Source organism: Pseudolactococcus plantarum, from assembly GCF_002441715.1.
GTDB classification, from domain to species: Bacteria; Bacillota; Bacilli; order Lactobacillales; family Streptococcaceae; genus Pseudolactococcus; species Pseudolactococcus plantarum.
Window position 1 is genome coordinate 115,343 of record NZ_JXJX01000002.1, and the last position, 96,026, is coordinate 211,368.

Here is a 96,026-nt window from a genome sequence, read left to right on the forward strand (position 1 = left end):
CACCACCTCTTGGGACAATATCTTCATACGTTACTTGACTCTTAGGTATTTTCCCATCAAAATGTGTCAGATAATGCATCACTTCTCTAACGATTGCTGTCGGCGTTGACGCACCTGCTGTCACTGCTATCGTCGCATTATCGCCTAATCCGTCAAACCACTCAGCCTTAATTTCTGATACATCAGCGACACGATGTGCAGGAACACTAGCCTGATTTTCAGAGACTTCTGCTAACCGGTTGGTATTATTCGAGCGTGGGTCACCAACAACGATTGTCAAATCACATCCCACAGCCTGTTCTGCCACTGCTCGCTGTCTTTCATCGGTAGCTTGACATATATCACTATGTTCAACGACCTGAGGGAATTTTTTTCGGACTGCCTGCATGATATCGTCAACATCCCAGATACTCATGGTCGTTTGATTGGTCATAAATAACTTGCCAGACAAATCAAGTCGCTCAAGATCTTTCAACTCCGATAAGAGATGAATTTTGTCAGCATCGATACCAAGCACCCCTTCTGGTTCCGGGTGCCCTTTTTTACCAATATAGATCACTTCATAGCCATCTGCTAATCGTTTTTTCACGATTTCATGTGTAATTAAGACATCCGGACAACTAGCATCGACAACTGTTAAGTCTTTTTCATCACATTTTTTCCTAACCGCATCTGATACACCATGTGCCGTGAAAATTACAGTACCTTGATCGATTTTCTCTAAAATGGCTAAACGATTATCTCCATCAATTGTCTGGACACCTATCTTTTCCAGACTTTCAGTGACGTGATGATTGTGAACAATCATCCCCAATATATAGATCGGTCTCGGTAAACTTGAACTCTTTGAGACATTTTTAGCAATCACCATAGCATCGACAACCCCGTAGCAATAGCCCATGGGGGTTATATGTTTAATCTTCATAAAATATTTTTATACCCGATTTCAATTTTTAATAATACCTACTATTTTTTCAGTAGTATAATAGTATTATAAACTATTTGGTAATTAATTTGGAGGATACTTATATGTCAAAAATTTACGATAACATTACAGAGTTGATTGGTGCGACACCTATTGTTAAATTACGTCACGTTGATGAGGATTCAGCTGATGTTTATGTTAAATTAGAAGCCTTCAATCCTGGCGGCTCTGTAAAAGACCGCATTGCCCTAAATATGATTCGTGCTGCTGAAGCAGACGGCTCCTTAAAACCTGGTGGGACTATTATTGAACCTACATCTGGCAATACAGGGATTGGGTTAGCTTTTGTTGGTGCTGCGCTGGGCTATAAAGTGATTATCGTATTACCAGAGACTTTTTCTATCGAACGCCGTAAACTCATCCAAGCTTATGGTGCAGAGCTTATCCTGACACCTGCTACAGGTGGTATGGGAGCTGCGATTGCCAAAGCTAAAGAGTTAGCTGAGGATAACGGCTACTTCTTACCTTTGCAGTTTGAAAATCCTGCCAACCCGCGTATTCATGAAGAGACAACGGGTCCTGAGATTATCGCTGCCTTTGGCGAAACTGGCTTGGATGCTTTTGTTGCAGGAGCTGGTACTGGGGGCACTATATCTGGTGTTTCACATGTCCTCAAAAAAGCAAATCCAGCTATCAGCATCCATGTTGTAGAAGCAGATGAATCGGCTGTTTTTTCTGGTGAAAAACCAGGACCTCATAAAATCCAAGGTATCTCACCTGGATTTATCCCAGGCACACTCGATACGACGTCTTATGATGAAATCATTCGGGTCAGCTCAGACGACGCTATAACCGCTGGTCGTGCAGTTGGTCAAGAAGAAGGTTTCCTACTAGGTGTTTCGGGTGGTGCTGCCATCTTTGCTGCTAAACAAGTCGCTAAAAAATTAGGAAAAGGCAAAAAAGTCTTAACTGTTGCACCAGATAATGGTGAACGCTATCTCTCTACCTTCCTCTATGATTTTGGAGAGTAATCACCCATTATGCCACTCACTATACCCGACATCAAGAGAATAATAAACAGGAACTCTCTACGCAAAAAGCACAATGACTCTACTCATTGTGCTTTTTTGTGCTGATTTAAGCTAGCCATAACCCCTTTTAGGATGCTTACTCAACTGGACTGACTGTTTTAAACTTTTCATTATATCCTGCATCATCTCTAGTGAATTTTACCACGGTAAATGATGACGACATTATCACAATAGTATCTATGAAATAGTGGCCTTTAACCATCGATGCTTCTCTCAATATCTATACCCCGACCAACATCTCAACCTACTATGTCAACACCACAAACATATTTTTGCGATTAAATAATAAGTTTGTGGTAAATGTGGATGTGCCATACTGCCAATTACCAGAGAATTAATTGTTTCCAGCCTTGTCATTAATTCATTTCATTCTAACTCCTCTGGCATTTGGTCCTCTGCCCTTACTCTAAAGTAAATCGTCAGAAGTAAATGATAGATCGCTAATCCAATTATGGTGTACATCTGAATTTCACCATTTGACGTGATTAGATCGTTAGATACCCAAAAGTCCCCAAAATACCTTGCTCCAAACACAAATACAAAAAAAGAAATAGCTGACCAACTAAGGATCCAAAAAATGTAATGCCCTCGTAATTTATTTCGTACGATAAAAATCACTACTATAGATAAGATAATCGCGATACTAGATACGACTACGTTATAAAAGATAAACACACTTTCCAATAGCACACCTAATATGACTTGGAAACCTGTAATATTGAGATAAGTGGTGAAATTTTGCTTTAACGGCGATTTTTCTTGTCTCTTGAAACTACTTACCCATCTGTGTAATTTAACTAATAACCAGAGACTAACTTGTAATATGATACTATAAACAACACTCAAAATAGGAGTTAGTCCTTCTGCCATCCCACCAAAAGGTCTATCAAAAATAGAGGTATCTAGTTGAATTAACGCAAAGCTCAAACTAGGTGAAATAATAAGATTAAGTGACAACCAATAACTTAACTTAATCTGCCATTTATACATAACATGACCGGTAATACAACTAACTATCAGTAAAATTAAGGCTATATATATATACAAATTACTGTTTAAATAGATACTTGATATATATATCCCAACATACATACACTGTATAACTGAGGTGATAATCACCTGAAAGTATATGCTTTTCCCAGGAACAAGTCTATGATACTCTTCAATAACAAAGTTTATCAAAATTAAACTCCCCAATAGGCTCATACCCAACACATTCATACCCATCATAACCTCCTTAATTTAACGCAACAAAATTATTTTTTGCAATCAAATAATAGGTTTGTGGTATATGTGGATGTGCCATACCGCCTATTACCAGAGAATTAATTGTTTCCAGCCTTGTCATTAATCTTTTTCATTCTAACTCCTCGGGCATTTGGTCCTCTTCCATTAATTTATAGTAAATCGTCAGAAGTAAATGATAGATTGCTAATCCAATTAGGGCAAACATTCCAGAATCCCATCGCCTTTGATTTATCTCATAGGAAAGTGAAAAATCATATGGCACAAAATCATAACTTGCCACCAGTGCAAGAAAGGAAATACCAGACCAACTGAGGATCCAAAAAATGTAATGCCCTCGTAATTTATTTCGTACGATAGAGATCACTACTATAGCTAAGATAATCGCGATACTAGATAAAACTAGATTATAAAAGATAAACACACTTTCCAACAATACACTTAGTAAGACTTGAAAACCTATGATTTTAATATCAGTAGTGATAATTTGCTTTAACGGGAATTTTTCTTGTTTCTTTAAACTACTTACCCATTTGTGTAATTTAATAAATAACCAGATACTAACCTGCAAAATTATACTACAAACAACACTAAAAATAGGGATTAGCCCCTCTCCAGTGCTACCAAAAGGTGTATCAAAAATAGAGGTATCTAGTTGAATTAAGGCAAAGCTCAATACAGGAGAAATGATCAAATTAAGTGACAACCAATAGATTAATTTGATCTGCCATTTGTACATAATGAAACCTGTGATACACATAACAATCAGTAGGATTAGAGCTAAATATATATATAAATTGCTGTCTAAATAAATACTTGATATATATATCCCGACGTACATACACTGTATAACTGATGTAACAATTACTTGGAAAACTATGTTTTTTATAGCAATATGTCTCTTACACTCCAAAATGACAAAGTATATCAAAAAGAAAATGCCAATCAGACTGGTACTTAAATCAAGTCCAAACATCTCAACCTCCTACGTCAACCCAACAAAATTATTTTTCGCGATCAAATAATAGGTTTGGGGTAAATGAGGATGTGCCATACCGCCTATTATCGGTACCTGATTTCCAAACCCACTTGTTATTATAAAAGATTTTTTGGCTGCTTCATACTTCCTTGAGACATCATTACCTAATATAGGATATGCCTCATATTGTTTTTTATAATCACCTTTACTCGCTAAATATGCTAAATCCTGCATCAAGAAAGCCAGAGTTTGGTATATATGACCTGAATTGTTTTTGTAAATATGCCGTTGTAAACGCCATCCTTTATCTAAATTGTTTTTATAACTATCATATTCGTGAGGAATCAGCCAAGAAATAAGTAGTGTTTCCCTATTATAATCTTTACAATATATCGCAGTTCGGTCAGTTGCCACTTTGGAAAATGCGTTTAATGTGCGTTTAGTCCCACCATCATTATTATAGTCACGACCTGTTAACCACTCGAAAGTCCCAGATACATTTTTATTTTTAGATAGTGTTTTTTCATATTTTTCCGCAACACTTATTTTCTTCATCTTCCCATAATTGGTAAATCCCCAGTCCTCGAGCGGCATCTGTGGGACGATATCATCTGTGTTGATGACGTTAAAAATTGTCTTATAATTTTTCTTATCTTGTGTTGTATTTGGTGCAGCAAAAGTATAAGTATATGTTTTATATTCAGAATCGTCCTCATACTTAGCCCCTAAAAGATTTGCGATTGCAGCCCCTCTTGAATGACCTGTTATATAGATAACTTTTTCAGCAGATGTTGAGACGTATTGTTTAACATATGCTTTAATATATGTATTTAAACGATTGGCAGTGACATCGAAACCTTTATGGTGATGTTTATTATCCCAGTCTGGATTATTTTGATCCCAATAATCCTTTGTATCTGCACCTACATCAAAATTTGAGCTCCATTCTTTAACAGTGCCGTTTGTCCCCCGTACTGTCACAAAAATCACCTCTTTTTCTTTTCCTTGATAGATTATCTTGCGATGACCTATACCGAGTTCAGAAATGTCGTCATCACCATATTTATTTTTGGATTGATAGCGTTTAGTATCACTCATGCCATAACAGTCAAGCATCTTTATAATATCACCTTTAAAACTTACGCCTTCTCCAACATCTAATACTCTATCTTTATAAACAACGCTTGATAGTAACGACCCTAAAACACTCAAGTCCTTGTGGTAAGAGGTGTTACTAGCTGTAAAGAATCTTCGAAAATTAACTTTATATTCAACAGGTATTGCATCATTAATACCATACTCTGAACTACCATTAGCATCGACCATTAATCCTGCAAAACGATTACCATTAATTTTTTCCCTATCTTTCTTATCGTTTATTCCATCAAAATCAGTATCTGGTAGTACAGGATTAGAGGTATAATTATAAACTTCTACAACATCTTTTCCTTTATATAGATCGGGAGAAACATTATTTGCTAAACACATTGCAGTGATAAACGGTTTTATAGTTAAAGATTCTTTTTTTCCCAGTTCTTCATAGTCATATAAACCATCTTTATCTGTATCACAGCGTGAACCTACCTCACCATCCAAACGTACAGCCTGAAAATCTTTCAATAAAACCCATGTACCTTCATTGACATTTTCACCAATATTATCCGCAATTTTTAATAACTCCTGACTAAAGTTACCATAAATATTGCCATAAATCCCTCCTGTCTGTTCATATAGTTCTTGATAGGTAGCTTTTAAATTAGATGAGGTAATGACAGAAGTCATCATATTATCTCGTTCTAAAAGCCCTATCATTTCTTCCATATCTGATATACCATGCCGATTTCCAACTTTAAAAGTGGCATCTGTAACAAGAATAATAAATTTCTCAGCATTCGTTCTAAAATCAAGTTTATGAGCGGTTGCCAATGCGTCAATAGCACTTTCTGGTGCATCTCCCCCACCACTAATAACAATACTGCCTAAGCCTTGTTTAAAACTATCTGAATCAGTATACCAATTAGATAATTTATTTTTAACAACTACTGTACTATTTTCTCCATCTACCGAAATATCTTTATAATCTACTAAAGCAAAGTTTGCTTGAACATTATAAGTTGTTAAAAGTTCTTGTGCAAATACACCTAAATTATTTTTGACATTAGCAATTTCATCACTCATTGATCCTGTAGAATCAAGAACAAAAACAATATCAGCCCTTCCTGATGTAATAGTTGATTGTCTACCAATCTGCTTCGCTACTTTTTCAGCATTTATTTTATTCGATTCTGGTGGTGGTACTACTTTACTTTTTTGTCTTGCAGCAGCATAATGTCCATTATTATCCATTGTAGATGTTTTAGGCTCCTCTACAGATAAACCTTGTTTTGCACTTCGAGGTGCTATTTTATTATCAATTATTGATTTTGGATCAACCCCTAAGTTTTTCAAAAAAGTAATATTATCCAGCACGAGATAGATGCCTTGTGATGTAATATCTGCTGAAATGACCTGTCCATCATAGGATGTTGTTAATGGTTTTAAGGTATTCCCCTCATACTTACAAATAATTAAATTTTTATTGTATTGTTCTCCCATAGATAACACAGACTCTGACAATTCAATAGCCAATGTCATATCTGTTGTTTCAAAATCTGTTTTTAACTCTATCGGACTACCTAATAGTGCTCGCTGATTATCAAAATTATCAATATCAGAAATTTCAATTTCTGCGTGTTTATCTAATACTTTTGCCACCTTTGCTTGAAGCTTAGGAATAAATAATGAGTTGGTTTCATAAAACTGTTCATTAATTCTTTCTCGACTTAACTCTTGTCCGATTTTCCGCTCACTATCAAGCGTTTTGCCATCGGTCTTTTGCTTGAGTGGGTCGAGACCTAGCAAAATCTCATCACCATCTGATAGGCCATCACCATCAGTATCTGGATTTAAGGGATCTGTCCCGAGTTCTTTTTCTTTGAGATCATCTAAGCCATCATCATCAGAATCTGCTTTAGCTGGGCTTGTCCCATTTTTAATCTCTTCTAGGTTAGCTATCCCATCTTTATCGAAATCTTCATCCCCATCGGGAATCCCATTACCATCACTATCTACTTTCAAAGGATCTGTCAACGTCTGATGGTACTCGACACCGTCTGTTAGCCCATCACCATCAGTATCTGGATTTAGTGGATCAGTCCCGAGTATTTTCTCCAGATCATTTGGCAAGCCATCGTTATCATAATCTTCTATCGTCCCTACGATATTAGTCATGCGGCGATAGTTTTTAAGTTGGAGTTTTCTAAGCGCCTCATCTCCTTTTGCATCATCTGACACTTTAACACTTGTCTCACCTTGGAAAGTCAAGTTTTTTATGGGTTTTAATATCATGTCTGCTTGATTCGTCACGGGTGTTTTGACATTCCATAATTTGAGTTGGTGGTCTTCAAAGATGAGTTGGTTCGTCTCATTTCTAAGATTAATCGTTCTATGACGCTGAACATGTCTACCTGTCGCTTGATTTTGGCTATCAAAAATAGCACCCGATGCTACTTTAATCTGACAATTCTTTGCTTCATATCCTTTAAAAGGGACCATTAAACTCCCGCCAGTAAAGTCAATTAGACTGAGTTGACCTGCTCCATCTGTCTTACCTGATACAAATAGTGCACCACCTGATTCGATGGTTAACTGACAATCAGAGACTTTTCCTGACCGAAGCGGTCCTCGACCAAACTGGATGACTTTCCCTTTACCAGTTGATGTCAAGGTTAGATTAGCCCCTTTTTTGATGGTTAACCTACTTTTATCTTGATCAAAACGCCAAGCCACGCCTTTATTATTCACCTTGACCTGAGAATTTTCACCGATGACAGCTTGACCATAATGACCATAAAAAGCAGGATAATCACGGCCATGATCAGGATTAGCGAGTTCAATCTGACAGTCTTTTCCGATAGTCAGTGCTTGACTATGGCCTGTACCGTCTTTGGGACTGTCTATGGCAAACCAGACTGTTGCATAATTATAGTGTTCAGTTTTACCTGTCCAACTTGTCCCGTCTTCAACTGTGAGGGACCCAACATACATGTTTTCAGCAGATGTACTCAAATCTATCTTGCCATAAAGGCTAACTGCTGCCCCATATGCCATGACTAAGCGAGCCACGCCTTTGGCATTATCCGTATTGTCATCTTGTGCAGTCGTCACATTACCAAACCGAAAGTACCAGTTCTTAGTCATATTTTCTTCGTACTTTGAAGCTTCTAAGCCCCATGACGCATGTACGTCACTCGCGCCAACAAAAGCAAAAGAAGAATAGTTACCTACTGCTGCTGCTACACCATTTAAATTTTGACGAATACTAATATCATGCATATGAAAAAAAGAACGTGAAAAAGGGTTACCTGATTTTTCTTCCGTAAATCCGGTTGCTTTCTCACTCGTTCTTAAGCCATGATATTTTTTTAAGGTTAATTGATGATTTTGTCCATCAATTTCTAAAGAATTTTGTCGCTTGTAATTTGTAGGACCGTGTGGGCCATTTTTTGATGTATCTGTAATATCTGCAATCAAAATAATTTTTGTGACACTTTCGTCTTGATAAGCTGCAATAAACCGATCCCAGTTATCAACCTTGACACTATTTTTATCCGCATCAAAAGCGCCATATTGTTTATAATAATCAGTTGTTGTTTGCGCACTTGCTTTGAGCATTACTCCTAAACTAACTGTAAGTGCTATCATTAACGTAGCCGCAATTACTAAAATTTTTTTCATTTAAAAACTCCTTAATTTCTACACATCCTCTAGTGATGATGCGTTACCGATGTACTCTCCTTACAAACGTTATTCTAACACAATAAAGATTATAATAACAGTTAAATTATAATTAAGGGGTTATGTGAATTAACTAAGTAGAGTTTTATCACAAAAAAAATCATTGACATGCGACCTCGTATTGCCTTGCCCCAAAAGCGCTCTGTAAGCTAAGAAAAGCAAAAAAAAACACCCTTACGGGTGCCTTGTTATTTATCTATTAATTTTAATTATTTTGCAGCTGCGTAAAGTTCGTTGACTTTATCCCAGTTAACAAGTTCAAAGAATGCTGCGATATAATCAGGACGAACGTTATGATATTTAAGGTAGTATGCATGTTCCCAAACATCAAGACCAAGCACTGGTGTTTCACCATCAGTAATTGGGTTATCTTGATTCGCAGATGACGTTACTTTAAGTTCACCATTTGCATCAACAACTAGCCATGCCCAACCACTACCAAAACGGCCTGTAGCTGCTGTTTTGAATTCTGCTTTAAAGGCTTCGAAATCACCAAATTTTGCAGAGATAGCATCACCAATTTCTCCAGTTGGGTTACCACCTGCATTCGGTGCTAAAATTTCCCAGAAGAAACTATGGTTGACATGTCCACCACCGTTGTTTTGAACTGCTGTACGGATATCTTCAGGCACTGAGCTCAACTCTTTTACCAACTCAAGTGCTGATTTTTCAGCTAATTCAGGATGTTTTTCAATCGCTGCATTCAAGTTAGCAACATAAGTTGCATGGTGTTTATCATGGTGCAATTTCATTGTTGCTTCATCGAAAAATGGTTCAAGCGCATCGTATGCGTAGGGAAGTTCTGGAAGTGTGTGTGCCATAATGGGTTCTCCTTATGATTCTTATTTTCTTCTTACTGACTATATTCTAACTCAAAATATAGAAATTAACTACTATTTTGTCTATAAATTATGATCATGATTTGCTTTTGGCAAAATCAGGATGTACTAAATTTTTCTCAGTTATTCTGCTTTACCTTCTAAAACGATATCTTTTGCAGTAATATCGTTACCAAAGAAACTTTTCAGTGTTGCGTCATAATCTTTAGCAAAGAATCCTGTTTCACCCAACTTTTCTAATTCTTTATTCGTCCAGTTGAGTAAAGACGTATTTCCTTTTTTAATACCAGGATTGATCGTCGCAACATCACCAAGTTCTTTAATCCCTACTTCAAAATCAGGATTTTCTTTAACCCAAGCATACAAATAGCTATTATCATCAGCTATTGCATCCGCACGACCATCTTTCAACGCTTGAAATTGCTGTGTTTTTGATTCATATTTTTCGAGTGTCACATCTGGTTGTTTTTGGGTGAAGTAACTCTCTGCTGTCGTCCCTTTATTCACAATCACTTTTTTACCTTTTAATTGTGAAACTGTTGTGATAGATTTATCTTTTAGACTCGCCACACCCACTGCAACTTTCATGTAGGGATTGGCAAAATCAATCACTTTTGCTCGTTCTGGTGTTTTAGTAAAATTAGCTAATACCAAATCTACTTTATTAGATTTCAATGCATCTACACGCTCTTCGGCGTTAACAATTACGTATTTAACTTTAACACCTAAATCTTTACCGATTTGATTGGCAAGATAGACATCATAGCCTTGGTTTTTTCCTGATGCATCTAAGTACCCATAAGGTGATAGATCTCCAAATACCGCTATTTTAATCTCTCCTCTTTTTTTGATTGCACTGACACTCGAGATATTCTCTTCTTCTTTTGAGCTTGCCTTTTTCTGTGATGTTGCACATGCTGCAAGTGATACTGTAATCCCTGCTACTGCGATAATACCTAAAGTTTTTTTCCAAATTTTCATACTGATTTCTCCTATAAATTTAATATGTTAAACTAGATAAAAATTGTTTAACACGTGGGTGTGCTTCTGTTGTAAAAAATGACGTTGCTGTCGTTTCGACAATGATTTCTCCTGCATCCATAAAAATAATGCGATCTGCTACTTGCTTGGCAAAATTCATTTCATGTGTCACAATCAGCATCGTCATGCCCTGACCAGCTAAATCCTTAATGACAGTTAAAACCTCTCTAACCATTTCTGGATCTAGTGATGCAGTCACCTCATCAAATAATAAGACTTGGGGCACCATCACTAAACTTCGAATAATCGCAACTCTCTGTTTTTGTCCACCTGACAACTGACGCGGGTAACTCTCAGCTTTATCAGCAAGTCCGATTCTTTCTAAAAGTTGTTTGGCGATAGCAGTGACATTTTCCTTATCTCTTTTTTGGACTTTTATAGGCCCTAATAAGATGTTTTCTAGCACTGTTAAATTTGGGAAAAGATCGTAAGATTGGAAGACCATCCCCACTTCCGGCCGTACCTTTTCCCAGGACTTTTCTGTTAGCGTCAAAGCCTCATTGTTTAATAAGATATTGCCATTATCAATCGTTTCAAGCCCATTTAACGTTCTTAGCAAAGTGGATTTTCCACTACCAGAAGGGCCTAACAATACTAATACTTCACCTTTTTCAATTTTTAATGAAACATCTTTTAAAATGGTATGATCGCCAATCGTTTTGCTAATATGTTTCGCTTCTAGCACACTCATCTCACCACCTCACTTTCTAAGTGCTTTGCTAACCTGGAAATCGGCCAACATAATATAAAATATAGTAAAAAAATAAACCCATAAACCCAAAGTGAAGCTGTAGGCACCTTGATGGTGTAATGTTCAATAATTTGCTGTCCAACTTTTATCATCTCCGGTACACCTATAATTAATAAAATAGAGGTCGTCTTGATCACCCGGGTAATCAGGTTAAGTGTAGCTGGTATAACAAGAGGCAAGCTCTGTGGCAGATAAATAAATCGATATTGCTGTAATTTGTTTAACCCTATTGCCCGACCTGCATCAGTCTGCGTTTTAGGTACACTCACGAGGGCAGATCTGACTATATCGCTCATCTCAGAAGAAATCCACAGTACAAATACAATGATCGAAACCGTTATATTACTAATAGTTGTCTGAAACATCTCTGGTAAAATATAGTAAAACAAAAATAACAATACTAATAAAGGCAAAATTCTAAATATTTCCAGATAAAGTTTAAAAATAACTTTGATAATCCGAGACTTTGATGTGCGTAATATACCAAACAGAACGCCTAGAGATAGCCCGATGACTAGTGATATCAAAGATATCTCCGCTACCAACCACATCCCTTTGAGCAGTCGGGTTAGATTCGTACCATCAAATAGAATATCAATACCCGAAAATCCCATATCTTACCCTCCTTTCAATAAAACTGATCAATAATGATAATGGTACCAAGATAATTGCATAAGCAACGACTAGCATGAGTAAATATTCACGTGTTAAATAGTACATGCCAATCAAATCCCTAGTTACATTCGTCAAATCCATGATCGCAATAGCAGAAAAAATAGAGGTTTCTTTTAGTAAAAAAAGTACGTTAGCTCCTATTGCTGGTACACTATTGGCAAGTCCTTGTGGTAAAATAATGAATCTTGCCAACTGCCACCGTGTTAAGCCAATAGCTCGACCACTTTCTATCTGAATCCTAGGAACGGATGCAATACCTCCCCTAAATGCTTCACTCATGTAGCCACCGCCTAGAAATGCTAGGCCAATCAATCCAACTGTCTCCTTTTCCAACCGAATACCAATTCTTGGCAATCCATAATATAAAAAAAATAATTGAATCAATAAAGGTGTATTCCTGGATAAAGCGGTATAGGCATTTGCTATCTGTTTAAGAACTGGCACTTTAAAATAACTCATAAAACTCATAATCAAACCAATGAATAAAGCAAGTAGAATACCACCTAGAGCTAATTTTAATGTCAGCAAAGTTGCACTGATATATTGTGGTAGCGCTTCTTGCATCATCTGAATGTCCATAATTCTCCTTTCTATTTCTCATCTACTAACCTCTTTTATTATTTTAACGCCTAGTTGAGAAATTAGTATTAAAAAAAACAAAACATCGTGATTAGTTAAACTAATCACGATGTTTGATAAGGTTACGACACATAGAGTATCAAAAAAACGTATCGGCATACAACTACCAATACGTTTTTTCAACAAACAAGTTATTCAGTAATTTCTTCCACAACAGCGTCTGTTTCAACAGCTGGTGCTTCAGGTGTTTGTGCTAATGGTTCAAGATTGCGGTAACGTGCCATCCCTGTACCAGCTGGGATAATCTTACCAATGATAACATTTTCTTTAAGACCAAGTAATGGATCTTTCTTACCACGAATAGCAGCATCTGTTAACACACGAGTTGTTTCTTGGAAAGATGCAGCAGATAAGAATGAATTGGTTTCAAGAGATGCTTTAGTAATCCCCATCAGAACTGGACGAGATGTCGCAGGTACACCACCATCAAATAGAATTTGTTGGTTAGCTTCCTCAAAGTCAGCAATATCCATCAAAGTACCAGGTAATAGATCTGTATCACCAGCATCCATCACGCGAACTTTACGGAGCATTTGACGTACCATAACCTCAACGTGTTTATCGCCGATTTCAACCCCTTGGCTTCTATATACTTTTTGTACTTCGCCAAGTAAGTAAGTTTCAACTGAAAGTGTATCACGAACTTGAAGCAAATGCTTAGGTTGGATAGATCCTTCAGTAAGTGGTGTACCACGGTGAATAAAGTCACCAACTTCAACATGCATACGCGCTGTAAATGGTACTTCATACGTACGTGTATCCGTTTCTCCTTTAACCGTAACTTCTTTTTTACGTGTCGCTGCTTCCTCAGTAATTTCGATAACTTCACCAGTTACTTCAGTAATAACAGCTTCCCCTTTAGGATTACGTGCTTCAAAGATTTCTTGGATACGTGGGAGACCTTGTGTGATATCTTCAGATGATGCTACACCACCCGTGTGGAAGGTACGCATCGTCAACTGTGTACCAGGTTCACCGATAGATTGGGCTGCGATAGTACCTACTGCTTCACCAACTTCAACTGCATCACCTGTTGCTAAGTTGACACCATAACAATGTTTACATACACCATGACGTGTTTTACATGTAAATACTGAGCGGATTGTCACTTCTGTGATACCTGCTGAAATGATTTGTGCAGCAATTGCCTCAGTAATGAGCGCATCTTCACCAATAATCACTTCACCTGTTTCAGGATGTTGTACAGATTTACGTGTATAACGACCATTTAAGCGTTCTGATAATGGTTCTACCATTTCTTTACCAGTTGCGATATCGCTAATGACAAGACCACGGTCAGAACCACAATCATCTTCACGAATAATCACATCTTGGGCTACGTCTACTAGACGACGTGTTAAGTAACCAGAATCGGCTGTTTTAAGGGCCGTATCTGTCATCCCTTTACGGGCACCATGGGTAGAGAAGAACATTTCCAAGACTGATAGACCTTCACGGAAGTTAGAAATGATTGGGAGCTCCATGATTTTACCATTCGGCGCTGCCATCAATCCACGCATCCCCGCAAGTTGTGAGAAGTTGGAGATGTTACCACGGGCACCAGAATCCATCATCATAACGATCGGGTTAGACATGTCTTGCGCATCGATTAATCGACGTTCAAGTTCTTCTTTAGCCCCACGCCATACATCTGTAACGGCTGTATAACGTTCATCATCAGTAATCAATCCACGACGGAATTGTTTCGTGATTTGCGATACTTTATCATGTGCTGCATCGATAATCAAGTGTTTATCTTCAACAACAGGAATATCAGCAATACCAACAGTCAAACCAGCTTTAGTAGAATGGTGGTAGCCTAGGTCTTTCAAACGGTCAAGCATTTCAGACGTTAACGTCGTACGGAAACGTTTGAAGACTTCTGCGATGATATTTCCTAGATGTTTTTTCTTGAATGGAGGGACTAAATCAAGATTTTCGATAAATGCTTTAACATCTTCACCTGGTGCCATAAAGAAACGATCATCAGTTTGAGACGTTAAGTTATCTTGTGTTGGCTCGTTCAAGTAAGGGAATTCTTCTGGCATAATCGCATTGAAAAGAATTTTCCCTACGGTTGTGGCCATGATTTTATCTTTTTGATTTTCAGTCCAAGGTTTGTTTAATGATTTTGTTGCAATACCAACACGTGAGTGAAGGTGAACAAACCCATTACGCCAAGCAACTTCTGCCTCATCAGCATCAGCAAAGACCATGCCTTCGCCTTCACGATTGGCTTCTTCCATCGTAATGTAGTAGTTACCCAAGACCATATCTTGTGAAGGCGTAACAACTGGTTTACCATCTTTTGGATTAAGGATGTGTTCAGCAGCTAGCATTAAGATACGTGCTTCAGCTTGTGCTTCTTCAGAAAGTGGCAAGTGAATCGCCATTTGGTCACCATCGAAATCGGCATTGTAGGCTTCACATACAAGTGGGTGAAGACGGATAGCACGACCATCGATAAGCACTGGTTCAAACGCTTGAATACCAAGACGGTGAAGTGTTGGTGCGCGGTTAAGTAGTACTGGGTGTTCTTTAATAACATCTTCCAACACATCCCAAACATCTGGATCTTGACGTTCAACTTTACGTTTTGCAGCACGAATATTTGGTGCCATTTCACGTTTCACCACTTCGCTCATGACGAATGGTTTAAACAATTCAATAGCCATTTCACGTGGTACACCACATTGGTACATTTTTAATGTTGGCCCAACGACGATAACAGAACGACCTGAGTAATCGACACGTTTACCTAGTAAGTTTTGACGGAAACGTCCTTGTTTTCCTTTTAGCATATGGCTGAGGGATTTAAGTGGACGATTACCTGGACCAGTAATTGGACGACCACGACGACCGTTATCGACTAAAGCATCAACTGCTTCTTGTAGCATCCGTTTTTCATTTTGTACGATAATATTTGGTGCATTAAGCTCCATCAAACGTTTCAAACGGTTATTACGGTTGATAACACGACGGTACAAGTCATTTAAATCTGATGTCGCAAAACGACCACCATCTAGTTGTACCATCGGACGTAAATCTGGTGGGATGACTGGTAGTACATTGAGTACCATCCACTCAAGTTTGTTGCTTGATTTATTAAAGGCATCTAGCACGTCCAGACGACGGATTGCTTTAACACGTTTTTGTCCTGTTGCTGTTTGTAATTCTTCTTTAAGTGCTGAAATTTCAGCATCTAAATCAACAGCTTTTAACAAATCCTGGATTGCTTCCGCACCCATCTTAGCAACAAATGAGCCAAATCCATTTTTAAGCATTTGTTCTCTATACTCACGCTCAGTCAGTAATTGTTTCTTCTCAAGTGCTGTTTCTTTAGGATCAATCACCACATAACTTGCGAAATAAATAATTTCTTCAAGAGAGCGCGGACTCATATCTAAAGCTAAGCCCATACGTGATGGGATACCTTTAAAGTACCATATATGAGACGTTGGTGCTGCTAATTCAATATGTCCCATGCGTTCACGACGTACTTTTGCACGTGTGACTTGGACACCACAGAGTTCACAAACCTGATTTTTATAGAAAACGCCTTTAAGTTTACCACAGCTACACTCCCAATCTTTTGATGGGCCAAAAATACGTTCGTCAAAGAGACCTTCACGTTCTGGTTTTTGTGTACGATAGTTGATTGTTTCTGGTTTTTTGACTTCACCAAAAGACCAAAAACGGATTTTTTGAGGAGATGCAATCCCAATTTGCATACTCTCAAACTTATTTACATCGACCATTTTTTCTCCTGTAATTGAGAAGATTTGTATCAGTGAGTTGTGTGCAACTTCTGATTAAAATCTTTTGTTCTGGTTTTCTGTTCTGATAAGGTGCTTACTAAATAGTTCGCAGCTACTACACTGCTCATCTAATATAAGCACTAATCAGAGAGTTTTATATCTTTTTATTTCGCAGTTTCAATAGCGCTCTCTTCAGCTTCTACTGCTTTAGCGACTGCTAATTCTTTTGCCTCTAACATATCAACTGTGACTTCGATTTTTTCAGCATTATGTGGATCAGCATCATCGTCTAACTCACGAAGTTCCAATGCTTTATCTTCTGCATCAAGTACTTTCATGTCTAAACCAAGTGATTGTAACTCTTTTACCAATACTCTAAATGACTCAGGAAGTCCTGGAGCAGGGATTTTTTCACCTTTAACGATGGCTTCATATGCTTTTGTACGACCGACAACATCATCTGATTTGTAAGTTAAGATTTCTTGTAGAATATTAGCAGCACCATATGCTTCTAATGCCCAAACTTCCATCTCACCGAAACGTTGTCCACCAAATTGCGCTTTACCACCAAGTGGTTGTTGCGTAACTAGTGAGTATGGACCTACTGAACGTGCGTGGAGTTTATCATCAACCATGTGGTGAAGTTTGATCATGTACATGACACCAACTGATACACGGTTATCGAAGGCTTCACCAGTTCTACCGTCATAAAGTACAGTCTTAGCATCATCAGCCATACCAGCTTCTTTAACGGTATTCCAGATATCTTCATCACTAGCACCATCAAAGACTGGCGTTGCGATGTGTAAATCTAGGGTACGTGCAGCCATACCTAAATGGAGCTCCATAACCTGTCCGATATTCATCCGTGATGGTACCCCAAGTGGGTTCAACATGATATCAACTGGCGTGCCATCTGGTAAATAAGGCATATCTTCAACTGGTAAAATACGAGATACAACCCCTTTATTACCGTGACGACCGGCCATCTTGTCCCCAACATGGATTTTACGTTTTTGAACAATAAACACACGAACAAGTGTATTCACACCCGTTTGGAGCTCATCCCCGTTTTCACGACGGAAAATCTTCACATCGTGAACAATACCATCGGCACCATGTGGTACACGAAGAGAAGTATCGCGAACTTCACGCGCTTTTTCACCAAAGATGGCACGTAACAGACGTTCTTCTGGTGTAGGATCTGTTTCACCTTTAGGTGTCACTTTACCAACAAGAATATCGCCTTCTTTAACCTCAGCACCAATACGGATAATACCAAATTCATCTAGGTGACGCATTGCTTCTTCACCAACGTTTGGAATTTCTCTTGTAATTTCTTCAGGTCCAAGTTTTGTATCACGTGTTTCAGACTCATACTCTTCGATCGCAATAGACGTATAGACATCATCTTTGACGAGGCGTTCACTCATGATAACCGCATCCTCAAAGTTATACCCTTCCCAAGTCATATAAGCAACGAGTGGATTTTGACCAAGGGCCATTTCTCCACCTTCCATAGATGGACCGTTACCAATGATTTCATCTTTATCAACTTTATCACCTACTTGAACAAGTGGACGTTGGTTGTAAGATGTTCCTGAGTTTGAACGACGGTATTTCGTTACAGTATATTTGTCTAATTCGCCAGTCGTTCTACGAATACGGATTTCTCCACCATCAACAAATTCTACTGTTCCTTCATGTTTCGCCAAGATTGCTGCACCAGAATCACGGGCTGCTTGATGTTCCATCCCTGTCCCAACAAAAGGTGCATGTGGATCGATAAGTGGCACAGCTTGACGTTGCATGTTCGCTCCCATGAGGGCACGGTTGGAGTCATCATTTTCCAAGAAAGGAATACAAGCTGTGGCAACAGCAACTACCTGTTTAGGAGAGACATCCATGAAGTCAGCTTTATCAGCTTCAACTTCAATATTGTTTCCTCGTGTTCTAGCCATAACTGTATCAACAGCAAATTTGTTGTCTTCTGTTAATGGAGAATTAGCTTGAGCAACGATGTAATTATCTTCTTCATCAGCTGTTAGATAGTGAATATCATCAGTCACGACACCATTTACACGGTCAATACGACGGTATGGTGACATGATGAAGCCATATTCATTAATCTTACCAAATGATGATAAGTTATTGATCAATCCGATATTTGGTCCCTCAGGCGTTTCAATCGGACACATACGGCCATAGTGCGTATAGTGTACGTCACGTACTTCATATCCAGCACGGTCACGTGTCAAACCACCAGGTCCAAGCGCTGACAAACGGCGTTTGTGTGATAATTCTGACAGTGGATTATGTTGGTCCATGAACTGTGATAACTGTGAACTACCAAAGAATTCTTTGATTGCAGCTGTAACAGGACGGATGTTAATCAATGACTGTGGTGTCATATTTTCATCATCTGCTGAACTCATACGTTCACGAATGACACGCTCCATACGGCTTAACCCGATACGGACTTGGTTTTGTAACAATTCACCTACTGAGCGAATACGACGGTTACCTAGATGATCGATATCATCAACGCGACCGATACCTTCGTTAAGCGCTAACCAGTAGTTAACGTTTGCAATGATATCAGCTGGTGTTAGATGACGGACTTCTGGTGCAATTTGGCCATTTGAAATGACGTTAATCACTTTTTCAGGATCCTTTGGAGAATAAACTTTAACCACTTGAATCTCAATTGGTTCAGTCAAAACAGCATCATCTGAAGGATAAAGCGTCACAGTGTTTAAGCCGTTGTCTAATTCTGCTTCGATGCTATCTAAGACATCACGTGTCAATTCAGTATCTTGGCTAACTAAAATTTCTCCAGTTTCAGCACTGATCAAGGCTTCAGCTAATGTAAGTCCTAATAAACGGTTCTTAAGGGCTAATTTTTTATTGACTTTATAACGACCAACTGGCGCAAAATCATAGCGACGTGGGTCAAAGAAGCGTGATGTTAATAAGCTTCTAGAACTATCTGCTGTTTTAGGCTCACCAGGGCGAAGTCTATCATAGATGTCTTTTAGTGCTTCTTCCGTACGAGTATCATTTGCAAATTTATGAATATCTTTTTCAATAGTAGCTCGTGTTAACTCGCTATCACCAAGAATTTCAAAAATATCATCATCTGAACCAAAACCAAGCGCACGTAAGATTGTTGTAAATGGCAATTTACGTGTACGGTCAATTCTTACATAACCGATGCCTTTAGCATCTGTATCTAGTTCGAACCAAGCACCACGGTTAGGGATAGTGGTATGTCCATATGATTCTAAACCATTTTTATCTACTTTTGGATGGAAATAAGTACCAGGTGAACGTACTAATTGTGAAACGATGATACGTTCAGCACCATTAATGATAAAGGTACCCATTTCTGTCATGATTGGGAAATCACCAAAGAATACTTCTTGTGTTTTTAACTCTCCAGACTCTTTATCAACAAGTCTGAACGTCACAAATAAAGGCGCAGAGTAGTTTGCATCGTGCGCTCTTGCTTCCTCTATCGTATATTTTGGTTCTTTCATTTCATAACCGACAAACTCCAAGTCTTTTGTACCTGCAAAGTTATCAATTGGTAACATTTCTTTGAACACATCTGCTAAAGACTGTTCTAAGAAACGCTGATAAGAGTCAGTTTGAATTTCGATCAAATTAGGCAAATCAAGTACTTCTTTGATTCGCGAAAAGCTGCGTCTAGTACGGTGTTTTCCGTATACTACGTCATGTCCTGCCAAGATCTTCTCCTCTAATACTTATGTCTATTGATAAAAAATCCGTCAATAGACTTTACAGTGGATTGTGCAATGTGATCAACTAATAGCTTGACCACTCTTTTAAGTTTGTCGATAACCTTTTAAGAAAAAAGAATTTTCAGAAAGATTTTTTTTTGATTACAATTAAGGTTTTTAGCCTCTCAGAACATCAAAAAAAGCAACGAAAATAACTCTTCTCGTTGCTCACAAAGTACTAGGGACAAGATTTCCTAGCATTTTGCCGACAAACTGTTTAAATTATTATATCATATTTACTCGCATAATTCAAGATTTATTCCTTTTGTTAACTCACTTGTAGGAAAGAAAAAACCACAGAAAAGTGGTTTTTTACTACTACCAAATTTTGACACGATCTGCTGGATTACGCCACATCCCATCGCCTTCTTTAATCTCAAATGTATCAAAGAATTCATCTAAATTACTAGCTTGGATATTGGCACGAAGTTTACCTGGTGCATGGACATCCATGGATAACAACATTTGTTGATATTCCTGTGATGCTTTAATTCTCCAGATCTCTCCCCATTGTATGAAAAAGGCTTTCAAATCCGCATCTGACTCTCTTAACGCTGCGGTCATCGCCGCTGTCAAGCCACCGGCATCAGCGATATTTTCAGAGACAACGAGTTGACCATTCACTTTAGCACCAGCCAGCTCAAGGCCATCAAATTCAGCTATCATTAACGCTTGTTTAGCTTCAAATGCTTTAAAATCTTCATCTAGCCACCAGTTATTCATGTTACCAAATTCATCAAACCGTGCACCATTATTGTCAAAAGCATGTGAAATTTCATGTGCAATCACTGCACCGATACCACCATAATTTTGACTTGGTGTTTGATCGTTTTCTGAATAAAATGGTTTTTGTAAAATCGCTGCTGGAAAAACAATTGTATTACTATCTGGACTAAAATAAGCATTGACCATATGTGCTGGCATATGCCATTCAGTTTTATCAACAGGTTCGTTGAATTTTTCATAGTGTCGATGCGTACGCACAATATTAAAGCGAGCAACATGACTGTAAATACTATCATGCGATACTGTAAATTGTTCATAGATTTCAGGTAATTTATCCGGATAGCCGATAAAAACTGTCATCGCATCTAATTTTTTAATTGCTTTATCAATCGTCTTTCGACTCAACCAATCATTTTGTCTTAAACGTTCTTGATAAACGCTGATCATTTCAGTCGTCATACGCTTCACGTCTGCTTTAGCAGATTCTCCAAAATACTTACGACCGTAATAAAGCCCTACAGCTTGAGAAAATTGATCTGTTGCCAAATCATAGGCGTGCTTTTCTTGACTACGTGCTTGCGCAGTACCTGATAATTTACGAGAGAATTCACTGCCTAAAATGCGCAGCTCATCTGATAGATAGTGTGTTGCACTTCTGAGCAATTTGACTAACATCCAAGACTTAATGCGTTCAAAGTTTGCTTCATTGATAATATGATTAAAGTTGTCGTAGATACGTTTTTCATACACGATGACTTTGTCTGGTAATTTACCAATCAATGTCTTGATTACATCTGAAACAGGTAGCGTTGTAATCATCGAAGTAAATGCTTCTATTGATACTGGTTGATATAACTCGGCATATTTTGCCCATTCTTCCGATGTATTCGCATATTGAGCGACTAGCGCATCAAATTCGATAATGTTCTCAACATGTTTAGTTGCTTCTAGCTTACTATAACCAAACTCCTGCATGATAGCAATCGTATTATCCGCATAAAATGCCAACAATTCTGCCTTACGAGGATGTGATGGATCATAATAAGTTGTATCAGGTAAGATTAGGCCTGGACCAGAAAATGTTAAGGCATAGTGTACAGCATCTTTCATATCAGTATCTACTGATAAACTAAATGGTACAGGAAGTTGAGAATTCAAAATAAGATCTGGAATTTGCTTAGCCCAATCAGCAAAATTTTCAATTGCTAAAAGCTTATCTATCTCAGGTTGAACTGGTGTTACCCCAAATTCAAATCGTTCAATAAAGTCACCAGCTTTTTTATAAAATTTCGCAAATTCATTCATAACAGGAATGTCGAACTGTTTAATGGTTGCAAAATCATGCATCAATGTCTGCTCATTACTGATGACAAGTTCATCAAATGCTGCTATTCTAGGACGGTCAGAGGGTATTTCTGTGTTTGCTAACCACTCTGCATTAACCGCTTCAAATAAATCATCTTGAATCTTAACCATTCACAAAACCACCTTCTAAACTTTAAGTTACTGAAAAGAATGGGTATCACTAACCAATCTTTTTATGTTCTAAACTAATTTTTCCCGTATCACATCATATCAAGCTCATACCTTACGATCCAACACGACCATGACTTTATTTTGCTGATTTAGTTGGGGTTGTACTACCTATATTCGCATATAGTTCATGGATAATATAAGTCATGACATCTGGATTCCCAATTAATTCACTGTGTTGCGCGTCAGATCCGTAAAAGTTTTTCTGTGTAAAACTAGCTACTTGTCCCTGAAAAATTTTTTTACTCGAAGAGACACTCTCAAGCGGTACAACACCGTCTCCTGAATTATTTTATATCTCTCCTGCGATTGAGATCATGTCCAAACTTTTTGGAATTTTACGCTTAGCGGCAACTAATTTTTTGAGCATGTCCGTTTCTACTATCGTTTCTACACCACTGCTTGTTTTCTTCTCCAAAGGTAGCTGTGTATCAAAAGGCGTACCCAAGGTAATTAATTTTTGCATTTTTTGGGTATATTGACTAGGTGCTTGCTCTAAATAAATTGTCCAGGCTAAGCCACCATTTGAATGTCCTATCGCATTATACGTATCAAAAGCACACAAAGTATGCGCTTTTTTTAACGCCAATTGGACCCACTTTGCTTGTTTACCTACCGTCTCTTCAGAACTATCTACAAAACTGATAACGATAAACGGATTCACTAATTTATGATTTTGAGTAGCAGTCCACTCTACTGTTCCATCAGGTTGAACCTTTAATTTTATGACATCTTTATCGCCGACTTTAGCAGCCATTTGTGTAATAAAATCATCGAATCTATCCTCTGTGGCACTAGTCCCCGGGATTAGTATCAAAGGCATATCTTTCTTTATCACTATCTTCTTGTCACTTTTACTAAATACTTTAGTAATGAGTAAAAAAGATGATACTGAGACGATGATTAATAATACTAAAGTGACTATTATTGTTAGCTTATGTTTTCTTAATTTCATATATTAACCCTCAACCTATGTCGTTATTACTAATCTTACACCATTTGTTAAAAAAAAACTAATATCAAGTTTTTTAAAATTTTATTGATATTGATTAAGCCTAATTTTATGGCAACATATGCAGTATATACTTGTTATCTTACAAGAAGCATAACACTACGCTAATAAATAAAAAAAGTGCCACAGCACTTAAATCATTTTTTCTTTATGTAATTGTTCCACTGATTGATCCGGATCATTTAGATTTTCCCAAATTTGGACACACCCAGTTTTCAAAGATTTTTGTACATCTATGATCCGTTGATTACTTGAGCCACGAAATTGGAGTAATAGATTTTTCTTAGTTTGCTCAAACCTACCATCTACCAATATATCCAGCTCTGATAGCAAGGCTAACTTATCCTCACCCTCTAATAGCAACTCTTCCCATGTATAGCCAGTCCAAGACCAAATATCTTTATCAGGTAGTTCTGCTTTAATACGTTTGACAAGCGGTAATACCGTGTCGATATTTAAAAACGGTTCCCCACCTAACAGCGTCAACCCTTGAACATAAGGCTGTGCCATATCAAGCATTATCTGATCTTCTAATACTTTTGTATAAGGTGTACCAAACCTAAAATTCCAAGTCGCTTCGTTATAGCACCCTTCACAATGAAATAAACAGCCACTAACATACAAACTATTTCTGACACCTTCACCATCAACAAAGTTAAATGGTTTATAATCCGCAATATAGCCTTGGGAAAGTGCTGCTGACTGCCATTCATTAGGTTTAGGATGATTCATTTCTTACCTGATTTCTTGTTTTCCAAATACTGTTTTTTGATTGCTTCAAGCTTACTTTGCTTATCTGTTTTTTCTACTTTAAGTTTCTCATGAAACTTTTGAACTGATTGTTGACCTTTATAATCTAATTGAAATTTCCCCATCATACACCTCCTAAACTGTGAACTATTATGACATGCTGTTATGTTCATAACCTATCCAAAGACCAGGTTATGTCTTTACTTAAATATGTAAGCGTCGTCTAATGGCAGTTCCCTTGTCACCAAATAATTTTTCTAAATAGCCTAGTTTAGCAGCCATGACTAAATACGCAACAAAGCCAACACCACCGGCTAGTACGATTGTCAAAATCGTTTTATCTGGTAATACCACTTTAACAAAACTCATAATAACTGACATGATTAAAGTCATCACCAAAATACCCAGTACACCACGATAAGTGACTTTGATTGAGAATTGTGTCACTTGTTGAATCTTACGGATAAATAAGTAAATACCAACACCAAAAGCAATCGTGGTTGCAATCATAGGACCATATACTTCAAAAAATAGAATTGCAGGGATTTGAAGGATAAGTTTGATAGCTAATGTAACGCCAAAGTATTTCATCGCTGTTCTACTATGATGCAAGGCTTGCAACATAGGAGAAAGCATGGCATAACTCGCCAATAAAATACTCTGTAAAAAGGCAAAAACAAACAAATTCAGTTGGAGTTGACTAGGTGCTACATAAAATAAGGTATGGATTTGACGCGCTAATAAACTTAAGCCGACGACCACCGGTATCATGAAGACTGAAAATAATTGGATACTAAAACTGATTAATTGCCCTGTCTCTTTTTGATTACCCTTCACATAAGCCGAGGTAACCAATGGGATACTAACGCCACCTAAGGTCGTTGCAACCCCAAGTAAGACCATCGTCAATTTATCTGAATTAGCCGAGAAATAGGCAAAAAATACTTTTAATTGTGTATCTGAATAATTCGAAATCCAACGCATAATATGCGGAAAAGTCGACTGATCAATTAATTTAAAAATTTGGATTGCCGATCCGATGATAATAAACGGAATTGCTTGTCTTAATGTTTCTACTAAGAGATGAAGTCCATCTACTTGTCGATGCGTTTCACCAGGATTGAGAATTTTCTCGAAGTCTCCTTGCTTCATTAAAGATAAAACTAATACGATAAAACTTGCGATCATCCCTATAAACGCTGCAGTCGTAGACTGTGTCACAGCGGCTACCCAATCACCAGAGCCAATTTTCATAATCATAAATGCCGTAACTAGCATCCAGATGACACGAACAACCTGTTCCAACAACTGACTTAGTGCATAGGGTCTCATATCATTAATCCCTTGAAAATACCCTCGCATCACTGACATAGCTGGAAAAACCAAAACTCCTAACGATAAACTTTTCATCACAGGTATCAGTTCTGCACCACCACCTAACAAATCAGCAAAAAATGGTGCAAGTAAATAGAGTATTGCAGCAAACACAACACCCATGATCAACATGAAAAATAGCATCTGCCTCACTAAACGATAAGACATATTTTTATCATCTAGTGTGTTATATTTGGCCACTTCTCTAGAGATCGCTACAGGAATACCTGCCGTTGATATCAATAAAAAGAGTGCATAAACGTTATAGCCCATAGAGAAAACAGCATTCGCCTGATCGCCATGAGTCCCCATCCAAGCATACCATGGAATCAAATAAACGACACCCAGTATTTTCGACAAGAAATCGGCACCTGTTCGCCAAAAAGCACCCACCAACATCGTATTCTGTTGGTTTCGTGAACTAGCGCCTTCTTCTGTTTCAAAATCTGTATTATTCATTTATTATGTTATCCTTAAAAATCGTCTTTACGATAGCCCATTGCATGGATATCAACTTTTTTATCTCGCCAATTAGACTTGATTTTAACCCAAGTCTCCAGATAGACTTTATCGCCAAGCATCAGTTCAATATCACGACGTGCCATTTTACCGACCTTACGTATCATATCTCCGCCCTTACCAAGGATAATACCCTTTTGGCTTTTGCGTTCAACATATATCGTCGCCATAATGTGGACTTTGTTAGTCTCTTCATCACGTTTCATCGAATCAACTGTTACAGCGATAGAATGTGGAATCTCTTCACGTGTTAAAATCAATACTTTTTCACGAATCATCTCACCAACCAAGAAACGCTCTGGATGATCTGTAATCATATCATCTGGGAAATATTTAAACCCTTCTTCTAGATTATCTTTAAGAATCGCAAGCAATCTATCTGTATTGTTGCCTTCTAGAGCAGAAATTGGGATGACTTCTTTGAAATCCATCTGTGTTCTAAAATCATCGATTTGAGCAAGTAAACGATCAGGATGGACTTTATCGATTTTGTTGACCACTAAAATCACAGGGACTTTAGCTTGTTTAAGGCGCTCGATAATCATATTATCGCCTTTACCACGTGGTTCATCCGCAGGTACCATAAACAAAACTGTATCAACTTCACGCAAGGTAGAATAAGCAGATTCTACCATATAATCTCCTAAAGCATTATGAGGTTTATGAATACCTGGGGTATCAATAAAAACAATTTGTTCTGTTTCTGTTGTATAGATACCTTGTATCTTATTTCGTGTTGTTTGTGCTTTATCACTCATGATTGCAATTTTTTGCCCCATAACGTGATTGAGTAATGTTGATTTACCAACATTTGGTCGGCCAATAATAGAGACGAATCCTGATTTAAATGTCATATTTTTCTTTCTTTTGATGAGGTAATCTTGGTAATCATACCAACGACTGTACTTATTCATTTACTGTCCAAAAATGGACATAACTAAATTCATTATAACATAAAAAGCCGTTGCCGACTTTTCAATTCTGTTACTTATCACCCTTGTTACGGATTACGAAACCAGGTTTTTTTTCAGTTGCTTTAGGGTGTACTTTTTGTTTGTCTTTTTTGTAATAATCTTTTTTATTACGATCATCACGATCACGACCGCCACCACGTTTATCACGGTTATAGCCACCGCCACCACGACGGTCATTACGACCACGGCCACCACGGTTACCACCGCGACCACCGCCACGACCACCTTCACCATTAAATGGTAATGGTTTTTCAGGGGCAATATCCACTTTAGGACGTGTATCTGGATCGCTAACTTTAGCTTGAAGTAACAATGAAACTAAAAGTTTAGGATCATACTCAGCTAATAATTGTTCAGCATCTCCATCAAATTTTGCTAACTTAGCAGAAATTTTCTCATCAGTTAGATCACGTTTGATCTCATCAAATGCAACAGCAAGACTTGCTTGGTAAGCTTCTTCGCGTGTTGGTGGTTTCATGCCTTTCATTTCTTTTTTAGTCAAACGTTCAATCGCACGAAGGTAACCCATCTCGTTGTTTGATACAAAAGTAATAGACAAACCAGATTTACCAGCACGACCAGTACGACCAATACGGTGAACGTATGATTCTTGATCTTGTGTGATGTCATAGTTATAGACATGTGTCACACCTGAAATGTCAAGACCACGTGCTGCAACGTCAGTCGCAACAAGCACATCTAAGTTATCGTTTTTAAAATCACGTAGAACTGCTAAACGTTTTTGTTGTGCTAAATCGCCATGAATCCCTTCAGCACGGTAGCCTAGTAATTTCAAACCACGTGTGATTTCATCAACACGACGTTTTGTACGACCAAAAACGATGGCTAATTCAGGTTTTTGAACATCGATCAAGCGAGTTAACACATCAAATTTTTCAAATTCTTTTGTTTTAACAAAATATTGATCAATCAAATCTGACGTCATCTCTTTTGAGACAATCTTAATGTGCTGAGGATCTTTCATGAATTTCACACCAATTTTTTTAATTGCGTCAGGCATAGTTGCTGAGAATAATAATGTTTGGCGTGTTTCTGTTGGTGTTGCTTTGATAATGAACTCAAGGTCATCAATAAAGCCCATGTTAAGCATTTCATCAGCTTCATCAAGGATTAATGTTTCGATATCCCCAAGTTGCAAAGCACGACGTTTAATCAAGTCAACCATACGTCCTGGTGTTCCCACGACAACGTGAGCGCCTGATTTAAGTGCTTTGATTTGTTTGTCAATACTTGCACCACCAAATACTGAGCGTACTTTAATGCCTTTATCGCGACCAAAGCGGAACAACTCTTCTTGAGATTGTACTGCAAGCTCACGTGTTGGTGCAATGACGATAGCTTGTAAGCCACCATTCACATCAATTTTATTGAGTGTCGGTAAACCAAATGCGGCTGTTTTACCAGTACCAGTTTGTGCTTGACCGATGACATCTTTACCTTCAAGTGCTAACATGATTGTTTGCTCTTGAATAGGTGTAGGTGTTTCATAGCCAACTTTTGTGATTGCTGATAAAATGTCTTCTGATAAACCAAGTTCTGTAAATTTCAAATATATCTCCATTCAAATAAAAACGGAGTTTTCGGTTATTTTCTAGTTTTCTGTAAAAAGATGTGTCTCAACACATAGTTCAGATATCAATATCGTGATATAAAAAACTTGTTTGCATTTCAAGCAAACAAGCTTAAAACGCTAAATCCAAATACTCCATTACTTCATCATTGTCCCAATTGAACAACTTATTTAGTATAACATATTTTGGATTGAATTAGTAGGTGGATATTTGGGAATACGTTTTCACGCAAATAAAATGCGTACGCCTTTGCGTTTCACTCAATACGTCAACTAGTTCAGATTGACTGATAACAGGATATTTTTTTGTTCATCATATCGATGCAAAATAAAAAAACTCATAACTTGCGTTATCAGTTCTTCTTTATATCAATTATTGCACTTGCCAATGATAGCCAGCAGGTAAGCTCCCACCAGGGTGAATGATATGACTATGACCTTTTCTAGTTTGCCATGTGTAGCCATTTTCTATCGCCCACTTATCACTTGCAGTCGTATTGATGTTACCTGAATTAGCCACTGATGCTGATGCTGATGCTGATGTTGATGCTTGGGCTACTTGCTCGGCGGCTTTTTTTTCTGCCTCAGCTTTTGCTTGAGCTGCCTGCTCAGCGGCCTTTTTTTCTGCCTCAGCTTTTGCTTGGGCTGCTTGCTCGGCAGCTTTTTTTTCTGCCTCAGCTTTTGCTTGTGCGGCCTGCTCAGCGGCCTTTTTTTCTGCCTCAGCTTTTGCCTGTGCGGCTTTTTGTTGTGCTTCATTGGCCTTGGTATTTTCAATAACTTTACTTGTTTGTGATTGTAAATCATCAATATACGTGAAAGCATCAGCTACATCTTTAGCTTTTTTTACTTTATCTAAAAGACTAACTAAATTTGACTTATCTGTTTGCTGAATGTATGGACTGTTAATTGCTTGTGTCGCCTGATTTTTGACAGTGTCAACAACTTGTGTCCTACCTTTAGATAAAGCAGTCTGACATGATGTATAGTACGTATTATAATTGCTAAACTCGTGAGATTCAGAAATCAGTTTGTCTAAACTCTTTTTATTTGCTTGATCAATTGCCACATTTTTTTCAAGCTGGGTCATTGCAGCTACATCATCAGAAACTGATTTAGATTTTTCTTTAAGCGGTTTTAATACACTTTTTAATTTACTTGTTTCATCCGTTAACTTTGATTTTGAAGTAGATGTTTCAATTTCTTTCGCATGCTTTAATTCTTTTTGCAAAGTTGCCTGGTCATCTTTTGATAAATAATCTATTTCCTTAGATGCTTTGTCAACTTTTTCAATCTGACTTTCTAAATCAGATTGAAGCCCTCTCACATCATTTGAACAGCCAAAAGTTGCAAAACTAAACAAAAGCACACTAGTTGCTAATAAATTCCTAATTTTTTTATTCATTTCATATTTTCCTAATAAAATTGTAACTAATATCATATAGTATGTCAATATACTAGGAGCGCATTGTTATAGGTTTTTTTTATTTATTTTTAAAATAATGACTGAACCTATTAATAAACCTAAGGTAGCAAATAATAAGATGATACTCTCTGAAACTACTGTCGTCAACTGTCCACTTAGAGATAGCCCAATGCCAAAATCAGCTTTAAAGTCTAATAGCTTATCTGGGCTTAATGGTGCAAACGTAATTTTAAGCTGATCAGCTAATAATATATGCCTAAAAAGAGACGCACTGTAAGCACCTGGATAACACTTGATGATGGTTTGGCCGATTTCTGGTAATGCACGCATGGGAATATACACACCAGATAGGAAACCGGATAAAGTCCCGATAATGGTCCCAAGCGATGTTAAACTTGAGCTCTTTTTAACTCCACTCAATAGTATCAAGCTTAACGCAGCACTGACTAGACTGTTTAAGATAATGGCTAGAGTTGTCAGCAATACTTGGTACAGAGAAAACCCAATCCCATCTACTGCACTTAAGATCCCAAAACCAATCATGAATACTGCGATTTGCATCAGTATTCCAATGATAACACTTGAGAAAAAGTAGCCAAGATACACCGATAGTCTACTTGTTTGCGTCAAACGAAATGCACGCATCCGTCCAGTTGTCTTGTCAACAACTAATTGGGTCATGGCTTGAAAAGTCGTTGTCATCCCCGTCACCGACAGTAAGCCCGCAAGTAACCAGATATCTGCAAACTGTGCGCCTTCTTTTAGTGATTTAAGTGACTCAGTATAATTTTGCTTTAAAAATGCGAAATACAAAACAAGAATAATCAGAGAGCTTAATAGCGAGAAAAAAATCGTTGTTTTTTCTTTAAAATATAAATTTAAGTTACGACTGATAATGGTGGTCATGATATCATCTCCTTACCTGTTAATGCGACAAATACATCGTTCATCGTGCCTTGTTGGTAGCTAAATTTTTCAACAAATGGTTGAATATCACACAATAGTTTGATCGCTGTTTGCGCATTAGGACATGGTAAGCTTAACGGCAATTGCTCATCTTTTAGTCCTAATATGTTACAAATACTACTTAACTCTCCCGACTCGATTGTTAATATTTCTTGTGTATAGCGTTGTATCAACTCTTTTGCAGACCCATTAGCAATAATCTCACCGCTATTAATGATATAAACATTGTCGGCAACATTTGTCTCTTCCAAGTAATGCGTGGTCAAGACGATCGTCATGGCTTCTTTTACTTTCATGTTTTGTAAGACTTCCCAGATAGCCAGTCGTGTCTGAATGTCTAACCCAGTTGTTGGCTCATCTAAAAATAGAATTTCTGGTTGGTGCAAAACACTGACCGCAATATCCACTCGTCGCTTTTGTCCCCCAGATAACTGGCTCACTGGTTGTTTTAAAATCCCCGTCAAACTGGTTAAGGTGATGACCTCATCAATGCGATCTTGAGAAATATTTTTGTATAATCCAGCTTGAATAGACAGATTTTGTTTTACACTTAAGGCTTCGTCTAACACACTGTTTTGAAAAACAATACCAATTTTTGGTCTCACTTGTCTCAAATGCTCTTGGATAGCTAACCCATCATAGTAAATGTCGCCGCTCGTTGCTTGTGTTAGCGTTGAAAGCATGGCTATTGTTGTTGACTTCCCTGCCCCATTTGGACCTAAAATCGCCGTAAAACTACCTTTTTCGATGCTTAAATCAACTTGATTAACAACTTGTTTCGTTCCATACGTTTTGGATAACTTTTTAACAACTAAGACTTTTTCATTCATCACCATCACTCCTTTTAACGCTATGTTGATGCTAGTTTATCAAAGTCTAGTGCCAAAAAATAGAGCAGATGACCTAAGGAGTCAAAATTGCTTACTAACATGCAGTAACATGACCTGACTAAGTCCCTTTTACAGCTTTAAGATACAAAAAAAGCCACAATCTGAGTTGCGCCTTTTTTACTGATAGGTATAGATACAATACTGTCACTGTAGATCATCCGATTGTTCTGCTTCTTTTGCAGCTTCTTTCAAAATTTCTAACTGTTGGTTCATTTTTTTTGCAGTCTGGCTATTTAATTCATAATTAGCAACAATTAGCCCTATGGTTAACACTCCTGACATAACTAAATCCAATATGGATAATTCCCAGCCAAATAACTTACTACCTATATATACAATACCTAATACACCAAATACCGTCAGTATATTACCAAAGTCAGCCGTGACATAGTATAAAAACACGTTACAAAAAAGTGTACATGCCGCACAAACAACCATTAATGATAGAATGGCAGCGTTATTATACACAACACCTGATAACATATTGACAAACATCATCACAAATGTCGCCATTGAAAAAGTCGCAAAGTGGACTAAAAGCTTTTGCTTCATAATATTACCTATCCTTTCATTCCTAATATTCTTTTTAATGCTGGCACATAGTTCCGTGAAATCTTGACACGCTCCTGATTTTCAAGTTCTGCCTCAAATCGACCACTTAAGGTTGGATAAATCACATGAATCTGCTTGACATTCAAAATCATTGATTTGGAAATCCTTATAAATTGATGCGTGGATAATTTTTCTTCTAATTGATAAAGTTTTTCTCTGACTTCAAACACATCATCTGTTGTATAGGCAAAGGTTTTTTTATCTACTGATTCAAAATACAAAATATGTTTTGGTAATACTCTATACTTTTTGTCACCTTTATGTAAGATCATCTCAAGCAACTTATCTGTTTTCAATCGATCAATTAACTCCTGGTGCTCAGCGGTTAATTCATGGAGTTGAAAAATAATTTGCTCAGTTCTTGTTTTTGGGATCATCTCTAGTTTAATTTTCAAAAAATCACCTCAGGTCCATAAGTTTATATGCGTAAGTAAGTAAAACGATGATTAAAAAAGATCCTACAATAAAGTAGAAGGATCTTCTTAACTTGTTTATCTCTCAACAAATGGTTTATCAGATAAGACAACATCTGGATATTTATCTGCAAACCATCGCTCTGCAAATTGATTCTCAAATAAGAATAACGGGTTGTCAAATCGATCTCTTGCTAAGATATTTCGTGAACTAGACATCCGTTCATCTAAATCATCTGGCGAAATCCAACGAACAGTTTTTTTACCCATAGGTGTCATAACTACCTCTGCGTTGTATTCTCCAACCATCCGATGTTGGAAAACTTCAAACTGAAGTTGACCAACTGCACCTAACATATACTCACCCGTTTGGTAATTTTTATAGAGCTGAATCGCACCTTCTTGAACCAATTGTTCTATTCCTTTATGGAAAGATTTTTGCTTCATAACATTTTTAGCTGATACTTTCATAAACAACTCTGGTGTAAAGGTTGGTAGTGGTTCAAACTCTATTTTTAGAGACCCGGTTGTTAATGTATCCCCAACTTGGTAAGTACCCGTATCATAGACACCAATGATATCACCTGCGACGGCATTTTCTACATTTTCTCTAGATTCAGCCATAAATTGTGTGACATTACTCAATTTGACTGCTTTACCTGTACGTGCTAATTTGATCGACATACCACGCTCAAACTCACCTGAGATGATCCGTACAAATGCGATACGGTCACGATGTCGTGGGTCCATATTGGCTTGTATTTTAAATACAAATCCTGAAAACTCTGGAATAGTAGGCAACACAACATCGCCCGTTAGTGTTTTGTGTCCTTGTGGTTCTGGCGCATAGCTCAAAAACGAATCTAGAAAAGTCTGCACACCAAAGTTTGTTAAGGCAGAACCAAAGAATACAGGTGTTAGATCCCCAGATAACACAGCTTCTGCGTCAAACGGGTTCCCAGCCTCTGTCATTAACTCGATATCTCCTTTTGCTTGTTGATAAAAAGGATTTTGAGCAAAGACAGCTTCACCTTCTTCAAAATCGACAAAACGTGTGTCTCCTTTATAAAGCTCTAAACGCTTATTATGCATATCATAGAGACCTTCAAAGTTTTTACCCATACCAATCGGCCAATTCATCGGTGTTGATAAAATACCCAAGACATCTTCAAGTTCTGCAAGCAGATCAAGCGGTTCACGCCCATCACGGTCAAGTTTATTGATAAATGTAAAAACTGGAATCCCACGTTGTTTCACAACCTGAAATAGTTTTTTAGTTTGTGCTTCAATCCCTTTAGCACTATCGATTACCATAACTGCAGCATCTACAGCCATCAACGTACGATAAGTATCCTCAGAGAAATCCTCATGTCCAGGGGTATCTAAGATATTAACTCGTTTTCCTGCATAATCAAATTGCATAACGGAAGACGTCACAGAAATCCCACGTTGCTTTTCGATGTCCATCCAGTCAGATTTGGCAAAATGACCTGTTTTCTTACCTTTTACAGTCCCTGCTTCTCGGATTTCTCCACCAAAATAAAGTAATTGTTCAGTTATAGTTGTTTTACCAGCATCCGGGTGACTGATGATGGCAAAAGTACGTCTACGCTTAATTTCTGATTCTAATGTCATGTGTCTTCCTTTTAAAATGTGACTACTGTGTTGCGCAATGCACAACGGTAGCTACATATTTTACTCAATAATTTCTATTATATCATACTTACAAAACGGTGTTTGTAATAATCTGTAATGTTTTGTCATAAAACTTTCATGCTATTTTCATATTCCACAGATAGTTCTCTGATAGAATAGTGTTCATGAAAACATTTAATCTTAAGCAGTCTAACTTGACTGCGAAACTATCTAAAAAATCTGTAGCTATCTTAGCTACTTCACTCCTGGGTGCTGGGCTTTTCGCTACAGCAACAACAGCAAATGCTGACCAAGTCAAATACACTGTTCAATCAGGTGATACATTATCTCGGATTTCAAATAAATTTTATAATGATCAAACACATATCCAAAGTATTGCGCAAGCAAACAACATTGGTAATATCGGTTTGATCTATGTTGGTCAAACTTTGACTATCGATACAGATGCAAAAGCTAACAACACTGTGCAAACTCAAAACACACAAGCTCCTGCTGCGCCAGTAACACAAGCTCCTGCGGCTCCTGCTGCAAGTTCAGCTACCATCTCTACTGGTAATGGGTTCACAGCAAATTCAGCTAAAGAAGCTATCGCTATGACTGAATCAGGTGGGTCTTATACTGCTCAAAACGGCCAATATTATGGTCGCTACCAGTTAACATCTTCTTATCTTGGCGGTGATTTTTCACCAGCAAATCAAGAACGTGTTGCAGATAAATATGTTGCAGAACGCTATGGTTCATGGGAAGCTGCTTGGCAGTTCCATTTGTCACACGGTTGGTATTAATTTATAAATAACCCATTAAAAATATTAAAAAAAAGCTTAGTACATCTTATGTACTGAGCTTTTTTTCTAATTTATAACGTCAAAAGATTTCAAGAATTAATATAAGCTGACTATTTTACTTATAGACCTTTAACAATATCTGAAAGATGCATAGAATTACTTCCTTTTAAGAGAAGCTGATCATTTGGCATCAACTCTTTTGCTAGCGCTGCTTGTAGATCAGAAAATTCATCTGTATGGGCATCTTTTCTAAAATACTTTACAGTACCTTTGGGAAACTTATCTTCAGCAAGCGCTGCTAATGCAAGCATCTCCTCACCATATAGATAAACCAAATCTAATTTTTCAGGATCCAGCGCTGTAATCATATCACGATGAAGCTGAGCGGATTGTTCACCTAACTCTTTCATATCTGCTAACACTACAATTTTTTTGCCAACAACAGGGGCATCAATTGTTTGAAAGGTTTCTAAAATTAAGCGCATCGCAGTCGGATTAGCATTATACACATCTGATAAGATATCAGCACCATTGGAAGCTTTTAACCATTCGACACGATTTTTAGTCAAGACTAGGTTTTTTAAGGCAAACTTGATATTAGCTGGGGTTACTTTTTCAAGCTTACCAACATAGGCCGCAACCATGGCATTGGTTGCATTAAATTTCCCAGGAATTGGAATGGTTAATGCCTCATCTAAAAAATTCACCTTAAATGTTAAGCTATCTTTATGCTCACTAAGCTCAACAATATGGATATCCGAACCTGCACCAAACCGTGTGTTTTTTTGGTCTGCTGGCAAATAAGCATCAATGAGTTTATCTGCTGGTGCGATTAACTCTCCACCTGCAACTAGACCATCGATAATCTGCATTTTGCCTTCAGCAATTTTTTCTCTTGTGCCAAAAAATTCTAGATGACTTTCACCTATCAAAGTAATAACTGCAAGTTTTGGTTTTGCAAGAGTAGATAAGAGATGGATATCCCCCATATGATCTTGCCCCATTTCTAGGACCAATTTTTCGGTGTCATCTGGCATATGCAGTACAGTATAAGGTAAACCAATCTCATTGTTATAATTACCTTGCGTTTTATATGTTTTATATGTCGTCGCAAGAACTTGTGCCGTCATATCTTTGGTAGTCGTTTTACCATTACTACCAGTAATCGCAATAACATCCACACCAGTCTTTTCAAGATAGTAACTCGCTAATGCTTGAAATGCTAATTCAGTATTATCAACTAAAATGTGAGGATGTGCACTATGTTTTTCAGAGAATGTGATCACAGCACCATTATCAAAGGCTACGTCAATAAACTCATGACCATCACGCGCACCTTTAAGTGGCAAAAAAATATCGCCTGATTGAATCAAACGGCTATCAAACTCGATATTAGCTAATGCTTGATCTGGATAAATAGTGACATCGTTTTTTGCTTGCACAACCTTAGCAATTTCGTGTATTGTTAACTTCATTTGTTTACCTGATTCCTTTTCATATCTTATATTTTATCAAAAAAAGTGGGAGATTTCTCACTTTACTTGTGATTTCCTGACTAAGTCAGTCCTCAGTCTTGACCAAGCTAAATATAGCTAGTCTTGTTTTTACAGAAATTTTACAGAAAACTTACATTAATACTAAATAAATCATGTTAGACTATTAAGTGAGATGGCCACTCACATACTAAACTATTAAACTTATAAAAAGGAGATTGCCAAATGGCACTCACACAATCACAAGCTAAATCACCTGCTCGTTTTAAGATTGAGCATATCGTTTTAGGCATTGTTATCTTGTTACTCATCATAGGTGCACTGTTTGATAAGCCTATCTCACAAACAATTATGGATCAAAACTCTTATTTTGGTACTTTATTCCAAAATTATAGCTTAGTTTTCCCAGCGATTATCCTCTTCATGTCAACACAAGTTTTATTTTATCGTATCCAAAAATCAAACGTGGATGCTACTGCTAAATTTGCAGTCATGTTTTTAACACTCGTTGTCGCAATCTATGAAACTTGGCAAACTGTTAAAATTGCGCTTATTTATACAATTTCTTCACTTAATAATATTAAAAACAAAGCACCTATTGGTGCTGCTAATAATGATAATGGTAAACATGCGGCGCTGCCAACTTGGTATATGCCAACATTAGTCATCGTCACAATTATCTTAGTAATCATCGGATTAGCTTTATGCTACAAATGGCTTGCTACAAAAGATGAAGTAGAAATGCAACGCTTAACTTATGTTGCACTAGCTGCTGCTCTTGCTGTATTAGCCGCTGATATCATCGTCAACACGATGAAAGACTTCTGGGGACGTTTCCGTCCATACGAAATGAAAAGCGATTGGTCAAATTTCACTTCTTGGTTACATGTTAATGGCCAAAATGGACATAAATCATTCCCTTCAGGCCACTCACAAGAAGCATGGATTGCACTCCTTCTTCCTTTATTCGTTTCACCTAAACTAGGTCAAAAACGTCGCAATACTTTTATATTTGCAGTTGTATTCGGCTGCTTAGTGGCACTATCTCGCCTACGACTAGGTGCCCACTTCCTAAGCGATGTGACAATGGGATCTTTTATCTCAATCCTAGTTATTTATGTTATGGCTCGTATCCTCAATGAAAAACTCATGGGAGATCCATTAAACAATATCAACTAAAGTAAAAAACCGTTGTCTCAATAGACACGGTTTTTTTATTAACTTAACATACTGGACTAGCGCACATGATTTTGTCTATTCCAAACAAAAGCAAACCGCGTCAACACAAGTAACCCAACTACCCATAACACCATCATCAGCATACTCTTATCGCTCCACTCTAGATGACCTGATGCCTTAAAATAGTTTGTGTTAGCACCAATAAAAGAAAAGCTGATCACATCATCTACGAATTTATTTTGGACAAACTCAGGTAAATTACCTAAGACCATGGCAAGCATCGTCAGCCCAAACCCGAATAATGTCGCCTGTGTCTGATTTTTAGTAAACAGTGCCATAGACAAATTAGCTAATATAAAGATAAAACAAGTCATGATTGCAATCACTAAGTACATCGGCCAATTTGGTAAGCTCACCCTGATGAGAAATGGGAAAATCAAGCACGACCCTAAACATAACATGAACGGAAATAAGATAATTGTCATCAGATACTCTTGTAACTTAACTCCTGATAAAATCAAGGTTCTTAAATTCTTTTTTTCTTTTTCCTCACTTACCATAATGGAGATAAAACAGCCCCCAGTCATACTATAAATCAAATTTAAAATAAATGGTAAAAAGGCAATTTTTCCTTGATACTGAGGAATAAATGAGATAGGTACAAAATAGCCAATCGGTATACCGATACATAGATATAACAATACTTTATTTGACATCAAGTATTGCCATCTTAACCAGAATAAACTCTTTAGTCGTGTTACTTTAGTCATGTTCAAAATTCTCCCCCGTTAGGCTGATAAAAATCGAGAACAAGGATGCTTCCATCGTATGAATACTCAAAATATGCTGCTCAAGATAGTTGACTGTCTCTTCTTTGGGGACGGTAATACTTTTCCCATTTTGAAAACGTATCACGACTTTGTCCTTGTCGCTATATTTATCAATCACATCTTGCGGTGCACCTTGTTCTATAATCTTACCTTTATATAACAAGGCGATCTCATCACAAAGTTCTGTAGCCTCTTGCATGTCATGCGTAGTTAAAAAGATTGTCACACCTTTTTCTTTGAGACTCACTAACAAGCGATGAACTTCCTGAGAAAGTGTTGGATCCATACCTGAGGTCGGCTCATCTAAAAATAAAAGCTTTGGTGTGTGCAAGACAGCTTGAATCAATAACAACCTTTGTTTCATACCAGTTGAGAGGTCGAGTGCTTTTTTATCTTTATCATCAAATAAGTCTAAAGCCTTTAATAAGTGATCCAAATAGTCAGTAGATATGCCATGAAATTTAGCAAAAAACAAGAGATTTTGATAAATCGACAAGCGTTCATAAACTCCTATCGTATCACTCATAATCCCAATATTTAATAAGTCATCTGCTGTTAATTCTCTAGTATCTTTACCTAAAATAGTCGCTTCACCACTGTCTTGTGCTAACTGACCAGTCAAAATATTAATCGTCGTGGTCTTACCAGAACCTGATGGGCCAAGAAAACCAAATATTTGTCCTTTAGGAATTGCAAAACTGATATGATGAATCGCAATCCGGCCTGAAAAGGATTTTGTAACGTTTTTAAATCGCATCATGTTTGAATTATCCTCTCTTTCTTCAATTTTTTTACCTGCAAGTCATTGTCATAGCATAATTTATATTAATCATAACAAAATCTAACATTTTAATCAAATAAACTCTTGTAATAAATTTATTTACTTTTCTTTCAACTTAACTATGATATATAAGATAAGAAAGGAGAATTTTTATGCTAGCAGCAGGAATTTTTGGTGCACATCTGATTATTGCAGGCGGTTTGTATATCTTTGACAGAAGATAAACAGTGTGTAAATCAGTATGTCAGAAAACCGTTGTCTCAATAGACACGGTTTTTTTGCGTATATTTATAGAAATACCAACAAAACGCCTCAGCTTGTTCCCACTTTCTAACTCATGATACTAAAAAATTTTTGAATTGTACACTAATAACCGAACATTTAACAGATATAGTCCTTATTTTTACAGAAAATTTACATTAGTATGAGTAGTCTATGTTAAACTGTTAAACGAAATGGCTACTTAAGTGGCCATTATCACAATAAAAAAAGGAGATGCCACATGGCACACACAAAGTTGCAATCTACTTCGCACTCTCGTTTTAAGCTAGAGTACATTATCTTAGGAATTTTTATCTTATTACTCCTAATTGGAGCTTTTTTTGATAAACCTATCTCACATACGATCATGAATCAGGACTCTATTTTTGGTACAATTTTTCAAAATTATAGCTTATTCTTTCCAAATGTCATTATTTTTATTTCAGCTCAAGTTTTATTTTACAGCACCCAAAAATCAGACCTTGATCCCTTCGCTAAGTCTTCTGTCATGTTGATGGCCATCATTGCCTCAATTTATGAAATGTGGTTAGCAACTAAAATCGCGTTACTTTATACAGTTTCTTCTCTTAACAACATCAAACACAAAGCGCCTCTTGGTGCTGCAAACAATGATACGGGTAAACATGGTGCACTACCAGGGTGGTATCTGCCAACTTTGATCAGTTTAACACTCATCTTTGTCGTGATTGGCTTATTGTTATGCTATAAATGGCTTGCTAAAAAAGAAGATACAGAAATGAAGCGACTAACCTATATCGCCTTAGCAGCAATTGTCGCAGTCTATGCTGGTACGACACTGCTTAACACGATGAAAATGTATTGGGGACGGATGCGTCCTTATGAAATGAATCATCATTGGTCAAATTTCACTGCGTGGTATCATATTAATGGTGAAAACGGACATAAATCTTTTCCATCAGGACACGCACAAGAAGTTTGGATTTCTATTATCCTACCCTTATTTGTGTCACCAAAACAAGCTAAAAAACGCCGCAATCTCTTCATAGCTACTGCAGTCTTTAGCTTCATTGTCGTTTTATCACGACTAAGAATCGGCGCTCACTTCTTAAGTGACGTTACCGTAGGTTCATTTATCTCAATTTTTGTCGTTTACGTCATGTCTAGAATCGTAAACGAAAAATTAATGGGAAACAATCAATTAGACGATTAAATTTAGCGCAATAAAAAAAACGATGTCCTTGACATCGGTTTTTTTGTCTCATGCGTCACATCGTATGTGTACATCACCTAAAAACGGACTTGCATCCATAGATAAGCTTAATGTTGTAACTTACTTTCTCGAATATCGAATGCTTCAATAGCCAGATCCACTAAACTTTCGATCAAATCAGGATAAGACAAGCCCATATTTTCCCATAAAAGTGGGTACATAGAAAATTCGGTGAACCCTGGAATCGCATTAATCTCATTCAAGTAAAGCTGATGATCCTCTGTTAAGAAAAAGTCACAACGCGACATCCCAACACCTGCGACTGCACGATAGGCTCTTGCTGCGATTTCTCGCATTTTTGTCATGATGTCATCAGGAATTTCTGCTGGTATAGCCATGGTAATCTGATTATCGATATATTTTGACTGATAATCATAAAACTCAACTGCTTTGACAACTTCGCCAGCCAGAGTTGTTTTGACATCTGAATTACCTAAAACAGCAACTTCGATTTCTCTCGCATTTACACCTTGTTCTATCAAGATACGATTATCATATTTTTTTGCTTCAGTGATGGCATCTCGTAATTGTGATGCATCTGAGACTTTAGAAATACCCACAGATGAGCCCATATTTGCTGGTTTAACAAATACTGGATAACTGAGTTTATCAGCAACTTCTGATATTTTTTCGTCTATCTGCGTTAAATCAGTCAAGGCAACATAAGGGACTTGTGGGACATCAACAGATTCAAAAACGTGTTTTGCCATAATCTTATCCATCGTCACACTGGCTGATGTGATACTTGGTCCGACATAGGGCATTTTGAGGATTTCTAAGAAACCTTGGATAGACCCATCTTCACCCATAGGCCCATGAAGCACTGGAAAGACAACCGCATCTTTTTCATAGATACTCGCAGGAGAGACGATAGCTGAGGCATCAATCGTCCCATTTGTCATTAATTTTGTTCCAGCTTTTGGTGTTTCATCAAAGGTCTGTGTCTTGATGAAGTCACCTGTTTGTGTGATAAAAAATGTTTTCACGCTAAATTTGTCATAATTTACAGCAAATATGACACTCTCTGCTGATAAGACTGATACTTCACGTTCAGCACTACGACCACCATATAGTAAAACCAATACTTTTTTTGTCATCACATCTCCTTGAAAAATATAGTTATCCATATTATATCACAAAAAATCACTAACTCGCAGCTTATAAAACCAGATAAACGACATCAGATCCCCCCACCAATGCTATAAAATCATGCGATTTATCTGATAAAAAAAAGCACTATTGGCTTTCTTTTTATGATGGATATAAACTTATATTTCTTGACGATTTTCAACCGCTTTACTTAAAGTCACCTCGTCTGCATATTCGATATCACTACCGACAGCTAATCCGCGTGCCAGGCGTGTCACCTTAATTCCTGCTGGTTTTATCATGCGTGCTAAGTACATAGCTGTCGCTTCCCCATCACTCGTGGCATTGGTTGCGATGATAATCTCTGTTACGGTACTATCCATCAAGCGTGTAATTAAAGATTTGACGTTAATATCATCTGGACTGACGCCATTCATCGGACTAATAGTGCCATGTAAGACATGGTATAAGCCAGTATATTCTCTAATTCTCTCCATCGCTAACACATCTTTTGATTCTTCAACTACAAAAATTGTTGTTCTGTCTCTTGACTCATCAGTACAGATATTACAGGGATCGGAATCCGTTAAATTCCCACACACACTACAAAAATGCAAATCCCTTTTAGCGGACAAGAGATTGGCCGCAAACCCATTGACATCATCATCTTGCATCCCTATCGTATAAAAAGCGAGTCTAGTTGCCGTTTTTTGACCGATACCTGGTAGCTTAGCATAGGACTCTATCAATTTAGCAATTGGTTCTGGATAATAAGCCATCGTTTTTCCTTTCTTGATAAATAGCGCGATAGCCAGTTATCACATCATTCATTCAAATACATACTTAGACTGTCAATCCCTGCTAATTAATACATCGTTAATGTAACAAATCTGATAATTTCTTGTTAACAAGCCAATAGCCTTTTTTCTCAACACCACCTGAAAACGTTAAATAGTTTTTACCATTTTTGTATTTAATGATCGATGCTTGTAAGCATATTGATTGATTAACATCTTCATTCATATAGAGTTCATTAATAGATTCGCCATCTACACTATTTGATCGTTTAAACTCAGGTTTTGTATGGACTAGTTTTTTCATTTGATCCAATATATCTTGTTGCTTTGTTACCGATGCTTGGTGTAGCTCAAACTCGTTATGATCATATGTAGCATAAGCAACAAATTTAGGGTTTAAAAAGTCAAATGTTTCTGAGATATGTGTTAATTTTTGATTGCACCATATCTGCTCCCCTACTGATTGCTCACCAGGCGTCATCTCTACAATCATTTTTTGCTTTGGTATTGTAGCAATTTCCCAAAATTGACGTGTCATATTATTTTTTGAATCTTGATTTTGCTTATCTCCTAAATAAGATGATTTCCCAAATATCTTTATATTTTTTCCTTGACCACTGAAATTTACCATAAGATAAGGTGCAGGGTAGTAAGTCTTACCTTGAAAGACAAGTGAATCTATTTTTTTATGTGTATGATGATAAATCACGCCTATTGAGCCCAATAACAATACTATGATACCTATACCACATACCCAATATCTAAAATAAGGATGATCAGTTATTGAATATTTCACTTTATTTTTCATTTCATTTTTTTCATTTCATTTTATCCTTTAAACGTGAGTTGTCTCATTAAGCTAGAAAAGGCTTACACGCATCGTTGTGCCAATCTATGCCCTGCTACACTAGCATAATCATGACAACATATGCATCAATTATATCATATCTTAGCTGATAATTTTAATGCCATGATTTAACGTGTTTTACTGTCACGCATTTTCTTCCTGATTAGCTGTCCGATTAATAACAAGAGGACACCCGTAATTAATCCCATGACAAACAGTAGAGCTAAAGGTAGTAAAACTTTTTTTTTATCGGTCGACGTTTTATCTTGTTCGGGGGTTATATCATTGGTCAAAATAGGACTAGCAAAGAAACTATAGAGGTGTTGTGTATTTACCCCTGGTGTTCTGGTATTAGCAAGCGTTTTAGAAAATGCATCATAAAACCCTTTCACCTGACTTGCCTCTTCATTGCCCATTAAAACAAGATTATCTGTGTTAGCTAATAGATTTTTAGCATCTTTTTGTGTCAGAGTTGCTTGATTGACGAGTTGGTTAAATTGCTCCGAGTTATCTTTAACAGCCTGTGCACTTTTAGAGATTTCTTGCGTTGCTTGAGTCGTTGATGTGACTAATTTTTGGATCTGCTCATACAGGACAGTGCTAGAATCTACATAGAGTTCCGTCTTGGTACGATCATATTCTGCCCATTCTTTCATTTCAAGCGTGGTAGGATCTTGTATTTGCCAACCTTGATAGAGACGCGCAAGCATCTCTGTGATTTGAGTATACCATAAGGTTAATGCTTTCAAATTTTCCTCAAAAAACTGTTCAGGAAGATTATCTTGTAAACGCTGTTTATCAACTCGTAAACTTGACATCGCAGTATTGATCGATTTAATAGCCGCAATCACTTTACTTAAGTTTTCTTGCCCCATCATCTTGAACGCTTGTACGTCTTGATCACTTAACCGCTTACTTAGTTCGTTGACGTCAATATTACCATACATATTAAATACTGAACGTTGACTCTGATTTTTAAACTCTTCTTGTGTCAGTGCTGAAAGTAAACTCATATAATCTTCGCTAGGATCAGCGTAAAGCGTTGTGATCATACTTGAAATACCATCAATTTTAGAAAACCAACTCATGATTTCTTGCAAGTTTTCTTGAGCATCTTGCGTTATGTTTGCAAGACCTGCTTTTGGTAGTAGCACGAAATGATCGGTAGTTTCAAACACTTTTTCGTTTGTTAGTTGATTCAGCCATGTTGTCTCTAAACTAAGACTTTGGTCATCAGCTAAAGTGATGTGAAGCTCAACATCAAAGCTTTTAGGTGCCCCTTTTCCTTTTGCCTCATCTGCTGTAGTCGGTAGTGGATTTGCTAACACAATACGATTATCACGCGACACAGTAATACCTGTTTTGGTTACAGGAGAAATTCTCACGTTAGCTGGAAAAGCAGAAGATTGATAGGTCATTCCTGCGGGAACTGTAATCGTCATCTTACGTGTCATTGTTTGATCACTTGCTTCAAGCGTTTTAGCATCACTAAGCATGACTGTGCCACCACCTAATTCAAAAGCTGTCGCATACTGATCAATCACTTGAAGCTGTGCTTCAATCTTACATTTTGTATCAAAATCAATCATCCCCATATCAAGCAAACTATCTAGTTTATACTCTGCTACATCTAGAGAAACGCTACTAATCTGCTGTGCCACTTTGTCTAAATACGGACTATCTGATAGATTATCCGTTTTACTAAGAGAGGTTTTTATTTTATTAGCCAGTGCCTGCCTGATCTTGTTATCATCTTTTTGGGAGTCTGAAAGATTGTCAAAATTCTCTACTGTCGCTGACACTTCTGCATCAAAAAATTGATAATACAAGTCATTTACTAAATCAAGCAGATCTGTGCGACTATTGGTTAGCGTTGTAATTTGATCTGAAATGTCCCCTCGTACGGCTACAATAAGCTGATTGTAAGTTTTTATCTGCTGAGTTAACTCTGGAAGTTGACCTATTTCTTTATCTGCTAAATCCTTACTAGATAGAGCACCCAACTGGTTTACTAGACTTGTGCTTAAGTTATCAAATTGACTAAAATAGAAATCTTGATCGGTTCGTGCTTGGTTTTTAATCCCCTGATTACCATTATCGACATTAATCTTAGCTATTTTCTTTTGTGTATCAAAATAACTGATAAGTTGAGGTAATTGGCTAGTAAACCTCTCACCGGTCTGAGTCATTAACTTTTTAGTACTATCTGTAAAGCTATTTTGCAAAGCAACATTAGCTTGATTCAGCCCATTTAATCCATTTGTACCTGAAATAAAAGTATCATAATTTGACATACTATTTTTAAAGGGGCTTTGCACTTGATTTGATAATCCCAATACTAAATCAGCTTGTTTACTTACCGTTTGCTTCATTTGATTATCAGCTTCAGCAATATTACCAGCAACACTGGCATAATACATCTTAACCACATTTTTATTAAACAAATACAAACAATTCATGATTTTGTTTTGTAAGATTTTGTCAGATAGCTCATCTTTTTGTTGCTGAATCTTGTAATCAATCTTAGCCTTAGTTGGATTCAGATTTTGTAAGGTCAATAAATCTTTAGAAAATGTTTGAGGTAGGTAAATCACAGCATCAACCGATCCATCTTTGTATGCACGATCTGCAACAGAACGAGACACAACCTGCCAATTATACTGCTGATCATCTGATACCAAATCAACAAAGTTTTTGCCAAACGTGTACTCTTGTTTGTTAAACGTTGACATCATATCTTCATTCACCAAGGCAATCGTCGGTTTTCTCCTCCCATCAGACTTAGTTTTATCGCGAGTAGTCATCAAAGTAAACAGGCTAAACAAGCACAATAAGCTTATCGTAAGCAGACTCACAACCACTAGTGTTTTACGATTTAGATGTAAACGTGTTTTATCATTTCGTTTATTCATATTTTTTAACTATCCTTTTTTATCTTACCTAACACTACTAGTCGCTAATTGAGATGCAGTATGCCCAAGTAACTTAGCCAGTTTCAGACTCGTGTTCGTGATACTGTGTTTGTTTTTATCATTTATCTGATTTAACCTTTCTTACCAAACTGTAAATCCTAGTCAGTTGTATTTCAACCCGATTATCATCAGTTGTTATGTAGATTAATCTTATGATAGGTCAGTTGTTTCTTTAGTATCTACTAATGATTATTAATGACTTATATAAAATCATCACTAGTCATTAGTAGAATTTTTCTACTAATAGCTTAAAGCTAATCTTCTAAGTCACGAATCGAAGCAAAAAGATCTTCCTCTTCACTAATAATTTCTTGATCTATGATTTGTAGATCATTTGTTCTCTCATCAGATATCTCTTTAATTTCTGAATGACGTTGCTCAATAGCTTGATCAATATAGCTTATAAAAAGCGTATCATCGTCATCTGTAAAACCATGAAATATGACTTTTGATATCTGGTCTTCATTGAAATACACTAAAGAGTCTTCAATTAACCCTTGGGGATAAAGAAAAGCACCATAATCATAATAACTTTCCTCTACCAACATCCCACGTGCAATAATAATCAGTTTTTGTGTTGTTTGTTTTAAAATAATAATACTTCCTAAAGGAAGAAATTTACTTTCTTTTACGATCTGTTTTAACCTCTTTTTCTTATTTTGTATTTAAATATAAAACTAAAATTGTCATTTACTTTATCCCATTTCATTTTCCAAATATAGGTTGTGTAAACTTACCCGTTCTTCTTTTTAGTTTTTTGTTTATCCTTAATTGCTTCATTATGCGAATCTATTATTTTTTGAAGTTTTGAGACAAAAATTTTTCTAGGATACTTTAAGCCAAATATCACTGACAAAGTTGGCAATACAAAAAGTATTGTAATACCAAATATTCTTAATAAAAGAATATTATGAATTTTATAATCCCCAAAGCCTGCGCCAAGCCAGCAAGCCAAAATTAATAACAGTATTGTATAAGAAGTGAACAAAATCAATATCCCTCCAAATGGCTTTTCTTCCAGAAAATCTACGGCTGTTTGACTCACTTTATTTTTTTGTAATTTAACCATTCGTACAACTCTTCTAATAACATAGAAATGAAGGTAAATATTACCTATCAAAAAAATTAAACTACCAAATATAAAAATACTTATTGCTATTAATCCTTTGAAATCTATAAAAAAAGTTGTAATAATAGTTGCAGCAACTATTGTCTCTACCAGTATATAGACAGAGCCCACGGATGTATAAGCTATACACATTCCCCAATGATTCTGATAATAGTTTTCAATCAACATAGGTAAAAATATTACAAATACTATCCCCAATAGCAACGAACATAAACCAGCACCAACGACTGGTAAGAGCGCATGATTATTTTGTGTTAAATATGCAACTAAAATTGTCATTTACTTTATCTCATTTCATTTTCCAAATACAGGCTGTGTAAACTGACCCGATAGTTTTGTTAGCCCAACTAATTTCTTAGTCGTTGCTTTATCTGATTCATTACCTCTAAAAACTGCATCATAAATAGGATCAAGAACCATAGCACCTGCCATTTTTTTAGCTGTACTTTCCACTGTTGCCTGACCGTAGACCAGGGTGATTTGTTTCACCGCAAACTTATTTAACTTAGCACCTTCCGCAAAGTGAGGTAGCAGTTGTGATGTTAAGACATTCTTATTATGCCCCATGACACTGACTGCTTTAGACATCGGATTCCCAAAAACAATCTCTGACCCACTGAAAGCGGTTTTAAAGATTGGTCTCACTTCACCAATCGCTCCCTTGGCCACACCAGCGTTAACAAGTTTACTATATGCTGCACCGCTGCCAGCTACTCCTGCTAGTATACTCGTACCAGCCCATAGCCCTTGCGCAGTACCTCTGTTAACACCTAACAATTTCTCGAAAACAGATACACCAAAATTAGTAGTACTACCAGTCCATCCTTGATATGCATCTGAAGCAATGTCTACTCCTGCGGGCAAGGACGAGATAATCAAAGCTGCTGCAAGTGGTGCTCCTGCACCACCAGTCGCAACAGTAATCGCGGCACCTGCTAATAGGAAAAATACATCTCTACCTAAGTTTTCCCAGCCCTTTTTTTTCGCTGCTTCTTTTTGTATTCTATTTTGATCTACTTGATAATATTTGCCTATCTGTTGCCAATCCTTCTGAAAGGCTTTTTGATTAGTTTTATCACTTGCCGATTTCGCGTTTACTTTAAATGCATCTAAAAAATCTGTTGTCAGTAATGCATTAAAACTACCTGAATGATAAGCATAGCCTCTCGGGACTTTCAATGTCTGCTTTAAAAGTGATTTTGTGCGTGCAATTAGCTCCTGAACTTGATCAAATCCTGGATCATGTTGTTCATAACTTTCCCACCTCTCTTTTAATTTTTGAGCAGTCTGTTTCATATGATCCATCTCTTTAGCAACTTGGCCAATACGATATCCTCCTGCACCACCTAGGTAAACAAGATCATTTACTTCATTTGAAATAGCTTTCAATTGTCTCTCCAAACTCGTAAAATCAGATTGCTGTGACGTTAACTGACGAACATGTGCATTCAAATCTTCTCTTATAAGTTTAAAATCATGGTTACCATCCACTTGTAAATAGCCATTAATATATTTCCCTAAAGCCATCTGATAGTTGTTTAGGGCTAATTGCAGGGTTTGGATTAACGTTAGATGTACTTCACCGATATAGGCTTTCATCCCATCTGCTGCTTTACCTTTAATCTTATTCGTACTGACCAACTGATTAAGCGCTTGGCTCAGCTCCCCCAATGGTTCAGTTCTATTTTTTAACCCACTTGATATTCTTATGGCAAGATCAGTTAGAGCATCGTAATAAAGTTCATCATTACTCATTTACTGGCCTCCTTATCTGTTTGTTGTATATTTATACCCACTTGTTTAAATTCCTTTAAATCGTGCTCTACCATCTCACCATAGGCAGAGACTAATCTTGACAGATCATCATAAATCTGAAAAATTGTTTGGATATGCTTGACTTTTAGATGAGCAGTACTTGTATTCAGGCCATTTCTTACTCCTGATACTTTTGAGGTAATACTACCTACTTTCATCGTGACAGTTTCATATCCTTTACTATCTAATTTTTGTTGTCCCATATAAACCCTCCTACAAAAATGTCACCATTGCTAAAGCTTGTACTTTTTTGCCTGGATCTTCAATTGACCAGGCAAGACTATACATTTTACTTCTACACGTTGAGATAGCTTCTTCGATTTCTGGTGCCACCCTTGCCAATTGTTGTGTTGCTTGTTGATAGTGAGTATCGAACTGACTACTTTTTACTCGGCCAGACCATTGATTACTCCCTGCAGATTTAAACTGTACAAAATTCAAATCATAAACTGAATACATCACATTTTTTAGCCTATCTACACACCGATTCAACCGTCTAATTCTATTTAATTTCTCTGAATCACTCATTATTAGTCTCCTATCATTATTTTTTTCATACAAAAGCGCTAAATAATATTTATTTCTGACTTAAGAACTTTTATATTTCTTTTTAAGTTCATAAAATGGATCATATGGATGCTCACTTTCAGTTTCAATACTAACATCATTAGTATCTTTCTTTAAATCAGACTCTTTTATAGCGTCATTTGTATTTTGAGGTGCTTCCACTATGTTTTCAATCTGTTTTTTTGTAAATGCAATATCCAATTCATCTTCATGTCCTTGATGGACTACTTTAATGATCTTTTCCGAGGAAATAATCATTGTTTTATATTTATCGTTTTGTCCATAAGGATGAGGTATACCTGCATATCCTGAAATTATTTCACCGTTCTTTTTTTGAAAGCCACGAGAGATAATAATATAAAGGCTAGTATCATTTTTTATTTTTACTGCTGTCCCTAAAGGGAGAAGCTTTGGTATTTTTTCAGACATCACTTACTCCTTTGAATAATTCAGGTAGTTTGAGTTTACTATAAGATGAGCCACCTCTTATCACAAAATAACTGTCTTGAATAGAGAGCTCAGCTTCACTTGTTGATCCTGTTCCTTTGATTAATGCACTATCATAAATTCTTGATCCAACTAATCCTGAAAATTTGAGTTGCCGAAGTACTTTTGGTACATCATCAAAACTTTTAGAAATATATTCATGGGGACCAAAAATAATAATATCCAATCCGGCTTTATACGTATTTTTTAGCAAGACCAAAAAATCATTCGCTGAAATAGCTGTTTTTTGAATAAAATCTTGGATATTGGAGATGACTAGGATGATACTTTCACCTACCTCATGTTTTTTTACTAATTTTCCATACCCAATCATCCCTTTTATGATAGCTCTAGTTTCCTTTTTATCTGTAATTAATGTCATATTTGCTGATAAACCAGATTGATCTATTGCATCTTCAAAACTATCATTAAAATCAACCAGTAATACTTCTCTTTGTACTTTGGATATTTGTCTCAACAAGAGCTGTTGATAAAGTATATTTTGCTCATCATCCATCGGCGCAAATATGAAATAAGGTTGCTGACCTGAAACGAACCCAAGCACTTCAGTTGTTTCATAGGACATACCAAATGGCATTTTTTCAACTTTTTGCCACTGAATAACATCTGGTAATGCCTCAAAAGTTTCCCCTGTAAATTCATCGGGCACCATAGGAATTTGAGGAGGTCTCACTCCCGTCCAATTTTTATCAAGTGTGATAACGTCATACTCAAGATTAGCTAGTAGCGCTGTACTAGTGTCGCCAGCTACTGGTAGATAGAACTGGATAGATGTTGGTACATCTCGCATGATTTGACCTCGACCAACTTTGGTTTCTTGCTGAACATAATCACGTCCCATGATAGTCGTTACTTCGCTTTCATCATTCAGATAAAGGACCATCTTAGTTGAGATCGCACTCATCATGTTCATCCGAACAGCACCAACTCGACTAGCAGTTAATATCAGATACACACCTAGACTTGGACCCTCACGTAAAACTTGTAATAAGATATTGTCTATTTGATCTTTTCGATTATCGTTGCTACTCAGACCATCGTAGTTATCTAAAAGATTCAATATAATCGGTAGACTTGTTTTTGTCTTAGCTTCATACTGCTCTAGGCTAGCAACACCTGCTGTTTTAAATGCACGTTTACGTTCTGCTAAAGTCTCTGACATACTTGCTAACATTTTGCCGAGTTTTTCTGCTTCCTCTAAGGTCACAATATCAGCCACATGTGGTAAGTCTTTAAGTGGTAATAAACCATTATTACCAAAGTCCAATAAGTTAACATGGAGTTGTTCTGGCGTATTCACTTTTGCTAAATTTAAAGTCAGCGTTTGAAGTACTGTCGATTTACCATAACCACTACTTGCAAATATTACCGTGTTACCCGCTTTAGCAAGATCAAAATCGTAGTTCTCTTGTACTTGATCACTTGGTACATCTAGCAATCCTAATGGCACTTTCAAAGTACGTTGACCGGTAGCTTTAACTACAGGTGTAGGAATATTATCTTCAAGATTAGGCAACCAAGGTTTATCTGGTTGACTATAGTTTGAGTGCTTAAAGGTTTTGACGATTTCTTTGATTGTGGATTGAAGTTGTGTTGGCACATCTGCTTTGACGATATCTTGATCAACGATGTCTTCTCGTGGATCATAAATCAATTCCCACTGTCCTGATGTGTGGATATGATAAATACGTTCATCTTGGATGGCTTCTCTTGTAGCATGAGGGGTATAGTCAACACCACCATACCCTGATTGGAAGAGTTCATAGACCTCACTTTCCCCAACACGCAGATAGCCACGACCCGCTTGTGTGATATGTGCGGCATCTCCTGTTTTAATCAAGGCTTTCGAATTTGCTTCATCTGACATTTTAAGTGCCACTTTAGATTTCGCATTGGCATCGATCTGGTCATTCACGACTCCATCTGGTTTTTGTGTCGCAAGAATCAAGTGAACCCCTAACGAGCGACCAATCCGTGCAACTGAGGTCAATTCATCTAAGAATTCTGGCACATTTTCTTTCAACTCCGCAAACTCATCAGAAACTAACATGAGATGTGGGAGAGGTTTACTTGGATAATTGATCCCCTCACGTGGCGATGATTTACGTTCACGATACAGTTTCGTATATCCTGCGATACTTGTCACACCGTATGTTCTAAACTCCCGTTGCCTTTTTTTGAGCTCGGCATTAATAGATGCTAGTGCCCTCGCTGTACCAGCCCCATCCAAGTTAGTGATAGACCCCATAAAGTGAGGCAGATCTGCTAAAGTATCAGCGATCCCACCTCCTTTCCAATCGATGATTAACATACCGATATCCTCTGGTGAGAAGTTAATGGCAAGTCCCATCAAAAAGGTCGTTAAAAATTCAGATTTCCCAGAACCTGATGTGCCGCCGACAATCGCATGCGGGCCATGTACTTGTTCATGTAAATCCCAAAAAGCGGGTTCTTTCTTCCCTTTCCACCCAATCATAGACGCAATAGACTGACTCGGATCAGCTGTAGCCCAACGTTCATCAATAGTCAGCGCTTCGACCGTTTCAACCATATATTGTTCGAGTAAACTCAATCGGTCAGGAATGGCATTTTTTTCTACCTCCATATGCACTAATCCTGAAAGTTTTCGAAGGGTTACCTCAAAACTTTCCTTACTGTCAAGAGCGGGATATGGTTGATAGAGCTTATCTAAGTGCTGGCCATTATCTTGAATAACGATGCCAGTTTGATGGTTTTTCACTTCTACAAGTGCTGTAATCGTTTCAGGTAAGAGTTTTTGATTCTCTTTACACCAAATCACTGTCACACCTAAATCATGCATATCCTCAGCTAGAAATTCATTAAGACCATGACCTGCAAGATAGCTATCGTCAAAAATAGTAAAGACAAAATGAGGCAAGAAAGTAGGGTTTTCTCGACCTGCTGCAGCTAATACTTGTTTCCTTGAATTCACAATTTGATAAAAACTTGATAGGACCATATCTCGTGATTTAGCGTTATAGACAAGCCCTCGTGTATTGATTGATTTAAGTTTAAAATGTGGTAAGAAGCGCCAGTTGTCCCAACTTTTTGTATAAGTAGCTTCAGGCACTAAAGTAATCAAGTTAACATCTCTATACGAATGGAAAAACGCCAGTTGTAAATACAAGTTTTCAACCGTCTGTCTTAACGCCTCATCATTTCCGATTAAGCCTAAGGTTTGATTGCTTAACGATAAAACAACCGGAACATCTGGCTGTTGACTAAATGTTCCAACTATCTGTTTAACGTGTGTAGCCCAGTCATCTTCATCTCTTGACGTATAATCGCTTGTCACCTTCAAAGTTGAGGCTTGCTCACCTGTTCCTAATGACACTTGTAAAAAATCTTTATGATTCACCATACGTTCATACAAACGGGCATCATATTTATCAATCATCTCAAGCAATAACTCAGGTGAAACATGTTGATAGTGAAGGATTTGTCTTTCTTTTCGGTGTGCAAGACCGAGTTGACCTGTTAATTTGACTAGATAGTGTTGGTAGTCTACTTCACGATGACTTTCTCTCGCCAATCGGTCTTGTTTATCTGTACGATACTGAGTGATCGTAAAGGTCACCGTCATGAGACTAGCAAGTGCTGTAGCCATCATCATCATGGGATTACGCCCGCTCATGAGTGTCACCGCACTACCTGCTACCAACATCCCGACTGGTGGTAGAATAGCTTTCAGTAAACCATCTTTAGGGGCTTGTTCTTTATCTTCGATCTTTTCATACTTAAATGTTGCATCAGGTAGCTGTAAATTTAATCTTGGAGAACGCCGATACTCAGGGAAATCTTGCGGATTTTCAAGTTTGCGATGTTGCGGTAAGAAAAACTCAGGATTGAAAATAATGTCTTTTGAAAAAGTCGTCACTTTCCATTGGTCTGGTCGTCTTTCTAACATTAAATCAGGGGTTAAAATCGTGTCGCCAACTTTAAATTCACAAGACATACTCTGCGTGATTTTATCATCATTATAGTAAACAAACTCTCCCAAAGGGTTAATCAGAACGTTGGGCTGTTTCGCATTTGTGTTATCAATCATTAATAGAGTATCATCTAAGGTTCGAATGGCACAGTGCTCATTTTGATTATGAATGATCACTTCCTGGGTATCTAAAACTAAAAAATGGGTCTGTAACACTTGCTTTGGTAATACCAAAAAACTCAGACCGCCTATGTCGTTTTTACCAGTTGTCGCTTTATCACCATTTAGCATCACTTTGTCATCTACAATGCCACATGGCTTGCCCTCATAAGCAACACTCATTTTTGAGTCAGTAAGTGTGATACGAGCTAACTGGTCTTTCAAAATAAAAATAATATAGAGAATTTCTTCAGGATGGCGGACATCATATAAGAAATTTTGGTTGTCTTGTGTCCCATGTGCTGTATCAAATAATGTTGTCATCTTATTTTCCTAAACTTTTACTGAGCTCTTGAATTTGCTTATGATACGTTTCAAGTTTCTTTTGTTTGGTTTCGCCATTCATCGTCGTATTTAATTTCGTGGCTTGGTAGAGATCTGTATATGCAAGTAGTGTCAACTGATCATCGCCTATATTTTTAGCCATATCTAGTGCTTTTTCAAATTCACCGCGTCCCTGATAAATCCAATAATTTAGGGTATTATCATCTGTCACAGCAGAGATGTTATTTAACACTGCCTGTTTTTGCGACACCGTTAAGTCTGCCAACTGAATCGCAGATGATGCCAGGATAAAGCGAGCATTTTTTGGCAGTTCTTTTGGTTGATAGGTTTTCAAATCGTTCAAAGACTTATCATAATGCTTGGTGATAAAATCAGCTTGTGCTGAGATAATTGCTTCTTTTTTCGGTATGGTAAATCTGCGATCGATAGTCATAAAACTCCCCATCACGATGGCCAAAAGCAACCCAATTATGCCAGTATATTTGAAGATATAGTAGCGGACTTTGGCAACTTTAATATGATTTTTTGCGTCTTTTTGTTTTAATTTGGCTAATTTCTCGGATACAGTACGGTGGAGGGTTTCAAAATCCTCACTTGCCGAAATTGCTTGACTATTTGCGTCTTTTAAGCTGATGTCTCCACCTACAACTTGATCATAGCTCAGTTTTAGACTTAACAAACACAGTACTAACGCTTTGTATTGCGAAAGCAATAACTCAGGATCAGACATCATAGGAGATAAGTTATCTTTTAGGCCGCTATGTATAAAAGTAAAGCAATCGTCAATCAAAAAAATATTTTCAGGGTGCACAAAAGGTACAGTGTAACCCAACTCTTGTGTGAGTAATCCCTTTAATTTGACCGCTAGTGTCAAACGTTCAATCTCAGACTTTGTTTCAAGCAGTAGGGTCGACAAACTTTTACTATGATTAGGGATGTCATAAGTAACTTCAAAACTATAGATATCGCTTGCAGATGCCTTAAGCGGCAATTTACTTTGAATAAACGCTAATCCTTGTGGGTGGACTTGTGTCCCTATCAAAAAAACGGTTAGGTTTGTGTCTCTTTTTTCAAGTGCTAAGGTGTTTTGTCCATCAAAACAGTTCATCATTCTTCTCCTACAATCAGTTGCAAAATATCACCATTCCCCAATCCTAATTCAGCTAAAGTCAAGTGACTAGCAAATACTAGTGTTTTGCCTTTCACCGTAAAGTGCCAGTGAGGAGGTAAACTTTGTTTATTTTTTTCAAAAGCTTGGCTTAATAACTCAATCAAGCGAGTAGCCGTGACAGTTGATGGGACAGCTAAGTCTACTTGCTTCCCTTGCCATGCCAAACTAATTTCAAGATGGTCTTTCATCTTCTCCTCTTTCTACGCGTCCACATCCTAGACACAACAGCTGTTAAGATCAACAATGGCAGTGCGAACACTAACAAAAAAAACATCGGCTTTGTATCAGAAGGCTGCGTCGATTTCGCAACAGGTAGGTGTGTCTGTTTATAAGTTTTAAACAAATTTGTTTTAAGCGGTTGATAATCTTTTTGGTATAAATCATTTTGGCTCGTCCGATTAAAATCAAGCTTCTGAATCAGTTGACGACAACTGACAGTTTGATCAGCTCTCTCCTGAATTTTTTTTGTTAATGTTTCTGAAAAGAGTTGGCCACGAATATCAAACTCAGAACCACTTGATCCATCACCAGATTGATTAGTGATCACAGTCGTATTTAATTGCAGACTGCCATCACTATCAGCTAGCGTAACAGATGGTAGCAACATGATACAAACACAGCCTATGAAACTGGTTAGTAAGCTTCTATTTTTCATCCTATCTCCTAAAATAAAAAAGCACCACACGGGCGCTCTCAATTAGAATCCAAAACTTTGAGCATCTTGTGCATCTCGTTCTTCCACAGTATCCGCATATTTGTTCAACTGTTGGTTGATATTTTCTAACAAGTCTTCAAATTTTTGGACATTTTGATACAGTTGGTTATACTGCTCTAAGTACGCTTGGAAGGCTTGACCTTTCCATTCTTCGGCAATCGTGCTATTCATACTGTTCACACGTTGGATGGCTTGTTCAATCTGTTCTTTAGACTGAATGTACACTTGAGCTTGTTGTTTGAGCTCAGCAGGGGTTACACTAATTGTTGACATCATTCCCCTCTTTCTTAAATAAATCGAAATTTTCATCTTATAATGATACTGTTAATTTTAGCAAACTATCCCTTAGTTTGTCAAGGAATAACCTTAATTTAATGTAATACTTAATGTTATTTTTAAATTTTCTTATTTACATTCGAAATACTTTATTTAATTAAAAAAACTAAGAGCAGACATCTTGTCTACTCTTAGTTTTTTGTTATTTTTCAACAGTTTATCACTTGTAATAACTGACATCTTTTAGCATGTCAGCGGATGAGGTTTATTTAAACCCATACATACTATTATAAAGGTTGACAATATCTCGTGTGATATCTTGGTTGGCATGGGTTGTCACACCACCAGCTTTTATGAGTGTATCTGGTATCATCACACCAATGGCAATCTGTGGATTGTCAGAAGGTGCATAGGCGACCACATTATTAACTGAGGTATAAATTTGATTGCCACTTGCATCTAATGTATATGTTTCTGATGTACCTGTCTTAGCATTAATGCTTACATTAGCACCATTCATCACATCTTTACCAGTCGCCATACTACCACCGTGTGTCACTTGAAACATCCCTTGTTGTAATAAATTAATATTTTCTTGAGAAGTGTCGATCGTGTTCAGTGTTTTAGATGGGATTGTTTCTTTTAGTTTCCCTAAAGTACCATCTCCAGTATTACTGTAAATACCTGCTACGAGTCTAGGCGCAACACGTTTCCCATTGTTCGCAATTGTTGCGGCATATTGGGCTAATTGTAGCGGTGTATAAGTATCATACTGTCCAAAGCTTTCATCTAAATAGTTCCCAGCATCGGCATTTTGACCTAGATATCCAGGCGTTGCACCTGGGATATCTAGACCTGTTGCGACACCTAAGCCGTACTCACCATATGCTGCTCTAAGTTTTTTAAAAGAGTCGTCTAGTTTATCTGTGTAAATCGTCATCTGCGGGTGATAAGGTTGACCCATGATATCTAAAGCAGTTTGAATCATATACGTATTGGATGAGTATTCTAGGGCTTGAACTGCTGAGATAGGTAATGCACCACCATTTGTAAACCAAGACTGTTTAACTGGTGAACCAGCGATAGCAATAGGCTGGTCAGTTAAAACCTGATTACCAGATAACACATTATTTTGCCAACCTGCTGTGATCGTCGCCATTTTAACAACGGACCCCGGGGTAAATGCATTTTGTATTGCGCCTAGTGCATCATCTGTGATACTACCAGTTGTTTTATCATGAGCGATCCCACCTAAGGCATATATGGCACCACTACTTGGATTCATAACGACGGCATAGGCACCCTTAGATAGGGCACCATAACCTTCTCCTTGTAAGGCAGCAAAATTTTTCTTTAAGATATCTTGCACACCTTGTTGGAATTTAGAGTCGATGGTTAACTTAAGGTTATCTCCAGGTACTTCTTTGACCAGTGTATTTGTCTTTTTCACATCACCAGACTTGCCAACGATGATTTGCTTCACACCACTCGTACCATGTAATGCTTCTTCATAGCCTTTTTCTAAGTAAGATGTCCCCACACGATCGTTTCGTGAATACCCTTTTTTAAGATAGGCACTCAAATCTTCAGCCGGGATACCTATCTGCTCGCTCGTGACAGTCCCTACAACACTTGCAAAGGTTGGATCATGATACTCTCTCTCCCAAGTCGTACCGACTGAGATCCCTTTATATGCACGCTCATTTTCAGCGATTTCTGCCTGTTGTGTTGCTGTAAAATTACCTGAGGCGATAATTGTCGTCGCAAAATTAGACGTCGCATTCATTTTTTTATAAAGGGTAGCTGCGATCAAGGTATTTTGATCAAAATCAATATCTGATGCAGTGACTTTACTGATATATTTAGCATAAAGTTTGCCTTCATCTAATTTTTCACCAGTTTTGCGATCAATTTTGTCTTTATTTGATAGCTGACCTTGTATTTTTGCCAGATTATCTGGATCAGCTAAAAAGAAATCTTTTTTATCTCGTTCGGTCAATTCTTTTGGATTAACCGCATCTGGGATCAGGCTGACTAGTTTAGTGGCAACTTGACGCATCGCATCCGCTGTCATTTTATTAGTACGTGTAAACGTAATCGTCTGTACAGCTTTATTGCCCACAAAAACATTCCCATTTGCATCATAGATTTGGCCCCTTGGCGCTCCTTCTGTGACAGTTGCCATAGAACCAGTAGAGATTAGTTTCTTATCATAAAATGCTTTATTAGCAATTTGCATATGATATAATCTACCGATGAGCACTAAAAACAAAGCAAAGATAACAAAAAATAGGATATTAATCCTGTTTAATATCGCTTTTGATGGGTTAACTAAAACTTTTGGAGATTGATTTTTTTTTAAACTCTTTTTCGATTTCATTAGTCTTATTATACGATAATTTGATCAAAAAAACCATCAATCATCCAATGAGATTTTTGATGGATTTTGTGCGTTTGCTCTGATATATGTCACACCGACGACAAACAAAAATAACCCGATGGTATCGGATTATCTATATGATTATTTGTCTTCCAAGTAGTATTGTGCAACTTTATTTAAGTTGTCATCAAATTCAAATACTAATGGTGGGAAGTTAGGAATTTCAAATTTCAAAATTTCATCAGCTGACATTTTGTTGATATGTTTTACCAAAGCACGGATTGAGTTACCATGTGCACCAACAAAAACATCTTTACCTTCTTTAAGCGCTGGTGCGATTTGGTCTTCCCAGAAAGGAAGTGCACGTTCAAGAGTTAATTCAAGGTTTTCTGCATCAGGAACGATTGAATCTTCTAATTGTGCATAACGACGATCGCCATGTGATGAAAATTCAGCATCATGTGCCATAGGATCTGGGCTAACATTGTATGAACGACGCCAGATAAGCACTTGCTCATCACCATATTGAACAGCAGCGTCAGCTTTGTTAAGGCCTGTTAAAGCACCATAGTGACGTTCATTTAAGCGCCAAGATTTAACAACTGGTACCCAAAGTTGGTCAGAATATTCAAGGACATAGTTAGTTGTTTTGATCGCACGTTTAAGTACTGATGTAAATGCAATATCAAATTCAATGCCTGCTTCTTTAATCAGTTCACCAGCTTTTTTAGCTTCTGCAATACCTTGTTCAGCAAGATCTACATCTGCCCAACCAGTAAAGAGATTTTTTTCATTCCATTCAGATAAGCCGTGACGCGCGAATACTAATTTTACCATGTTTTCAATTTCTCCTGTAAGATATCAAGTCTTTACTCACAATTAGCCAAAGCCAAACCAGTCAGTAAATCTTAACTTATTTTAAAACAATAACACTACTATTTTACACTATTTTCATTCTTTTTTCAATCATCATATCAAAAACTATTTTGGGCAAAATAATTCTCTAAACTGCGTTTATAAGACTTAGCTTCGTCAGATAAAGGCATATTCTTTTTCTTAATAAAGATCAGTGTATTGGTGTTCCCATCTTCTAATGGGATCACTGATATTTCATGCACACTAGCTTGGTCTATACAGCCCGATCCTGTTGCGTAAGCATCCGTTCTTTCCAAAATACCATTCAATGATGCGCGATCTGTGACATTAAAAATTTTCGTATTTTCAAATGTCTCTACAAGATCTTCTGAATAATATAAAAATTGTTCATTTTCTTGCGTAAATCTAACACGACTGAGGTTTCTAAGGTCATCATTCGTGACAAAAGGTTTACTCGCTAAGGGGTGATTTTGTCTCAAATAGATATGCGTTTTAAAGGTCATCAATTCTTCAAACTCTAAATCTAACTTATCTAGCATTCTTGTGATGCCCATTCTGTTTTGGTTATTGAGATAAGCAATCCCAACATCTGACACACCATCTGACACTTCTGTTAATATATTATAAGTCGTTGATTCAAAAAGCCTAATATTTTTGATATCTGGATTCTTCTCTGAAAACTCTACAGAAACAGGTGCTAGAAAATCATAGTGCTGGCTGGCAATCGAAAAACTATGTTGTAAAGTGGTAGGTGACATATACTTGGCTTCAAACGTATCAAAGTCACGCAAGACGCTTTGGGCTTGTTCGTAAAAACGTTCACCAGCTACAGTCAGATTAACACCTGTATTTAGTCTATCAAAAATTTTAAAGCCTAGTTCTGCTTCAAGATCCTTTACCGCAATTGACATAGATGGTTGGCTAACATAGAGTTGTTCACTAGCTTCTCTAAATGTCCCTGTATTGGCAATTGCGACAATGTATCTAAGTTGCTTAATATTCATTTTTACTCCAATAAAAAATGTATAAATTCATTATACACTTTGACTTTTTAACCAATTTAAGATGAGTGACCTCTGTTAATCCCGTCAGCAATTTCTTGTTGTCTTTTTTTGGTTAAAGACTTTAAAATCAAGTAATAGGAAGTATCAATCATCTTTTTTATCAGCTCATCTGATACTTGATCAGATGACAAATCGATTGAATTCCAGTGCGTTTTATTCATATAATAACCAGGTGTGATCGCTTCATACTGTTCGCGTAATAACTCACCATCCTCAGGCAACAACTTGAGTGTTAAAATACGAGTTCCTACTTTATTCGTCCCGAGTAGGCCAAACATCTTATCATCTAACAAGAGACGGTTAGCACCCCATTCGGCCTTATAATCAGTTTTGGCATTAGGTAAGGTAGTCGCATACGCACAAATCTCAGTATTTTCCATATCACCCCTCCAACGCAATCTTCAGCTACTCGGCGTTTTTTACTTTTCTGTTTTCCCAAAGTTCACAGCTATATTTTTCACACCATAACTCAAAATTTTCTTCATCAGACTGATTACGCTTGATAAAAATGTCATCAACTTCTACATTTAATGCTTTGGCAATTTTAAAAGCTAAGTCTAAAGATGGATCATATTTATTATTTTCAACAGCATTAATCGACTGACGTGTAGAATGTGTCAATCTCGCCAGATCTTCTTGTGAAAATTTCATGGCTTTACGTAATTTTTTAATATTATTTTCCATAAGCCCTCCTACTTTTTCTTTGTCTTCATTTGTCCTGAAACCTTTGTCATCTCTTGATTCATCTACAAATAGTCAAGAGACTTTCACATTCTAATTGTAATATAATTTTACATATTTGACAAGAAGATGGTATTAAAAATCTGCCCTCTCGGACAGACTTTCTAATCTTAAAACGATCACTAAAATGATAAGTGTTTAGCGCCCTTTTGATGCAGCTTTAACAAATAGATTTCCCACAACTTGGCTGATAAAAACAATCACTAACACAAACACGAGAGATAAGAATGTCACATCTGCACGACCACGTTGATACCCCTGTTGTAGTGCCATAGCCCCGAGGCCACCACCACCAACGGCACCTGCCATCGCAGTTAAGCCAATTAAGTTAATCACTGTAAAACTAGAAGCTCGGATGATAGAAACCAAGCCCTCACGTAAGTAAACTCTATAAATAATACCAAAATCTCCAACACCCATTGCACGGGCTGCTTCCACAACACCTGGATCAACTTCCAGTAAAGCATTTTGAATTTGTCTAGCAAAAAATGGAATTGTCCCTAAAACGAGTGGCACTGTAACCGCCGCCGTACCAACAGAAGTCCCAACAATCAAGCGAGTAAACGGTACGAGTACAGCAAGTAAAATAATAAAAGGAATAGACCGGCCAATATCAACGATTTTATCTAAAATAATATAGATCAATTTATTTGGCTTCAGTCCTTTCTCACCAGTGATAAGTAGCAAAATACCGATAATCAACCCGATAATACCAGCAATAATACCAGTGATGACTGTCATTTGTAGTGTTTCAAGCGACGCTTGCCAGAAATCTGGCCAAAGTTGTGACGCATTTGGAAACCACTGATTGATTAAGTTTGTCATGCGATCACCTCTTTTTCAGTTGTTCTCTCGATTTCAGAAATCCTCACTTGACGTTGTGCTAGATAATCTGAAATTGCATCAAGATCTAAGACACCGCCATTATCACTTTCCAGCGTGACAATTAGCGTACCAATTGGCACCTCTTGTAGGAATTCGATATTACCATATAAAATATCCGCAGTCACAGCAAATTTTTTGAATAAATCAATAATGACAGCACCTGTTGCATTTGGAAATTTTAGGACGTAGAGTGGTTTATCAGTATGCGCTAATAATTTCTTCTCAGCTTGCTCCACATGTGTCGCAGTTCGGATGAAATCTTGTGTTAACGGCGCTTTTGGTTGATCAAAGATACTGATCACATCGCCATGTTCAATCACACGCCCATTTTCCATCACCGCAACCTTATTACAAATTTCCTTAACGACTTGCATTTCATGGGTAATGATTACAATAGTAATGCCTAATTTTTGATTCACTTCTTGGAGCAACTCTAAAATAGACAACGTTGTTTTTGGATCAAGTGCTGAAGTTGCTTCATCACATAACAATATCTTAGGATCATTAGCAAGCGCTCGTGCGATCGCAACCCGTTGTTTTTGTCCACCAGATAACTGCCCAGGATAAGCTGCTTTTTTATCTAAAATACCAACCAATGCTAGTAATTTTTCCACCTTAGCAGTAATGTCGGCTTTAGATAAGCCTGATCCTTTTAGCGGAAAAGCAACATTATCAGCAATTGTTCTAGACGTCATGAGATTAAAGTGTTGAAAAATCATCCCTATTTTTTTACGTTCTTCACGTAAAGCACGAGCTGATAAAGTCACCATATCTTTGCCTTCAACGATGACTTGACCTTGTGTTGGTTTTTGTAATAAATTAATCACGCGTACAAGTGTTGATTTCCCAGCACCTGAGTAACCAACAATCCCATAGATATCTCCTTTATCTATTTGGAGCGATACATGATCAACAGCAGTTACGTCACTTTTTTTCTGTGTGAATGTCACACTAATATCCTTTAAATTTATCATATTATTATTCTACCATTTTCTAAGATAATCTGTTAATCGTTTAGCACCATATCTAGCTGACAAAAGCTTGAGTTGACAACTCAAGCTTTTGGTACGAATAGTAACCGGAACTATCGTGACTACTATTTACTTGTATCCCATGCTGGAAAGTCATTCGTTTTTTTGATGATTTCTGCGATTTCTGGTGTTTGGTAAGCTTTAACAATTTTTTTGAAGTCTGCTTTATCTTTGTCTTCTTTACGGACAACAATCACATTTTTATAGATTTCGTTCACTTTATCCATGTGATCAGTATCAATGTAGAGTGCTGATTTTTTAGGTGTCGTATGTAGTTGGTCAGTTACAAAGTTTGTGTTGATAAAAGCAGCAGTTAAATCTGGTAATGCTGCCACAAGTTGGTCAGCTTGAATTGGTTTGATCTTGATTTTCGTGTTATAAGACACAATATCTTTGACTGATGGCGAATCAGGCGCATTATCTTTCAGTTTGATCACATGAAGTGCATCAAGTGCTTGTAAAGAACGACCGCCATTTGCTGGATCATCAGGAATACCAACAACATCTCCATCTTTCAAGTCTTTTGGATTTTTGATCTTATCAGAGTAAAGACCAAATGGTGAGATGATGGTGTATCCGATAGGCGTCAAATCTTTTTTATTATCACGATTATAATTGTTTAACCACGCATTGTGTTGGAAACTATTTAAATCAAGTGAGCCATCCGCAAGTGCTGGATTTTCTTCAGTATACCCACTAAATAATTTCACATCAATTTTAATATTATCTTTTTTTAAGTCCTTACCTAATTGTGTCCAAATCTCTTTTTGTTGATCACTTGCCACACCGACGACATAAGTTCTCACACCATCTTTATCGGCACCAGACTTTTTAGCCCCACATGCTGCAAGTGTGACTACTGAGAGTAGTGCAACGATTCCTGTTGTTACCTTAGTCCATTTTTTCATTCATACTTCCTCCATAAATACCTAATATTTTTTTGACTAGCAATAGTATATCATCCAGTAATATGGTCGGGTATTATTAAAATTTTATAACAGCATTGCTGTTTTTTTATATCAATTTTTTTCGATAGTTTCGTTTGATTTTATGGTTCTATTTTTTAGCAATTAGTGTCATTAATAGGTAAGTATTCGGATGGCACGTTTGTCATTCCTTGAATTAAAGCTATTTTTGGCAAAAGATTAAATAACGTTTTTGAACAAGATTATCAATCAAAACAGTCAGTATTGTTTGTGGCGTAACACAGACAGGGATCCCCTAGACGTTCGCTTTTTTATCTAAAAACGCTGTACTAACCTCGTATACAAGAAAACCTAGCGAACAGCTCGCTAGGTTTATCTTTAGTCTAAGCTTCAGTTGACTGTGCTATCTTTTACTACAAATCGTCATCGCAACAATCATGCTTATTATTTGCTTGTATCCCATGCTGGGTAGTCATTCGTTGATTTAATGATTTCAGCAATTTCTGGTGTTTGGTAAGCTTTAACGATTTTTTTGAAGTCAGCTTTATTTTTGTCTTCTTTACGAACAGCAATGATATTTTTGTATAGATCACTTACTTTATCTAGATGATCAGTATCGATATAAATCGCAGATTTTTTAGGTGTTGTATGTAATTGGTCTGTTACGTAGTTTGTGTTGATAAAAGCAGCCGTAACATCTGGTAATGCTGCTACTAATTGGTCAGCTTGAATTTCTTTTATCTTAATTTTAGTACTGTATGACGCGATGTCTTTTACTTCTGGAGAATCTGGTGCATCAGATTTAAGTTTGAGCACACCAAGAGCTTGAAGCGCTTGTAGCGCACGACCACCATTTGTAGGATCGTTAGGAATGGCAACAACATCACCATCTTTCAACTCTTTTGGATTTTTAATTTTATCAGAGTAAAGACCGAATGGTGAGATGATTGTGTAGCCAACATACGTTAAATCTTTTTTATTTTCTTTGTTGTAGTTGTTTAAGTACGCAACGTGTTGGAAACTGTTTAAATCAAGTGAGCCATCAGCAAGCGCAGGATTTTCTTCAGTATAACCACTAAATAATTTCACATCAATTTTAATATTATCTTTTGCTAAGCTTTTGCCAACTTTTGTCCAAATTTCTTTTTGTTGGTCACTTGCGACACCGACGACATAAGTTTTTACACCATCTTTTTTTGTATCGTCTTTTTTAGCACCACATGCCGCAAGTGTCACTACTGAAAGTAGCGCAACTAAACCTGTTGCTACCTTAGTCCATTTTTTCATCAATACTTCCTCCATAAATTCCTAATAATTTTTTGACTAGCAATAGTATATCATTAAGTGAGCAGTTCGCGTATTATCGAAATTTTATAACAGACTTTCATTTTTTCTATATCAAATCTGCTGATAATTTTGCTTGATTGTATCGATACTTTGTTGCAAACGTTCTGCTTCTTGACTTGTAAGCGTTGGTATCACACGCTTCACTACGCCTTTAGGCAACGAGAGTTCTGTCAACGTACTATAATAACACCCTTGTACTTGATCATAAGTCGAAACAGGTAGTATTGTTTGTTCTCCTTTAACCAAGACAGTGATGATTTTGGCGACACTTGACGCAATCCCAAAAGCAGTATGATGTTTGACTGCATATATTTCCCAGCCTGTTTTGGCTGCGAGTTTACCGATAGTTTCAGAGACATGAAGCGCAACTTGACTCTCACCATGTTCGCCAATTACTAATACATCTGTTTTTCCAGCTCTATTTTTTAAGCGATTTGTATCAATCAACGTCCCACTACCAATTACCTTTTGCTTATCAAATCCAGTTAAATTAGCCAAATATAAAGCGATAACATCACACGGATTTGTCACTGATAGGATTAATCCTGAAAACCCTGAACGTTTTAATCTGGGCGCAACATCTCGAACGATCTCAGCTGTCACGCGCAATTCAGCAAGTCTGTCAGTCGCTGTTTCTAACACAGTAATATCACCCGCACAAAATACAACGATTTCAGCTGTTTCAAGTTCGCTATAATCATTTTTTATCAACTTAATCTCGTGCGCAAGATTACACAAAACATCAGATAATTCTAGAACCTCTGCGTCTACTTTTGCTTCATTTTTGTCAATCAAGACTAATTCTGTAGCCAGCGCTTGTAAACACAGTGTATACGCCAAAGTCGAGCCAACATGTCCTAAGCCAATAATCCCAATTCTCATCATCTACACACTTTCTAGTCTACGCGCTTGCATTTATATATCTATCATGATAAACTAATGATGTAAAAAATACAAACACAAGGGGTACCGCACTGCGGTTGAGATTTACCCTCAGAACCTGATGCGGTTAATACCGCCGTAGGGATGTGTCGATTTGGTATTAACGACCATGTCGCTTCTGATGAACCCCTCCTTGTGAAAATATAAGGAGATTTTTTTATGTCACAACACACTGTCTTTAACATTCGGGTCCTAACCGAAATGGCTATCATTGCCGCCCTAGCTATGGCTATGTCGCTGATTCCACTCACAGTCGGCTGGTTTGAAATTAGTCTTGGTACGCTTTTAATTGTCTTAATTTCACTTCGACATGACACTGGTATCGGGATCATCACTGGCTTAATATGGGGATTACTGCATTTTGTGCTTGGGAAAGTTTATTTCTTAAGTGTCCCACAAGTCATCATCGAATATGTACTTGCTTTTTCATTTGCTGGATTTGCCGGACTTGTTGCAAATAAATTTAAGCAAACAGGACAATCGAGATATATTGTTTTTGCCGTCATTATCGGTGCTGTCGCTAAATATTTTTGGCATTTTGTAGCAGGCGTCATTTTTTGGAGCGATTATGCCTGGAAAGGTTGGGGGGCAGTTAGCTACTCACTCGTGATCAACGGGGTCAGTTGTGTGTTAACCGCCATCACAGCGATCATCGTTTTACTTGTTATCAACAAAGTTGCACCCAAACTATTCAAATTTTAAGTAGATAAAAAACAGCGTGCAACAGCACGCTTTTTGTTATCTCCGATTTATTTGGTATAATAGCATAATATGTACAATTTTAAAAAAGGTGGTTCAAAATAGATGTCATGGCTAATTAGATTAATCAAAGGTGTTATTATTGCACTAGGTTTCATCCTCCCCGGTGTATCAGGTGGTGTACTGGCTGCTATATTAGGTATATATAGCAGAATGCTCTCATTTCTTGCACATATTCGTGAAAATTTCAAAGAAAATTTCTTCTATTTCCTGCCAGTTGGGATTGGCGGTATACTAGGGATTGGTATATTATCAAGACCTTTAGAATTTCTACTTGTGCATTACCAAGTCATCGTCCTTTGGGGATTTTCCGGGGCTATTGTGGGAACACTACCTGCGCTATGGCAAGAATCTGAGAAAGAAACTAAACGTGACAAGGGTGATTGGTCTTGGTTGATTGGGACATTTTTAATCAGTTTACTCGTTTTATATACATTACCTTACTTGTTTGGGACACTACCTGCTAACTTTGTGACCTTTATACTTGCTGGTGCTTTGATCGCACTTGGTGTATTGGTACCTGGTTTGTCACCCTCAAATTTATTACTGATTTTGGGACTATATTCCCCAATGCTAACAGGCTTTAAAAATTTCAAATTACTCAGCGTCTTTTTACCAATCGCTATCGGTGGTGCTTTAGCAATGTTTTTCTTTGCCAAGGGTATGGAATATCTACTCAAACAGTATCATTCTCGTGTTTTCCATTTTATTATCGGTATCGTCTGTGCGTCTACTATTTTGATCTTAGTGCCAAATGCAAAGAGTACTGAGAGTATTAACTATTCAGGTAGTAACTTGATAACTTTACTATTCACAGTCATCTTTACAATACTTGGCTTGATGTTAGGATTATGGATGAGTAAACTAGAGGAAAAATATAAATGAAACAAAAGAAACTAAAAAAAACATTAGTTGATCAAATTTTAGATAAAGCTGGTATTGCGCATGAGTCTCTAGCACTAAACGCACTAAAAAATGACCTCCCAGAGGATATCCAAAAAGAAGATATCTATAAGACATTAGCGCTAACCAGCGGCACGCAATGTATCATTGGTATTGTCCCACTGACTAGCCACTTATCTGAAAAAAAATTAGCTAAAGCTGCTGGATATAAGAAAGTCAGCATGATCCCCCAAAAAGACTTACAAAAAACAACAGGTTATGTACACGGTGCAAATAACCCTGTCGGTATTCATCAAAAACATCAGTTCCCGATTTTTATTGACAAAGTCGCATTGGAAGCCCCTTTGATGATTGTCTCTGCTGGTGAGGTTGGGCGAAGCATTCACATTAATCCTCAAGAGCTTGCAACTTTTGTACACGCTACTTTCGCAGATATTTGCGAGGATTAGCTGCTTGATTAAACGATTTTAGTGATCGTTTTTTGTATTCTTGCATAATACCGCTTTTTATTGTACACTTATAAAGTATTTTTAGTTTACATTCAGAAAGGATTATGTCTTTAAACTAGTGATTACAAAGGATTATCATACGAGTTAAGTATCCTAATCTTATCGTATGAGCTAATGATAAGGCATCACATACATATGACCACCAATAAAGTTCAACGTATAGCAATAATCGCTATAGCTGCTGCATTTATGGCTATTTCTAGTCAGCTCACTATTCCACTGCCGCTCGTGCCTCTGACCTTACAAACACTTTCAGTAGGCATTATTGCCACTGTCCTAAAACCAGTAGACAGCTTATTTTCTATATTAGTCTACCTAGTGCTTGGTGCTATTGGGCTACCTGTTTTTGCTGGGGGTGCAGCTGGATTTGGTGTGATCCTTGGGCCAACTGGTGGATTTTTGATCGGCTTTTTAATTCAAGCACAACAGGTTGCACAACTTTGTAAACTTGCGCCAGTAATCAAAAGCACAAGTGGAAAAATTACCTTATTTATCCTAGCAAATATTATCGGTACGATTTGGTGTCTGGCGATGGGAACTGTATGGCTATCTATTGCTGGTGGTCTCTCGCTTCAAGCTGGATTTAAAGCTGGTTGTTTACCATTCATTATTCCTGGGCTAGTTAAGGCAATATTAGCTGCCATCATCGGTTTCTATATCCGCCGCGCCTTAAAACAGAATAGTTATTTTAAAGTAGAGTCGTACAAATAATGTTTTGGTTTTACTATGGTGATCAGCATTAGGGGATAAAGTTGTAATTTTTTATCAAAAAGGCTAAAATAGTCTTATGTTAACTCTTATCTGCCTTGTCTTATATCCGATTATCTTATTGATACTCATGCCATTATTATTTAAGTTCTTTAGAATTAGAACTTTTTCGAGCATTAACATCCCTGATGTCATGACATTTTTTCTAATATTTGGCTTACATTATTTTTCTCGAAAACTAGCACATATCAGTATCATCCCCTACTTCTCATTGTTAGTTTCTGTCTTAGCCTTCATCTTATTATTATTAGATTTATTTTATTATCGTTATTTTTCGGCTAAACAATTTGTACATTTATTTTGGCGATTAACGTTTTTTATTACGCTAATCCTTTATATATGTATGGTAGTCATCGTCTTTACATTATAAAAAAGAGAGCAGCTATTAAGCTAATCTCTTTTTTTAATGTACTACAGTTATTTTTTTAATGTACTACAGTTATTTTTTTAACTCTTCAACTAGTTTTTGAAACTCTTCATTAGTTAGCGTGACCCCTTTTCCCATTTTACTATAATCGGGTGACCACTGGCGGATATCAAATTTTGCTGGTGCACCGTTCCAAGATACACGTGTTAGTTCTTTTTTCCAGCCCTTCTCATTCTCAGAAAGGACTATCAAATGCTCTTCAATTTCAAACTTAAATTCACTCATATCGCTCTCACTCCATTCATACTGCTTTGTCTTATCACTATTCTTACGCATTAAACTGCATTTTATCATAATATATGTTATAATTTTTTTATGAAAAAAATCTTAACTTTTATACGTCATTTTTTTTCGAAAGCACATACACATACAAAGCAACCCCTAAATACAGATATTCTCGCTAATCTAGAGCTTGCACTTGCCTTTAATCATGCGATCAATATCACCTTTAAACATAAAACTGGTGGTATCGCAAGTTTTATTGCTACGATCATTAGTATCACAGAACGTCAAGTTGTTGTCAAAGATGTGACATCACATCAGATTCGTATTATACTCCTTACAAAAATCCAACAAGTAAGTTTTGTACCGGAGCATGCGCATACAACACCTATCGATGAACTAAACGCCTAGCCTTAATAGTCTAGGCGTTTTATTTCGACCCCAGTTTTTTGTTTAACTGCATCGATAGCGTGGTGATATCTGCTGAGATACCCTTTTTTATCACGCGCATCTCCCTCATCATCAAGTAAGACAACCTTATCCATTAAGTTAAATTCGGCTAGTTGACGCATCAACTCTTCATGAAATAGCTGTCTTGAAGATTCCCACGCCATATTTCTAAAGCCATCATCGATATACTGCGTAATGGGTGGAATAACTAAAATCAGATCCATCTGTTCATCACGAATCGTCTTTTGAAACAATGGCTCTAACTGCTCTTGTTCAGCTTTTCCCAAATAGAGTTTTGCATAGACACGTGTCACTATCGCATCTGTATCAAGAAAGACGATGCCTTGATTGGCAGGCGAATTAATTTCTTTAGAATTAACATCATACTGTCCGGTTATCAAGCGTGCATAGTCTGCCATCTCAAGCTCATCATCGTTAATATTTGAATATTCTTCATAACTTCTAGCATATTCTTCTGAAAAAGGCGCGTTGATAGATCTTGCAAGTCGTCTCACCAGTGTTGTTTTACCGGTGGAAGCTGACCCCATAATCGTCACAACTTTTGAAAATTGACGTCGAAAGACTCGGTTAATGTCTTGCCAATACGTTTGAGGATGTTCACGTATCATCGTAGCCGAGATTTTAATATCTTGTCGATCCGCAATCTCAACGTGATAACTATTGCCATCATCTGTTGGAAACCGTTTTTCAAGCTCTGTCGCGTATTCAACTTCTCCAACATAAAACGTAACTGCTATGGTCTCTGATTCTGTATTAACTTGAATCAAATTAAATAATTGATTCGCCCATTCATCCCAGCCATGCGGCATCTCAGGCATGCCAGTCTCATCCAGTTTGACAACTTTAATCTCTGCTTCATCGTTAAATGCTTCGCGTAGATAGCGAAATCTTTTATCCAGATGTAGCCCTACTTTGGATCCTCGATCCCCCTCATAACCCGAGACAACTAGTAAAACACCTTCATTTAGTGCAGAAGTTTTATAGATTTGTTGCTGATGTCCCGTATGAAGTGGCGCAAATGTACCAAAGTAAACACCAATTTTCTGACCTGATAATTTACCTTTTGAAATATTATTTGTCTGCATAAGCTATCCTTTATACGATTTTGTGTAAGCGCATAGTACTAATTGACCTTAGGGCTTTCTTTTTTGATAGATTTTAGAAACCCAATGACACTAGGTAGTAACGTTATGACGATAATGCCTAAAATGATAGCAGAAAAATGTTCTTTTACAAATGGAATATTACCGAAGAGATAACCGGAACCTGTTGCAATCAAAGACCATGATAAAGCGGCTATGAAGGCACGTTTCACAAACTCTTGTAGTGGAAATTGACTAATTCCTGCGACAAAAGGAACAAACGTTCTAATAATCGGCATATATCTACCCAATATAATCGCAAGTGACCCATTTTTTTCAAAGTATTTTTCAGCATCATCAAGATGTTTTTTCTTGATAAGTTTGCCGAAATGTCGATTTGTGACTAATTTATGACCAATCGTATGACCGATTAAAAAATTACAGGTATCGCCTAGGAAAGCCGCTAAAAAGAAGAGCACCAAAAACAGACCCACACTAAAGCCCATCTTAGGATTTGCTGCCATAGCACCCGCTGCAAATAATAAGCTATCTCCTGGTAGAAATGGCATAATGATAGCGGCTGTCTCTATAAATATCACCAAAAACAGCAAGAGATAAGTCCATCCTCCCACTGATTGCGCCATTGCATAAATATAATCGTCTATATGTAAAATAAAATTAATCATTGTCCTATACTTTCTTGTCTTATTGGCTGATTGGTTGATCAACCGTGTCATGCTTAGCATTCTGTTTAAACTTACTTCATAAAGTATAACATAAGTGACCCTAACCGGCCAATCTTCTTATAATCAAGTAGTCATACCAACATACTTGATATCATTACAAGATAAAACCGCATGATCGGCATTTTGCAATAGCTATCTCATACGGTTTTTCTCAATATCCGACACCTCTACTATGCTCGGACAGTTTTTGCCACACCATTTTCCTCATACAAGTTAATCAAACCTGAGCCATTTTTACGGATCATATCTCCTGGTTCAACACGTTCAGGAACGGTCATCGTGAGTAGTTCCATCGGATTTGGTGCACGATCAATACGCTCACCTTCTTCGTTACAGAGATTCTCTACGATTGCTGTAAAATGACGGAATCCGGGTCCATAAAATTCAATCTCATCACCAGTCGTGATCACATTTCTTTGTCGAACCGTCGCAGTCATCGTTGCTTCATCAAAACTAACAACCTCACCCACAAACTTATATTGTGGAATTTTTCGACGTGCACCAAATAATTGCTCATTTTCACTAGGTGTTTGATAATAAAAACCTGTGGCTAGTTCACGTTGGGCTACTTTCCATAACTCATCTACTAGTGCTGGTTTGATAGCCTCAAATGCTTCTGGGCTTTCAAGATAGGCATCAACGGCTCTCTTGTAGACGTTGCTTACAGTAGACACATAGTGAATTGACTTCATTCTACCTTCTATTTTAAAAGAATCAACACCATTTTCGATTAAATCTGGTACATGTTCGATCATGCTCATATCAACAGCACTCATTGAAAAATCCTCAGGAATTTCTCCTTGAACAGAGCGACGTTCAGCACCATAAGGCATATCGTAAAGATCATATTTCCATCGACAGGATTGAGAGCAACCGCCACGGTTGGCATCTCGTTTACTCATATAGTTAGATAAGACACAGCGACCAGAATATGAGATACACATCGCACCATGTACAAAGGCTTCAATCTCAACATCAGTATGTTTTCTGATCTCCGCCAACTCTGCCATCGACACTTCTCTCGCCAAAACGACCCGTTCTAGGCCGAGTTTTTTCCAAAACTCTAATGTTTCATAGTTGGTTGCACTGGCTTGCGTAGACAAATGAATCGGTAAGCCTGGTGCTTCACTAGCAGCTATCGCAATTAAAGCTGGATCGCTAACAATCACTGCAGCGATACCAATGTCTCTTAAAGTCCGAAACCACTCACCAGCTCCAGCCTCATTTCCTTCATGTGTCACCATATTGGCTGCCACGTAGACTTTTGCACCATGTCGTTTTGCGAAGGCAATCCCTTCGCGCATCTCATCAAAGCTAAAATTTCCAGCTCTAGAACGTAGACCGTAAGCATCTCCACCAATATACACTGCATCTGCGCCATAGCTGATCGCTACTTTTAATTTTTCTAAAGTCCCTGCTGGCGCCAACACTTCAGGACGTTTTAATTCACCTTGTTTCAAATTGTTTTCTCCTATTTTCAAGATAGTCGAGTAAGTTGAAAAGATCTCTAAATGAGACCAAAACTGTTACTTTAACGTACATATTATATCATAAATTTTCTAAGCCATGTTTTCCAAATATAGGGTCAAAAATCGTACAAGATGTCCCAATGCTCATATCAAGCAATATGATGAGCTCTACTATGACTACCAATTATGTCCAAAGTTATCCTGATTTTATACGCGTAAAGATAGTCATTTTTACCTCTCTTTGCAGTTAGGGTTATCATGTGCGGTCAAGTATAGATAAATAGGATAACAGCACTATATCCAGACACTCATAGTTGCTAGTTAAACACACATCAACAATAAAAAAAATGACCATCAAATATTAACCTTAAAAGTTAATTATCGACAGTCATATATTTCTTGTACACCCCTAATAGATTACTCGGTAATCCCAAGTAGCTGTTTCATTTGTTTCACTTGTAGGGCTGCATATGCAGCTGGATTTGATGTTTGAAGTCCAGTAAGCTCTGCTGCTTTTTGTGGATTAGCTTTAAGCGCTTCAGTCATTTGTTTTTGCATTGCTGGTGCTTCTTGCTTTAATTTTTGGGCTTGGTCTTGTGTTAAGACAAGCCATGTATTTTTAGGTACAGAGACAACTGAATGTTCTCTCACCAATTCATTTTGTTCACCACCAACACTAAATAGTAATTTATAAAAATTAGATGCCCAAACGCGTCTAGTTGTATAGGTTGTCACCATTGCTTTATTTTCATCTACTAATTCATATGTTGCTGTTTTTTTGATTGCCTCAACGATATTTTTTTCATCAGGTTTAAAATTAGCTTCTGGTTTGTCCGATGTTTTATCATGACGATAGACAAAGACATAGTTATTTGTATCTTTACCGATTTCAGCTTTGATTAACACACCATATGGTGCTGATTTTTCTCCAGCAGTATAAATACGGCGAGAAGTGGCTGTATTAACTTTTTTCATGCCCCAATTATCTTTGATGTGTAGGGTCAGCATAGCTACTGAACCTGCTAATAATAGAAAACATACCCCACCAACTAACCAACGTGCTAGTCTATTTTGTATGAACATGAACCCAAAGAAGGTACCGATCATGAATATGATGACTAATAATATAATTAACATTAGTTTGCTTCTCCCTTCACTGTTTTCACTTTAACAGGTGCTGTAGCCGGTACACCGGCAAGCAGTTTCCCTCGACTTAAGCAGAAGGCAACACCGACACCAATTACAGCAAATACAAATCCAATTGCAAATGAGGCATGGTAGCCTTGTAACATAGCAGAGATTGTTTTATCTGCATACTGTAGCGGATTAGTCTGTTTTAACGATGTCGCTGGTAAATGATTTGTAATCACATTTTGCGCAACTGAAGACAGGAGGGCTACGACAACAGACGATGCAACTTGACGTGCTGTATTACTTGATGCTGTGGCTTGAGCAACCTCATGTACCGGTACTGAATTCATGGCACTAGTTGTCAGTGGCATCATGACCATCCCAACGCCTATCATACGTAGACCATAAAGTAGTGTCACAAAATGATCAGGCGTTGAAACCGTGAAAAACATAAACGGGACAGTCCCCAAAGCCAATACTAAGAAACCAACAATCGCTAAGCGTTTTGCGCCAATACGATCATAAACACCACCAGCGAGTGGGGCAACAACAGCCATCATTAAAGAACCAGGTAAGAGAACAAGGCCAGAATTAAAGGCAGAAAGTCCATGAACGGCTTGAAGATATAGCGGCAACATCATCTCTACACCCATCATAGCCATCGTACTTAAAGCAAGTGCAAGTGTCACTAATGTAAACTGTTTGATCTTAAATACACGAATATCCAAGAATGGATCAGCCATTTTGAGTTGACGGAGCCCAAACAATAAAATGATAATCAGGCCACCAACGATAGGTGCAATAACTGTATTTAGTTTCCCCCATCCATCAGTTGCGACATTAGTGAATCCCCAAAGGAAAATCCCAAATCCTAGTACTGAGAGTAAAACTGAAAGAAAATCGAGTTTCATTGGCCGATTTGGCACCACATCACGCATCATAAAAATGGAAATTAAGAAGACTATCCCAACAACTATCATCGGAATGAGAAAAATCGTTCTCCAGCTCGCATCAAATGCCCAAAAGATAAGATTAAATTTATGCGTAATGAGCCAACCGGCAAATGTAGGACCTAAAGCTGGTGCTAATACGATAACGATCCCTGCAACGCCCATGATAGCTCCCATTTGTTTAGCAGGAAACATATTCACTAAGGCAACTTGCATGAGTGGCATCGTAATCCCAACGGCGATGGCTTGCAAAATCCGTCCTGCTAAGAAGACCCACCAACTTGAGGTTGGTGCCGAATAAGCAACGAACATCCCTATTAGTAAGATTGCATATGCCGTAACATAGAGCCATCGTGTAGGAAATTTTGTTGCCAAATACGCTGATATTGGCACCATAATCCCATTTGCTAGTAAAAACCAAGTCGTTGCCTGTTGGGCTGTGGACATGGAAATATTAAAATCTTTCATCAATGTGGGAATCGCAGTCCCAAGAGATGTTTGCATCAACATGGCCCCAAATGTCCCAACTAATATCAACAGAAACATCCCTATCCTGCTATAATGCTTCCCATGTATATCAACATGATAGTCTTTTTCGAATACTTCAGGCATCTTTCCCCTCTGCTTTCTCATTATCTTCTTGTGAAAATCTAATACCAATTTCTAAAAATAGGTTGAAATTTTCAATAAAACTTTCCGTTCTCTCCTCACCCATCTCCTCAAAGATGCGCGCCAAATAATCACAAGCTTCTGCTCTGATAGCATCTGCTTCAGATTGTCCTTTGTCCGTAATCGCAACTAGAATTTTCCGACGATCTGTTTTTGACATCTCACGCGTCACTAATTGCTTGTTCTCGAGATTATTTAAGATAGTTGTAATCCTTGCAGTACTTGTACGTGTGAATTTAGCAATCTCGCTCGGTAGGATTTGCGTACCTGCTCTCTTAGCAAGGTACCCTAAGACCAAGGTTTCTCCCTGAGAGTGAATATTAAAGCGACTCATCATCTCTGCTTTTCCTCTTTTAAAAACAGCTGTGATAAAGTATTCCGCTACTTTATTATAATCCATCATTCCTCCTTAACGGTGTTAATACTTAACGTCGTTAATTATTATACATCGTTAAGTATAAGGTGTCAAGAATAAAAGTCCTACATCACTGTAAGACTTGATTATTTTTTTACTATCGTTAAGCTGGTAAACAACAACTTATAGGGTATATTATCCTTAACTTACTGGATGTCATCAGGATCTAAATCATAAAATCCATGTCCTAGGGTACGTTCTTTGGGATGTAATGATCTGATTGCCTCATCAAACGCAAACGCCTGTAATGCGGTAAATTGACCTGATTCTATCATCAATTTTGCTTTCACAAAAAGTTCAGCTATTTTGACAAAGTCATCTCCAGGCGTATAAATACCATCTAACTTCCAATGGGTAAACCCCATCGTTGTCAACTCACTTAATTCAGTCATCATATTCACATCATCAGACGCAAATATATGCGTCCCATGACTATCTTCATAAATCGAGTAATGTGTCTCTTCTTGTTTAGGTTCACTTAAAAATAGATTACGTTCTCGTGATTTTTCCTCATCTGTCTTGATAAAGTTATAATAATTCTCTAACAATGGACGTTTTGATTGATGGATAATGGTTGCACCATAAACTAAAATCTCTCCAAATATCGTTAAATTAGTAGAGAGTTTAGCTAGTTCTGCTTTGGGTAATTCGCGCGATAATACAGCACCTATAGCCCCTTGTTCTGCCCAAAAATTGACTTGTCTGCTACTTGTGACCATCGTTGATGCGTCATAAATAAAGGGCAATTTATAGCCATCTCTATCCAGTACAAAAATAACGCCCGTATCACCTACAGCAAGTTGATCCACTTGAATCTCCGCTAAAAAATCTAAGTAGGATTTAATATTAGCCATTTTTTCAGGATGCATAATCGCATTAACAGCGACTGTTACTGTCGCACCAGCTTCATGGGCTAAGGCAGTTATTTCACGTAATTCATCATAGGTAAAATCATGCGGTAACCTTAGCCCATATGTTTTTTCACCGATGTACAGGGTATCCACACCCACATCAAGTAAGGCTTTAGCTTGGTCAATACTCTCAACTGTAGTTGTAATCATTATTTTTTTCGTCATACTTTATATTATACCAAATAAAACGAAATTTACTTTAATCTCTCCAACCCAAAGTATTAAAAAGACTTTATTTTAACACCAGTTTATCATTTGTAACATTTTCGTCATATTTTAATCTTATTGTAACATTTATCTTATTAAAAATATGCTATGATTTATTAGTAACAAAGAGGAGAGACTATGGAAGCCCCTAGATATGACGATGATGATTTAAATTTATGGCCATTACCTACGCGCGAATATGCGCGTGAAGAAAAGACTATTCAAGATAGAAGAACAGCTGAAAGAATTAACGAAATTGTCTTTTTTTCAAATATTGCCATCTTTTCAATCTTCACCGTTATAGGGTGCACTATATTTATCACCTTTTTGCCAAGTTTCCTATCAGTTGTATTCTCGATTGTATCATCTTTCATCATGTTAATAGGCTTAAAAAAAACAATCAGAAAAATACTAAATAGAAAAAAAAGATAAGCCATTCGGCTTATCTTTTTTTTCTAAATTAATCGCTAGTCTATCATCATCTCACTTGATTATCCTTAACTCACTCATCAATAATTTCTAGGGATAATAAAAAAACCTTTTCAGGTTTTTTCACTTAATTATTTAACAAAGTCTAAAAGTGCTAAGAAGCTATCTGCTTCAAGTGATGCACCACCAACAAGTGCGCCATCAACGTTTTCTTTGCTCATGTATTCAGCAACGTTTTCAGGTTTAACAGAACCACCGTATTGGATACGAACAGCGTCAGAAACTGCTTTACCGTAAAGTTTTTCTACAGTTGAGCGGACAACACCACATGTTTCGTCAGCTGTGTTAGCATCAGCTGATTTACCAGTACCAATCGCCCAGATTGGTTCGTAAGCAATAACAAGGTTTGAAACTTGTTCAGGTGTAAGATCTTTCAAAGCTGCAGTAATTTGTGCTTCAACCCATTCACCAGTTTTACCAGCTTCATAAGTTTCAAGTGTTTCACCACAACAGATGATTGGTGTTACACCGTTAGCGATGATAGCTTTTGCTTTTGTATTGATATCTTCATCTGTTTCATGGAAGTACTCACGACGTTCAGAATGACCAATAATGATATATTTAACACCAAGATCAGCGATTGCAGCTGGTGAATTTTCACCAGTGAATGCACCAGCATTTTCAAAGTATGAGTTTTGTGCTGCTAATTCAATCACATCATCTTTTAAGATATCTGCAAGTGGTGCAAGAAATAGTGCAGGGCTACCAATAACAGTATCTACAAGTTCAGCAGATGGTGCTTTCCCTTTTACTGCTTCAGCAAAAGCTTTTGCTTCTGCTAAAGTTTTATTCATTTTCCAGTTACCAGCGATAATTGGTTTACGTGACATGAGTCCACCTCTATATTTTTTTATTTGGAGATAGTGATTAGTCCTATCTACCATGCACTACTATTTTATCATAAAATGGTAAAATATTCACAAAAAAGTATCAATCCTATTTGAAATATTTATTTCATGCAACTGTATGATTAAACTTACTTTTTAATCGCTATATAAGCTAGCTCATCCTATAGTATATCAGCTATGATCCTATTTTTGTACCAAACATGATAAAATATGTTGAGCAGACTTTTGCTGGGCTATATGAGCCGATTTTATAACTTAAAACTTTAGTATTTTTGCTAGTATGAGTCACGCGCAAAGCTTATTTTTTATTAGGAGATGATATGTCATTCAGTGCTTTTTTACATTTAGTTGAAATCAAAACTAAACTTGCTAGTTTTTTTCCCTTTCTCATCGGCGTATTATTTTCTATCAGCTATTTTAAACAAATCCACTGGTTAGAGACTTTAATCTTTTTTTGTGCCATGTTACTATTTGATATGGCGACGACGGCTATTAATAATTATATAGACTTTAGAACAGCTAAGTCACAACAGTATAAATATGAAGAAAATATTATCGGTCAGCTATCGCTTGCTTTACCTTTAGTTAGCAGCTTGATTTATGCCATGATTCTCGTCTCTATGATCCTTGGTTTATTTCTCGCCATCACTAATGGCTGGGCATTCCTGATTATCGGTGGTATCTGTTGCCTGATTGGTATCTTTTACACCTATGGTCCGATTCCTTTATCAAGAATGCCATTAGGGGAAATATTTAGCGGCTTCACCATGGGACTTGGTATTTTTTTGTTAGTGATTTGCATTAATGTCAAACACCAACCACCTTTTTATTTACAGATTAATTTTGCAAGCGATCAGGTGCAACTCAGTGGACAAATCACTGCAATACTTGCCATTATCTTAGCTGCTTTACCTCTTGTCACTTCCATCGCGAATGTCATGCTTGCTAATAATCTACGTGACTTAGATATCGATATCAAAAATCACCGCTACACACTTGTTTATTATATAGGCCGTCCTAGCGGCATCAAATTCTTTACTTCTCTAGCCCTCGTGGGGTATCTAAGCGTTGTGATGGGACTGATCGCTGGCATCTATCACTGGCCTGTGTTATTAATATTTATCTCGTTTCCTATCATCTGGAAACATATACAACAGTTTAAGCAAACATTACCCCACCCTAAGAGTTTTGGTTATGCCATTAAAAATCTAATTGTTTTAAACACAACTTATGCTTTAGGTTTGTTAATCAGTATATGCTTATATCATTAATACCTTTCTTATCACTAGCGTTACACAGTCTAAAAACCCCAGTTATGCAAACTCATAACTGGGGTTTTTAGACTGTCTTATTTTATCACTGATTACTTATAGTGCTTCAATACTGTCTTGTAATGCTTTGATTAATTTATCGTCTTTTAGCTCTGTTACAGATTTAATCACTGTTTGAAGCGGTTCACTTGCGATTCTTTTTTGTAGGTCAACAGCTTGTTCATCTGCTGCATCTTGGTATTTAAATATTTTAGCTGCTGTTGCTAGATGTGTCTTAAAGGATAAGTTACGATCATTTAGCTCACGGATTGGTCTTATAAAGCGTTCATTGTACCCCAATTTACGGATTGGTGTACGTGCTACCCGACTAATGTCATCAGATAAGTGAGGATTTACAAAACGACCACGAATTTTTTCATGATAAGCAATCAATTCTGCTTCATCAAACAATGCCCATTTTGCAAGTAATAACGCACGTGTTTCTTGTTGCGTATCAACTAAGGCTGCCATCACGCGCGCATCTTGCAAAGCTGTATCAATTGTTTGATAACCGTAGTAGTAACCAGTATAAGCAACTGTCGCATGACCAGTGTTGACTGAGAATAATTTGCGTTCGATAAATGGTTCTAAATCATCCGCATAATGGACGCCGTTTAGATGAATTAACGTATTTTTGAGTTGGCTCTCATCAATCACCCATTCACTAAACGGTTCAACGACCACAAAAAGTGGATCCGTATGGGTTTGACCTGGCACGATCCGATCGACTGCAGCATTTGGGAAGCCAACGTAGCTATCAACATAAGCTAAGTCCTCATCACTCAAATAAGTGAGCACTTTAGTCTTGAGGAAATCAGATCCACCAATCATATTCTCACAAGCAATAAAATCAATCGGTGCTGTACTATTGGCTGTTTTGCGTGCTTGGATACCCTTGGCAATTAGTTCGGCGATATATGGCAGTATGTTTGGTCCAATAGCTGTCGTGACGATATTTGCGTTTTTGATAGCCTGAACAACTCCCTCAGGATTTTTGGCATTATTAATGCCCGATACATGCGTTATCGCTATACGAGTTGCAGCATCTTCTGCTAATTCAATCTCATAGCCCCCTCGTGCATTCAAGGCATCGATAACTGTTTCGTTTACATCAACAAATGTCACGTCAAAGTCATTTTGATGAAGAATTTCTCCGATAAACCCTCTACCAATATTACCTGCACCAAAGTGTACTGCTTTTTTCATGTCTACATCCTCTTTTCGATTTTAAAGTTAATGTTAATCGTGCTAACTACAGTGTATTAACTGATGGCTTTTCGTCGTCATTTAACACTTTTTAACACCTTATACCTCAACTGAGTTAAGTAAGTCTACAACCTCTTGTTCTGTTTGTGCATCAGCAAGTTTCACAACATTATCCACATCTGCACAAAAAATAGAGATTTTCTGTATCAATTCCAAATGCTCATTGCCAACACCAGCAATACCAAACAACACAGTAGCGACTTTGGGATCCGCCTCATCGCCAAAATCTACCCCACGTGGGACTTGAACAATCGTGATACCCGTTTTGAGAACTTCTTTTTTTGCAGCATCTGTACCATGAGGAATCGCAATAAAATTCCCCATATATACAGATAATTCTTCATTACGTTGAAGCATTGCAGGGATATAATCAGCTGTCACATATCCACCATCTAATAGTTGTTGACCACAAAAGGTAATCGCAGCTTCTTTCGTCTCAAACGATTTACCAAGTTGAATTAAATTTTTTTGAATGTCCATGTTTTCACCTCTAATAATTATCTTACGTCTCTATACCCTAATTGTAATCGCTTCCTAAAATACTGTAAATAAAAGCCTTGTCACAAAAAAATGTGACAAGGCTTAAGTCCTTATTTGCCATACTTGGCAAAGCTATCATTAATAATTTTATTGAGCAACTCAAAAATGATTTGAAAATTACCTGAACTATAGATGACCGTGTAAAGTGTATTTTCTATGATGGAACTAGAAATCTTACCAAGAATATAATTATAGACTTCATCTAAGGTTTGTGGTGCAGTCAAAAATAAAATGCGACTTGCTTGCATCTCTTTTTTATCCATCCCTTTTACATCAATTGGCTGAGCTAAATCAAATATTTTAAACTCAGGTCGTTTCACACTATCAGATACGCCATGTATTAAAGCCAGATTCGTTTTAGGAATACCAAAAGACGTCCGTTTAAATCTCGCCAACAACTCCCAATCAACTAACTTATCATGCAGCATCAACTCATAGATAGTTTCATCAAAATCAGCTGTATTATCTAGTTTGGACAAACTAAAGTTTTGCAGAATCACCTGACTCTTAACAAAAAAATCTTGGAAATCTAGTGATTGATCGACACTCACATCTGAATTTTGTCTTGGCTTGCTTTGATTACGAATCATCCGAATCTGATGAGTGATTTCTGACGTGTTAGATAAGACCAAATTAGCAGCAATTTTGATGAGCTTAATCCCAATCTGATCAGCGTTTTCAAGTTGTTCAGTCGTAAAAATAATATCAAACTCATCATATATCTCTGCAGTAACTTGGCTGACCTGTACCATCTTAATCGAGGTAATGAAAGGAAACTGCGTCTGAAGATTACGGGCTAAAAATTCCATCGATACTCGCCCCCGACTAGTGACTAGCAATGCATTCATCGGAAAAACACGGTTGGAACTCTCTAAAGTAGCTACAAAATGCAGGGTTACCAAAGCAATCTCTTGATTCGAAAATTGCTTCTCAAAAATAGCAACTAAGACATCTTTGACAATATTAAACAGTGCTAAATGCTCAGTCTGAATTCGTGTGATGAACTCATTTTTTTCATCTGAAAAAAGTTGGGGTAAAGTAAAACTACTGCGCAGATGGGTGTTAAGTAAGATAAAAATCTTCTCGTCTCGACTAAAATTCAACCCCTTTTTGCTGCCGACATCTTCGATGAGTTGGCGAACTTTATAGGAAAAGCTTGTATCATACTTTTCATTAAATAAAAAGTTCCCACCCTTGTTAAAATGGAGTACATCTGCCATATTTGCCAAATAGATAATCTCTTGTAAATTAATCCGAGTATGTTCAAGGTTTTGAACAACCAAAGTCACTAAATCAAGTGCTTGTTTAGACGGATGAAAATGGTAGTGATTTTCGATAAAACGCGATTGTGCGATTCGCTCAAGTGTTACAACGAAGAACAGTCGCAAAATCCCTTGTGTTCTATCAGAGATATCAACTAATTTTGCACATTCAAATGCATGTGTCACCTGCTCAAAATTAGCTTTGTCAAATAATTGAGCGACCTTAGTGCGCTCATAAACAAGGGTATCGAACTTAAAAATATCAGCTGTTGATAGATTACTGCTAAGACTTGACACTAAGAGAGTACGCTTACTGTACTCACTAGCAATAACAGCTAATCCTCCCTCACGAACAAGACCAGCACCTGTATATGCCAGATTATTTTCTATCACTTTAAGATCATTCGTAGCAGTGGGTTGGCTAATCGAAAATTGGTCAATAAAATGCGTTAATTTACCTTTTTCAAAAATTAGCAATATCAATTCCATAAAATGGCGTTCCGTCTGCGTAAACTCTTCCACAACTTGTCGATCAGTTAACTGTGTCAAATCTCCCTCTAACTGATAAAAATTATCAAGTTTAACCAAGTTGACTTGATATTTGGGTAAAAATTGTTGCAAATTTTGTAAATCTCTATAAAGCGTCCGTCGACTGACGCCTACAACGTCAAGAAGCTCAGTAATACTGACCTTTCCTTTCTTGACAATTTCATCAATAATCTCTTGTTCACGCTTTGTTACTAGCATACTAACTCCTTGAATCGTTCAGCATCATTGACTACACGCATAAGTGAAAAAGCATCTTGTTTCTTGTCATAAATAATGATTGGCGATACCCAACAAAAACTCGCAATTGCGAGTTTTTTATCTGATTACTTTAGTGAAATACGCCATGTTTAAGCGTACTAGCAAAATGATCTATGAAGGAATAGTTTCAAACTTCCTTTTTCGGTTCACAGAATTTTCTAAATCAACAATTTACCTCTTTTTAGAAAACGATCACTAATCATTATTTCCTCATTCTCGCCACCATTTTATCATACTCATGAGTGGTAATCAAACTATCAACACTTAAGTATTGTGCATTTGGCGCATAGCGTTTAGCAGTTTCTAAATTATTTTGAGTGACCACAACAACGATATTAGGGGCATTATAGGCTGCTAATGCTAGAAATTCTACATCTGAAACAGGGATTTTAACTCCATTATGAGCAAAGATTGCTTTTAGTGTTTCTTGTCCCATAGTCGCACTACCAATAGCTGTCGCATCATGTGCAAATACAACCTCATCGATCAGATTCAAATCAATATCACTTGTTGTCTCTTCTTGGCTGGTTGGGACAGGGTTAACTGGTGTATGACCACCTGTTAAACTATCTATAATCGCTTCATATTTAGGTGAGTTCAAGAAATTTGAAACGGATACACGAGTCGCACTTGGTGCCATTTTTGCTGCACGTGGTGCTAATTCTTCTTGTGTGACAACCAAAGTATCAGCTGCATCAGTTAAGTTAGCAATCGCACGGTTTGTAACATCAATATTTAGTCCTGCTTTTTTAACTTTATCACGAAGGATAGAGGCACCCATAGCTGAAGATCCCATACCTGCGTCACAAGCAAAGATGATATGTTTGATGTTAGCTGCTACAATCTCAGTATCAGTTGCAACTGGTGCTTGACCTTTAGCAACTGCTTTATTTGATGCTAATTCAGCTTGTGCTGATTCAAGTGCTGAATCATCTACCATTGACTTATCATTTTTAAGAATTAAAGCAGAGACAAAGAATGAGACAGCTGCTGCTGAAATAACGCCGGCTAGCACTGCTAAAAAGTTACCAATTCCTTTTGGCGTCATAGATAAAATGGCAATAATTGATCCTGGTGATGCTGGGGCTTTAAGCCCACTACCTAACATATTATTCACAAATGTACCTGTTACACCACCGGCCATAACGGCACCAAATAGCGCTGGTTTCATCATCACATAAGGGAAGTAAATTTCGTGAATACCACCGATAAAGTGGATAATAATCGCACCAGGTGCTGTCGCTTTTGCTGATCCTTTACCAAACATCCAAAACGCAATCAAGACACCTAAACCAGGTCCAGGGTTAGCTTCAAGTAAGAAGAGTAGAGATTTACCAGTTTTTAGCACTTGTTCAGTACCAAGCGGTGTTAAGATACCATGGTTTATCGCATTATTGAGGAACAAAATTTTTGCTGGTTCAATAAATAAGTTTGCGAGTGGAATCAAGTGATTTGAAATCAGAAAATCCACCCCATGAGCCATGATTTTTGTCAATCCTTCAATGACTGGCCCAACAACTTTATTGGCAATAAGTGCCATGGCAAACCCAATTAACCCTGCTGAGAAGTTGTTGACTAACATTTCAAGTCCAGCTTTAACTTTAGGTTGTGCCCATTGGTCAAATTTCTTGATAACCCAAGCCCCTAATGGTCCTAAGATCATAGCTGCTAAAATCATCGGTACGTCTGTCCCTCTGCTTGCAACAGCATCTTTAAAATGACCTACAAAATCAGTACTTGATGGATTCAATCCTGACACTGTATTTAAAAATGAAATTGAGCCTTGCGTTGCAACGATTGCACCCATAGTCGCAATCGCACCGACAACACCACCACGATGGTCATACACATTTTTACCACCAGTATAGCCAATCATGATTGGTATTAAATAAGCCAACATAGGACCTACTAATAAGGCAAATTGGGCATTAGGTAACCACCCATCACCAATAAATAATGTTGTGATGACCCCCCATGCAATTAAGATGGGGATGTTTGGCATCACCATGCTAGATAAAGCAGAACCGATACGTTGTACCGCTACTTTTAAGCTGAATTGTGCTTTTTCTTCGTTCATAACAGTCTCCTTGCAACTTGTTTTCAGGAAATAATAGATATCTCATTATTGTAATAAATAAATACAGCGTGCATGATTTAGATATCCTTACGCCACACCCTAATTGTAATCGTTTGCAAAAAAAAGGTAAATAAAAGCCTTGACACAAAATATCGTGTCAAGACTTTTTTCCTTGTAAAATTTGCACATGGACTGTTGCTACCTGTGGTGGATGCTTAGCAACTTCTCTTTTTTCTTGTTCAGAGACTTGCCATTCTAACGGGCTCATTGATAAAAAATCTTGTTGTAAGTGATGCGGCAGTTCAAATTCATAGTGCACTGTTGTTTGACTATAATTTGGAAAATTATCGATAAATTTATCGACAACTTCTTGATTATCATACGCAACTTTCATCCCAAATGCCTGACGTAATTCTTGTAGATAAAATCGATCTGGGATTACTTTGATCACTTGGCCTGAAGAGGCAAGGACACGTTTGAACTCTTTATAATTTGATGGCGTAAAAATATTTAAAACTGTCGTCATCGATTGATCTGCAAAAGGTAGATTTGTCAAATCTGCTAAACTGAAAAAGGCTGCTAATTCGCTGTATTCACTTGCCATCTGGATGCCATCTTTGGCAATATCAAAGCCGAACTTACCACCTTTAACGTCAAGTTGATTTAAAAAACTCCCTTCGCCAGTTCCCACATCTAGTAGATTGCCATCACTGACAAATTTTTCAATCTCTGCTAATACTGGTGCGTACATACCAGCTTGAATCAGTTTACGACGCGGTTCAAACATCTTCCGCGTATAGTGTGTCGTATCTGCTTTAGTTGTCAAAAAATTAATGCTACCTTTTTTATTGAGGTTATAAGTATGACCACTCGTGCAAACCAAGGCATACTTATCTATGTTAAACCCATTATGGCAAATTGGGCAACGCAGTGCTTTAAGATTTTGAGCTAAATAAGTTGCAGCTTTATCAATTTTTTTTAGCATTTCTTTTTTAATCCTATACTATTTTTTAACAATTAAACATCAAGATAGATGTCAAAATGCTTTATTCAATCAATGAGACTATGTTTTATTATAGCATAGGATAGGATATGGTGTGGTATAATGATAAGCGAACTTTATCAAAACAAACTGGAGAAAATATGTTAATCAGAGAATTTTGTGCTGAAAATTTTACAGATATTCCTAGAGTCGTTGCAGCAGGTGTCGAACGTATTGAGTTATGCGATAATCTTGCACAAGGTGGTACAACACCCAGCTATGGTGTCATCAAAGAAACAGCAGACTATCTACGTGATCGAAAGACAACTTTTGCTACGATGATTCGCCCACGTGGTGGTGATTTTGTTTATCACTCTATCGATGTTCGTATCATGGAAACAGACATTTTAAAAGCTGTTGAAGCTGGTACAAATGAACTCGTTTTTGGTGCCTTAACACCAGATAATAACTTAGATATAGACGTGTTAGAAACATTAATGGTGGCAAGCCAAGGTTTGCCTGTTACGTTTCATATGGCCTTTGACGCTATTCCCCACCATTTACAACACTCATCGCTTGATACACTGGTTGAACTTGGATTTGATAAAATACTCATGCACGGTGACACCTTAGATAAACCTATCAATACGACTCATATCGCTGACTTAGTCAACTATGCTTCTGGTCGTATTCAGATTCTTGCTGGAGGCGGTGTTGTAGCAGAAACTGCACAGGAAATTTCAAAGTTAACTGGTAGTCAGTACGTGCATGGGACAAAAATTATCGCATAAGTACGACATAAAAAATCTCAGCTTGTTAAGACAAACTGAGATTTTTTTATATCATTACTTTATTAGCTTAGTTTTACTAGATGTTTTTCAGAAATAGCTTTAACTTTTTCAACACGTCTGATGTACTTTTCTTCTGCAAGAAAATCTGTTGTCATCCAAGTATTGACGATATCTAAAGCGATAGCTGACCCAATAATTTTACCACCCAAGCAAAGCACGTTACTATCTGTATGTTGACGTGCTAATTTAGCACAAAACGGATCCTGACAAACAACTGCATCAATACCATAAATACGGTTAGCAATCAAAGCTGATCCATAGCCAACACCATCTACAAAAATACCACGAACATTTTCTTGGCTTACTTTAATCGCTGCTGGATAAACAAAATCTGATAAATCAACTGCCGTCGTATCATAAGGTCCCATATCTTCAACCTCATGCCCCATCTCTAGTAATAATGCTTTTATTTCTAATTTTAATGCGACACCAGCATGGTCACTTGCCATAATAATTTTCATTTTTTGTTTTCCTGCTCCTTCTTAAATCATCTTAGTCTTCAATACGATAGATATCGCGATCTTCTAAGTCTTGTATATTTCGATAATTACTACGTAATTTATCTTGCAATAGCTCTTTTTCAGCTGGTGAAATTTTGATAGGTTCTTCCAAAATCATCCAAGTAACTGTTTGGTTAAGTGGCGGTGTCGTCATCGACCCTTTATAAGTCCAAAACGTGTGATTTTCAGGTAATAACTTATTAATATCAAACTCAACGAGTTTTTTAGGATTATTTAAAAGTGTTTCAATGCTATTATCAGTGCAAGCTTCATCCACATCTACAAATACTGCAAGTACAAGTTGATTAATATCAACACTCTCAAATGCGAAATGAATTTCAGCTGCATGACGTTGCCCATTAATCAAATGTTCTGCACCATCATGAAAATGAAAACGATTCAGCATATATTCATGACCACGCCATTGAAGATCACCTTCAGCATAAATTTGAATCCCAAAAGGTGCATCTTTGACGATTACTTCTTGTTCATGTGGTAGAGAAATCATTAGAGAAGTATCAACCTCAGATATAAGTTGTTCTTTTTGAATATCAATTGGAGATTGAGGAATTAAAGTATTATTAGCAAGCGCCCATTTATCTTGGTGCCTGTAATCTAGATGTTTCATCATAGTGACTCCTTTACAAGTACGCGGTATCCCGCAATGAATGAGAAATTTGGTCAGTAACTAATGTGTTTTTGTGCAACTTAATACACTATCGTAGAGTCAAGTAAACAAACAACACTTAATCACTGCTTTTTCTATCATAACATATTTTCTAATAATCTTTTAAATAAAAGCCTCATAAATATCAACAAGAAACAGATAATTGATACAGATAATTAACGCACTATACTTATCAAAATTGCTGCTGAAACACATCTGAACGCTGGATAAAGTCTAGGTTCATCACTACATCTGCTACTTTGATTTTAGTTTTAAACTAGGATACACCATTCCTAGAAAAAGACCACTAACAATAAAGACTAAAGCTAATCTTTTATCTTGAAAAGTCACCAAACTCACAACTAATTCAAGACCACTAACAATAAAGACTAAATACCTAATGACTTTTTTTGCCGCTAATTGCTTTTCAGTTAGGCTAATCGGATAAAGCTTTGCCATGATCTGATCATCTTGAGACTGGCTAATCGGTAATAATTGAAAGACCAGTAAATAGGTAAACAACAATGATAAAAGTAAGGCAAACAAATCATGATCTAATAAACATAATGATAGAAACGTCAGGCCTACCAAGCGCAACATCAACATAAAATAATCCCCACTTCTCAAAAACGTTCTGATAAATAGGTAAGTATACGCTTGTTTTGAGTTGCCAAGGAAAATATCTAAATACTTGCGTCTCTTAGCTGTTTGTTGTAACCCTTTTACTTCTGTAAACTGACTAAAAATTTTTAGCACAGCATATTGACGATGCTTTTCATCATTAATTAAGTGGCCCCATTGGATCAAGTCATGTACGATAAATGACCTAGCTTTTCTGGCTAATAAGCCATATTTGATTACAATCAAGCCGATCACCCAAAGCAATACCAAATAAAAAGGTAGCCGAACAAGTGGCGATACTAATAACACAGCGATCACAATCGCAATCGTAGGCAAAATCATCGATCTTTTAATGCTCGATTTCAAATAGGCTTGTACTGCTTGCTCCTTTGCTAAAAGGAATTGTTGATCTGCTGGCTCAACAAATGTCGCCAGTTGACCGATAAACAAGATCAAAATAGACACGACCACAGCGATGAGATAGCCAGGTAACCAATTTTGGGGCATGTTTTTGAGAAAAGCGGCATATTGATAAGCTAGAAAACCAAGTAAGAACATCAAAACTAAGACAAAATGATCATTGAACACATATCTTAGATATTTAAGATTCTGCACATGCCACTTGGTGCGACGCTTGGCAAATACCTCTGTGATACTTTTAGCCATTTGCTTGCCTACTTTCATCAGTCAAGGCAATATAGATATCGTCAAGACTAGCATCTGGCAAGCCAAATTGTGCTCGTAAGGTAGCCAAATTACCATCAGCGATGACCCGACCTTCATGTAAGACAATAAATTTATCACAGAATTTTTCTGCTGTTGATAAGATATGTGTGGACATCAAAATCGATGCACCACTTTTTTTCATCTCAAGCATCAGGTCAATCAAATCGTTAATCGCTAACGGATCAAGACCTAAAAACGGTTCATCTATAATATATAGCGATGGTTCTGTTAAAAAAGCACAGATAATCATCACTTTTTGCTTCATCCCTTTAGAGAAATTAGCTGGAAACCAATCTAGTTTATCAGACAATCGAAACGTTTTTAATAATTTTTCTGCACGATGCATCGCAACATCAATTGCAACATCATAAGCTAAAGCTGTTACCTCGATGTGTTCACGTAAAGTCAATGCCTCATATAATGAGGGTTGTTCTGGAATAAATCCAATTTTTTTTCGATAGTTTTCTGGATCTTGGCTAATGGTTACCTCATCAAGTAGCACCTGACCTTTATAAGGTGATAATAAGCCGATAATTTCTTGAATCGTCGTTGATTTACCAGCGCCGTTTAGCCCGATTAAGCCGACAAGTTCCCCTTCATTAACAGTAAACTCCACATCTTTTAAGACCGTATTACCAAAGTAACCACCAGTCAAATTTTTTATTTGTAATGTCATCTCGTCTCTTTTCCTGTATTACTGTGATACTATTATTTTATCATAATCAATAAAATATACACCATTTCATCATCTTGAATATAAAAAAAGTACATCAATCTAATATTGATATACTTTATTTGTCTACTCTGACCTCAATCCAAAACCATCACAAGATACCTTATTTTGCGTCAAGCTATTTCTCTTCGGCAAGCACTATAGAGATACCCTTTTCAAGCGTGGTAACTTTAAAATCAGGAAATGCATGTTTAAATTTATCAGATACAAAAATATTATCTTTCCCATATCTTGGTAATAACTCATCTAATTCACGTACATATTTATTAAATGGCTTAAGGAGTTTAAATTGCCATAGCGGCGTGACTTTAGCTTTCAAAGTACCATTTACGACTCCCTCACTAATCGCTAATATGTCCGAATAGGTCTGTGGTTCATCACATGGCAAATGCCAAGTCTGTCCATATGCACTTGGTGTATTGCCAATGAGTGCCATGGCACGACTAGCATCTGGCGTCCAAATTAATGTCCGAAGCGTTTCTTTATTGAGCGGAATATTAGCAGTCAGATGATTTTTTATTTTATCCAAAACGAGCTTATTCGTAATACTTTGTGTTCGTTTGGGACCGTAAAATTCTGGAGCACGACAGATAACAGCTTCCAAAGTACCATTTTTGATCTCATCTAAAATTAATTGGGCCATTTTAGCACGTATAGTTGATTTTCTACCTACAGGTAGAAAATCAGTCTCTTCATACTGTGGTGTATCATCTTTAGGATACATATACGTATTATCAAAAAAAACAAGCTTACTCTTTGATTTTTGACATGCTTTAATAATGTGATCTACCATAATCAAAAAATCAGATTCCCAAAGCTCAGAATCCATCGGTAAACCGGCAGTAAAATATACAATTTCACTATTTTCTACAGCCTTTTCAGTTTGATTCAAGTTCATTAAATCTGCTGCAACTACCTGATCCGTGGGATTTATTTTTTTCGGATTCCGACTGACTAACCGAATATCTCTTGTATAATTTTTGTATAATTCCTTTGCTAACTCGTGCCCTATTTGGCCATTACTGCCTAGAATTGTTTGCATTTTCTCTACTCCTATCTATCGTTTTGCAACACCTCGTGTGACAATCGAGGTTCATGCTTATACTAATTTCTATCTATCTTTTAGCACCTACATTTTTTCAGTGACCGACTAGTTGCCTTATCTGTATGTTTTATCAAATGATAAACTGATAGAACATGACCATTATTTTTATAAATTATTTCAAGGTCTCACCTATTAAACTAAAAAAATAAATTTTCCACAAGCAATAAGATTGAGAACGCACAATATGTGATGTGCATTACTGGTTTGTTTTGGGTAAGTTATCAATTTTGCAACTCTATTTTTATCTAAAAGTGAGCACTTTAAAGGATTTCGAATAATAATTTGTTATACTATGAGTATAGTAAAATTGATAAAGGAAACGGTATAATCATGACAGATTGCATTTTTTGTAAAATTGTTGCAGGTGAAATTCCTGCCTATAAAATTTATGAAGACGATGATATCTTAGCCTTTTTAGATATCACACAAACAACAAAAGGCCATACACTAGTCATTCCGAAAACACATGTCAGAAATGTATTAGCCATGACAGAATCACAAGCCGCAAATTTATTTGCTAAAATTCCTACTATTGCAACGCAACTCACAACTAAGCTTGGCGCTAGCGGATTAAATATCTTACAAAACAATGAAGAGATTGCAGGGCAAACAGTTTTCCACGCACATGTCCATTTAATTCCACGTTTTTCATCTGAAGATGGATTTAAAGCCAGCTTTACTGAACACGACCTCGACTTAAAAGCAATTCAAGATAGTTTAACAGCTTGATAACTATCTTTTCTATCTTAGCATGACAAGGAGAGCTATATGGGACTTATAGACGATTTAAAAGACTTACAACTATTTGGCAAAGCACTGATGCGCGATGGTAAAGAATTAAAAACAAAACTTGATCGTGTTCAAGTCGAAGCATCATATGCTGAGCTGATTACTGAAGATATCAAAAAAGATATCAAGGCCTACCAATTTGAAGCACAGCCACGAATTGACGTGATTCATCAATTAGCAGATAAAATCAAACATGAACTCAAGCAGTCATAGGCAGTCAAACTTTAAAAACACCACTTTATCAAAAGGCGGTGTTTTATTATTCGTCATTTTTTGAGTTAATTGCTTATGTCGGCCACCCTCATTGATGATACTGACTTTAAAAGTCAGATAATAAAGCGCTTTCTTTTTTAAGCACATACGTTAACTTCTGACCAAATCTCCCCTTAACCGTACCTTTCAAGGCTCTAGTAGACCCCCTTAACCTTGACATTATGGAGGCAAGGCGTTCTGCACACTTGTCTTTAACCTCAGTAGTATTGTTCAATTTCCTGTCAACAGCCGAAAACCCTTTTGACTTTATCGTTGCTTTTTGTATACTTTTTTCTAGTTCTCTATATGCATATTCGACAACATCCATTACTTATCCTCCTATATCTCTCATTTTCTGCCGATACGTCCGCTCATTATCATCTAGTGCACGCTGCAAACGTCTTTTTTCCTGATTCACAATCTCATC

86 protein-coding genes, 1 pseudogene and 1 riboswitch (1 of these 88 cut by a window edge) are annotated in these 96,026 nt (G+C 37.1%); of the genes and pseudogenes, 15 read left to right on the plus strand and 72 right to left on the minus strand.

The window, feature by feature from the left end:
- On the minus strand, window positions 1-925 hold the 5' portion of the coding sequence (locus RU87_RS01630; RefSeq protein ID WP_068162725.1) for a 4-hydroxy-3-methylbut-2-enyl diphosphate reductase. Its footprint begins 68 nt before the window's first position; the window shows 925 of its 993 coding nt (coding positions 1-925); its start codon is at window positions 923-925; its stop codon lies off the left edge, out of view.
- A gap of 104 nt (window positions 926-1,029) precedes the next feature.
- Between RU87_RS01630 and cysK the strand changes: the two genes are divergently transcribed.
- On the plus strand, window positions 1,030-1,956 hold the full coding sequence (gene cysK / locus RU87_RS01635) for a cysteine synthase A (protein WP_068162722.1): 927 nt from the start codon (window positions 1,030-1,032) through the stop codon (window positions 1,954-1,956).
- Between the two features lie 426 nt (window positions 1,957-2,382).
- On the opposite strand, the gene RU87_RS01640 is transcribed toward cysK, so the two are convergent.
- From RU87_RS01640 to RU87_RS01745, 23 genes and pseudogenes are all read right to left on the minus strand, one after another.
- Window positions 2,383-3,006 (minus strand): hypothetical protein, encoded by a 624-nt coding sequence (locus RU87_RS01640; protein ID WP_143471357.1) that lies wholly within the window; start codon window positions 3,004-3,006, stop codon window positions 2,383-2,385.
- Window positions 3,007-3,373: 367 nt separating this feature from the next.
- Window positions 3,374-4,000, minus strand: a complete 627-nt coding sequence (locus tag RU87_RS01645; protein WP_143471358.1) for a hypothetical protein — start codon at window positions 3,998-4,000, stop codon at window positions 3,374-3,376.
- Between the two features lie 246 nt (window positions 4,001-4,246).
- Window positions 4,247-9,016, minus strand: coding sequence for a lipase family protein (locus RU87_RS01650; RefSeq protein ID WP_068162715.1), 4,770 nt, complete (start codon window positions 9,014-9,016; stop codon window positions 4,247-4,249).
- Between the two features lie 269 nt (window positions 9,017-9,285).
- Entirely contained in the window at window positions 9,286-9,897 is a 612-nt protein-coding gene (locus RU87_RS01655; RefSeq protein ID WP_068162710.1) for a superoxide dismutase, read from the minus strand.
- A gap of 141 nt (window positions 9,898-10,038) precedes the next feature.
- Window positions 10,039-10,896 carry a transporter substrate-binding domain-containing protein gene (locus tag RU87_RS01660; RefSeq protein ID WP_068162706.1) on the minus strand — a complete coding sequence of 286 codons (858 nt, stop codon included), beginning with the start codon at window positions 10,894-10,896 and terminating at the stop codon, window positions 10,039-10,041.
- Window positions 10,897-10,915: 19 nt separating this feature from the next.
- The gene (locus tag RU87_RS01665) at window positions 10,916-11,647 is read right to left on the minus strand and encodes an amino acid ABC transporter ATP-binding protein (protein ID WP_068162702.1); all 732 of its coding nucleotides are present in this window, start codon (window positions 11,645-11,647) and stop codon (window positions 10,916-10,918) included.
- On the minus strand, window positions 11,644-12,321 hold the full coding sequence (locus tag RU87_RS01670; RefSeq protein WP_068162701.1) for an amino acid ABC transporter permease: 678 nt from the start codon (window positions 12,319-12,321) through the stop codon (window positions 11,644-11,646). The genes RU87_RS01665 and RU87_RS01670 overlap by 4 nt, the downstream gene beginning before the upstream one ends.
- Window positions 12,302-12,961, minus strand: a complete 660-nt coding sequence (locus tag RU87_RS01675; RefSeq protein WP_068162699.1) for an amino acid ABC transporter permease — start codon at window positions 12,959-12,961, stop codon at window positions 12,302-12,304. Before RU87_RS01675 ends, RU87_RS01670 begins: the two co-directional genes overlap by 20 nt.
- 191 nt (window positions 12,962-13,152) lie before the next feature.
- Window positions 13,153-16,779, minus strand: a complete 3,627-nt coding sequence (rpoC, locus tag RU87_RS01680) for a DNA-directed RNA polymerase subunit beta' (RefSeq protein ID WP_068162696.1) — start codon at window positions 16,777-16,779, stop codon at window positions 13,153-13,155.
- 164 nt (window positions 16,780-16,943) lie between these two features.
- Window positions 16,944-20,528, minus strand: coding sequence for a DNA-directed RNA polymerase subunit beta (gene rpoB, locus RU87_RS01685; protein ID WP_068162693.1), 3,585 nt, complete (start codon window positions 20,526-20,528; stop codon window positions 16,944-16,946).
- A 372-nt stretch (window positions 20,529-20,900) separates the two neighbouring features.
- Window positions 20,901-22,784, minus strand: coding sequence for an endopeptidase PepO (gene pepO / locus RU87_RS01690; RefSeq protein WP_068162691.1), 1,884 nt, complete (start codon window positions 22,782-22,784; stop codon window positions 20,901-20,903).
- Between the two features lie 136 nt (window positions 22,785-22,920).
- Window positions 22,921-23,796: pseudogene (locus RU87_RS01695) on the minus strand (alpha/beta hydrolase).
- A 189-nt stretch (window positions 23,797-23,985) separates the two neighbouring features.
- Window positions 23,986-24,585 carry an anaerobic ribonucleoside-triphosphate reductase activating protein gene (nrdG, locus tag RU87_RS01700; protein WP_068162688.1) on the minus strand — a complete coding sequence of 200 codons (600 nt, stop codon included), beginning with the start codon at window positions 24,583-24,585 and terminating at the stop codon, window positions 23,986-23,988.
- On the minus strand, window positions 24,582-24,731 hold the full coding sequence (locus RU87_RS09605) for a hypothetical protein (RefSeq protein ID WP_156470817.1): 150 nt from the start codon (window positions 24,729-24,731) through the stop codon (window positions 24,582-24,584). Before RU87_RS09605 ends, nrdG begins: the two co-directional genes overlap by 4 nt.
- A gap of 76 nt (window positions 24,732-24,807) precedes the next feature.
- Window positions 24,808-26,436, minus strand: coding sequence for a putative polysaccharide biosynthesis protein (locus tag RU87_RS01705; protein ID WP_068162683.1), 1,629 nt, complete (start codon window positions 26,434-26,436; stop codon window positions 24,808-24,810).
- Between the two features lie 14 nt (window positions 26,437-26,450).
- Window positions 26,451-27,350: a GTPase Era gene (gene era / locus RU87_RS01710; protein ID WP_068162679.1), complete on the minus strand. Its 900-nt coding sequence runs from the start codon at window positions 27,348-27,350 to the stop codon at window positions 26,451-26,453.
- A 130-nt stretch (window positions 27,351-27,480) separates the two neighbouring features.
- Complete coding sequence (gene cshA / locus RU87_RS01715; RefSeq protein WP_068162676.1) at window positions 27,481-29,040, minus strand: degradosome RNA helicase CshA; 1,560 nt, start codon at window positions 29,038-29,040, stop codon at window positions 27,481-27,483.
- 394 nt (window positions 29,041-29,434) lie between these two features.
- The gene (locus RU87_RS09715; protein WP_068162673.1) at window positions 29,435-30,463 is read right to left on the minus strand and encodes a hypothetical protein; all 1,029 of its coding nucleotides are present in this window, start codon (window positions 30,461-30,463) and stop codon (window positions 29,435-29,437) included.
- A 66-nt stretch (window positions 30,464-30,529) separates the two neighbouring features.
- Entirely contained in the window at window positions 30,530-31,390 is an 861-nt protein-coding gene (locus RU87_RS01725) for an ABC transporter permease (RefSeq protein ID WP_068162671.1), read from the minus strand.
- On the minus strand, window positions 31,387-32,280 hold the full coding sequence (locus tag RU87_RS01730; RefSeq protein WP_068162668.1) for an ABC transporter ATP-binding protein: 894 nt from the start codon (window positions 32,278-32,280) through the stop codon (window positions 31,387-31,389). The genes RU87_RS01725 and RU87_RS01730 overlap by 4 nt, the downstream gene beginning before the upstream one ends.
- Before the next feature lie 204 nt (window positions 32,281-32,484).
- Window positions 32,485-32,892 (minus strand): hypothetical protein, encoded by a 408-nt coding sequence (locus RU87_RS01735; RefSeq protein WP_068162666.1) that lies wholly within the window; start codon window positions 32,890-32,892, stop codon window positions 32,485-32,487.
- Window positions 32,893-32,900: 8 nt separating this feature from the next.
- Complete coding sequence (locus tag RU87_RS01740) at window positions 32,901-33,347, minus strand: LytTR family DNA-binding domain-containing protein (RefSeq protein ID WP_068162663.1); 447 nt, start codon at window positions 33,345-33,347, stop codon at window positions 32,901-32,903.
- Between the two features lie 96 nt (window positions 33,348-33,443).
- Window positions 33,444-35,000: a peptide chain release factor 3 gene (locus RU87_RS01745; protein ID WP_068162661.1), complete on the minus strand. Its 1,557-nt coding sequence runs from the start codon at window positions 34,998-35,000 to the stop codon at window positions 33,444-33,446.
- 185 nt (window positions 35,001-35,185) lie between these two features.
- Here RU87_RS01745 and apf point away from each other — a divergent pair, with 185 nt between their 5' ends.
- Entirely contained in the window at window positions 35,186-35,806 is a 621-nt protein-coding gene (gene apf, locus RU87_RS01750) for an aggregation-promoting factor (protein ID WP_068162658.1), read from the plus strand.
- Window positions 35,807-35,925: 119 nt separating this feature from the next.
- On the opposite strand, the gene RU87_RS01755 is transcribed toward apf, so the two are convergent.
- Window positions 35,926-37,281, minus strand: coding sequence for a UDP-N-acetylmuramoyl-tripeptide--D-alanyl-D-alanine ligase (locus RU87_RS01755; protein ID WP_068162655.1), 1,356 nt, complete (start codon window positions 37,279-37,281; stop codon window positions 35,926-35,928).
- 243 nt (window positions 37,282-37,524) lie between these two features.
- Here RU87_RS01755 and RU87_RS01760 point away from each other — a divergent pair, with 243 nt between their 5' ends.
- Window positions 37,525-38,478, plus strand: coding sequence for a phosphatase PAP2 family protein (locus RU87_RS01760; RefSeq protein ID WP_068162653.1), 954 nt, complete (start codon window positions 37,525-37,527; stop codon window positions 38,476-38,478).
- A gap of 56 nt (window positions 38,479-38,534) precedes the next feature.
- Here RU87_RS01760 and RU87_RS01765 read toward each other — a convergent pair whose 3' ends face one another.
- Both RU87_RS01765 and RU87_RS01770 read right to left on the minus strand, forming a co-directional pair.
- On the minus strand, window positions 38,535-39,248 hold the full coding sequence (locus RU87_RS01765; RefSeq protein WP_143471360.1) for an ABC transporter permease: 714 nt from the start codon (window positions 39,246-39,248) through the stop codon (window positions 38,535-38,537).
- On the minus strand, window positions 39,241-40,068 hold the full coding sequence (locus RU87_RS01770; RefSeq protein WP_068162646.1) for an ABC transporter ATP-binding protein: 828 nt from the start codon (window positions 40,066-40,068) through the stop codon (window positions 39,241-39,243). Before RU87_RS01770 ends, RU87_RS01765 begins: the two co-directional genes overlap by 8 nt.
- Before the next feature lie 523 nt (window positions 40,069-40,591).
- Between RU87_RS01770 and RU87_RS01775 the strand changes: the two genes are divergently transcribed.
- Complete coding sequence (locus tag RU87_RS01775; protein ID WP_082782169.1) at window positions 40,592-41,542, plus strand: phosphatase PAP2 family protein; 951 nt, start codon at window positions 40,592-40,594, stop codon at window positions 41,540-41,542.
- 107 nt (window positions 41,543-41,649) lie between these two features.
- Here the strand turns inward: RU87_RS01775 and RU87_RS01780 are convergent, their stop codons facing one another.
- From RU87_RS01780 to RU87_RS01900, 25 genes are all read right to left on the minus strand, one after another.
- The gene (locus RU87_RS01780) at window positions 41,650-42,699 is read right to left on the minus strand and encodes a D-alanine--D-alanine ligase (protein ID WP_068162642.1); all 1,050 of its coding nucleotides are present in this window, start codon (window positions 42,697-42,699) and stop codon (window positions 41,650-41,652) included.
- A 171-nt stretch (window positions 42,700-42,870) separates the two neighbouring features.
- Entirely contained in the window at window positions 42,871-43,470 is a 600-nt protein-coding gene (gene recR, locus RU87_RS01785) for a recombination mediator RecR (RefSeq protein ID WP_068162639.1), read from the minus strand.
- 97 nt (window positions 43,471-43,567) lie between these two features.
- Window positions 43,568-44,296 carry a hypothetical protein gene (locus tag RU87_RS01790; RefSeq protein ID WP_068162635.1) on the minus strand — a complete coding sequence of 243 codons (729 nt, stop codon included), beginning with the start codon at window positions 44,294-44,296 and terminating at the stop codon, window positions 43,568-43,570.
- 167 nt (window positions 44,297-44,463) lie between these two features.
- Window positions 44,464-47,247 (minus strand): type VII secretion protein EsaA, encoded by a 2,784-nt coding sequence (esaA, locus tag RU87_RS01795; protein ID WP_068162633.1) that lies wholly within the window; start codon window positions 47,245-47,247, stop codon window positions 44,464-44,466.
- Between the two features lie 314 nt (window positions 47,248-47,561).
- Window positions 47,562-47,972, minus strand: coding sequence for a DUF4176 domain-containing protein (locus RU87_RS01800; RefSeq protein ID WP_096835793.1), 411 nt, complete (start codon window positions 47,970-47,972; stop codon window positions 47,562-47,564).
- 68 nt (window positions 47,973-48,040) lie between these two features.
- Complete coding sequence (locus RU87_RS01805; RefSeq protein ID WP_068162626.1) at window positions 48,041-48,715, minus strand: hypothetical protein; 675 nt, start codon at window positions 48,713-48,715, stop codon at window positions 48,041-48,043.
- 15 nt (window positions 48,716-48,730) lie between these two features.
- The gene (locus RU87_RS01810) at window positions 48,731-50,191 is read right to left on the minus strand and encodes a T7SS effector LXG polymorphic toxin (protein WP_068162624.1); all 1,461 of its coding nucleotides are present in this window, start codon (window positions 50,189-50,191) and stop codon (window positions 48,731-48,733) included.
- Window positions 50,188-50,454, minus strand: a complete 267-nt coding sequence (locus RU87_RS01815) for a hypothetical protein (RefSeq protein WP_068162620.1) — start codon at window positions 50,452-50,454, stop codon at window positions 50,188-50,190. Before RU87_RS01815 ends, RU87_RS01810 begins: the two co-directional genes overlap by 4 nt.
- Window positions 50,455-50,464: 10 nt before the next feature.
- Entirely contained in the window at window positions 50,465-50,779 is a 315-nt protein-coding gene (locus tag RU87_RS01820; protein ID WP_068162617.1) for a hypothetical protein, read from the minus strand.
- 60 nt (window positions 50,780-50,839) lie between these two features.
- Complete coding sequence (locus RU87_RS01825; protein WP_068162614.1) at window positions 50,840-51,247, minus strand: DUF4176 domain-containing protein; 408 nt, start codon at window positions 51,245-51,247, stop codon at window positions 50,840-50,842.
- Entirely contained in the window at window positions 51,240-55,760 is a 4,521-nt protein-coding gene (gene essC, locus RU87_RS01830) for a type VII secretion protein EssC (protein ID WP_068162605.1), read from the minus strand. Before essC ends, RU87_RS01825 begins: the two co-directional genes overlap by 8 nt.
- Window position 55,761: 1 nt before the next feature.
- Window positions 55,762-56,889 (minus strand): type VII secretion protein EssB, encoded by a 1,128-nt coding sequence (essB, locus tag RU87_RS01835; RefSeq protein WP_068162602.1) that lies wholly within the window; start codon window positions 56,887-56,889, stop codon window positions 55,762-55,764.
- The gene (locus tag RU87_RS01840) at window positions 56,889-57,140 is read right to left on the minus strand and encodes an EsaB/YukD family protein (protein WP_068162599.1); all 252 of its coding nucleotides are present in this window, start codon (window positions 57,138-57,140) and stop codon (window positions 56,889-56,891) included. Before RU87_RS01840 ends, essB begins: the two co-directional genes overlap by 1 nt.
- Complete coding sequence (locus RU87_RS01845; protein ID WP_068162597.1) at window positions 57,137-57,607, minus strand: hypothetical protein; 471 nt, start codon at window positions 57,605-57,607, stop codon at window positions 57,137-57,139. Before RU87_RS01845 ends, RU87_RS01840 begins: the two co-directional genes overlap by 4 nt.
- Before the next feature lie 42 nt (window positions 57,608-57,649).
- Window positions 57,650-57,943 carry a WXG100 family type VII secretion target gene (locus tag RU87_RS01850; protein ID WP_197456621.1) on the minus strand — a complete coding sequence of 98 codons (294 nt, stop codon included), beginning with the start codon at window positions 57,941-57,943 and terminating at the stop codon, window positions 57,650-57,652.
- A gap of 265 nt (window positions 57,944-58,208) precedes the next feature.
- Entirely contained in the window at window positions 58,209-60,323 is a 2,115-nt protein-coding gene (locus RU87_RS01855) for a penicillin-binding transpeptidase domain-containing protein (protein WP_068162591.1), read from the minus strand.
- A 141-nt stretch (window positions 60,324-60,464) separates the two neighbouring features.
- The gene (locus RU87_RS01860; RefSeq protein WP_068162589.1) at window positions 60,465-61,160 is read right to left on the minus strand and encodes a phosphoglycerate mutase; all 696 of its coding nucleotides are present in this window, start codon (window positions 61,158-61,160) and stop codon (window positions 60,465-60,467) included.
- Between the two features lie 137 nt (window positions 61,161-61,297).
- Window positions 61,298-62,203 (minus strand): LysR family transcriptional regulator, encoded by a 906-nt coding sequence (locus RU87_RS01865; protein ID WP_068162586.1) that lies wholly within the window; start codon window positions 62,201-62,203, stop codon window positions 61,298-61,300.
- A 56-nt stretch (window positions 62,204-62,259) separates the two neighbouring features.
- On the minus strand, window positions 62,260-62,643 hold the full coding sequence (locus RU87_RS01870) for an MmcQ/YjbR family DNA-binding protein (RefSeq protein ID WP_068162583.1): 384 nt from the start codon (window positions 62,641-62,643) through the stop codon (window positions 62,260-62,262).
- Window positions 62,644-62,668: 25 nt separating this feature from the next.
- A complete protein-coding gene (locus tag RU87_RS01875) occupies window positions 62,669-62,947 on the minus strand; it encodes a helix-turn-helix transcriptional regulator (RefSeq protein WP_068162582.1) in 279 nt (92 codons plus the stop codon).
- A 195-nt stretch (window positions 62,948-63,142) separates the two neighbouring features.
- Window positions 63,143-63,829: a methionine ABC transporter permease gene (locus tag RU87_RS01880; protein WP_068162579.1), complete on the minus strand. Its 687-nt coding sequence runs from the start codon at window positions 63,827-63,829 to the stop codon at window positions 63,143-63,145.
- The gene (locus RU87_RS01885) at window positions 63,826-64,863 is read right to left on the minus strand and encodes a methionine ABC transporter ATP-binding protein (protein WP_068162576.1); all 1,038 of its coding nucleotides are present in this window, start codon (window positions 64,861-64,863) and stop codon (window positions 63,826-63,828) included. The genes RU87_RS01880 and RU87_RS01885 overlap by 4 nt, the downstream gene beginning before the upstream one ends.
- Before the next feature lie 122 nt (window positions 64,864-64,985).
- Window positions 64,986-65,828 carry a MetQ/NlpA family ABC transporter substrate-binding protein gene (locus RU87_RS01890; RefSeq protein WP_068162574.1) on the minus strand — a complete coding sequence of 281 codons (843 nt, stop codon included), beginning with the start codon at window positions 65,826-65,828 and terminating at the stop codon, window positions 64,986-64,988.
- 462 nt (window positions 65,829-66,290) lie between these two features.
- Window positions 66,291-67,133 carry a MetQ/NlpA family ABC transporter substrate-binding protein gene (locus RU87_RS01895; protein WP_068162572.1) on the minus strand — a complete coding sequence of 281 codons (843 nt, stop codon included), beginning with the start codon at window positions 67,131-67,133 and terminating at the stop codon, window positions 66,291-66,293.
- A gap of 111 nt (window positions 67,134-67,244) precedes the next feature.
- Window positions 67,245-68,075, minus strand: coding sequence for a lactate/malate family dehydrogenase (locus RU87_RS01900; RefSeq protein ID WP_167373820.1), 831 nt, complete (start codon window positions 68,073-68,075; stop codon window positions 67,245-67,247).
- A 70-nt stretch (window positions 68,076-68,145) separates the two neighbouring features.
- Window positions 68,146-68,237: riboswitch (TPP riboswitch) on the plus strand.
- A gap of 57 nt (window positions 68,238-68,294) precedes the next feature.
- Here RU87_RS01900 and thiT point away from each other — a divergent pair.
- From thiT to RU87_RS01925, 5 genes are all read left to right on the plus strand, one after another.
- Window positions 68,295-68,837, plus strand: a complete 543-nt coding sequence (thiT, locus tag RU87_RS01905) for an energy-coupled thiamine transporter ThiT (RefSeq protein WP_068162566.1) — start codon at window positions 68,295-68,297, stop codon at window positions 68,835-68,837.
- A 102-nt stretch (window positions 68,838-68,939) separates the two neighbouring features.
- On the plus strand, window positions 68,940-69,779 hold the full coding sequence (locus RU87_RS01910; RefSeq protein WP_068162563.1) for a DUF368 domain-containing protein: 840 nt from the start codon (window positions 68,940-68,942) through the stop codon (window positions 69,777-69,779).
- Window positions 69,776-70,246 carry a YbaK/EbsC family protein gene (locus RU87_RS01915; protein WP_068162559.1) on the plus strand — a complete coding sequence of 157 codons (471 nt, stop codon included), beginning with the start codon at window positions 69,776-69,778 and terminating at the stop codon, window positions 70,244-70,246. Before RU87_RS01910 ends, RU87_RS01915 begins: the two co-directional genes overlap by 4 nt.
- 195 nt (window positions 70,247-70,441) lie before the next feature.
- Entirely contained in the window at window positions 70,442-71,017 is a 576-nt protein-coding gene (locus RU87_RS01920; RefSeq protein ID WP_068162557.1) for a biotin transporter BioY, read from the plus strand.
- Window positions 71,018-71,093: 76 nt separating this feature from the next.
- Window positions 71,094-71,444 (plus strand): DUF3397 family protein, encoded by a 351-nt coding sequence (locus RU87_RS01925; protein ID WP_082782166.1) that lies wholly within the window; start codon window positions 71,094-71,096, stop codon window positions 71,442-71,444.
- Window positions 71,445-71,513: 69 nt separating this feature from the next.
- On the opposite strand, the gene RU87_RS01930 is transcribed toward RU87_RS01925, so the two are convergent.
- Entirely contained in the window at window positions 71,514-71,726 is a 213-nt protein-coding gene (locus RU87_RS01930) for a YdbC family protein (protein ID WP_068162554.1), read from the minus strand.
- 90 nt (window positions 71,727-71,816) lie between these two features.
- Here RU87_RS01930 and RU87_RS01935 point away from each other — a divergent pair, with 90 nt between their 5' ends.
- Window positions 71,817-72,134 (plus strand): hypothetical protein, encoded by a 318-nt coding sequence (locus RU87_RS01935; protein ID WP_068162551.1) that lies wholly within the window; start codon window positions 71,817-71,819, stop codon window positions 72,132-72,134.
- Window positions 72,135-72,136: 2 nt separating this feature from the next.
- Here RU87_RS01935 and RU87_RS01940 read toward each other — a convergent pair whose 3' ends face one another.
- The 7 genes from RU87_RS01940 to RU87_RS01970 all read right to left on the minus strand — a co-directional run bounded on the left by RU87_RS01940 (window position 72,137) and on the right by RU87_RS01970 (window position 79,732).
- Window positions 72,137-73,279 carry a nicotinamide-nucleotide adenylyltransferase gene (locus RU87_RS01940; RefSeq protein ID WP_068162549.1) on the minus strand — a complete coding sequence of 381 codons (1,143 nt, stop codon included), beginning with the start codon at window positions 73,277-73,279 and terminating at the stop codon, window positions 72,137-72,139.
- 38 nt (window positions 73,280-73,317) lie between these two features.
- Window positions 73,318-73,962, minus strand: a complete 645-nt coding sequence (locus tag RU87_RS01945; RefSeq protein WP_068162546.1) for a VTT domain-containing protein — start codon at window positions 73,960-73,962, stop codon at window positions 73,318-73,320.
- 230 nt (window positions 73,963-74,192) lie between these two features.
- Entirely contained in the window at window positions 74,193-75,482 is a 1,290-nt protein-coding gene (locus tag RU87_RS01950; RefSeq protein ID WP_068162543.1) for a peptidase U32 family protein, read from the minus strand.
- A 426-nt stretch (window positions 75,483-75,908) separates the two neighbouring features.
- Window positions 75,909-76,628, minus strand: a complete 720-nt coding sequence (locus tag RU87_RS01955) for a DUF4811 domain-containing protein (RefSeq protein WP_068162542.1) — start codon at window positions 76,626-76,628, stop codon at window positions 75,909-75,911.
- Complete coding sequence (locus RU87_RS01960) at window positions 76,628-78,184, minus strand: MDR family MFS transporter (RefSeq protein ID WP_068162538.1); 1,557 nt, start codon at window positions 78,182-78,184, stop codon at window positions 76,628-76,630. The genes RU87_RS01955 and RU87_RS01960 overlap by 1 nt, the downstream gene beginning before the upstream one ends.
- The gene (locus RU87_RS01965) at window positions 78,177-78,641 is read right to left on the minus strand and encodes a MarR family winged helix-turn-helix transcriptional regulator (RefSeq protein WP_068162537.1); all 465 of its coding nucleotides are present in this window, start codon (window positions 78,639-78,641) and stop codon (window positions 78,177-78,179) included. Before RU87_RS01965 ends, RU87_RS01960 begins: the two co-directional genes overlap by 8 nt.
- Before the next feature lie 161 nt (window positions 78,642-78,802).
- Window positions 78,803-79,732, minus strand: coding sequence for a peptidase U32 family protein (locus RU87_RS01970; RefSeq protein WP_068162534.1), 930 nt, complete (start codon window positions 79,730-79,732; stop codon window positions 78,803-78,805).
- Window positions 79,733-79,912: 180 nt separating this feature from the next.
- On the opposite strand from RU87_RS01970, the gene RU87_RS01975 reads away from it, so the two are divergent.
- Window positions 79,913-80,206, plus strand: coding sequence for a DUF3270 family protein (locus RU87_RS01975; protein ID WP_082782165.1), 294 nt, complete (start codon window positions 79,913-79,915; stop codon window positions 80,204-80,206).
- 128 nt (window positions 80,207-80,334) lie between these two features.
- On the opposite strand, the gene tpiA is transcribed toward RU87_RS01975, so the two are convergent.
- A complete protein-coding gene (tpiA, locus tag RU87_RS01980) occupies window positions 80,335-81,093 on the minus strand; it encodes a triose-phosphate isomerase (protein WP_068162528.1) in 759 nt (252 codons plus the stop codon).
- 338 nt (window positions 81,094-81,431) lie between these two features.
- On the opposite strand from tpiA, the gene menA reads away from it, so the two are divergent.
- A complete protein-coding gene (gene menA / locus RU87_RS01985) occupies window positions 81,432-82,382 on the plus strand; it encodes a 1,4-dihydroxy-2-naphthoate polyprenyltransferase (protein ID WP_068162525.1) in 951 nt (316 codons plus the stop codon).
- 96 nt (window positions 82,383-82,478) lie between these two features.
- On the opposite strand, the gene RU87_RS01990 is transcribed toward menA, so the two are convergent.
- The 5 genes from RU87_RS01990 to RU87_RS02010 all read right to left on the minus strand — a co-directional run bounded on the left by RU87_RS01990 (window position 82,479) and on the right by RU87_RS02010 (window position 89,358).
- Window positions 82,479-83,627 (minus strand): mannitol-1-phosphate 5-dehydrogenase, encoded by a 1,149-nt coding sequence (locus RU87_RS01990; protein WP_068162522.1) that lies wholly within the window; start codon window positions 83,625-83,627, stop codon window positions 82,479-82,481.
- Between the two features lie 99 nt (window positions 83,628-83,726).
- Complete coding sequence (locus RU87_RS01995) at window positions 83,727-84,167, minus strand: PTS mannitol transporter subunit IIA (protein WP_068162519.1); 441 nt, start codon at window positions 84,165-84,167, stop codon at window positions 83,727-83,729.
- Window positions 84,168-84,277: 110 nt separating this feature from the next.
- Window positions 84,278-86,236 carry a BglG family transcription antiterminator gene (locus tag RU87_RS02000; RefSeq protein WP_068162516.1) on the minus strand — a complete coding sequence of 653 codons (1,959 nt, stop codon included), beginning with the start codon at window positions 86,234-86,236 and terminating at the stop codon, window positions 84,278-84,280.
- Between the two features lie 262 nt (window positions 86,237-86,498).
- A complete protein-coding gene (locus RU87_RS02005; RefSeq protein ID WP_068162512.1) occupies window positions 86,499-88,373 on the minus strand; it encodes a PTS mannitol transporter subunit IIBC in 1,875 nt (624 codons plus the stop codon).
- Between the two features lie 157 nt (window positions 88,374-88,530).
- Window positions 88,531-89,358, minus strand: a complete 828-nt coding sequence (locus RU87_RS02010; RefSeq protein WP_068162509.1) for a methyltransferase domain-containing protein — start codon at window positions 89,356-89,358, stop codon at window positions 88,531-88,533.
- Window positions 89,359-89,516: 158 nt separating this feature from the next.
- On the opposite strand from RU87_RS02010, the gene RU87_RS02015 reads away from it, so the two are divergent.
- On the plus strand, window positions 89,517-90,146 hold the full coding sequence (locus tag RU87_RS02015; protein WP_068162827.1) for a copper homeostasis protein CutC: 630 nt from the start codon (window positions 89,517-89,519) through the stop codon (window positions 90,144-90,146).
- A gap of 62 nt (window positions 90,147-90,208) precedes the next feature.
- Here RU87_RS02015 and RU87_RS02020 read toward each other — a convergent pair whose 3' ends face one another.
- The 5 genes from RU87_RS02020 to RU87_RS02040 all read right to left on the minus strand — a co-directional run bounded on the left by RU87_RS02020 (window position 90,209) and on the right by RU87_RS02040 (window position 94,495).
- On the minus strand, window positions 90,209-90,667 hold the full coding sequence (locus tag RU87_RS02020) for an RpiB/LacA/LacB family sugar-phosphate isomerase (protein WP_068162505.1): 459 nt from the start codon (window positions 90,665-90,667) through the stop codon (window positions 90,209-90,211).
- A gap of 31 nt (window positions 90,668-90,698) precedes the next feature.
- Window positions 90,699-91,337 carry a carbonic anhydrase family protein gene (locus RU87_RS02025; protein ID WP_068162502.1) on the minus strand — a complete coding sequence of 213 codons (639 nt, stop codon included), beginning with the start codon at window positions 91,335-91,337 and terminating at the stop codon, window positions 90,699-90,701.
- A gap of 291 nt (window positions 91,338-91,628) precedes the next feature.
- On the minus strand, window positions 91,629-92,660 hold the full coding sequence (locus RU87_RS02030) for an ABC transporter permease (RefSeq protein WP_068162499.1): 1,032 nt from the start codon (window positions 92,658-92,660) through the stop codon (window positions 91,629-91,631).
- Window positions 92,653-93,396 (minus strand): ABC transporter ATP-binding protein, encoded by a 744-nt coding sequence (locus tag RU87_RS02035; protein ID WP_068162496.1) that lies wholly within the window; start codon window positions 93,394-93,396, stop codon window positions 92,653-92,655. The genes RU87_RS02030 and RU87_RS02035 overlap by 8 nt, the downstream gene beginning before the upstream one ends.
- Before the next feature lie 175 nt (window positions 93,397-93,571).
- Window positions 93,572-94,495 (minus strand): NAD-dependent epimerase/dehydratase family protein, encoded by a 924-nt coding sequence (locus RU87_RS02040; RefSeq protein ID WP_068162492.1) that lies wholly within the window; start codon window positions 94,493-94,495, stop codon window positions 93,572-93,574.
- A gap of 393 nt (window positions 94,496-94,888) precedes the next feature.
- Between RU87_RS02040 and RU87_RS02045 the strand changes: the two genes are divergently transcribed.
- On the plus strand, window positions 94,889-95,287 hold the full coding sequence (locus RU87_RS02045; protein WP_068162489.1) for an HIT family protein: 399 nt from the start codon (window positions 94,889-94,891) through the stop codon (window positions 95,285-95,287).
- A gap of 39 nt (window positions 95,288-95,326) precedes the next feature.
- Window positions 95,327-95,560, plus strand: a complete 234-nt coding sequence (locus tag RU87_RS02050; RefSeq protein WP_068162486.1) for a hypothetical protein — start codon at window positions 95,327-95,329, stop codon at window positions 95,558-95,560.
- Window positions 95,561-95,666: 106 nt separating this feature from the next.
- Here the strand turns inward: RU87_RS02050 and RU87_RS02055 are convergent, their stop codons facing one another.
- Entirely contained in the window at window positions 95,667-95,927 is a 261-nt protein-coding gene (locus tag RU87_RS02055) for a hypothetical protein (protein WP_068162483.1), read from the minus strand.
- Between the last annotated feature and the right edge of the window lie 99 nt (window positions 95,928-96,026).

Excerpts from the sequence above, each read along its gene's own strand:
- cysK (WP_068162722.1), top strand. The coding sequence starts at position 1,030 with ATGTCAAAAATTTACGATAACATTACAGAGTTGATTGGTGCGACACCT.
- RU87_RS01640 (WP_143471357.1), bottom strand. The coding sequence starts at position 3,006 with ATGTATAAATGGCAGATTAAGTTAAGTTATTGGTTGTCACTTAATCTT.
- RU87_RS01645 (WP_143471358.1), bottom strand. The coding sequence starts at position 4,000 with ATGTACAAATGGCAGATCAAATTAATCTATTGGTTGTCACTTAATTTG.
- RU87_RS01650 (WP_068162715.1), bottom strand. The coding sequence starts at position 9,016 with ATGAAAAAAATTTTAGTAATTGCGGCTACGTTAATGATAGCACTTACA.
- RU87_RS01655 (WP_068162710.1), bottom strand. The coding sequence starts at position 9,897 with ATGGCACACACACTTCCAGAACTTCCCTACGCATACGATGCGCTTGAA.
- RU87_RS01660 (WP_068162706.1), bottom strand. The coding sequence starts at position 10,896 with ATGAAAATTTGGAAAAAAACTTTAGGTATTATCGCAGTAGCAGGGATT.
- RU87_RS01665 (WP_068162702.1), bottom strand. The coding sequence starts at position 11,647 with ATGAGTGTGCTAGAAGCGAAACATATTAGCAAAACGATTGGCGATCAT.
- RU87_RS01670 (WP_068162701.1), bottom strand. The coding sequence starts at position 12,321 with ATGGGATTTTCGGGTATTGATATTCTATTTGATGGTACGAATCTAACC.
- RU87_RS01675 (WP_068162699.1), bottom strand. The coding sequence starts at position 12,961 with ATGGACATTCAGATGATGCAAGAAGCGCTACCACAATATATCAGTGCA.
- rpoC (WP_068162696.1), bottom strand. The coding sequence starts at position 16,779 with ATGGTCGATGTAAATAAGTTTGAGAGTATGCAAATTGGGATTGCATCT.
- pepO (WP_068162691.1), bottom strand. The coding sequence starts at position 22,784 with ATGGTTAAGATTCAAGATGATTTATTTGAAGCGGTTAATGCAGAGTGG.
- nrdG (WP_068162688.1), bottom strand. The coding sequence starts at position 24,585 with ATGAATCATCCTAAACCTAATGAATGGCAGTCAGCAGCACTTTCCCAA.
- RU87_RS09605 (WP_156470817.1), bottom strand. The coding sequence starts at position 24,731 with ATGATGGGGAAATTTCAATTAGATTATAAAGGTCAACAATCAGTTCAA.
- RU87_RS01705 (WP_068162683.1), bottom strand. The coding sequence starts at position 26,436 with ATGAATAATACAGATTTTGAAACAGAAGAAGGCGCTAGTTCACGAAAC.
- era (WP_068162679.1), bottom strand. The coding sequence starts at position 27,350 with ATGACATTTAAATCAGGATTCGTCTCTATTATTGGCCGACCAAATGTT.
- RU87_RS09715 (WP_068162673.1), bottom strand. The coding sequence starts at position 30,463 with ATGAATAAAAAAATTAGGAATTTATTAGCAACTAGTGTGCTTTTGTTT.
- RU87_RS01725 (WP_068162671.1), bottom strand. The coding sequence starts at position 31,390 with ATGACCACCATTATCAGTCGTAACTTAAATTTATATTTTAAAGAAAAA.
- RU87_RS01730 (WP_068162668.1), bottom strand. The coding sequence starts at position 32,280 with ATGAATGAAAAAGTCTTAGTTGTTAAAAAGTTATCCAAAACGTATGGA.
- RU87_RS01735 (WP_068162666.1), bottom strand. The coding sequence starts at position 32,892 with ATGAAGCAAAAGCTTTTAGTCCACTTTGCGACTTTTTCAATGGCGACA.
- RU87_RS01745 (WP_068162661.1), bottom strand. The coding sequence starts at position 35,000 with ATGACATTAGAATCAGAAATTAAGCGTAGACGTACTTTTGCCATCATC.
- apf (WP_068162658.1), top strand. The coding sequence starts at position 35,186 with ATGAAAACATTTAATCTTAAGCAGTCTAACTTGACTGCGAAACTATCT.
- RU87_RS01755 (WP_068162655.1), bottom strand. The coding sequence starts at position 37,281 with ATGAAGTTAACAATACACGAAATTGCTAAGGTTGTGCAAGCAAAAAAC.
- RU87_RS01760 (WP_068162653.1), top strand. The coding sequence starts at position 37,525 with ATGGCACTCACACAATCACAAGCTAAATCACCTGCTCGTTTTAAGATT.
- RU87_RS01765 (WP_143471360.1), bottom strand. The coding sequence starts at position 39,248 with ATGACTAAAGTAACACGACTAAAGAGTTTATTCTGGTTAAGATGGCAA.
- RU87_RS01770 (WP_068162646.1), bottom strand. The coding sequence starts at position 40,068 with ATGATGCGATTTAAAAACGTTACAAAATCCTTTTCAGGCCGGATTGCG.
- RU87_RS01775 (WP_082782169.1), top strand. The coding sequence starts at position 40,592 with ATGGCACACACAAAGTTGCAATCTACTTCGCACTCTCGTTTTAAGCTA.
- RU87_RS01780 (WP_068162642.1), bottom strand. The coding sequence starts at position 42,699 with ATGACAAAAAAAGTATTGGTTTTACTATATGGTGGTCGTAGTGCTGAA.
- recR (WP_068162639.1), bottom strand. The coding sequence starts at position 43,470 with ATGGCTTATTATCCAGAACCAATTGCTAAATTGATAGAGTCCTATGCT.
- RU87_RS01790 (WP_068162635.1), bottom strand. The coding sequence starts at position 44,296 with ATGAAAAATAAAGTGAAATATTCAATAACTGATCATCCTTATTTTAGA.
- esaA (WP_068162633.1), bottom strand. The coding sequence starts at position 47,247 with ATGAATAAACGAAATGATAAAACACGTTTACATCTAAATCGTAAAACA.
- RU87_RS01805 (WP_068162626.1), bottom strand. The coding sequence starts at position 48,715 with ATGACAATTTTAGTTGCATATTTAACACAAAATAATCATGCGCTCTTA.
- RU87_RS01810 (WP_068162624.1), bottom strand. The coding sequence starts at position 50,191 with ATGAGTAATGATGAACTTTATTACGATGCTCTAACTGATCTTGCCATA.
- RU87_RS01815 (WP_068162620.1), bottom strand. The coding sequence starts at position 50,454 with ATGGGACAACAAAAATTAGATAGTAAAGGATATGAAACTGTCACGATG.
- RU87_RS01820 (WP_068162617.1), bottom strand. The coding sequence starts at position 50,779 with ATGAGTGATTCAGAGAAATTAAATAGAATTAGACGGTTGAATCGGTGT.
- RU87_RS01825 (WP_068162614.1), bottom strand. The coding sequence starts at position 51,247 with ATGTCTGAAAAAATACCAAAGCTTCTCCCTTTAGGGACAGCAGTAAAA.
- essC (WP_068162605.1), bottom strand. The coding sequence starts at position 55,760 with ATGACAACATTATTTGATACAGCACATGGGACACAAGACAACCAAAAT.
- essB (WP_068162602.1), bottom strand. The coding sequence starts at position 56,889 with ATGAACTGTTTTGATGGACAAAACACCTTAGCACTTGAAAAAAGAGAC.
- RU87_RS01840 (WP_068162599.1), bottom strand. The coding sequence starts at position 57,140 with ATGAAAGACCATCTTGAAATTAGTTTGGCATGGCAAGGGAAGCAAGTA.
- RU87_RS01845 (WP_068162597.1), bottom strand. The coding sequence starts at position 57,607 with ATGAAAAATAGAAGCTTACTAACCAGTTTCATAGGCTGTGTTTGTATC.
- RU87_RS01850 (WP_197456621.1), bottom strand. The coding sequence starts at position 57,943 with ATGATGTCAACAATTAGTGTAACCCCTGCTGAGCTCAAACAACAAGCT.
- RU87_RS01855 (WP_068162591.1), bottom strand. The coding sequence starts at position 60,323 with ATGAAATCGAAAAAGAGTTTAAAAAAAAATCAATCTCCAAAAGTTTTA.
- RU87_RS01860 (WP_068162589.1), bottom strand. The coding sequence starts at position 61,160 with ATGGTAAAATTAGTATTCGCGCGTCACGGCTTATCTGAATGGAATGAA.
- RU87_RS01865 (WP_068162586.1), bottom strand. The coding sequence starts at position 62,203 with ATGAATATTAAGCAACTTAGATACATTGTCGCAATTGCCAATACAGGG.
- RU87_RS01870 (WP_068162583.1), bottom strand. The coding sequence starts at position 62,643 with ATGGAAAATACTGAGATTTGTGCGTATGCGACTACCTTACCTAATGCC.
- RU87_RS01875 (WP_068162582.1), bottom strand. The coding sequence starts at position 62,947 with ATGGAAAATAATATTAAAAAATTACGTAAAGCCATGAAATTTTCACAA.
- RU87_RS01880 (WP_068162579.1), bottom strand. The coding sequence starts at position 63,829 with ATGACAAACTTAATCAATCAGTGGTTTCCAAATGCGTCACAACTTTGG.
- RU87_RS01885 (WP_068162576.1), bottom strand. The coding sequence starts at position 64,863 with ATGATAAATTTAAAGGATATTAGTGTGACATTCACACAGAAAAAAAGT.
- RU87_RS01890 (WP_068162574.1), bottom strand. The coding sequence starts at position 65,828 with ATGAAAAAATGGACTAAGGTAACAACAGGAATCGTTGCACTACTCTCA.
- RU87_RS01895 (WP_068162572.1), bottom strand. The coding sequence starts at position 67,133 with ATGAAAAAATGGACTAAGGTAGCAACAGGTTTAGTTGCGCTACTTTCA.
- RU87_RS01900 (WP_167373820.1), bottom strand. The coding sequence starts at position 68,075 with ATGAGAATTGGGATTATTGGCTTAGGACATGTTGGCTCGACTTTGGCG.
- thiT (WP_068162566.1), top strand. The coding sequence starts at position 68,295 with ATGTCACAACACACTGTCTTTAACATTCGGGTCCTAACCGAAATGGCT.
- RU87_RS01910 (WP_068162563.1), top strand. The coding sequence starts at position 68,940 with ATGTCATGGCTAATTAGATTAATCAAAGGTGTTATTATTGCACTAGGT.
- RU87_RS01915 (WP_068162559.1), top strand. The coding sequence starts at position 69,776 with ATGAAACAAAAGAAACTAAAAAAAACATTAGTTGATCAAATTTTAGAT.
- RU87_RS01920 (WP_068162557.1), top strand. The coding sequence starts at position 70,442 with ATGACCACCAATAAAGTTCAACGTATAGCAATAATCGCTATAGCTGCT.
- RU87_RS01925 (WP_082782166.1), top strand. The coding sequence starts at position 71,094 with ATGTTAACTCTTATCTGCCTTGTCTTATATCCGATTATCTTATTGATA.
- RU87_RS01930 (WP_068162554.1), bottom strand. The coding sequence starts at position 71,726 with ATGAGTGAATTTAAGTTTGAAATTGAAGAGCATTTGATAGTCCTTTCT.
- RU87_RS01935 (WP_068162551.1), top strand. The coding sequence starts at position 71,817 with ATGAAAAAAATCTTAACTTTTATACGTCATTTTTTTTCGAAAGCACAT.
- RU87_RS01940 (WP_068162549.1), bottom strand. The coding sequence starts at position 73,279 with ATGCAGACAAATAATATTTCAAAAGGTAAATTATCAGGTCAGAAAATT.
- RU87_RS01945 (WP_068162546.1), bottom strand. The coding sequence starts at position 73,962 with ATGATTAATTTTATTTTACATATAGACGATTATATTTATGCAATGGCG.
- RU87_RS01955 (WP_068162542.1), bottom strand. The coding sequence starts at position 76,628 with ATGTTAATTATATTATTAGTCATCATATTCATGATCGGTACCTTCTTT.
- RU87_RS01960 (WP_068162538.1), bottom strand. The coding sequence starts at position 78,184 with ATGCCTGAAGTATTCGAAAAAGACTATCATGTTGATATACATGGGAAG.
- RU87_RS01965 (WP_068162537.1), bottom strand. The coding sequence starts at position 78,641 with ATGGATTATAATAAAGTAGCGGAATACTTTATCACAGCTGTTTTTAAA.
- RU87_RS01970 (WP_068162534.1), bottom strand. The coding sequence starts at position 79,732 with ATGACGAAAAAAATAATGATTACAACTACAGTTGAGAGTATTGACCAA.
- RU87_RS01975 (WP_082782165.1), top strand. The coding sequence starts at position 79,913 with ATGGAAGCCCCTAGATATGACGATGATGATTTAAATTTATGGCCATTA.
- tpiA (WP_068162528.1), bottom strand. The coding sequence starts at position 81,093 with ATGTCACGTAAACCAATTATCGCTGGTAACTGGAAAATGAATAAAACT.
- menA (WP_068162525.1), top strand. The coding sequence starts at position 81,432 with ATGTCATTCAGTGCTTTTTTACATTTAGTTGAAATCAAAACTAAACTT.
- RU87_RS01990 (WP_068162522.1), bottom strand. The coding sequence starts at position 83,627 with ATGAAAAAAGCAGTACACTTTGGTGCAGGTAATATTGGTAGAGGGTTT.
- RU87_RS01995 (WP_068162519.1), bottom strand. The coding sequence starts at position 84,167 with ATGGACATTCAAAAAAATTTAATTCAACTTGGTAAATCGTTTGAGACG.
- RU87_RS02000 (WP_068162516.1), bottom strand. The coding sequence starts at position 86,236 with ATGCTAGTAACAAAGCGTGAACAAGAGATTATTGATGAAATTGTCAAG.
- RU87_RS02005 (WP_068162512.1), bottom strand. The coding sequence starts at position 88,373 with ATGAACGAAGAAAAAGCACAATTCAGCTTAAAAGTAGCGGTACAACGT.
- RU87_RS02010 (WP_068162509.1), bottom strand. The coding sequence starts at position 89,358 with ATGCTAAAAAAAATTGATAAAGCTGCAACTTATTTAGCTCAAAATCTT.
- RU87_RS02015 (WP_068162827.1), top strand. The coding sequence starts at position 89,517 with ATGTTAATCAGAGAATTTTGTGCTGAAAATTTTACAGATATTCCTAGA.
- RU87_RS02020 (WP_068162505.1), bottom strand. The coding sequence starts at position 90,667 with ATGAAAATTATTATGGCAAGTGACCATGCTGGTGTCGCATTAAAATTA.
- RU87_RS02025 (WP_068162502.1), bottom strand. The coding sequence starts at position 91,337 with ATGATGAAACATCTAGATTACAGGCACCAAGATAAATGGGCGCTTGCT.
- RU87_RS02030 (WP_068162499.1), bottom strand. The coding sequence starts at position 92,660 with ATGGCTAAAAGTATCACAGAGGTATTTGCCAAGCGTCGCACCAAGTGG.
- RU87_RS02035 (WP_068162496.1), bottom strand. The coding sequence starts at position 93,396 with ATGACATTACAAATAAAAAATTTGACTGGTGGTTACTTTGGTAATACG.
- RU87_RS02040 (WP_068162492.1), bottom strand. The coding sequence starts at position 94,495 with ATGCAAACAATTCTAGGCAGTAATGGCCAAATAGGGCACGAGTTAGCA.
- RU87_RS02045 (WP_068162489.1), top strand. The coding sequence starts at position 94,889 with ATGACAGATTGCATTTTTTGTAAAATTGTTGCAGGTGAAATTCCTGCC.
- RU87_RS02050 (WP_068162486.1), top strand. The coding sequence starts at position 95,327 with ATGGGACTTATAGACGATTTAAAAGACTTACAACTATTTGGCAAAGCA.
- RU87_RS02055 (WP_068162483.1), bottom strand. The coding sequence starts at position 95,927 with ATGGATGTTGTCGAATATGCATATAGAGAACTAGAAAAAAGTATACAA.